This is a genomic window from Mesorhizobium sp. WSM4887 (genome assembly GCF_029625865.1).
In the GTDB taxonomy this organism is placed as follows: Bacteria; Pseudomonadota; Alphaproteobacteria; order Rhizobiales; family Rhizobiaceae; genus Mesorhizobium.
The window spans coordinates 1-111,980 of the sequence record NZ_JARTVP010000009.1 but is presented as its reverse complement, the minus strand read 5'-3'; the positions used below and the strand labels follow the sequence as shown (position 1 = coordinate 111,980).

The window sequence follows — 111,980 nt, the reverse complement described above, 5'->3', positions numbered from 1 at the left end:
GGTCACGTTCGTCTCCGCGTGGTTTGCAGCTAACACAAACACAATAGGGTTCTGCTCGCGCCGTGCCATGCCGATCAATTCAAATAGTCCATGGGCGAATTCGCTGACGCAGCTTGACACATCCAGCGACTATCCCAACGATTTCCGTTGCCAAAGCTCAAAGCGCTACTAGTCGCGGCGCGCTTGGTCGGGGCGTAGAAATGAGCGGTGCGGGCGAAAACCTCGATCTAAAGGAAATCAACGCAATTCGCGCCTTGCTGGCGTCGAAGCCGCGGCCGGTGGGCTGGGACGAACGCCGGGCGCGGCTCGACGAGGTCGGCTCGTCCTCGCCGGTCGCGGCCGATATCCGATGCGAGGCGGTGACTTTCAACGACCTCGCGTCCGAGTGGTCCTTGGCGCCCGGGTCCGACACGGACAAGGTGCTGCTCTTCTTCCATGGTGGCGGTTACTGCTCCGGCTCGATCACAAGCCATCGTCGAATGGTGACAGAGGCCGGCCGGGCAATGAGAATGCGCACGCTTGCGGTCGGCTATCGGCGCGCGCCGGAACATCCCTTTCCCGCGCAGCACGAAGACGCGCTCGCGGCGTGGCGCTTCCTCGCCGAGCAAGGGATCGCGCCGGATCGCATCGTTGTCGGCGGAGACAGTGCCGGCGGCAATCTCAGCCTGTCACTGGTCGGCCGGTTGCGCGCGGCGGGCGAGCGGTTGCCGGGCTGCCTTTGGCTGGTCTCGCCCTGGACGGATCTTTCGATGTCCGGCACGACATTGTCAGCCAAGGACGCGATCGACCCCATCATCCACCGGGCCTATCTGGAGGAACTGGCGGGCGCCTATGTTCCCCATGGTGTGGATCGGCGCGATCCGCTGATCTCGCCCTTGTTTGCCGATCTGACCGGATTTCCTCCAATGCTGATCCAGGTCGGTTCCGCCGAATCGCTGCTGTCGGACGCGACGCGGCTCGCCGAGGCCGCCGGCATAGCGGACGTCGAGGCACGCCTCGAAATCTGGCCGCATATGATTCATGCCTGGCCGGTCTGGAATGCGCAATTGAGCGCCGGACGGCGCGCGCTTCTGAGCGCGGGCAGCTTTGCCCGCGAATTTGTATAGCCACCGGCGGCCAGGCAGGATTGGCATGTTCCCGACCTGACCGCTTTGATGCCGCGCCTGGCAGCTCGATGTCCCGCCCACTCGCGCCCTGCATTTCGACCATTCAGGTAGAGCTTTGGTTCGCGTGTGAGTTCGCCGAGCCCGGCTCGTCGACGCGAAGTTGTCGGCCGCGAGCCGCTAAGCCTTGAAGCTGAACAACCGGAAAAGGTTCGAAGGACTCCTGTAGTGCTCACGCACCTCGCGGAAGCCGGCCCGCCGGCCAAGATTCCGCCAGGAAGACGCCGTCTCAGGGTAATCCATGCTATGCACGTGGGTGGCGAGCAGCAGCCATTCGAGGCTGCTGAGCGCTGAAAAATCTTTGCGCTGCCGTTCCCATCGTCTCATCCAGCCGGCCCGGCTCTCCCACATTTTGCATGTGTTCTCGTAGACCAGAAGTGTCCCGGATGGGCCGACAAGGCGCCGCAGCTGGTGCATGACCTCGAGTTTTTTGTCGAAGCGTAAATGGTGCAAGGACAGGCCGATCCAGGCGAAGTCGACAGGCTCCTCCGAGGCGGTCAGCCACTCTACGAATTCCCCGCGCCGCAGTTCGGCGGCGCATGACAGACCGGCGACATTGGCGGTTGCCTCATCGAGCGCTGTCCGCGACAGGTCGATGCCGACGTAGCGACCGACGGGCAAGCCCTCCAAGGCAGCCGCACTGAACGAGGCGTCTCCGCATGCAAGGTCCAGGAAAGAGAAGCCAGGGCGTTGGTTTTGCAGCAACTGGCGAAGCACCGCATAAGCTTCACGGTGAAACAGGTAGTTGTTGTCCAGAACCTTGCGATAGATGCCCCACATTTCTTGGAACAGGGCAGAGGGGGGCACGGCAACTTCGATCTTGGTGGCGGCGGTCATGGGATCGCTCCTCTCGGTCAGGAGCAATCAAGGTGAAATGCGGGCCGCTAAATGTAGCGAACCGAGGTGCTAAAACTTCCGAAAACTTCCAAAAAACGCCTCATTGCATTAGCGTGAGCTGATGGAGGAGCGGCGCTACAGTTTTGGTCCTTTCTTGCTCGATGCGGGAGCGGGAATGCTTTACCGACGCGGAGTGCCGATTTCGGTAGGCTACCGGGCCATGCTGCTTCTGGAGCGCCTGCTGCGCTCGGCCGGAGTCGTGGTCGGTAAGGACGAACTGCTCGATGCAGCCTGGAACGGACTGGCGGTCGAGGAGGGCAACCTGTCGGTGCAGATCGCCGCCTTGCGCAAGGTCCTGGGCGAGGGGCCCGACGCCTCGCATTCGATCCTGTCGGTCGCGCGCGTGGGCTACCGGCTGACCGGCGAGGTGCGGCTTGACGCAAGCGATACGCGAAACGGTGCAGCCGAAGCGGACGAAGGGCCGTCCATCGCGGTGACCCGTTTTCGCCTGATCGGCGACGATCCCGAAAAGTCCTACTTTGCCGACGGCCTGTCGGAGGACATCATCACCGGCCTGTCGCGGTTGCGAGGTCTGCATGTGCGTGACCGGAGTTCTTCCTTTGCCTATGACCCGCAGCACATCGAGCTCGATCGCCTGCGCCGCGAGTTGAAAGTCCGCTACGTCCTGCAGGGCAGCGTGCGCCAGTCCGGGCAGGCCCTGAGGATCACGGCGACGCTGAGCGATGCCAGCGCGGGTACGCAGGTGTGGGCGGAACGCTTCGATGTCGAGAGCGGCGATTTCCTGGCGTTGCAAGACCAGATCACCCACAAGGTCATGGCTTCGATCGAGCCCCAGCTTTACGAAGCCGAGCGTCTGCGCCTCCATAGCCGTCCCGCCGAGAGGCTCGACGCCTGGGGCTTTGTGATGAAGGCCATGCCCCATGTCTGGACGTGGGGATCCGAGAAAGACCTCGACATGGCCGAGGGTCTGCTCGTCAAGGCGCTTGAGATCGATCCCGATTATGCCCGCGCCAACAGCCTTCTTGCCTGGACGACCGGCGCGCGGGCAGCGCTTGGCCTGACGCCGAAACCCCGTGAGCTGTTGGCCTCCGCTTTGACGAGGGCACAAGCGGCGGTCGTGCGCGATCAGGACGATCCCTGGGCGCATCTTTCGGCCGGCTATGTTCACATGGTGTCGCGAAATTTTCGCTCGGCGGTAGACGAATTGCTGGAGGCGATCGAACGCAATCCTGGGCTCTCGCTCGCGCACTGCATTCTGGGTTCCACCTATGGCTATGGCGACATGGCGGAGGATGGCTTGCATCACCTGGCGATTGCCGCGCGGCTCAGCCCGCGGGATTTCATTCAGGCGGCGATCTTTTCCACCATGGGTATCTGCCACTTCACCGCGGGACGGTTCGATGTGGCGGCCGATCTGGAGCGCCGGGCCGTTCAGCTTCGGCCGGCTTTCGGCACCGCTTGGCGGACTTATGCGGCGACGGCTGCCCTTGCCGGCGATGTCGCCACCGCCGCCGCGGCGTTGAAGGAGGCCCTGCGGCTACAGCCGAACCTCTCGGTGGCCTGGGTCGACGAGCACCACCCCATCGTCAGGCCCGAAAAGCGCGCTCTCTACATCAGCGGACTTCGCATGGCGGGGTTGGCCTAGCTTTGGCTTCAATTGGGTCTTGGTGGTCACGTCGCAGGCCTCGCCTGGCCGATTGCGCACTGCGCCAACAAAGCCATACGATCGAACCATGCCGCACTATCCAGACGCAATGCCCCTGTCGAAGACCCTGTTCGAACGTGCCAGGAAGGTGATGCCGGGCGGGAACACGCGCACCACGGTCTTTGTCGATCCGTTTCCGATCTATGCCTCGCGAGGCGAGGGGTGCAGGGTCTGGGATGTGGACGGCAACGTCTATTACGACTGCATCAACAATTTCACCTCGATGATCCATGGCTACACGCAACCGGATGTGGCCGCCGCGGTGATCGACCAGCTGCCGTTCGGCACGGCCTTCGGTGCGCCGACGGTCAGCGAGATCGAGCTTGCCGAGCTGCTGGTCGAGCGCTTGCCCTCGGTCGACCGGATCCGCTTCGCCAACTCCGGGACCGAGGGGGTGATGATGGCCATCAAGGCCGCGCGCGCCTTCACCGGACGGCCCAAAATCGTCAAGATCGAGGGCGCCTATCACGGCTCCTACGACTTCGCCGAAGTCAGCCTTGACAGTACTCCCGCCAATTGGGGAGACACGCCGAATTCCACGCCCTATGCGAGGGGCACGCCGCGCGGGGTGCTGGACGATGTGATCGCCGTGCCCTTCAACGACAGCGAAGCGCTGCGCGCGGTCTTCGCCGCTGAGCGCGATACCATTGCCGGCGTGCTGATCGATCCCATGCCGAACCGCGCCGGTCTCATTCCTGCGCGGCAGGATTACCTGCACGCCATGGTCGAGATCGCCCATGCGGCGGGTGCGCTGGTCATTTTCGACGAGGTGATTTCGTTCCGCCTCGGCTATTCGGGCGCGCAGGGGCTGTGGAGCATAGGGCCAGACCTGACGGCGCTGGGCAAGATCATCGGCGGAGGCTTTCCCGTGGGTGCCGTCGGCGGCCGGGCCGACATCATGGCGGTGTTCGATCCGACCCAGGGCAAGCCCGCTTTGCCGCATGGCGGCACCTTCACCGCCAACCCGGTCACGATGCGCGCCGGGCTGGCCGCGATGCGGGCGCTGACCAGGGAAAGCTTTGCCCACCTCGATCGCCTCGGCGCGTTGTTGCGCGACGGCATCGCCGCCTCATTGGGCAAGCATGGTCTTGCCGGCCAATGCGTCGGCCTGGGCTCGCTCTTCAAGGTCCATTTCACGTCGCATCCCGTCACGGATTACCGCTCCGTCTATCCCGGCCAGGCCGAACGCAAGAAGCTCGATGCCTTCCACAAGGGCTTGCTTGGCCGCGGCGTCTTGTCGGCCAGCTATGGCCTGTTCGCGCTGTCGACACCGATGACCGAGGCGGACGCCCGCGCCATTCTGCAGGCGATCGACGAGACCCTGGGCGAGATCGCTCGCCAGTCCTGAGACAGGCCGACAGGAGGATCACGGATGACAGCTTCTCCTCATGTGGTGGTGATCGGCGCCGGCACGTTGGGTTTGTGCTCGGCCCTCCACCTTGTCGAACAGGGCGCGCGCGTGACCGTGCTTGAAGGCCAGTCGATCGCCTCCGGGTCGAGCGGCAGGTCGGTCGGCGTGGTCGGATCGCAATTTACCGATCCGTTTGAGATCATGCTTCGCGTTCATGCGCTGCGCCGCTTCCGCCAATGGGAGAGCCAGGGGCTTGGCTTCAACCATATCGGCTATCTGCGGCTGGCGCGCACGCAGAAGCAGATGGAACTGTTTGCAAAGTCGGTGGAAATTCAGGAAGAGGCCGGCCTGCGCTCCCGACTCTATCGTGCGAACGAACTCACAGAACTCGTGCCGCATATCAACCCGGGTGGGCTGGAGGGTGGGCTGTTCGGGCCCGACAATGGCTTCCTCGACCCTCACGAGATGTGCACTTTCCTGGCGCATTCGGTCCGCACCCAGGGCGGCGAAATCCGCCAGTATCGCAAGCTGCTGGGGGTAAGGCGGCGAGCGCGCGGCTACACGCTGGAGACCAGCGGCGATCCGATCGATTGCGATGTCGTGGTCAATGCGGCAGGAGCTTGGGCGCCGCAGGTGGCCGAACTCTTCGGCCAGTGTCTGCACATTTGGCCCGAGCGTCACGAGGCGGTCGTCATCCATCTCGACGAGCCACTCGGCTACACGATGCCGATGGTCATGGATCTGGTAAACGGCGAAGGCAGCGGCCTCAATTTCCGCCATGAGAAAAGCACCGAACTGATCGCCGAGATTCACAAGGTCGACTCGCTCGCGCCGGAGGATCCCGACAATTATAACGACCATTGCGAGGAACGATCTAAGGTCAGACTGGCGGAGCTTCTCCTTGAGCGGCTGCCCGATCTGCCGGGCGCGCGGCTTGGCCGGGGTTGGGCCGGCCTTTACCCCGTGACCGCCGACCATCGCCCCTTCGTCGGCCCAATCGATGCTTCCGAGCCGACATTGGTGACCGCTGCCGGCGCCGGCGGCTATGGCATCCAGCTGGCACCGGTGATCGGGCAGATCGCGGCCGACTGGGTTCTTCACGGCGCCCCGGTTTCCGCGCCCGGCACCGAGAGCCTGCTGCCGTCGGCAGCGCGAAACATTGCTCTTAGGTGATTGAGCGATGGAGCTTGGCGGGATGTCGAAGTCCGTGTCACGCGCCTAGGAGCGCGCCGGCATTCTGCAGGCTCGAAACACTTCTTGGGCCGTCGGCGCTTCGCGCGGAACCATCGGATCGAGAGCAGGTTGGTTGTGCATCTCAGTTTGAGAGACAGTCACAGCTCAAGGGAGAACCCGATGAAACTTCCGTACAGAACCACAGCCGCCGCTGCTGCCTTGCTTTTCATGAGCTTCCCGGTCCTTGCCCAGACAAGTGCTGCGCCGGAGCCCACGCCCATTCCGCAGAAGCCCGGACCGACCGCGACACCGGAAGCCAACGCCCAACCCGCAGGTCCGACGCGCGAGGTGATCCGCCAGATGATCGACGACGCGCTCCAGGAGAAGCTGCAGGAAGATCGTTCGGCTGAACAGGGACCCCGGCATGGCGGACGTTGGCACCGCGAAGACAGACAAGCGCGGCGCGACGGCGACAGAATGGCTGGCAGGCCTGATCGGATGGGACCGCGCATGATGCACCGCGCCCGTATGCAGGTCATGTTCGCGATAGTGGATGCCGACGGCGACGGCGCACTGTCGCAGGGCGAAGTTCAGGATATCGTCGGCAGGATCTTCAACGCCGCCGACGAGGATGGCGACGGCAGCCTCGACCTGGACGAGCTGCAGTCGTTCATGCATGGCTCCGGTGGCGGGCGCATGCGGTAGCGGCTCCGAGGCACATCCAGCCAGAGCGAGGCATCTTAGCCGCCGCTGTCCATGGAAGCGCATATATGTGACGGCCAGGGATTGAGATATATTGCCGCCATCCTTGGGCGCTGACGTTCTTTGAACGGGGGCATGACATGCAGGCGGTGCCGATAGCTCATCCGGCGGAACAGTCCGCCGCCGCCTCGATACCTTCGCTCTCCGGCTATCCGGCCGCGGTGCTGTGCTGGCTGCTGTCGGCCGGCGTCTATATCGCAGCCAAATGGGTGGCGCCGGAAATGCCGCCCTGGGGACTCTGCTTCTGGCGGCTTGCGCTCGCCTGCGCCATCCTGCTGCCGATCGTGCATCGTCATCACGGCGCGATGATCGCGCTTGTCAAATCCCGGCCGCTGGAGATCGCCGCCGTCGGAGCGATCGGCCTGACGCTCTGCCAGGGCATGATCTACCGCGGCCTCGCCGACACCGACGCGACCACGGCCGGCATCATCATGGCGCTGTCTCCGGTCATGACGATGGTGCTCGCGCGTTTCGTGCTCGGCGAGCCGCTCGGGCTTTGGCAGGCGCTCGGCGCGGTGGTTGCGCTCGCCGGCATGCTGGTGATCGTCGCGCATGGCGACCTGGCGGCGCTGCTTCAGCTACAGTTCAACCTGGGCGAATTGTGGATCGTCGGCAGCGCGTTCTGCTGGGCGCTCTACACCGTGCTGGTGCGCCGGTCCAAATTCGGCATCGAGCTGTTGCCGCTGGTGGTGCTCCTGCTCGGCGCCGGCGCGCTCGTCGCCCTGCCTTTCCATCTGTGGGAACTGGTCAACGACGAACGCTCCGCCTTGAACGCCCATGGCTGGCTCGCGCTCGCCTATCTGGCGGGCCCGGGCGGCGCCCTGATGTACTATCTCTACAATCGCAGCGTGGCGACGCTCGGCGCCAGCCGGGCGAGCATGCTCCTCTATCTGCAGACGATGTTCGTCGCCATCCTCGCCTATCTGCTGCTCGGCGAGAGCCTGCATGACTACGATCTCATCGGCGCCGCCTTCATCGTCGCCGGCATCGTGCTTGCCACGATGTTGAAGCCGCATGCGGCTCGCGTCGCGTAGCCCGGTGATGGCAAGTGCAAGGAGAGTTTACCGCATCGGCGCGGTCGATCGCCCATGCCCGATGTCCTTCGGGGTTCGAATGACACGGTCTGTCGACACCCTGACACGGGAGCGGCCCGGAGCCCTTGTGGGTTTGGTGGCGAAAGGCAAGGGCCACCGGGCCTAACCGGCGGGGACCTAGTACGGGGACTTCGCTAAGAGGGCACCGGCTGATAGAAATATGCGCTAATGCTAATACAATTGAAACGCATCCCTAAGGACGATGGCCAGACTGGCCAGCTTAGGTAAATATCGGCCGTGCTTCGCATGCTCGGCCATTCGGACGACCGAGGCCACGACAAGGCAGCGAAGCAAGCGCCTACCTGATCTGGAATCCGTGGGCCAACGGATCGCGGTCGTCCACGAAGATCGTATTGTGGCCAATAATTTGCGCCCATCCGCCGACGCTTGGCCGAATGCCTTTGAAAGGGCCAACGTCAACCTCCGCCTCGACACGGCCCTCGAAGACAGTGCCGATCAGGCTTTCCTGGCGGAAGCTGTCGCCGACTTTCAGGCGGCCCTTGCCGCGAAGTTGCGCCATGCGCGCCGACGTTCCCGTGCCGCCCGGCGAACGGTCGATCGCCTTGTCGCCGTAGAAGACCGCACCGCGGCCGTCGGCATCGCTGCCCAAGGGCTTGTCGCACCAGATGGCGTGGTGGACGCCGCTTATTCTCTCGTCCTCGGGGTGGGCCGGATTGCAGACAGTCGCCAACGCGTCGCGCAGACGCCGGCTGAGGTCGACGATGTCGCTGGCCGACATGCCCTCCAGACCCTGCCAGTTTTCCTGCGGCTCGACCACCGCGTAGAAATTGCCGCCATAGGCGATGTCGACCACGAGCCGGCCGAGCCCTGGAACATGGACGCCGACATCGGCCGCATGCAGATAACTGGCGACATTGAACATCCGCACGGAGTCCACGAATTCGCCCGGCTTCTCGTACTGGATGTCCACTCTTCCCGCCGGCGTCTCGATCGACAGCCTGCCCGGGATGCGCGGCGTAACGAGCCCTTCTTCCAGCGCCGCCGTAACCAGGCCGATCGTGCCGGCGCCGCACATCGGCAGGCAGCCGCTGACCTCGATGAAGATGACGGCGAAATCGCAGTCCTCGCGGTAGGCGGGATAGATGATGGCGCCCGACATGATGTCGTGGCCGCGCGGTTCGAACATCAGCGCCCGCCGGATCCAGTCATGCTCGCGCACGAAGAGCTCGCGTCGCTCGGCGATCGGGGCGTGCGGCAGCAAAGGTCCGCCGCCGGCGACCAGCCGAACCGGGTTGCCGCAGGTGTGGGCGTCGATGCAGAAGAAGCTGCGGCGCATGATCTCTCCGTTCAGGCAGGCTTGGCCGCACCGGGTGCCCGGCTGCGCTCCAGCGCGCCCCTCGACAGCCGGTCGAGGAAGATGGCGATCGCCACGATCGACAGGCCGGCCCGCAGGCCGAGCCCCATCTCCATGCGGGTCAATCCCCGCGTCACCTCCGCGCCGAGGCCGCCCGCTCCGACGAGGCCGGCCAGCACGACCATAGCCAGTGAGAGCAGAATGCACTGGTTGAGGCCGACCAGCAGGGTGGGCGTGGCGGAGGGGATTTCTATCTTAAACAGGATCGATCGCGGCGAAGCCCCGGTGGCCTGGCCAAGCTCCAGAAGATCCTTCGGCACCTGGTTGAAGGCGAGCGTCGTCAGGCGCAGCATCGGCGGTATGCCGTAGACGATCGTCGCGATGATCGCCGGCACGCGGCCGAGGCTGAAGATCATGACGGCTGGGATGAGATAGACCCAAGGCGGTACCGTCTGCATGATGTCCAGCACCGGCCGGATCGCGGCCTCGAAATTCTTGGAGCGCGATGCCAGGATGCCGAGCGGGAACGCGATCGACACCGAGATGATCACCGCCACCGTCACCAGCGCCAGCGTCTGCATCGACGCGGCCCAGAAGCCGGCCAGCAGGCAGAAGAGAAGCGCAACGGCCGTCACGACGGCAACCCTGGTGCCGACGAGAAAGAAGGCCAGAGCAACGGCCAAGACGATCGTCACATAGGCGGGCGGGTAGAGCAGGGCGACTTCGATGCCGCTGAGCACCGCCTCGATCAGTTTGGCCACGGCGTCGAAAAACGGATGGAAGTTGGTGTTCAGCCAATCCACCGCGGGGGCAAGATAACCTCCCGGCGAAAAGCGGAGCAGATCGAAATTCATCTTGCGCCTCCCTTGGCGCGGCTGGCCGCGCTTTGCGTGAGCCTGTCGAGCACCATGGTCAGTATGACGATGGCGATGGCGGCGTTGATAGAGGTTGCAATGTCGAGCGTGCGCACGGCCGAATAGATCGTCTCGCCGAGACCGCCCGAACCGACGATGCCGGCGATGACGACCATGCCGAAGGCCATCATCAGGCTCTGGTTGATCCCCGCCATGACGCTCGGGATGGCGAAGGGGAGCCTGATCTTGACGAACATCTGCCAAGGGGTCAGGCCGGTCGCGTGTCCCAGCTCCACGAATTCGCGCGGCGTCATTCGGATGCCCAGCGCAGTGAGCCGGATGGCAGGAGGCATCGCGACGATGAAAGTGGCCACGAGCGCGGTCGCCGGTCCGTAACCCAGCAGCGCGATCGCCGGAAGAAGATAGATGTAGGGTGGCAGCGTCTGGATCAGGTCGAGTATCGGCTCGAGGAAACGGTCGAACGCCCTGCCGAAACCCGCCACGATGCCGATCGGAATGCCGAAGAGCAGCGCCAATATGGTGGCGGTAATCACCAGGGCGAGCGTGCTCATGGTCTCGGCCCAGAGCCCCATGACCGCGCAGAAGACCAGGGCAAGCCCGGCGAGAACGCCGGCGAGGGCATTGATCAGTCGCCACGCGAGCAGCGCCGCGACCATCGCGATCAGGTAGAACGGTGCGAGCTGCAGCAGCCAGAGGACGCCGTCATAGGTTCCTTCAAGCCCGGCCCTCAGCGTTTCGAACAGCCAGTCGCCATTGTCGCTGATCCAGCCGAGAGCCGTGTCGGTCCAACTGTCGAACGTGTCGGTGATGGTCGAGATGTCCATAGTGCTCCTCCCGAGCTATGCCGCCACGAGTTCCCCCGCAGGCTTGCCGGCGACACCGCGCAGCAGGCCGCGGATGGTGACGACGCCGACGACCGTTTCGCCCTCGACCACCGCGACCGCATCGCGATCGGACTGGGTCGTGAGGTCGATGAGCGCGCCGATGTCGGCCTCGGGCGACGTTTGGGGCAGGGCGTTCACGTCGCTATGCGGTTGCGCACTCTTGTATTCGCCCACTGGCGTCATCACGGAGTGCGCCTTGACCAGGTGAATCCTGGAAATGCCCGCCACGAAATCGGAGACGTAATCGTCTGCGGGTTTTGTCACGATGTCTTCAGCCGTCCCGACCTGGACGATGACGCCGTCCTTCATGATAGCAATACGGTCGCCGATGCGGATGGCTTCCTCGAGATCATGCGTGATGAAGACCGCCGACTTGCCGAGCGACTTCGTCAGTTGCCGGAACTCGTCCTGCAACTGACGGCGGATGAGCGGGTCGAGCGCGCTGAAAGGCTCGTCCATGAGGATGATTTCCGGGTCTGCCGCCAAGGCTCGGGCGAGGCCCACGCGCTGCTGCATGCCGCCGGAAAGCTCCGAGGGATAGCGCGATGTCCAATCGGCGAGCCCGACCTTTCCGAGGGCAGCACGGGCGATCTTGTTGCGTTCTTCCTTGGCGACGCCGCGCACCTCGAGGCCGAAGCCGGCGTTTTCCAGAACCGTGCGGTGCGGCAGGAGCGCCACGCTTTGGAACACCATGCCGATATTGCGGGCGCGCATGTCGCGCAGCTCCGTGGCATTGAGTTTGGCGATCTCCTTTCCCTTGACCGTGATCTTGCCGAGGCTCGGCTCGATCAGGCGATTAAGCAGACGGATCAGCGTCGACTTGCCGTTTCCCGAGAGGCCCATGATGCAGAAGATCTCGCCGCGGCGGACCTGGAGGCTAGCGTCGGCAACACCGACCACGCAGTTGAACTCCTGCAGCACCTGCTTTTTGGAGAGCCCGCGCTCGGAGATCGCCTTGACCGCGGCCGAGGCGCGGCTCCCGAACACCTTCCACACGGATTTGCAGTCGACCAACACTTCGTTGGAGGCATTCACGGTCATGTTCATTGCCTTCCCCATGGGCCACCAAATGGCTGTCGTGTTTAGAGGCGGGCAGCCGGTTCGGCGGCCCGCCGTTGGTGTGATTACTCGCCCTTGATGTTTTCCCAGCGCTTCAGGAGATCGGCGTGAGCATCGGTCCAGGCCTTGACGGCTTCATCCATCTTCTTGCCGTCGCTGACCGCGCCGTTGATGGCGGTAATATCAGCGAGCGGCACATAGACCGAGGCGATGACCTCGCGGGCATGCGGATGGTCGGCCGAGAAACCCTTCTTGGCAATCCAGTAGTAGCTCTGCGGCGGCGGGAAGATGCCCTTCGGATCCTTGAGGAATTTCACGGGATACTTCTGCATCATCCAGGACGGCTCCCAGATGGTGACGGCGATCCATTCCTTGCGGTCGACGGCCGACTTCAGCGCGGCGGTCATCGCGGCGGTGCTGCCTTCGACCAGCTGGAGCTTCAGGCCGTATTCCTTGACCGCATTGGCGGCATCGCGCATCAGGCCCGAACCCGGCTCGATGCCGACGATCTTGCCGCCGAACTTGTCGGCGTTGTCGTTGAGCTGCTCGGTCGAATCGATGGTCACGTAGTTCGGCACGGCGATCGCCTGGTAGAGGCCGTGCGAAACCGGAGAGATCTTCTCGAGGCGCTTCTTGTTCTTGTCCCAGTAGTCCTGCGCGACATAGTCCGTCTGCGAGGCGAGCAGTTGAATGTCGCCCTTGGTCAATGCGGCGTAGGCGATGCCCCATTCGGAAAAATCGACCACCTTGACGGTGTAGCCGGCGTCCTCAAGCACCTTCTTGGTGATGCCTGTGATGGGGGTGAGATCCTCCCACGACATCGTGCCAACGGTGATTGTCTTTTCTTCCGCCTGAGCGGACAGCATGGTCATCCCGACCATCGCGGCAGCGCAGAGCGCTTTCCACAACGTCTTCATGTTTCCTCACTCCTTAGTTATCGTTTCCATTCCCGTTCGAAGACTTCGCGGTCTGCTCGGTCTTCACATTGCGCGGCGAGAGCTCATCCCTCGCGGCCAGCACGCAATTCCTGCAAACGGATCACCGTGTTGATGCCCATCCACGCGAACGGTTCGGGAGGAAGCCGCGCGGGTTGGGGTTGATCCGTATATTTGTCGAGCATGTTCGACCGGGTGCCGGTCGCGAGATCCGCGGCCATGATGCCCGCGAGCGTGCTTTTCACGGTCCCAAGGCCGTTCTCGCAGCACGCCGAATAAAGGCCGTCTTCGATCTCGCCGAAGGCGGGCACGTGGTTGCGGCTGAGGCAAAGCCGTCCGGCCCAGACATATTCGAACGGCACATCCTTGAGGTCCGGAAACCTGGCATCGAGGGATGCCCGCTGCTCGGCGGCGATGCCGGCCAAGCGCTTCTCGCTGACCCGCACGGGCCAGTCATAGGTGAACCGGGTCCGAATCACGATCCGCGAGAGCCCGTCGTTGGTTATCTTCCGGACCGTGGCGCCCATCGGATCGGCCGGCAGCAAGGCCCACCGGTCCTTGCCCGTCGACTTCGCGGTGAATGGGGCGGTCATCGATGCATAGGTGAAGATGTGCATCAGGCGGCCGCGGAAGTAACCGAAATCGTCGATATGGCCGTTGACGCCGAGGATGACTTTCGGCGCGGTGACGCTTCCGGTGCGCGACACCGCCTTCCAGGCTCTTCCGGCCCGGGTGAGCTTGAGCACCGGCGAGTGCTCGAAGATGTCGACCTTCGGTGCGAGCCCCGCCGCGAGCCCCCGGATATAGTCGGCAGGCTGGATCATCACGGCGCCGGGCGTGTAGAGGCCGCCGAGATAGTAGGACGACCCGGTGATTTCCCGCATGTCGCTCGCGTCGAGGAAGCGATGCTCTTCGCCGATCGTGTTGAGCGAGCGGCCGTAATTGGCATTGAGTGTCATGCCGCGTTCGGTCGCCGCGGCATTGATCTTGCCCGAGGGATCGAAGGTGCGCGCGGACATTGCGTATTCCGCGGCCGCCTCGGCGGCGAAAGCGATCGCGAAGCGATTCTCGGCGATCTCCGCCTTTGTTTCGGCCTCACCGGCGACAGAATATTCGCCCGACGACAAATTGTGCGGGGTGTCGATCATATAGCCGGAATTCCGGCCGGCGGGACCTTTGGCGACCTCTCCGGCTTCCAGCAGGACGATCCTGTCGCCCGGCCGAAGCTTTGCGAGCCGCCGGGCGGCGGAGAGGCCGGCGAAGCCGCCGCCGATGATCAGCCAGTCGGCCTTGATGTCGCCGTCGAGCGTGCGGACGGGGAAGCAGCGTCTGCTGATCGCCTCCCAGCCAGAGATTCCGGATTCAGCCGGAAGCCGCTTGACGACGAGATCGCTCACCGGACGGTCTCATCGACCGAACGGTCGGAGACGTCGATCCAGACCGTCTTCAGTTCGCAGTAATTGTCATGCGCGAAGACCGACTTGTCGCGCCCGCCGAAGCCGGATTCCTTGTAGCCGCCGAACGGTGTCGTCGCGTCGCCTTCGCCGAAGCAGTTGACGGTGACGACGCCGGCGCGGATCTCGCGGGAGAGCTTGATCGCCTTGCGCAGGCTCCCCGTGTAGACGGACGCGGTCAGGCCGTAATTCGTGTCGTTGGCGAGCGCGATCGCCTCGCCCAGCGAGTTGAACGTCGTCACCGACAGGATGGGCCCGAAAATTTCCTCCTGGAAGAGGCGGCTCGCAGGCGTGACGCCGTCGACGACGGTCGGCTCGATATAGGCGCCCTTATGCGTGGCGCCGCCATGGGCGACCGAGAGCTTTTCGGTCTTAACGTCGCCGAGGAAGGATTTCACCTTCTCGAAATGGGTCTTGCTGACCAGCGCGCCGATGCGGTTTTCAGGGTCGAGCGGATCGCCGGTCTTCCATTCGCGCATGTAGGCGCCGATCCGCTCAAGCAGCTCGTCCTTGATCTTGGCGTCGACGATGAGCCGCGAGGTGGCCGAGCAGTTCTCGCCCATGTTCCAGAACGCGCCGTTGACCACCTGTTCGGCGACGAGATCGAGGTCTTCGGCGTCGTCGAGAACCACGGCCGGGTTCTTGCCGCCGCATTCCAGCACGACGCGCTTGAGGTTGGAGTCGGCCGCGTAGCGCAGGAAACGGCGGCCGGTCGGCGTCGATCCGGTGAAGGCCACCATGTCGACGCCCATATGCATGCCGATCGGTTCGCCGACCTCCTTGCCACCGCCCGGCACGACATTGAAGACGCCGGCCGGAATGCCGGCCTCATGGGCGAGCTCCGCGACACGCAGCGTGGTCAGCGTCGTCTCCTGGGCAGGCTTGACGATGACCGAGCACCCGGCCGCAAGCGCCGGGCCGATCTTCCAGGCCAGCATCAGCAGCGGAAAATTCCACGGCAGGACGCAGCCGACGACGCCGACCGGCTCGCGCACGACCATGGTCAGCGCCTTCGAGCCAACGGGCGCGGTGTTGTCGTAGAGCTTGTCGATCAGCTCGGCATGCCAGCGGATGGTATGGATCGTGTCCGGCACATCGACGGTCTGGCATTCGCGGATCGGCTTGCCGCTGTCGAGGCTCTCCATGACCGCGAGTTCGTGGCGGTTGCGCTCCAAAAGCTTGGCGAATTTGAGCAGGACGGCCTTGCGCTCGCCAGGCGCGAGATGCTGCCAGCGGCCGTCGTCGAAGGCCTCCCTGGCTTTGGCCACGGCGAAGTCGACATCGCTGGCGTCGCAAGCCGCGATGTCGGCAAGCACCTCGCCGGTCGCCGGATTGGTCGTTCTGAAGGTCTTGCCGGAATTTGCCGGGCGGAAGGCTCCGTCGATGAAGGCATTGGTCGGGAATTGAATCTCGGCGGCGAGCGCCTTGTATTCGGCGGCGGTCAGAGGCTCATGCATTGGTTTGCTCCCGACGTGATCTGGGCGACCGTCCGCTTCAGCGTGGCGACGACAGTCTGGAGGGATCGCTTTTCTTCCGAATTGAGAGGCCGCAGCGGAGCGCGCACGCCGCCTGCCTTCAGGCCGATCAACTCGCATCCATGCTTGATCGACTGGACGAACTTGCCGCATTCGAGAAAGTCCATCAGCGGCAGCATCGCGCTCATGATGGCGCGGCCCTTGTCGAAGTTCTTTTCGAGCACGCAGGCCTCGTAGAGCGCGACGTGCTCGCGCGGCAGGAAGTTCGAGCCGGCGCAGACCCAGCTCCTGGCGCCCCAGGCGAAGAATTCCAGCGCCTGGTCGTCCCAGCCGCAGGAAAGCGAGATGTGCGGGAACTTGCGGGCAAGCCGGTGCAAATTGCCCATTTCGCCGGAGCTTTCCTTGATGGCCACGATGTTGCGGGATTTGCCGACGCGGGAGAAATACTCCTCGCCCATCATCACGCCCATGCGGGCCGGATAGTTGTAGAGCATGATCGGAAGGTTGGCCGCGCGGTCGACGGTGAGCGCATGAACCGCGTTCTCGCGCTCCGTCGGCAAGGCATATGGCGGCGACGAGACGAGGATCGCGTCGGCGCCGATCTCCTTCGCCGCCTTGGCGTATTCGACCGAATCTTCGGTCCTGGTAGCGCCTGTGCCGATGACCAGCGGAAGGCGGGTGCCGATCACCTGCTTGGCATAGTCACCGAGCTCGAAGCGCTCCTGGGCGCTTTGGGCATAATATTCACCGGTCGATCCACCAACGATGATGCCGTGCACCTTGGCTTCGATGAGTGACTCGAGAACGTCGGCGAAGGCCGCGTTATCGATCTGACCGTCCGGACCGATCGGCGTCACCGCCGGCGTGTAGATGCCCTCAAACTTCAAGACATTTCTCCATCGATGGAGTGGCCGTTTCGACCAATGCGTCATTCGGCAAAACGGAGGCCATCCGCGAATTCCCAAGCGGGGATTCGCAGCGCTCGAAACCGGTTGATCGCGTTTGATAACGCGCAAGATTGCACGTCAGCATCCGAGAGTCAACAGATTGTATAATTTACGTACACATAAAAAATATGGCACGAGTACAATTCTGGAGAGCGCGCCCGTCGCGCATTTGCGGACATGGAGCAGGTATTCGGTGGCGTCGCCGCAGATCTCCCAGCTCTCCAGCAGAACCGATTCGAAAGTGAAGTGAATTCGCGGGTACCTGACCAGCGGCTCCAGTCAGGTGCGGCTGATATTGGCCATCTCGACCCGCGGACCTTTTTTGCTTCACGACCATGCCGAGGCGAAGCGTTCCGCCCTTCTTGCCTTCCTCGGCGATCGGCGGTGCAAAAGGTCTGGCTGGAACAGGCCTGACGGATCGGTGCCCCGAGGTGGCGGCCGCGGAATCTGCGTCTTAAGCGGGAGATTTCGCTGCCGGCACCGGGCCCGGCAGCAGGCGTTCTTCCTATCCCGGCCGCAATCGCTTTCCTAAGCGGCCGTCAGTTATCGCCGACCAGCGCGTCCGCCTTCATTCCCTGCGGCGCGATGAACATTTCCATGTTCTCGCGCGACAGTTCCCAGTGCTCGAACACCAGGTCGACGACGGCATCCTCGTCATGCGCGCCGATGGCCGAGATGAAGCCGTCATGATGTTCGACCGCCGTCTGCAGCCGCTTGCGCATGTCGTCATTGCGTGGGCGGAAGAAGGTATGGCCGATGCGGGCGTGGTCGATCAGCAACCTGCCGAGGCTGGGCTGAAGATAGGCGTTGGCGGACATCTCACCGATGATCTCGTGAAACCTGTTGTTCTCGACCACCATGGAAAGCGCGTCGCCTGACTTGCTGGCGGCGCGGAAACGCTCCTGCGTGTCCTTCAGGTCTACCATCTGCGAAGGCTTGAAATTCTGCACGGCCAACCGGCCGATGGCGGCGTAGACCATGGGGGCGACCAGGAAGAATTGCCGAAGGGTCGAATGGTTCATCGGAACGACCCTGGCGCCCCGGTTCGCGCGGATCTCGATGTAACCTTCGCCCTCCAGCCGGCGGAAGATTTCCCTGACAGGGGTCCGCGACAGGCCATAGCGCTCGCTCAGCGCCACCTCGTCCAGATCCTCGTCAGGATCGAGTTCCATTGTCAGGATGCGACGTTTCAGATCGTCATAGAGACTGCCCTTGCTTCCCTTCATGGCGCACCTTCGGAATCATCTCTGCCAATCGACATACCTGGCACGGTTGGAAGAGTCGCATGCACTTGCAAGTGAGTCAACGGATTGTATTTTCTTGGTACACAATATAAGACCGGATGGATCGGTGGCACAATGACAGCCCGGACGGCGATCTTGTCTGAATGAGCTTCGGATAACGCAAGGGACAGGTCCGCAAAGCATGGCCAAGAAGTTTGCGTTTCTCCTGGTGCGCGATTTCACTTTGTCGCCGCTGTCGCTTTTCATCGACACGCTGCGGCTCGCCGGCGATGAGGGCGATCGCAGCCGCAGGGTGGAGTTCGACTGGCAGATCGTCGGCGAGCGCGGCCTGCCGATCCGGGCGAGCTGTGGCGTCGAATTGCTGCCGACCAAGGCGATCGGCAATCCGGAGGACTTCGACAACGTCGTCGTGGTCGGAGGCCTGCTCGACACCAACCGCAATCTCAGCGCTGAAAAGGAGGCGTTCCTTCTGCGGGCCGCCGACAAGGGCGTGCCGATAACCGCGCTGTGCACGGGAAGCTTCGTGCTGGCCCGCTACGGCTTGCTGGACGGCTACAGCGCCGCCGTCAGCTGGTTCCACATCAAGGATTTTCGCGCCGAATTCCCCGATGTGAATGCGCATGCCGACAGCCTCTATTCGGTCGACCGCGGCCGCGCGACATGTGCCGGCGGCACCGGCGCGGCAGACCTCGCCGGTTATTTCGTGTCGCAATTCATCGGTCAGAAGGCGGCGGAAAAGGCCGCCAAGATCCTTGTGCTCGATCGCATCCGCAACATCCGGGACGTGCAGCCCGTCGGCGACCTGTTTCCCGAAGCGTCGAGCCGTGCGGTGAAACGGGCCTTGCTGCTGATGGAAAGCAGCCTGCAGGAAAAGATATCGGTCACCGAGATCGCAAGCCGGTTGAATTGCTCCCGGCGCCAGCTCGAGCGTCTTTTCGCGACCGAGCTGGGCACAAGCCCGATGGCCGCGTACCTGGCGCTCCGGGTTCACTACGCCAAGTCGCTGCTGGAAGGCAGCGACCTGCAGATAGGCGACATCGCCTACAGGTGCGGCTTCGAAAATGCCGGGCACTTCAGCCGGGTATTCCGCCAGCACACCGGCATCACGCCGACCAACCTCAGGCATCCAGGCCGCTTGGCTGCTCAAGCGGCGAAGCAGTGAATTCCTTAAGGCCGATGCGAACAGGGGCTTGGTAGGCTACGAAATCCGCTGCCCGTTCTCGTCCAGCAAAACACAGCCGCTCGGATCGAACCCGACCTCGATGATCTCGCCCTCCCGGACGATGCGGCCGTTGATCGGCGCGTTGGCGCGGATGCTCGTCTTGCCGCCGAAGTCGATCTCGTAAATGGCGCTGCCGCCGAGATAGGAGGTCGAGACGACCCGGCCGGAGAGCCGGTTGCCGCCTGCTGCAGGACCGACCGACAGTTTCTGCGGCCGCACCACCACGGTGATCTTGCTGCCCGGCGCCAGCGGCCGCGGCGACATCACGTTGACCGTCTGGCCAGCGGCAAGCGTCACCGCTATCTGCCCGTCAGATCTGCTGACGGTGCCGGCAAGCATGTTGGCCTTGCCGAGGAAGTCGGCGACGAAGGCGGTGGCGGGCCGCTCATAGACTTCCTCCGGCGTGCCGATCTGCTCGACCGAGCCGGCGTTCATCACCACGATGCGGTCCGACATGGAGAGCGCTTCTTCCTGGTCGTGGGTGACGAAGATGGCGGTGATGCCGGTTGCCTTCTGGATCTTCTTGATCTCGACGCGCATCTCCTCGCGCATGTTGGCGTCGAGCGCCGATAGCGGCTCGTCGAGCAGCAGCACCTGCGGTTCGAAGACGATGGCCCGCGCCAGCGCGATGCGCTGCTGCTGCCCGCCCGACAATTGTGAGGGCAGCTTCTTCTCGCTGCCCGGCAGCCGCACCATGTCGAGCGCCCGGCCGACCCTGCGCGCGATCTCGGGCTTCGGCACGTTGCGATACTTCAGGCCGAAGGCGACATTGTCGAACACGCTCTTGTGCGGGAACAGCGCGTAGCTCTGGAACACCAGGCCGATGTTGCGCTTGTAGATCGGCACGTCGTCGACCCGCCGCCCATCGATCATGATCTGGCCGCCCGAAATGTCGACCAGCCCGGCGATGGAGCGCAGGATCGTCGTCTTGCCGCAGCCCGACGGCCCAAGCAGGGTGACGAAACTGCCCTTGCGGATCGACAGCGAGAAGTCGCGCACCGCGACGAACTTGCCATAGGCGATGTCGATGTCGCGGAACTCGACCGCTGGCTGCTCCGCACTCATGTTGGGAGCTGTGCCGGGTGCCCCGGCCGAGACCGGCCGGGGGCTGAGTGACGCTTCGCTTCTGTCAGGCACCTTTCGCGATCCTGTCCCACTGCTTGGTCCAGGCGTCCTCGTTGGTCGCCCAGTAGACCGGATCGGCGAAGGTCAGCGCCTTCATCGAGCCGGTCTTGTCGAAAGCCGGCAGCTTCTCGATCTTCTCGGTTAGCTTCACCTTGGTCGGGTCGAGCGACGGCGGGTAGCTCTGGCCCTCGGCCACCGCGATCGAGGTCGCCGGATCGAGCATGAAGTTGATCAGCTCTTCGCATTCGGTCATCGGCGAGCCTTTCAGGATCAGCATGTCCTCCATCCAGGCATAGGAGCCCGCCGGATCGAGATAGCCGATCGGATGGCCCTGATCCTGCAGGGCGGCGACGCGGCCCGACCAGGCGTCGGTCACCACGATCTCGCCCTTGGACAACAGGTCCATCAGTTCCGCGCCGGAGCTCCAGAATTTCTTGGCGAGGTCGCGCGTCTCGCGCACCTTGGCCCAGATCGTATCCATGTCCTTGATGTTGTTGGGATCCTGTCCGGTGGCCAAAGCCGCGTACCAGACGCGGGTGGTCATGTCGGCATAGCCGCCGACCTTGCCGGCGTATTTCTTGTCGAGCAGCAGGCCGGCACCCTTTTCCTTCGCCTCCTCGGGCGAGATCACCTTGGTGTTGTAGGCGATGCCGGTGGTGCCGTAGTCGTAGGGCACCGCCGAGAGCTTTGGCGTCAGCTTGCGGAACGGCTCGATCATCGGCTGCAGCACATTCGCCATGTTGGGAATGTTGGCCTCGTTGATCTCCGAGTTCATGCCGGCATTGACGTATTTGATGTAGTAGTTGACGCCGGACGAATGCACGATCTGGAAGTCGCCTGGCTTCGCCGTCTTGATCTTGGTGATGATCTCGTTCTCGTCGCCGAACGTGCCCTGGACCACCTTGATCTTGGTCTTGGCTGTGTAGGGCTGGAAGGCGTATTTGTCGATCGCCTCCTGCACGGTTCCGCCCCAGCCGTCGAAGCGCACCTGCTCGACCGCGGCGAGCGCGCGGCTCATCCACGGCATGGAGAGGCCCGCCGAGGCCGCGGCGGCGGCGGTCAGGCTCAGAAAGGTGCGGCGGCTCAAATCGCCGTTCACGTAGCGGTCATGCAGCCGTTCCAGCCGTTTGGTGGTGGATAGTTTCATTTTGCTTCCTCCTTTGGTTCGCCTCGTCTTCTCAATTTTGTCAGGCTTTGCATGAGAATGCCGCCGATCAGCGGGATGCCGACGGTCACCAGGATCATGACCGTGCCCAGTGCATTGATCTCCGGGCTGATCGAAATCTTCAGCATCGAAAGGATTTGGGTAGGCATGGTCTCGACGCCGGCCGGCCGCCAGAACAGGCTGGCCGAGGTGTTGTCGAACGAGATGGTGAAGGCGAGCAGCGCGCCGGCAACGACCGCCGGGATGAGCAGCGGCAGCGTGATCTCGCGGAAGGACGAGAAGCGCGAGGCGCCGAGCGAAAGCGCGGCCTCCTCATAGACGCGCCGGATGCCCACCATGCGCGCCTGGGTGATCAGCACCACATAGGGCACGGCGAGCAGAATATGGCCGAGCACCAGGAGGAGCAACGTTCGCGGCTGGTCGACCGCCTTGATCAGCACCAGGAGGCCGACGCCCAGAATGGTTTCGGGCACCAGCGCCGGCAGGATCACCAGCGTGCTCAGCGTCTGCTTGCCGGGGAACTCGAAACGCACCAGCGCGAACGAGGTGACGACGCCGATCGCCGTGGTGGCGGCCGCAGTGACCAGGGCGATCCACAGCGACGTTCGGAACGCGGCCAGCACCGCCTCATTGGCCATCAGCTTGCCGTACCATTGCAGCGAAAAGCCGGTCATCGGGAAGCCGCCGAACATCGAGGCGTTGAACGACAGGATGACGGTCGCCGCAATCGGCGCGAACATGAAGATGTAGACGCAGAGCGTGACGAAGCCAGTCAGCCGCCAGGCCCATCTGCCTTCCTCTTTCCGGCGTGCAGGCTTCATCCGCCCAATCCCCTCATCCTCCAAGGCCTTTGACGATCTGCGACATGCCCATGTAGCGGGTGTAGATGGCGGCGAAGAAACCGAGCACGACGAACAGCACGATCGAAAGCGTGGCGCCCATCGGCCAGTTCAGCTCGCTCATGATGGTGTCGTAGATCAGATTGCCGAACAGCGCGTCGCGGCCCGAGCCCAGAAGCTGCGGCGTCACATAGCTGCCGGCGGCAAGCACGAAGCAGAGCAGCAGGCCGGCCGCGAGGCCGGGCAACGAAAGCGGCAGCGTCACCTCGCGAAACGCCTGCGCACTGGTGCAGCCCATCGAGCGGGCTGCCGCAATCAGCGTGCGGTCGATGCTTTCCAGGCTGACATAGACGTTGAGGATCATGTAGGGCAGCAGGAAATGCAGCAGCCCCATGATCACCGCGCCCTCGGTGTAGAGCATCGGCAGCGGCTCGCTGACAATGCCCAACTTTATGAGCGCCACGTTGATGACGCCCTGTTCGCCGAGAATGTTGATCCAGGAAAAGGTGCGGATGGTGAAGCTGATCCAGAACGGCACGATGAGCAGGAGAAGCAGCAGCCACTTGTGCCTGAAGCTCGTCGCCCAGATGAAATAGGCCGGAAAATAGCCGAGCACGCCGCAGAGCAGCGCGGTGATGGCGCCGACCCGCAGCGTCTTCAACAGGAAGCCGTGATAGTAGCTGTCGGTGAGGAATTCGTGCCAGTTCGCGGTTGTCAGCGCGCTGGTTTCCACGCCGGCGGTGACGAAGGTGAAGAAGGTGTAGACCGACATCACGGCGATCGGCAGCACCAGGAAGAAGATCAAGAGCAGCAGCACCGGCGCGATAAGCATCCAGGCCAGCCGTGGATCATACAAGGTCCATCGATTTTTCATGCGCACCCGAAGGTCCGCGCTTTCTTTGAAGCGCTTCTGTTCCCGCAGCTCAGATTGGGTGATTGGGAGCGCGATGTCTACAGGCGGCGATTGAGCCAGAGAGCCTCCGACTGTTGGCGATCGCGTCGTGCCGTGCCTCCACGCAAACAGTCCAGGCAAGCAAGGGAAAGGGCCCGACATCGGGCCCTTCCCATTCTACCGGACACTCGGTGCGGCTGGATCAGGTAGCGCCAATTGGCGGAGGGAATGACCGCTTTGACCGCCCCTTATTTCAGCCCAATGGTCATGCCGCTGAGATCGGCATTGATCTGCAGGCCTACCTGCCGGCCTGTGAGCTGGAGCTCGGCGCCCTTGTCGTTGGTCATGACGATCACCTGAGCGCCTCTGCCGAGCGCGCCGCCGCCGCCCGCTGCGCCGTACACTCCCGCCACGTCGCGGGCGCGGCGAATGTGGCGCACTGTGCCTTTGAAATAGGTCTTGGAAGCCCCGAAGGCGAGGCCGCCCGAGATGCCCCCGATCGAGATGGGATAGTTGCGACCACGGAAGGTCAGCGTCCCTTCGCCGCCGGCGCCGCCGATGAAGAAGGCCGCCTTATAGATGGAGAAGCGGATCGTGCCGCTGTCGGCGTGAGCAGCGCTGGCAAAGCTCACGCCGACAGCGGCGATGACCGCAATCGCGGCTGAACGAATTCTGGACATGGTGAGACTCCTCGAAAGCGCCGATTGCCCAACCGGCAGGGCACGTCAGCGTTGTATGAAACGATAGCTGAACAGTCTCGCAGGTCTTTTGGTTCCAAGGCTGGCGGATTGAATCCGGTTGCGAGAGGACGCCACGAAAGCAGGCGGCATAGCGTCGTGTAGCTATCTCGGGGTCTCATCGGCTCGCTCAGCGCCTCCTCCGCGCGCTGCGGACTCAGGCGCCCAATTCTTGCCTGTGCGCCTTGACGAGGTCGGCCATGCTGTCGAAGCGGAAATCCACATTTGGCATGTCGCCGGGGTGCATCGTGGCGCCGAAGCCCTGGTCGGCATGACGGCGATAGATCCAGCACGATGCCAGGCCGACGCGATTGGCGGGAGCGTGATCATGGAACATGCTTTCGGCCGTGTGCAGGACTTGGCTTTTCTCCACCCCGATCGTCGCCAGCTTTTCGAGCATATAGTCGAAGTTGCGGGCGGAGGGCTTGTAGGAGCCGATGTCCTCTGCCGTGTATATCGCGTCGAAGTCGACGCCGAGCTTCTTGTTGCTGAACGAAAAGCTCTTGTTGTCGACATTGGAAAGGATGATCAGCTTGTAGTGCTGCTTGAGATACCGCAAGGCTTCCGCCGAGTCGGCAAAGGCCGGCCAATCCTTCACGCTTTCGCCATAGGCCGTGCATTCCTCTGCGGTGGCGACGACGCCCCATTCCTCGGCAAGCCGCTTGTAGACGATCGGCAGAAGGTCGCGGTAGCGTCTTGCCGGAGTCCATTTCTGCTGGCCGGATTCGTGCCGGGCATGCGCCTCGAGGATCTCGTCGCGGCTCAAACGGCGGCCGGCGCGCTCTGTCAGCGGCTTCAGGCCCTCGATCATGCCGGATTCCCAGTCGATGAGCGTGCCGTAGCAGTCGAAGGTCAGGGCCTTGAAATCGGTAAGCTTCACGGAATTGCACTCCTTGTTGGTGTCGCGTGATTATCCGGCAGGCTGCTCGCATGAGCTCAAACGCGCCTCGTCCTTCGATGCAGCGCTCCTCGATGCCGTCAGCCAGACACCGAACAGGGTCACCGCCAGGCCGAGGAACATCGCTCTCGATAGCGGTTCGCCGAAGATCAGCCACGCCCAGAGCATCGTCACCGGCGGGCTGAGATAGACCACGCTGCTGACCTGTGCGGCGGTGTAGTGACGCAGGCTCATATAGTAGACGCCGTAGCAGAAGAAGGTCGAGAACAGCACCAGCCACGCCATGCCGAATTGGAAACGCCCATCGAGCGGCGGTGTCAGGCCGCCGTTCCATTCGGCGCAGGCGGCAAAAAGGATCGCCGCCGTCAGGCATTGAATGCACAAGCTCTGATGGATGGGCATATCGATCGTCCTGATCCGCTTCTGCACCACGGTCGCCAGGGCGAACACCAGCATGGAAGCGATCGTGAGGACATAGGCCCAGACCGGTGCTTTGCCGAGACTGAGGCTGTCCAGGGAGACGATAAGGACGCCCGTTACGCCCAGGGCTGTTCCGATCCATTGTCTTGCGCTCAGCCGGTGGCCGAGAATGGGCTGCGACAGCGCCGCGATGGCGAGAGGGACAAGATCGGAGATCAGCGCGACAAGGCCGGTCGGAACGCGCTGGCCGATGGCAAGGGCGAATCCGCCTAGATAGAGGAACATCGTCGCCACGCCGAACGCCATCTGCTGCGCCAAGGCGCGCCCGCTGATGCGCTGCCCGATCAAAAGAGCAAATGGCAGAAGGATAAGTCCGGACAAAAAAGTCCGCCAGAACAGGACCAGCATGACGTCGGCGTTCTCGCTGGCGTAGCGGATGCCGACGAAGCCGGAGCTCCAGCTTAGGACCAGGGCTGCCGCCACGGTCGGCCATACCAGAGGATGAGGCTTGTTCTGCAGAAGCGTCATGGGCTGTCTTTATTCGAGCGGTGCGCCATGCTCCTGAAGCGGATCACCAGCGCTGTCTGGCGCAGACTTATGGCTGCACACTCGCTGCCTTGCACATGACAAATTTCGATAGCTCATGAAACAGCTAGAACAATGACATAAATATTTGCCCGAAAACCCGCTCTGTGCCAGAGGTTTGGCGCGGTGCTTTCATTGCGAGCGAGGATTGTCATGGCTGGAATTATGAGCCGCCGCCTGGATGTCGATGCCCTGCGGGCGCTGGTCGCGATCGAGAAACATGGCGGTGTCACCCGTGCGGCCGAGGTTCTGGGTTTGTCGCAATCGGCCGTCAGCCACAAGATGAGGCGGCTGGAAGCGAGCCTCGACTGCGAAATCCTCAGCCGGAAGCCAAACGCGCCGCTGTTCACCACGGCCGGGCACGATCTCCTGGGTTATGCGCGGTGCATCCTGGGAATTCATGACGAGGCGGTACTGAGCCTCTCGAAAAGCACGCTGCAAGGCAAGATCGCGCTGGGAATGACCGAGGATACGACCTGCACGGATCTCTCGCGCATTCTTGGCCGGTTCCGCAGGCTTCATCCCGAGGTGAGCGTCCGTACGCAAGTGCGCATGAGCCTCGTCTTGCGGGAGCAGCTCAGCCAGGGGGCCCTTGACGCCGCGATCGTCCAGCTGTTCCAGCACGAGGTTCGCCCTGCCGACATCGTCCTCTACCGCGAGACGCTGCACTGGGTGAAGTCGCCGGATCTGGTCCTGTCGAAGGAAAAGCCGATCCCGTTCCTGTCCTTCGACGAGAACTGCTTCTATCGGCGCTGGGGCCTCGATCTTGGGCAGGACGAGGGAACGGTGTTCGAGACCGTGTTCGAATGCTCCAGCGCAGCCGGGATCGTCGCCGGCGTGACCTCCGGGCTCGGCGTCGCGCTCTTGAGCCAGCGGCACCTGCAACCCGGCATGGAGATCGTCGACAAACACTTCCCCAAGCCGCCGGACCTGGCCTATGTGATCAGGCGCGCACGCAACTCCCGAAATCCCGCGCTGGAGACTTTGGTCAGGGAGATCGAAGCCGAAGTCAAACGCTACGGGGCGCTTCAGATCGCCGTTTGAAACCGTCGTGCTGGCCAGGAGCGTGACGAGGCCGTCACAGATCACGCAGCGGCGCGATTCACTGGTATCCTGAAAGAATGCTGGGATGGAATTAGGCATGGCGAAGCTCGTCTTCGGAATGAATCAGTCACTGGACGGCTATGTCGACCACGAGGCATTTGCGCCCGATCCCGCGCTCTTTCGTCACTGGATAGAGCAAGTGCGCGGCCTGACGGGCAGCGTGTACGGCCGTCGCATGTACGAGGTCATGCGCTACTGGGACGAGGACCGTTCCGAGTGGACCCCTGAGCTCCGCGAATTCGCGACGGCGTGGCGGAGCCAGCCGAAGTGGGTCGTGTCGAGCACGCTGCAGTCCGTTGGCCCCAACGCCACGCTTGTCGAAGGCGGCCTGGCGGAGATGATCCGTGACCTGAAGGCTCGGCTCGCTGGGGAGATCGCCGTTTCCGGACCGGACCTGGCGCGAAGCCTGACCGACCTCGGGCTTATCGATGAGTATCGTCTCTACATCCATCCCGTCGTGCTTGGTCACGGAAAGCCATTCTTCGCCGGCCCCCGGCCGCCGCTCCGCCTCGTGGCCAGTGATTTGATCGGGGAGGAGGCGATCAGGTTGACTTATGTTCCCGCGTAGGCACGCAACTCCCCGACGGAGGGCGCCGTCGCGTCGCGCGGAGCGCCCGCTCACCTCTCCGCAAACGCGCGGGCGAACGAATCCACCATCGGCCGCGCCAGATACTCGAAGAAGGTCCGGTCGCCGGTGTTGATGAAGGCTTCGACCGGCGTTCCCGGATAGAGTTGCTCCGGCTTGACGCCGGGCGGGAGCGCGTCGGCGATCTTCAGCTTGGCGCGGAAATAGGGTTCGTGGGTAGCCTGGTCGATCAGCCGGTCGGCCGAGATCTGCGTCACGGTCGCCGATACCTCTGGCGTCAGCCGCGTGTTGAGCGCTGACAGCCTGAGCTTCGCCGGCTGGCCGACGCGCACCTGATCGACGTCTTTCGGCCGCAGCTTGGCATCGACGTTGAGGCCTGATGCGGTGGGCAGGAGCTCCATGATCTTTTCGCCGGGCGCGATCACGCTGCCTTTCGAATTATAGGTGGAGGACACCACGATGCCCGCCGCCGGCGCCTTGATCGTCGTGCGCTGAAGCACCGCTTCGGCTGCCCTGATCTGCTCCTCGATGTCGGCGAGGTTGGTGCGCACCTCGTCGAGTTTGGTCAGCGCTTCCTCCACGCGCTGCGTGGTCAGTCGCTCGACCTGCACCTGCGCCTCGACGATCTGGCTGTTGGCCCCGGCAAGATTGGCCTCCAGCGCGCCGGCCTGGCCGACGAGATCGGCTTCCGAGCGCAGCAGCTGCGAATATTCGGTGCGGTTGGTGAGGCCCTTGTCGAGCAGGCCTGTCTTGATGCCGAGCTCCTTCTTCACGACATCGGCCTGCTGCTGGATGGCGAGCTTCTGGGCGTTCAAGCCCACGACCGACTCGCGATGCATGGCGACCCGCTGCGCCATGATCGATTGCTCCGACCGGAACCGGGCGAGCCTGGCGTCGAACTCCTTCTGCTGCTCGCGGATGAGGTTTTGGAAATCCTGCTGGAACGGCGCCGGCGCTGCCTCGGTGATCGGCGCGAGCCTGTCCAGCCCGTCGCGCTCGGCCTCCAGCCGCGCCATGCTCGCCTTGAGCGCGATCGACTGCCTGGTCAGACGGTTGAGCTCGGCTTGCGCAGCCGTCCGGTCGAGCAGGATGAGGTCCTGGCCCTGTTGCACGCGGTCGCCCTCGCGGACCAGCAGCTGCTGGATGATGCCGCCCTCGGGCTGCTGGATGAGAATGTTGCCGCCCGTCGCCGAGATCGTGCCCTGCGTGATCACCGCGCCGGACAGCGGCGCGCTCACCGCCCAATAGCCGAAGCCGCCCGCGAAGAGCGAGATTGCCGCATACCCTATGAAGGCCACGCGCCGGAAGTCGGTGCGCGGCTGTCCATCCCAGGCAAGGCTCTCGATCGTCATCGTCTAGGATCCGAAGCGGATGCCGTGCGTGCGGATCATCGGCGCGAATGATCCGGTCACCACCGTCCCCTGCTGGGCGGCCGGGGCGTTGCCGGCGCCTCTATCGACAGTGGACCGCCGCAGCACCTCGGCGCTTGGGCCGAAGGCCTCGATCACACCGCCGCGCAGAACCATCACGCGGTCGCAGGCCGTGGCGATGGCCGGGCGATGCGTGATCACGAGGATCGTGACGCCCGCCGCTCGCGCGGCGACCAGCACCACTTCGAGCGCCGCCTCGCCGCTGCCGTCGAGATGGGAACTGGGCTCGTCGAGCACGAGAATGCGCGGGTTGCCGTAGAAGGCGCGCGCCAGCCCGATCCTCTGGCGCTCGCCACCCGAGAGCGTCCTGTCGGAAGGGCCGATCATTGTCTGGTAGCCGTCGCGCTGCGCCAGGATCAACTCATGCGCCTGGGCGCGCCTGGCGGCCTCGACGATCGCGGCGTCCTCGGCCTGCGCGTCGAAGCGGGCGACATTGTCGCCGATCGTGCCGGGAAAGAGCTCCACCTCCTGCGCCAGGTAGCCGATCTGTCGCCCGAGCTGTTTTTCCTCCCAGGTCCTGAGGTCGGCGCCATCGATCCTCACTGCGCCCCCGGTCGGCTGCGCGGCACCGACAAGCAGCCGCGCCAGCGTCGATTTGCCGGCGCCGCTCGGCCCGACGATCGCCACCGCTTCGCCGGCGCCGATCTGGAAATTCAGCCGCTTGAGGATAGGTTCGGTGCCGGGCTGTGCGTTCGGTGCCATGAAGAAAACGTCCTGCACCGAAATCGCGCCTAATGGATCGGGGAGCGCCAGTTTCCGCTTCCCAGCCGGATGCGCAGCAAGCGCCGTCTCCAGCCGCTTCCAGGCGCGCTTTGCCTCGACGATTTGCCGCCAGGCGCCGATCAACTGGTCGAGCGGCTGCAGCGCGCGCGACGACACCAGCGAGGAGGCGAAGATCATACCCGCCGTCATCTGCCCCTCGAGCACCAGCCACGCGCCGGCGCCGAGGATCGCCAGCTGCAGCATCATGCGCAGCGCCCGCGAGGCGCCGCTGAAGATCGCATTGGCGCTCGAGGAACGGTCGTAAAGCGTGAGCGCTGCCCCGACATGCCGCCCCCAGACCCGAGCGGCGTTCTCGACCATGCCCATGGCGCGCAGCGTTTCGGCATTGCGGGCAAAGACCTGTTCCGCATGGCTCGCCAACGCCGAGCGTTCCGCGGACATGGCATCGTTCCGGCCAATGGCGAGCTGGTTCGCGACGACAAGGACGAGCAGAAGCACCGCGCCGGCGACTGTCACCCAGAACAGCACCGGATGGATCAGATAGAGCAAAGCGAGGAAGACGGGCGCAAAGGGCAGGTCGAACAGCACCGCCACGCCGCGCGACCGGACGAAGGCGCAGACCGAGGCGAGATCACGCAGCGGCGACAGGCCGCCGGCATATTTGGGCGCCAGCGAGAGGGCGAATGTCCTTGCCCCGAGCTTCCTGTCGACGGCGGCCGCGACGCGCTGCGTGTAGACGGCGCGGATCGCGTCCAGCAGTCCGAGGAAAGCGAGCGCAAGAACCGCAATCGCCGACAGATAGACCAGCGTCTCGACGCTGGAGGAGGGCAGCACGCGGTCATAGACCTGAAGCAGATAAAGCGGGATCACCAGAAGCAGGATGTTGATCAACAGCGAGAAGAGCCCGACATCGCCGACGGCGCGCAGGAACACCGCCCGCAGGCTCGACGGTGCAGTCATATCGGCCGCCGCTGCATGATCCCGGGACATCGAACCGATCGCCTGAAAATCTTAAGCGTGGCCCCCAAACTCGGAACCGTGATGCAGCGTGCTGCTGCCGAAGCTGTGCGTGGCAGTGCTGTGCGTTGCGGTGGTGGTGCTGCTGGTGGCGATCAGGGGGTTAGCCTCCACAGCGTCCAGCGTATAGGCGCGGATGTAGTCGATCTTCATCTCAGCCGGTGTGGCAAGATGATCCGGCGGCGCGCCAGCCTGGCCGCCGATCGCAAGATTGACCAGCATGTACATGGGCTTGTCCATGTCCGAGGGCGTCGCCGCTTCCGCGACCTGCACGCCGTCATAGGTCCAGACAAGCTTGTCCGGCGTCCACAGCAGGCCATAGGTGTGGAAACCGGCAGTATCCATCGCATTCACCGTAGACCCGACCATGGTGTGCGTACCCGTCTCCATCGTATGCGCGGTCATCAGAAGCGAGTTCGGGGTCTGGCCGTATCTTTCGATGACGTCCAGCTCAGGCGGCCACGAGCCGTCTTCCGGCAGCAGCCAGAAGGCCGGCCAGGCGCCGGCGTTTTCCGGCAGGTCGGCGCGCATTTCGAAATAGCCGTATGTCTGCGAGAAGCTGTCATGCGTGGTCAGGATGCCGGACGTGTATTCGTAATTGTTGATCAGCGGCTTGATGTCCGCCGGCGCTTGCGCCGCGGTGATGGTGAGCACGCCGTTGTTCACGCTGAACGGGTGGACCGAGCTCGTCGGCGCGTAATTGGCGTCGATATACCATTGCAACTCGTTGTTGGTGGCGAGCGTGCTGCCGTTCGGCGCGCCCCACCAGAAGTTGGTATCCCACGTGCCGCCTTGGCTGTTGTGGAGGTTCAGCGCGTTGAAGTCGTCGCTGAAAGACAGCGTCATGTCGGACTTGTCGATCGGCAGCTGGAATTGGCTGGGCTGCAGCTTGTCGATGGTCGTGTCCTTGAACATGAGGATCTCGCCGGATCCGAGGTTCAAGATGACGTTCGGTCCCGCCTGGATCATGTTCGAGTGGATGGCGTCGAAGGAAGTGAACCCATAGCCATCGAGACGGACGCTGTCAGTCGCGGCAAAATTGGCGATCAGGTCGCTTCCGTTGCCTTTCGCGATGATGAAAGTGTCGTAACCGCCGCCGCCATCGATCAGCACATCATTGCCCTTGCCGCCGTCCAGCGTCTGGTGGCCGGCCTTGGCGGTGATGATGTTGTCCAGGTCGTTTCCAAAAGCGTAGTTCTTGGCGTTGGTGACGATCAGGTTCTCGACATTGTCGGGAAGCGTGTAGCTCATCCATGTGCTGATGGTGTCGATGCCTGCCCCATAGCCCTCGGCCACCTTGTTGCCCGCGGCATAGAGATAATAGATGTCATCGCCGTAGCTCCCGTGCATGGTGACATTGACGCCGGAAGCTCCATAGAAGGTGTCGTTTCCGGAGGTGCCCCACAAGTCCGGTCCGGACCCCGCCGCCGAGTACCAATGGTTGGACGAGCCGCTATAGGGGAGAGGAACGCCTACGGCATTGACGAAGCTGCTCATCGGACAACCCTCCTCGCAATACACGGCTTGCTTGAATCGGCATGCGAACTCAACCGATCGCTAGCGGGTCAACTTGTAATTCCGGGTATCGTTCCAAGGAATTGTGTAATAGTACAGAGAAAATTTGCCGTTCGGCGATCAATTATTCGCAAGAAAAGAGAGTGAGAACGCCCTAATACAATTTGCACGCGAGGGCTCACTCAGTTTTACACAATATTACTAATTTCTTTTATCAAAAATTAAGCATCGCGGCGCGAGGAGTTCGCGTAGGCGGCACGACTCACCTGAGCGGCGGGGCCAGATCCGGCGGATGCTCGCCTGATGCATTCCGCGCTCAAAGGGCGGCGTCGTCGGCTCACGCCTTGCCCATCGCGATCGACTTGAGGAACGCGGCCGCCAGTCCCTTGGCAACGGCCTGGTCGAAGCCCGCTTCGCGCATCGTCTCGATCGCGGCCGCTGTCGTGCCGCGATAGCCGAGAAAGGCCTCGACCGTATCGGCCGGTGAAGCGTCGTTGAGCTCCAGCAGCCGGCCGGTTCCGGTGAGCACGGTGTTGACCGCGCGGCGCGCGACCTCCGGCTTGAGGCCGAAGGCCACGGCGTCGCGCATCATCGCTTCGGCGAGCAGGGCAGGGAAGGCGGGCCCCGAGCCCGTCAGCCCGGTGAGATAGTCGATGTCGCGCTCGCTGCCGACCTCATCCTCAACGCCGCAGGCTCCGAAGATCGCGCGCACGGTCGCGCGGTCCAATTCGGTGGCGTCGCCGCTCGCGATCCACGGCGTGTACGATTTGCCGACCTCGGCAGCCGCGTTGGGCAGCGTGCGCACCACGCGGCCGGTGCCGTGCTTCTCGCCGATCTCGGCCATCCGGATGCCGGCCATAACCGAAATCACCAGCTTGCCCTTGGCATCCAGCTCGAGCGACGGCCAGTCCTGCGGCCGCACGGAAAGCATGATGACGTCCGAGCGGTCGGCGAGCGCCTGGTTGTCGTCGCTCCAGAAGACGCCTGGAAAGCGATCCGGCTTGGTGCTCCGATAGGAGAGGGCGAGGTTCTCCGCCCGCACCACGCCGGCCGAAAGCGCGGCACCCGCGATCGCGCCGCCCAGCCAGCCGGCGCCGCCGACAATGCCCAGCCTGAGTGAAGCGCTCATTCGTGTCTCCCTTGCAGTCTTAACGGTGCGGGAGGCGGCGGCCATTGTCCAGCGGTCAGCCGCAGCCGCGTACCGGCGAGCGACAGCTGTGCCTGCCGAAACGAGCCTCAGTACCCCCGCATCAATCCACCATCGACGCGGATGTTCTCGCCGGTGATATAGGCCGCGCCGTCGGAAGCGAGGAAGGAGATCGTTGCCGCCACTTCCTCGGATGTGCCGTAGCGCTTCATCGGCACGCTCTGGCGGCGTTCCTCTACGCCGGGCAGGCTGTCGATCCAGCCCGGCAGCACGTTGTTGATGCGAATATTATCGGCCGCATAGGTGTCGGCAAAGATCTTGGTGAAGGCGGCGAGCCCGGCGCGCGCCACCGCCGAGGTCGGGAAGGCGACGCTCGGCTCGAACGCCCAGGCGGTCGAGATGTTGATGATGACGCCCGCCTTCTGCTTCTGCATCACCGGCGTCACCAGCCGGGTCGGTCGCACGACGTTGAGGAAATAGGTGTCGATGCCCTTGTGCCAGTCTTCGTCGCTGATCTCGATGATCTGCGCGCGCGGCCCGTGGCCGGCGCTGTTGACCAGCACGTCGATGCGGCCCCAGCGTTCCAGCGCGCCGTCGGTCAGCCGCTTCAGATCCTCGTTCGACTGGTTGAAGCCGGTGACGCCGAAACCGCCGAGTTCGTTGCCCAGCGCTTCGCCCTTACCGGAGGAGGAGAGCACGCCGACCTTGAAGCCGTCGGCGGCCAGCCGCTTCGCCGCCGCCGCGCCCATGCCGCTGCCCCCCGCCGTCACCAGAGCTACTTTTTCTCCTGCCATGTCGCTGTCCATCCTTGTTGAAAGCGCCTCTGTTAGCACGCGGCGGTGCAGGGCACGAACCGGTTTGGATTGCGCCACGATGCCGATTGGCGAAAGCGGACGCGGAGTCCGAACGCCATGCTCACACCTTGAAACCGCTCATCAGCGCCTTCGACACCACCGCACAGCGTCCGGGCTTCACGTCGCCCGCCTTCAGTGGCACGCCCTTTCCAGCCGGCACCGCCGGCCGGTACCAGCTCCGCAGCGCCTGGTCGCTGGCGCAATAGCCCCAATTGACGAGATCGATCGTCTCCTCGCTTCCCAGGAAATGAAGCGACGTGCCGATATCGGCAGGCGCGATTGCCGCGCTTTGCACGAAGCTCGGCTCGGCGGCGTCAGGCTTGCTGGCGATCGACCAGTAGACGCCGCGGGTGGCGGCATAGTCGGGCCGGGTCGCGTCATTGGGCAGGCCCTGGTCGTCGGCATCCTTCGCCGCCTGGAAGCGGGCGATGAGGTCGCGCCGCCGGAGCGAGCGCACCTGGTTGTCGGTGGTGTCGAGCACGCGCTTCAACTGCGAGAACCAGTTCCAGTAGCCGGAGCCGGACGCTCGCCAGGGCGCGCCGGCGTCGCTGACCAACAGCCAGCGGCAGCGCTTCAGCGCCGGCTCGATGCCGTGATTGTCATAGACGCCGCCATCGGTGAGCACGGCGCGGCCGGCCGGGACCGGCGGGCCGACGCTCGCGTCGAGCTTGTCGTTCTCCCACGCGAACTGAGTGAGGTCGAGCCTGAGCGGCGACAGAAACGGCGGGAAGGCAGACGACGCCGCGACCGCGGTCGCGACCGGCAGGTCCGCATGCTTGGCCATGCCGATCCGGTAATCGGCAATGTAGCGGTTGGACATGCGAAACAGCGAGCCGGTGCTGAGATTGCTCGAGCAGAACACGAACCACGGACGCCGGGTCAGGCTCTTCAGCGTCGGCACCTTGCCGTCGAACAGATGGCGCTCGTAGCAGGTGGCGACTTCGCGCGCCGCGCTCGAAAACGGGTTGAACACGCCCTTGAGGATCGACGGCGCGTCAAGGAAGACCTGCGAGAAAGCGAGGATTTTTTCGACGTAAAGCTCGCGGAAATTCGTGGCAACGCCGTCGGCAAAGCTGAGGCGCGGCCAGAGAACCGCAAGCAGCCCGGCGGCGATCGAGCCGCCCGAGACCGAACTGACCATGTCGATTTTCTGAAGCAGGCCGGCCTCGTTCAGCCGGCAGAGCACGCCGGCATGGAACAGCATGGCGCGATAGCCGCCGCCCGACAGGCAGAGGCCGAGCTCGTAATGCTCGACCTTGTCGTCAGCCGGTGACGATCCGGCTGGAATCGGCTCCATCGCGCCCCCCTTCTGCCTGTCCGTTCGGCATTCGAGCTCGGCTTTGCTCAATCCAGCCCAGCGCAGCCATTCTGGCAAGCGGGGGAAACGCGTAACGTCGCGGATTGGAAATCGGGCCGCGTGCCGGCCGCTCCGTCGCGGCCGGCTGCATAGACCCTGCGATCGATCTTTACTGACTGATCTCGGGCTCGACGAGCCTTGCCAGGTTCTTGAGCGACTCCTGCCAGCCGAGATAGCAGGCCTCGGCGGGGATGGCGTCCGGAATGCCGGCCTGGGTGATCTCCATCTCCGTGCCGACCGAGACTTTCTTCAACTTCACCGTCACCTGCATCTCGCCGGGCAGGTTGGGATCGTCGAACTTGTCGGTGTAGCGCACGAGCTCACCCGGAACGAGCTCGACATAGTCGCCGCCGAAAGCATGGCTTTCGCCCGTGGTGAAGTTGCGGAACGACATTTTGAAGTTGCCGCCGGCCTTTGCATCCAAGTGATGCACCGTGCAGGTGAAGCCGTTCGGCGGCAGCCATTTCGCCAGCGCGTCCGCCTCGATGAAAGCGCGATAGACTTTTTCAGGTTTGGTGGAAAGCACGAGGTGCAGGCGGACAGTGCTGGGCATTTCGTTTCTCCTGTTGATTGCCGGTCTATGCTCCTATGACGAACGGTGATTGGCCAGTCCGACATCGATGGTGAAGTTTTTTGATCGCTGCTGCCGATCTCTCGATGGGGAGATTATCCGAACCGGTTGCCTTGCACGCCGCGCACGCCGGGCCTGAGCGCGAACAGGCCGCCTTCGAAGGGGTTGGCGTCGAGATGCTCGGCGCTCATGGTGAAGCGCGCCGAGGTGACGAACAGCGTGTCGAGGCCGGGGCCGCCGAAGGCGCAGCTCGTCGGCCAGCTGCAGGGCAATTCGGCGATCCGGTCCAGCCTGCCGTCGGGCGCGATGCGGGCGAGGCAGCTTCCGCCAACCACCCGGCAGTTCCAGATATAGCCCTCTGCGTCAAGGCAGGAGCCGTCCGGCAGGCCGCGCTCGAAGCCGGTGAAGAAGGGGAGCGCCCGGCCGAGCCGTCCCGCCTTCTTGTCCCAGTCATAGCTGTAGAGCGCGTTCTTCGTCGTGTCGGCGGTGACGAAGCGTCCGTCGGGCAGCCACACCATCGTGTTGGTGATGCCGAACCGGTCTTCGCTGAGCGGCGTCGCTTTGCCCTCCCGGCCGACCCGGTAGAGCCGACCTTCATCGCTGGCGATGGGCACCGGCGCGTCGTCCGGGCCGATGTTGTTGGCCATCGTTCCAACCCAGAACGAACCGTCCGGCGCCACCACGCCCTCGTTGAGCCGCGTTCCCGGCCTGTCGTCCTCGATCGTCGCGAGCGTCCGGAACGGCCCATCGAAGTCCCATAGCGCGATCTCCTTGCGCAACCCGACGATCGCGCCGCCGTCGTTGCGCAGGCCGACCGAGGTCACGAGATCGGGCGTCTGCCAGCTTTCATGCGCGCCGCTCAGCGGATCCAGCCGATGGATCCTGCGGCCGATGATGTCGACCCAAACCAGCCTTTCGCGGCGCTCGTCCCACACCAGGCTTTCGCCGACCACGTCGCGCGCATCGAAGATCAGGCCGGCTTGCTTCTCGTGCATGGGGCGCCTCGGGGCAGGGTGTCAGAAAATCAGCTTGACATATATCTTTAAGCCGAAATATGAGCAATTCAACATCAACCTGTCATACAGGTGTTGAGGAAACGGATGCAAGAGCAGACGGACCCACGGGATGAACCGAGTCCTGGCCTGGTCAGCACGGCGATTCAGGCGATAACCCAGCACATCCGCTCGGAAGGCCTGGCGCCCGGCGATCCGCTGCCCAGCGAGGCGGCCATGACGCGCCAGCTCAACGTTTCCCGAACGGTCGTGCGAGAGGCCTTCCGCTCGCTGTCGGCGATGCGGCTGATCGACATGAGCGCCGGGCGCCGCGCCACCGTCGCCAAGCTCGACACCGGCGCCATGTCGATGGTGATCGAGCATGGCATCACCACCCAGCAGATCAGCGTGCAGCAGGTCTATGACGTCAGGCGCACCATCGAGATGCGCACCGTGGCGCTGGCCGCGCTGCGCCGCACCAACGCGGAAGCCGCGGCGATCGCCCAGTCGGCCCGGCTGATGCGCGAGAGTTGCAAGAGCCCCGAGACCGTCATGGAGCATGACATCGCCTTCCACGAGGCGATCGCGGCGGCCTCGCACAATCCGGTCTTTTCGCTGATCGTCACCGCCTTCAGCGGCGTGACGCGCCGCACCTGGGTCATTGGCTGGCGAACCCGTTCCTCCGACGAGGACCAGCTCAAGATGATCAAGGGCCATGAGGACATCGCCGACGCCATCCTCAAGGGCGATCCGCGGCTTGCGGCCGAGCATATGGCCGAGCATTTCGACAAGGGCGTCAAGGCGCTCATCGACGCGGGGATAGCCTGATGAAGATCCGCGCCATCGAGACCGTCCGCATCGAGGAACGGCCCAACCTGCTCTGGGTCGAGGTTCATACCGACGAGGGCATCACCGGGCTCGGCGAGACGTTTTATCTATCGCGCACCGTCGAGGAATATCTGCACGAATATGTGGCGCCCAGGGTGATCGGCCGCGATCCGCTGGAGATCGATCTTTTGGCCGCCGATCTCGTCGGCTATCTCGGTTTCCGCTCCAGCGGCGCCGAGGTGCGCGGCAACTCCGCCTTCGACATCGCGCTGTGGGACATTTTCGGCAAGGCCACCGGCCAGCCGGTCGCGCAGCTGCTCGGCGGTTTCAGCCGTCGCTCGATCCGCACTTACAACACCTGCGCCGGCACCGAGTATATCAAGGACGCCAAGGGCCAGACGACGGCCAATTACGGCATCGGCGCCGGGCGCGATTACGACGATCTCAACGCTTTCCTCACCCGCGCCGGCGAGCTGGCCGAGGAATTGCTCTCCGACGGCATCACCGCAATGAAGATCTGGCCGTTCGACCACGCGGCGGAGAAGACGCGCGGCAACGACATCTCGGCAGCCGACTTGAAGGCGGCGCTCGAGCCTTTTGAAAAGATTCGCAAAGCCGTCGGCGACAGGATCGACATCATGGTCGAGTTCCATTCGATGTGGCAACTCTTGCCGGCGATGAGGATCGCCGAGGCGCTCAGGCCCTACGCCACCTATTGGCACGAGGACCCGATCCGCATGGACAGCCTCGGCGATTTGAGGCGTTACGCCGCCGCCAGTCCGGCGCCGATCTCGGCCTCCGAGACGCTGGGCAGCCGCTGGGCTTTCCGCGACCTTCTGGAGACTGGAGCGGCCGGGATCGTCATGCTCGACATCTCCTGGTGCGGCGGCCTGTCGGAGGCGCGCAAGATCGCTTCGATGGCCGAGGCTTGGCGGCTGCCGGTGGCGCCGCACGACTGCACCGGTCCGGTCGTGCTCGCAGCGTCCACCCATTTGTCGCTCAACGCGCCCAACGCGCTCGTCCAGGAAAGCGTGCGCGCCTTCTACCGCACCTGGTACCGCGACTTGGTGACGGCGCTGCCCGAGGTGAAAGACGGCATGATCACCGTGCCGCCGGGGCCTGGGCTCGGGCTGGCGCTCAGTCCCGATCTTGGCAAGGCCTACACCGTCCACCGCCGCGTCAGCAACCAGACGGACATTTAGCCCAAGGCGCACATCTAAGATCCATAGGGAGGAACAAACATGAGAAAACTGACAGCAATGCTTCTGCTCGGCGCCGCCCTTATCGGCGGGCAATCGGCCGCCAAAGCCGACGGGCTCAACATCGTCTTTACCCATCATTCGTCGGCCTCCAACACATTCTGGCAGGCGGTGAAGAAAGGTTTCGATGATGGCTGCGCCAAGGTCGAGGCCAACTGCAACATGGTCTTCACCCAGACCGAGGGATCGATCGAGCAGCAGGTCGCGAACATGCGCGCGGCCCTTGCCGCCAAGCCCGACGCGCTGCTCACCTCCATCGTCGACGACCATGCCTTCGACGATGTCATCAAGGAGGCGCGCGACGCCGGCGTGGTGGTGATCGCCGTCAATGTCGACGACACCGAAGGCGCCAAGGGCAATGCGCGCCAGGCCTTCATCGGCCAGGGCTTCAAGCCAGCCGGCTACTCGCTCGCCAAGGCGATTTCCGAGAGCTTCCCGAAGGATGGTCCGATCAAGGTGCTGGTCGGCATCTCGGCGCCGGGCCAGAACTGGTCGGAAACCCGCGGCGCCGGCGTCATGCAGTTCCTCGAGGAATACAAGGCCGCTCATAAGGACCGCAACGTTTCGTGGGAGCGCATCGACAGCGGCACCGACCTCGCCATCACCTCCGACCGCGTCGGCGCCTATCTCAACGCGCATCCCGACACCACCGCCTATTTCGACACCGGCTTCTGGTGCGCCGGCGTGGCGCGCGTGCTGGCCGATCGCGGGGTCGCGCCCGGCAAGGTCCTGCTCGGCGGCTTCGATCTCGTGCCGGAAGTGCTGCAGCAGATGCAGAAGGGCTATGTCCAGGCGCTGGTCGACCAGCAGCCCTACATGCAGGGCTTCATGCCGGTGATGGAAGTCTATCTCAACAAGAAGCTCGGTCTTGCGCCTTCCGACATCGACACGGGGCAGGGCATCGTGCGCCAGAAGGACGCCGATGCGATCATGGCGCTGTCCGCGCAGGGCATGCGCTGAGGTCGCATGCCTTTGAGATTGGCCGAGACGCCCGTCACCGAAGTGCTGGCGGGACATCACCCCCCTCTGTCCTGCCGGACGGTCCGGCAGGACAGAGGGGGGTGTGAAGGAACGCGGCGCCACAGTACCTTTCACAATCACCGCACCGGAGCCTTTCATTGAAGCGCCTGTTCAAGACCTATCTCGAGAAGCCGGAACTGGCCGGGCTGATCCTCCTGGTGCTGCTCATTGTCCTGTTCCAGGTCCGCTCCCACGGCGTGTTCCTGAACCAGGACAATCTGCGAGGCATCCTCGGCATCCTGCCGGAGGCCGGCCTCGTCGCCATCGGCGTTACCATCCTGATGATCAGCGGCGAGTTCGACCTGTCGGTCGGTTCGGTCTTCGCGCTGATGCCGATGACGATGGCGGTGCTGATGGTGCAGGGCTGGCCGTTCCCGCTGGCGCTGCTCGCCGGGCTGCTCGCCTCGGCGGCCATCGGCTTCATCAACGGTTACGTCACCATCCGCTTCGCCATCCCGAGCTTCATCACCACGCTCGGCATGCTGTTCATGGCGCGATCGCTCACCGTTGTCATTTCCGGCGGCTTTCCGCCGCTGTTGCCCGCCGACCTGCCGACTTGGCTGTTCACCTCCTTCGTCGGGCCGGGCAACATGTTCCGCATGTCGTTTCTGTGGTTCGTGGCGGTCGCGGTGCTGACCTCGCTGATGCTGTCGCGCACCAATTTCGGCAACTGGATCAAGGCCACCGGCGGCTTCCTGCCGGCCGCCGCCGCGATGGGCATCCCAACGGCCAGGGTCAAGATCGTCTGCTTCATGCTGTGCTCGGTGCTCTCGGGCTTCGCCGGCATGCTGCAGGTGCTGCGATTGGGGTCGCCGCTGCCTTCGATCGGCGAGGGCATGGAGCTGCAGGCGGTCGCATCCGCCGTCATCGGCGGCGCCTCGCTCGCAGGCGGCATCGGCACCGTCATGGGCGGCATCATCGGCACGACGCTCATCCGCGTCATCGACAACGGCCTTGTGCTCAGCCATGTCGACGCCAACTGGTTCAAATTCGCCATCGGCTTCCTGACCATCTTCGCCGTCGTCGCCAATGCCTGGATGCGCAAGCGCGCCAAGGCCATCAAGATGGAGGGCTGAGTCGTGAGCGACGCCATCATCTCGGTGCGCAATCTGCACAAGTGGTATTCCGGCGTGCATGCCCTCAAAGGCGTCACGCTCGACTTCAAGCGTGGCGAAGCGCTCGGCCTGGTCGGCGACAACGGCGCCGGCAAGTCGACCTTGATCAACATCCTGTCCGGCGTCCACCGTGCCGACCAGGGCGAGATCAAGGTCGAGGGCAGGGACGTCCGCATCGCCACCCCGCGCGACGCGATGGATCTCGGCATTGAGACCATCTACCAGTACAATTCCATGGTCCCCACCATGTCGATCGCCCGCAACCTGTTCATCGGCCGTGAGCCGACCCGGTTCTCGATCCTCGGCGTCGGCATCCTCGACCAGAAGAAGATGGCCGAGGAAAGCGTGCGCGCCATCGCCAATGTCGACCTGCATCTGCGCTCCCCCGATGCGCTCGTCGGCGAGCTCTCCGGAGGCCAGCGCCAGGGCGTCGCGATCGCGCGCGCCATGCACTTCAAGTCGAAGGTAATGATCCTCGACGAGCCGACCAATCACCTCTCGGTCAAGGAGACCAACAAGGTGATCGGCTTCGTGCGCGGCCTGAAAGAACAGGGAGTGACGGGCGTCTTCATCAGTCACAACATGCACCACGTCTTCGAGTGCTGCGACCGTATCGTCGCGATGGCGCGCGGCGAGATCGTGCTGGACAAGCGTATCGGCGACACCTCGATCGACGAAGTCCATTCTGTCCTGTGAGGGTTAGGCAATGAAGGCACTCGCTGGTCGTAAAGTGTTGCTGACGGGCGGCCTCGGCTCGCTCGGCCGGGCCCAGGCGGTGACGCTGGCGCGGGCCGGCGCGCGCCTGCTGGTGCTCGACCGCCCCGACATCGGCGATGCCGAGCAGACGGTGGCGGGACTTGCCGGGCAGGCCGGGGGCGATATCGCCTTCGTCGGCTGCGATCTCAACCGGCTGGCCGAGGCGGAAGCGGCCGTTGCCGCGCTGGCGGCGAAGGAAGGTGGGATCGATATCCTGATCAACAACGCGGCGCTGATCATCAACCGGCCGTTCGAGCAGTTCTCGCTGGCCGAATATGAGGATCAGATCCGCGTCAACTCCTCGGCCGCCTTTGCGCTGGCGCGGGCCTGCGCGCCGGGCATGAAGGCGAAGGGCTACGGCAAGATCGTCAACTTCTGCTCGATCACGCTCAACGGCCGCTGGGACGGCTACGTGCCCTATGTCGCCTCGAAGGGCGCCATGCTCGGGCTCACCAAGTCGCTCGCGCGCGAGCTCGGGCCGCATGGCATCCGCGTCAACGCCGTGTCGCCGGGCGCGGTGGTCTCGGAGGCGGAGGCGCGCGTCTTCGGCGACCGGTTGAAGCAGTACAATGACTGGATCCTCGAGAACCAAAGCCTCAAGACGCGCATCGAGCCTGAGAACATCGCCGAGCTCGTGCTGTTCCTCGTCTCACCCGCCTCCGACATGATCAGCGGCCAGAACATCGCCATCGATGGCGGCTGGTGAGGATATGGCCGGCGCGGTCGAGCTGAACGACGGGCAGGCGAGGCTGGTCCTGGCGCCTGAGAAGGGCGCGGCGATCGCGCGCTATGACGCGCTGGTGATCGGCAGCGCGCCGGTTCCGCTGCTGAAGCCGGGCGATGGCACCGGCACGTCCGGCTGCCAACTCCTGGTGCCGTGGTCGAACCGCATCTCCGGCGGCGGCTTCACTTTCGACGGCCGCTTCCACGCGGTCGCGCCGAACGTTCCGGGCGAAGCCTTTCCGATCCACGGCGACGGTTTCCAGAAACCGTGGCGGCTTGCCCGCCGCACGGACACCGAGGCGGAGCTGGTGCTCGACGAGGGCGCGATCGGTCCTTACCGCTATGCTGCTACCGTGACCTATGCGCTGCGGGACGGCGCGCTGGAGGCGCGGCTGACGGTGGAGAACCGCGCCGGCATGCGCCTGCCTTACGGCCTCGGTTTCCATCCGTGGTTCCTGCGCGGCGACACAACCCTGCTCGAGGCCAAGGCCGGGCGTGTCTGGCTGGAGGACGAGCGCCATTTGCCGGTCGGCGTCGTGCCGGTGAGCGAGCGCCCGGCCTGGGATTTCTCGCGCTCCATCCCGCTGCCGTGGGACTGGGTCAACAACGCCTTCGACGGCTGGAATCGTCGCGCCTCGATCACGCAGCTCGAGGAGGGGATCAGGATCACGCTCACCGCCTCGCCGGAGCTCGGCGTCTATATCCTCTATTCGCCGTCATCCGACGCCGACTTCTTCTGCTTCGAGCCGGTCTCGCACCCGGTCGATGCGCATCACGGCGAAGGGCTGACGGTGCTTGAAGATGGGCAAACGATGAGCGCGACGATGCGGCTGGACTGGGCTGTGGCGGGTTGAGGGCAGCCGCCAGAGCGCGTGATCTCCCCCCCCCTTGTGGACCCTTGAGGGGGAGATGGCCGGCAGGCCAGAGAGGGGCGCGAAGGATCGCGGCCGTTCGTCATCCTAGGGTCTGCGCTGCGTCGCTTCGCTCCTTGCTTCGCCCTAAAATGACGAAGGGATAGGTCGCCGCCCCCTCTGCCGGCCCCACAAGGGGCCCACAAGGGGGAGATCGGAGGGCGCGTCGGCTTTCGCCAATCTACAACGTCGCCAGAGGAGATGCAAAGCACCTCCCTCACAGCTCCTTCTCCGCCAGCTCCCTGAATTCATCCGGCACCGAGCGCGCTGCTTGCAGCGCGACGGTGCCGTAGCCGACGGCCTGCTTGCCGAAGCGCTGGCGGATCTTGTCTATGGCGCGGTCGGCGCCGAAGCGGGCGAGGCCTTTGCGGCTGCCGGGCTTCAGCTTCTCGTCCGCCAGGCCGAGCGGCAGTTCGAGCTGCAGCTCGGCATGCTCTTCCAGATGCGAGACCGAGATCGCCAGCAGCGAGATTTCCCGTTCGCCCGGGTGAGCGGCGAGCACGCCTCTGACCAGCTCTTCCGCGACGTCAGCGAGCATGGTCGTCGCCTGGATCGGCTGCTCCAGCGTCACCGAGCGCGTGACCGCGCGCATGTCGGCAAAGCGCACGCGCACCGTCACCGTGCGGCCGGGCCGGTCCTTGGCGCGCAGGCGGCTGGCGACGCGATCGGCGAGATGCAGGAGCGTCGGCACGAAGACGCGCGGCAGCGCCGGTTTGCGGCCCAGCGCCGACTGCGCGCCGGCGGAATGGGCGCGGCGATGCGTCTCCAGCCGGCGCGGGTCGCGGTTCCAGGCAAGGGCCGCGAGCTTCTGGCCGGCGGCATGGCCGATCAGCCGCTCCAGCGCGCCGCTATGCGTGCGCGCCAATTGCCCGATCGTCTCGACGCCGATCTCGGCGAGCCTGGCTTTGGTTGCCGGACCGACGCCCCACATCAGCGACACCGGCAAATCGTGCAGGAAGGAAAGCTCGGTGCCGGGCTCGACCACCACCAGCCCGTCGGGCTTGGCCACCTGCGAGGCGATCTTGGCGAGATGCTTCGTCCGGGCCACGCCGATCGAGATCGGCAGGCCGAGCTCGCTCTTCACGCGGCGGCGGATGGTTCGCGCAATTTCGTCCGGCGGTCCGAACAGATGCGTGCAGCCGGCGACATCGGCGAAAGCCTCGTCGATCGAGATGCGCTCGACCAGCGGCGTGAAATCGTCGAGCACCTTGATCGCGGCGTCGCCGAGACGCTGGTATTCGCCGAAGCGGCCGCCGACGAAGATGAGCTGCGGACAGAGCTCGCGCGCCCTGCGGCCGGGCATGCCGCCGCGCACGCCAAAAATCTTCGCCTCATAAGAAGCGGCAAGCACTACGCCGCCGCCGACTGCGATCGGCTTGCCGCGCAGCGACGGGTCGAGCAGTTGCTCGACCGAGGCGTAGAAGGCGTCGAGATCGGCATGCAGGATCGTAGCGGCCGAAGCGGCGTTCGTGGCGGCCATCGCGCTCCCGGCTCCATCCATCCGCTTTGCGGCATCGCAGCATTAGCAGCAACTGTTGTAAGCGGTAATGCGTGTGAACATAAAGAGAACAAAAGGAGTTTCCTGTCAAGCCGGCCAGCTGGGGATGAGAACATCTGCAACCCGTCACAACCAAGGGCTTTGACCGGTTGCGCCGGTGTGCTCCCCTTTGACGGGTTGACCGCGAGACCAGGGAAGGGCGCGAAGGATCGCGGCCCAAAACTGCGTCATGCTAGACGAAGTCAGGAGCCGAGCGACGCGCGAACACCAGGATGACGAAGTGCGGCCGAGCCGGAGATCCAGGTTCTGAGACGATGGCGGGACAGCGCCCCCTCTGATCGTCCCACATGGGGGATCGCTGTCCCTTGGCCGACAGCCCCTAGACCGGCTTGGCGTATTGCTCGGCGCTCAGCACCTCGATGCATTGGAACGGCTCATTGCCTTCTACCCAGGCGTCATGCCCGGGCGGGATTGTATAGGAGGTGCCGGCCTCGAAGGTCTTCTGCGTCCCGTCGTCCATGCGTATGGTGATCGTTCCGGACACGACATAGCCGACATGCGAGACCTGGCAGCTGTCGGTCTTGACCACCGGCTTCACGCATTCGGACCATCTCCAGCCCGGCTCCATGTTGAGCCGCCCGAGCGTGTAGCCCGGCAGCCGCACCACTTCGACCCGGGTCTTGGCGGGCGAGCGAACCTCGTCGGGATTGTTATGCGACTTGGATGCGAGCTTGGTGACCTTCATTGCAGCTTCGGCCATGGCATCCTCCCATTTCCAAGGATTGCAAGCGGGGCCTGACGCGCGATCGTCGGCGACCGCTGCCGGATTGATACGACTTTCGATGAATGATTGCTAATGTAATTGCCGGGCGTGGCACGAAATCGATTTTGCCGCGCAGGGCCTATTGCAAGCACGCTCTGCCGGTGTTTTGCTGTTCCTTGCGCCTGGCACGACGGTGGTTGAGGGGCCGCCCCGTTTCTCGCCCCTTGGGGAGAATCCTGTGAACCCTCGGCAAGTGAATTTCGCCAATAGTGCCGCGGCAAAGCCAGGCTCCGTCCACGATAGTCCATCTTTATTTCCGCTTGCGGGCGCGCGCTCACCGCGCCCATCGAAACCGCCATAGGCGAGGTGGAAGGCGATACTCGAAAAATCAGAAAAACTGGGAGGAATCGATGCTTCATCAGGTAGGGAAAACGGAAGCCCGTCCGCCGGTCGGGGCAGGGCGCCGCACTCCGCCGGCGCTTCGCCAGTGCTGCGACAACTATATCTGTCCGACCTGCGACCAAGTCGTCGAGCTGACGGATTTCCGCCAGGTCGTCTGGCATCAAAGGCCGGGCCATCGGCCGATGGATTTGGATGACTGAGCGGACCTGCCCAAGAAAAGAGGGCCCGAGAGAAAAAGGGCCCGCGCCTTCCAGAGGAATGCGCGGGCCGAAGCTGGAGTAGCCATTCGATAAACGCGCAGCCGGCCTGCCGGTTGCGTCAGGCGGATCAGCCGCCGTTGGCCGGAGCCGGGGCCGGAGCCGGTGCGGCCGGTGCGGGTGCCGGCGTCGTCGACGGTGCCGCAGGCGTCTCCACCTTGGGCGCCTCGACCTTCGGCGCATCGAGCTTCACGTTGACATCCGTCGATCCGCCACCGCCGGTGCGGCCACCGACATTGATGATGCCGGTAAAGAACAGCAGGGCCACGATCGCGATGATGGCAAGAACGATGGCCACTGCTGTGCCGGCGCCGCCCCCGCCACTGGTGTTTACAACTGTAGGTCTGTCGGCCATGGTTTCCTCTCCTCTGCCGATTGGGATGTCGTGGCAACGGCGCCAAAGCTGGAATGTTCCTGCTTTCGGGCCACGGTCCCTTGTCAGGCGGGACCTGAGGCCGCACCTTTGAGCGCAGAGGTCCGAATGGGCGATTTCTGGAAACAAGTAGGCCCACAACTCATTGTGGCACAACCGTCGAGTAACGTCCCTTCATCGGCGGTTTGAAAGTGGAGTTGCCCGCCATTTCCTGCGATGTGGCGGGCAACTCCCACAATCCCGCAGTCTGCCGAGATTCGCGAACCTGTTCGCCGCGCTTTTGCCGGTCGATCCAAACGACCACAGGCGTGCGCGACGTACTTTTAAGCCCTGCCTGCCGCTTCGCTCGATCTCAGCGCGGGCCGCCCAGGCTGTCGCCAAATCATGATGCACCACTCCGAGCGGAACCCGGCCGCCCGTCACGCCGTTGTCTTCCGCGAAGGGATCCTGTGGGCGGAGGCCGCCATGGACAGCTTCGAACTGATCGATCTTCTCTGCGTCGTCGACGCCTGCGCCAGCGATGGCGCGGCTGGGCGCCTTGTTTCAATGTCGAAAGCCGTCGAGGAACTGCGCGTCTTGACCGGGGACTTCGTCTCGTCCGACGAAGCGGCGGCGAACGCGTTGAGCCAGGTGGCGCTGCAGCGTGGCTGCGCGGTCTTGTTCGACGAACAGCCGGGCGCCGATATCGTCGGCGAGTACTGATTTCCCCTCGAGGGAAGAGCCGCGCTATTTAACCAGGGTGATCATCCTGCCGGCATACATCTCGCGATTGCCGAGCTCGGCCGCGCAGTCCGATTTCACCGCCGAGTTTCCGGTCATGCCTACGGTATTGCCGACCAGCCGCAGGCAATTGCCCTGCGCGTTCATGTCCGAATTGCCGGCATAGGAGATCGCCGCGTCGGGGGCATAGATGAAACCGCTGACCACCGAGCCGGATCCGCCGTTGATCGTCAGCGCCGATGTGTTGCCCTTGGCCTGGAAGATGGTGATGCCTGCATAGGCGCCGCTGGTGGGCGGCGAGAGGTTCACCTGCTCATTGGCATTGATGTAGAGCTGCGAGCCTTCCATCAGGAAGATCGTCACGCCCTGGCCGGTGAGGCTACCGTTGCCGCCGGGCTTTATGGTGACATTGCGCAGGATGTAGACGCCCGGATTAAGCGTGATCTTTCCCGACCAGGTCTTGTCGCAATAGGTGCCGGGCGAAAGCGTGACCGTCTTGCCGTTCGGCATCGATTGGCACATGCCGTAAGCGGGCGGGGTGACATTGGCCAACGGGTCGAACGATGCGTACTGGTTTTCGAGCGGTGCGTCGCACGAGAGTGTTGCGTTGGGCGGCGTTATCCCCGAGGTCGAGCCGACCGTCGAGACGCATGCCGCGCTGAGCAGGGCCGAGCCGCCGCGGTCGATGGCGTCGGCCGCGTCCGAGTTTGCGGCGATCACGCAGCCGTTCATCGCGACATTGGTCGAGCCCTGCAGGTTGACGGCGGAGCCGACATGCGGATCGAGCGCCAGAACGCACGCTTGCGCCCCGGGTTTGACCTCGACGGAGGCGGAGCGGGTCGCCTGCCAGGCCGGCGCGCCGCTGATGAAAGCCGCGCGGCTGATGCTCGACGACAGGGCGATGGTGTAGCCGCTCGGATCGCCGCTGGCCGCTGCCTGGAAGGCCCCGACGCTGCCCGAATATTCGCCGGCATCGGCGACGCTCAGATTGGCTGAGAAGAAAGTCAGGCCGAGCTGGCGCACATCGCCGGCCGACATGGTCGGTTGGTATTTCGTGCCCACCGCCAGCCCGGCTGCGTCCAGCGAGTTCTGCAGTTGCGCCGCGTCGTCGCTCGTGCCGGCCACATCGACGGCGCCGGCCACGACAAGCATCAGCGGCACCATGGCGATTGCGGTCGCCAGCGCGAAATTGCCGCGCGTCGAAGCCCAGAACCGTCTGATCATGGCAGCACCCCTCGCCGGAAACGGCAGAGACACTACTCCAGCCGTCTCTACGACCGATTTCCGAAAAAGATAAAATGCAGCAAAAGCTAAAATCGCTGATTTATCCGCAGCTTGACCTAACGTCCTATATAGAGTGGGACCTAAGTCTGAGTCGTGGCCGCGCAGGGTGGTAAATATGCATGCAAGGGTCTGAAAATCGCAAGTCGAGGAAAAAAATTAGCCATTCGTTTATCGCCGGGTGTTGAACGTGGTGGCTGGGATAGCTTGGGCGCGCTCGGCCATGAACACATTCGGTCGGATTTTCAGACAGTTCGTCTCCCGCCGCCTGCGGCGCGGCGAGAGCGGCAATGTTGCGACGATCTTCGCGCTCACCCTGCCGATCGTCGTCGGCGGGGCAGGGCTCGGCGTCGAGACGTCCTACTGGTACTATTCGAGCCTGAAGCTGCAGGCGACGGCGGACGCCGCCGCCTATGCCGGCGCGCTGGAAAAGATCCAGGGATCGGACACTGCGACGATCACTGCGGCCGCGACCCAGTCGGCGACCGACAACGGCCTCGGCAATGGCACCATCACCGTCCACACGCCGCCCACCTCGGGGCCGAACACGGCCAAGAAGGCAGTCGAGGTCATCCTCAACCAGAACCTCGACCGGATGTTCACCTCGATCTTCACGCAGACCAAGGTGCCGGAGCAGGCGAGGGCGGTGGCGCTCATTACCGATGCTTCCAAGGCCTGCGTGCTGGCGCTAAATAAGTCGGCCTCGCAGGCGGCGCTTTTCTCCGGCAGCACCAGCGTCAAGCTGACCGGCTGCTCGGTCATGTCGAATTCGAGCGCCGCGGACGCCATCAAGGTCCAGGGGTCGGCAGGGCTTCAGGCCGACTGCCTGATCTCGGTCGGCGGCGTTTCGCTGAACAACCCGGTGACCACGACCTGCAAGTCGCCGATAACCCAGGCCTTGCCCGCGTCCGATCCGTTCTCCAGCCTGCCGGCGCCCTCGACCAGCGGCTCTTGCCAGAATGTCAACAGCGGCAAGTCAACGCAAACAATCCAGCCCGGTACCTACTGCAATGGTATGAACCTCAACGGCAATGTCGCGCTTTCTTCCGGCACTTACGTTGTCCAGGGCAATTTGAAGATCAACGCCGGCGCGGTCATCACCTGCGCTGCACCCTGCACCAACGGCGTAACCATCTATATGACGGGCAGCAACACCATAAGCATGAACGGCAACGCCACGGTGACGCTCAGCGCGCCGACCTCGGGGACCTATTCCGGCGTGCTGTTTTATGGCGACAGGACGGGCAACGCCGCACAGAGCACCTTCAACGGCACGGCGACTTCTTCGCTGACCGGGGCAATCTATTTCCCCAAGCAGCAGGTCAATTATCTCGGCAATTTCTCGGGCGCGAACGGCTGCACCCAGGTTGTGGCCGACACCATCCAGTGGTCGGGCAATTCCACAATCAACCAGAACTGCTCGAGCCTTGGGCTGCAAGACATCCCCGCCGCCCCGTCTGTTGCGATTGTCGAGTAGCCGCGTGGCGCCGGCAGCGATCCGCTTCCGCAAGAATCGCTCCGGCGCGGCCGCGGTGGAATTCGCGCTGGTGTTGCCGGTGCTGTGCGTCGCGCTGTTCGGAATCGCCGATGGCTGGTCCTATGTCACCAGCTCGATGGCGATGCGGGCGGGTGTGAAGACGGCGGCGAATCTGCTGCTGGCCGGCGGGGGAGACGACACCGCCGTTCAGGCCGCCGCTCTTGCGAGTTGGGAGAAGAAACCCTCCGATGCAGCGATCACGGTGACACGCACCTACAAATGCGGAACGACCGTGGTCACGTCGTCGACCACCTGTGCGGGATCGAAAGTACCTTCCATCTATGTCCAGATCCAGGCGTCGGGCACCTGGGTTCCGCCGTTCACCTTCGGCGTCTTCCCGGGCAATAGCGCGCTCAGCCATCAGCAGGTGGTCCGTGTCCGCTAAGCAAAAAACCAGGCTGTTTGCCAGCAACGCCTCTGGCGGCGCCGCGATCGAGTTCGCGCTGATCGTGCCTTTCCTGATCATGCTTCTGTTCGGCATCTTCGCCTTCGGCTGGTCGATGAACAACGAGTCCAGCGTGCGCTATGCGCTCGAGGCCTCGGCGCGCTCGCTGCAGCTTGACAGGACGATGACCCAGGCTCAGATCCAGGCGATCGCGACGCAGAAACTACAGGCGCTCGGCTTGCAGAACGTGACAGTTACGATCACCACCGACCCGCCGAGCGGCGGCTTCAAGATGGCGCATGTCAGCGCCAGCTATGCCTTCGTCATCAACTTTCCCTATTTCAGCGATTTTCCGATCAATTACTCGACCACTGTCACCGTGCCGCTGATCAACAGCTGAAGCACGTCTCCCCAAAGTGAGACTTCGTTTCGGGTCAAAGCCAGGGCTAAGCTTAACAAGCTGTGTGGGCCGAAAGATTGCGACACGCTTCAGGGCATGCCGAGGAAGAATATATAAGTATATATCTGGGATTGGCCGCAAAGCGGGATAAGAACAGCTCGGTAGCGCGCCCCAAGCGCTGGTGGCATCACCGCTCCCGCGGGTTGCCCGAAACGATGCCGCGCACGTCCGAAAATCGCCTTTATAAACAGGCGTCTTGTACTCCTCGACGGACGCTGGCCGCATAGCGTTGGGCCCATGGTCCGACGGGAGGTGGGCCTTCATTGTTCCAGAGGGCGGACCTGGCCTTGGCCCATTTATTTACGCAATAATTTCAGCAAGTTAACAGGTGTTCAGCAGGATTTCCGGAGCTGCTTCTCGGAATACTCTCTTGCCGCCACCGAATTTGTTTAAAAGTTACTCCAAGCCGTTAGGGAAATCTCATATGACGCGATCTAGCGGTTGGGCATTGGTGGCGATTCACCTGCGGAGAAACATGATGACAATCCGGAAAACACTTTTGGCTTCGCTTGCCATTCTGGCGCTCGCGGCTGCTCCCGCACTCGCCGGAGCCGGCGGCAATGGCGGTGGCAACGGCAATGGCGGCAGCCATGGCGGCGGCAACGGCAATGGCGGCGGTAACGGCAATGGCGGCGGTAATGGCAACGGCGGCGGCAACGGCGGCGGCAAGGGCCAAAGCAGCAACAGCGGCGCCTCGCACGGCAAGTCGGCATCGGCAAAGGCCGCCAAGTCGCAGGTCGACGATGCAACCGATGACGACACGACGGACGATACCACTACGGCCGCCACCCCGAAGGAGAAGAACATCCATGCCAAGCTCGGCCGGCTGAACTCGCTCCAGCGCAACATCAATGCCTACATGAATTCCAAGAGCAAGAAGTTCGCGGGCATTCAGGCTTATGTGACCCAGGCCGCCGTAGCCCAGAACGCGCAGGCCAAGCTTGACGCGGCAAACGCGAAGCTGGCCGCCGACCAGGCCCAGCTCGGCACGCTCACCCAACAGCTCGCCGACCTCAATGCAACCGACACGACCAACATGACGGCCGAGGAAAAGGCGGCTTTCGATGCGCAGGTTGCCGACGTTCAGGCGCAGATCGACGCCCAGAACGCCGCGATCGCCGCTGACACCCAGGCGGTCACGGATGCCCAGGCTGCGGTGACCGCTAACCCTGCGCCCGATGACGCCACGCTCGACGCCGCCCTGCAGGACATGGCCAACAAGCCGGTCGATCAGGAGGTGACGGACTGGGCCAAGGACGTGCTGGCCGACAAGATCGACCAGGCGGCCGCGGCGACGTCCACGCCATAAGGCACACGCGGCGAACCTGCCGCAGTGGAGTGCATGCATGCCGCCGGGGCGACCCGGCGGCATTTTGTTTGGCTTGACGGCAATGCATTGGAACGATGGCTACTGACCCAGGGAAGGCCGGGGGGAATCCTGGTTGCGGCGAGCAGAAACGCCACGCCGAGGCACAGGCGGAGTTCAAAAAAAGGCTCGCCCTTGAGGCGAGCCCAAAAGTAGCAAAAGCCGAGGTGGTCAGACGGCTTCTACCCGCGTCCGAAGGTTAACATGCGGGGGTGTACCGACCGAATAACATTAGTTAAGGAATAGCTAAAAATCCCTCGGCGTCCGCACCGCTGGAAGCCTTTCGTCGGTTTTGGTCGGCGTTGTGCCACGTGTTTGAAACGGTGGCAGAACCGACGGCGGTGACGCAGACCGGGTAGTCGAAAATCGGCGCGCCGAAAACGAGTTTGACCGGGAGCTGCGTGGTCAGCTCCCGGCCCCCGGTTGCCACCCCCGAGATCTCGCTGTGAATGTCGTGCTACGATATAAAAGCCGGCGTTGGAATGGGGAACGGGCAATTTCTTTTGCGAGCCGCCCTGCATTGGGGAAAACAACTGCAGGCCCGGGAGCGCTGCCCCGCCGCCGCCGACCTTGCGAGTCTTTTTGCCTCGCCTGACGCTGTGCGCAATGCACACCAAAACGTCGCTGTCGTGTGGCTAATATGCATTGCGGTGTGTAGACTTAGCGGGTGAAGGATTTCACAGGGCATTGGGAGGACAACAAAATGCCACGGGTTTCGGAGCTTTTCTTCAAGACGGCCATCGTCTTTCTCATCCTGGGCATAGGCGCCGGGCTGCAGATGGCGATTTCGGGCGACCACGGCGCCTTCCCGGCGCACGCCCACATCAACCTTCTCGGCTGGGTGACCAGCGCGATCTTCGGCGGTTACTACGCGCTCAATCCGGCCAAGGCCGAGCGCCGCATCGCCATGATCCACTACGGTCTCTACACGGTTGGCCTCGTGATCATGCTGCCGGCGCTCTACTGGATGCTGGCCGCAGGCCATCCGGAGATCGAGCCGGTCGTGGCGATCGGCTCGCTGATCGTCGCCGCCGCGGTGCTGACCTTTGCCTTCATCGTCTTCTCGTCCGCAGAGACGGTGCGCTCGGCCACGGTTGCTCCGGCGCAGTAACGGTGCACCCAACAGCGCGTCGCCTGAACCGGCCCAGTGCGACGCGCTCAATTGCTCGATCGCACGCGGCCAAGATTGGCACGTCATCCTGTGGCGGAGCAGGGAGCGAAGCGACGCGGCGCAGACTGCAGGCCGTAAGCTCAGAGCGTTACGACGGTTGAGAATTCCGCCGCGCTGCGTTCCTCGACGAGGTCACAGCGTGGGTTCTCGGGTCTTCGCTCCGCTTCGCGTCGCTACGCCCAACGATGACGGCGTTGGGGCTTCGGCCGGACGCTGAGCCGCCTTACGGCAGCAGCCTCGGGAACAGCCGCGAGATCAGCGCGTGGACGATGCCGTCGCGCTCGAACGGGCCGGGCTTGGCGGGGGCGCCGGCGTCGCTCGCCTTGCTCTCGCCCGTGGCCCGGCCTTCGGCTTGCACGAGCCACAGCACGGCCACGAAGTAGCCTGCCTGCAGCACCACGCCCGCCAGGAACGTCCAGCCAAGCGACTGCCAGACGGACCCGGTGGACATGAAGGTCCAGCCGAGAACCACCAGAAGCGTTGCCGTCATTCCCACAAGAAACTGCGGAAAATACATTTGCCCAACCGAGCGCCGCGACCAGTTAGGGTCTTCGACGATCTCGCCCATTGCTCTACCCATTTTGACCCTTGCACTTTTTCCGCCAGGATCGCAAGACTTCACGCAGACCCCTTGCCATAGGTCTTAATTCCGGCCCGCCGAAGGACCTACGCCTGAGGAACCCAGCCGAGGCCGATTCCGTTCCCTCGCGGAACGATGATCAGGAGTAGCTAATGGACGGCAGCGTCTACGCGGCGCGCTGGCTTGTTGCGCCTGCTTTTGGAACGCGCATCGTCTTCGCCGCTGCCGCAATGCTGCTGAGCTGACGCCCTCTGACGATCGCCGCAGTGCCCGCCCGCCGAGCACGTCCCTTCATCGGCGGGAGGCCGGCCTCTCCGCCTTTCCGCGAAAGAAGTGGAGGGTTAGCTCTGACCCCCATTTCGGCCGGATCACGTCGCGGCCGGCTAGGGGCTGGCCCACCGGCTATCGGGATTGGGGCCTTGGCTGCACCATTCTTGTATCGAAGGCGTCGGGCAGGCGAACGTGCGCCAGCGCCCTGACCGATCCCGTTCTCATGGCATCCGGCGGCAAGAGGATGACCATCTTGGCCTCGCGATCCGGCCAGAGTGGCCTGCCGCCTGCGAAGAACACAAGCGCCACAACGCAGATCAGAAGAACGGCGGCGAACAGGTTCGCAATGATCTCTCCGAGTTGCATGCAGCACCCCCAAAAGGAGCACCCGCCGCATCGCAGGTAGCGGCGGGTGCAACAACAACCGACGATGAAGGGACCTATGCTCGCCAGTCATGATCCAACAAGATAACTGCCTGTATGTTTCGAGAGGGGGACCAATGCCCTGCCAAACCAGACCTCAGTCCGACGGCTGTGTTCCGGTGAGGGCGGGCGATAAGGCTTTGATGGGGCTGCCCCGGCCTCGGGGAGAGGGGCGTTTGCGCCCGCGGCTGAAGCGACATAAGAAAAGCCCGCCATGCCATGCGGCACGGCAGGCCTCCTGTCTGAAATGCTGTCTGGATCAGGCCTCCAGGATCACGACGATCTTGTAGGTGTCCGGATCCACGATCACGATGCGCCCGTCGGCCAGCACGAAATACATATAGGTTTCGTAAGCCGGGACGATCTTGACGATGCGGGCCGGCAGGCGATGCAGCCGGATCTTTTGCCGCGGAACCTCGACCCCGACCGAGATGTCGAAGCTGACATCGCGAACCGGCTGGACGTTGGTCTCGCGGATGATCTGCGTGATCTGCGTCCGCTGCTCGACCGTCACATTGGTGATCGAGGCCGTCTTGTCCTGGTCGGTCTGGACGTTGCCCTGAGCGTTCTGCTCGGTCTGCATCTTGGTGGTGCCCTGGGCGTTCTGGTCGGTGGTGGTGCCGGTCTTGCCCTGAGCATTCTGCTCGGTCTGCACCTTTGTGTTGCTGTCAGCATTCTGTTCGGTGCTGGTGCCGGTCTTGTCCTGGGCCTGCTGTTTCTTCTTCAGCGTGGTATTGTCCTGAGCGTTCTGCTCAGTCTTTGTGTCGGCCTTGCCCTGCGCCTGCTGCTTCTTCTTCAGCTGCGTATTGTCCTCGGCGTTCTGCTCGGTGCTGGTGCCAGCCTCGCCCTGGGCATTCTGCTCAGTCTTCATCTTGGTGGTGCCCTGGGCATTCTGCTCGGTCTGAGACTTCATCTTGCCTTGGGCCTGCTCGCCAGCCTTGCCGCCCTTCGGGCAGTCGGCCTGGCCGGCGGCACAACTATCGCCGCCGCTCGGCTGCACGGACTCGGTCTGCGCCATCGCGGCGCCGCAACCAACGCCGAGCGCGATCATGCTCGTGATCAGAAGATGCTTCATCTGATTTCTCCTCGGAAAGTCGGTCCCTTCGTTGGTTAAACACGACTTGGAAGGCATTGTTCCGAGATTGTTTTGCCAAGCGGCGGCGGCGTTCTTACGCCGGCGGATGCGCGGAATTTTGCAGGAACAAGCCGCGGTCCTCGGCGTTAGGACGGTGCCGATCGGCTGTGGAAATCGCAGGCGCAGCAGAGGAGGCGATTGACCACACAAAGGAGACGACCATGAAAATGCACATCACCACCGCCGCCGCGGCCCTCCTGCTTCTCGCCGGCGCTGGCGCCGTCGCTGCGCAGGACACCGTCGTGATCGCGCCCGAGCAGGAAACCGTCATCAAGGAATATGTGCAAAAGCAGCCGCTGGCTTCGGTGAAGGTTCCCGGCATCGAGCTGAACATCGGCAGCACGCTTCCCGAGACGGTCGAACTGCACGAGGTGCCGAACGTCAAATATCGCTATGTCGTGGTCGATAACCGGACGGTGATCGTCGACCCCGGCACGCGCAAGATCATCAAGGTGCTCAATTAACCGATAGCGTAATCGGCCGAACGGATGGCCCGCCGCCGGTCACGGCGGCGGGCGGTTAACGGAAAATTATTAATTTACGATATCCTAACGGAACCTTTGACCCACACCCAAGTTGGGCGCTTTGGGTCAAATCTGTCTCATAGGCAACACAAACCAGTGGCAGAAACAAACCTGTCTCATAGGCAACACAAACCGGTGGCAGAAAGCCAGAATCGGGCGGCGGCGAACAGGCATGGGCAGGGGCGAGGAGGACTAGTTAACATGTCGAAACGAGAAATCGGAACATCCCGCTCGCTCGGGATGCGCGTCGCCGAGTTGCGGGCCAGGATGGAAGACGCCCACATCACCGCACATGAAATAAAGACCTTCCAGAAGGTCGCGGCCATAATGGGGGGCGGCGATGGCTCCCTACGCATCGATGCGGACGATCTGATCGCCGCATCTTTCCTCACCGAGTCGTGCGAAGCTTCGCTGAACTGACAGCCGTTATCGATGTCGACTGGCTGCCGTCCAGCACTGGGCGGCAGTGAGCGGCGCTACGCGACAAAAGCCTTCGGCCGCGAGGGCTTTTTCGATGATGCTTGGTTCGATAAGCCCGATCCTATAGGCCCGGACTTCAGCAGCCTGTCACGCCAGCGGCCATTGCCGGCGCTGCTGGCTTATGCTCTTGGCCTTGAGACGTCTGATCTTGGCTTCGCGTAGCGCGGTGACGGGGTCGACGCCGGTCCACAGAATGCCGGCCTTCTGAGCGAATGCCACGAAGGCCTGCCGCGCTTCCCCGAGTTTCCTCTCGCCTGTCCGCGCCGCCTCGCAGGTCTGCACGGCCGCGGCATAACAGTCGCCGCGCATTGCCGGCGGCCATTCTTTGAGGAAATTCTGCATCGCCGCCAGGGAAGCGATCTCCCGCTTGAAACCGGCCCCGACTGCGATCGCCACCGGCGCGCGGAGCGGCATGTCGCTTGTGATGTGAACTGCAGTCATGGCGGGCCTTTGCTGGTCGAATTTATTCAATTCAAACAATGCGAAGCTGCCCCGGCGGTTCCGCCGGCAACAATCAATTAGGCGCCGCAGACGGAACAAGACCCCAATGCACGCGTTTGCCCCGGGAGCTCCTATGTTCGACCTGCCAGGTTTCCGCGACGGCGGAGGCGGGCGGAGCTCGCCAACACAACAGGAGACTTATGATGAAACGCACCCTTATTCCTGCTGTTGCCGGCCTTGCTCTGATCGCCGGCGTAGGCTTTGCCGCTGCGGACCAGATCATCGTCACGCCGGAGCAGCAGACTGTCGTCAAGGAATATGTCCACAAGCACCCGATCGCCTCGGTCAACATACTGGGGCTGGAACTGGGCGTCGGCTCGACGGTGCCTGACACGGTCGAGCTGCGGGAGGTGCCGGACGTTCAGTACAGATATGCCGTGGTCAACGATCGCACTGTCCTGATCGATCCTGGTACACGCAGGGTCATCCACGTCATCGAGTGATCTTACGCTTACGAGCCCCGATCCTCCCGCCATGCCGGCGGGGGGATGCCGGCTCCTAGGAAGGAGTCGCAGCCATGCATCACCCCCATGTCGAATCAGTCGACTGTGCAAAGGCGGTCGACCAGCTTCTGGCCGAACGCCGCACTGGCCTCTTATCGATGAAGGAAGCGATTGGCCTGCTGCGCAGGCGCACCGGAACCGAACGCTCTGACGCCGATTTAGCCGCATTGATTACAAAGAAGGCGGCGTATCTAGGCGTTGCGATCGTCTCCGACGTGCACTGAAGAAATCGCTGCCGAAGTTCAGGCACCTACGCGTCGATGCGCAAGACGCCACCGGAAAATTCAGCTATGTTTCCGTCGGGGAGCGGCCCCACTCAAAGGAGGCGACAGTGACGGACGACAGGCAGGAACGCATTCGCCGGCGGGCGCACGAGATCTGGGAGCAGGCCGGCCGGCCGCAAGGCGCGCATATGGAGCACTGGGACCAGGCGGCCGCCGAGATCGACGCCGAAGTAAAGCCGAAGTCCAAGGCCGCGCCCAAAAAGACGGCCGCCGCCAAGCCGAAGTCGGCCAAGGCCGAAACGCCCGCCAAAGGCCCCGCCAAGGCCAAGGCTCCTGCCAAGCCGAAAGCCAAGACCTGACCCCAGCGGCCGTTCCGCCGCTGCCATCCGCACAATCGAAATGTAGCAAGCCCGCGCCCGAAGATTTAGGGCGCGGAGGTGGAGGCTAAACGGCTATCGCCTCCCTTGTTTTCTGGCGTATTGCGCAACGGCGCAGAGGAAAGCCAGCGCGGCGGTATCGCAGGCCGCCCGCGACGGCGACGGACCCTTGGCAAAAAGCACCGCGTCCGCGATCGGGATCGTCAGCCCATGCTTCCTGGCGAATGAGGTGACTTCGTAAGGCTGATCGTCGGCTGGTGCGCCGATGTCGATTTGCTGGTCTATCAAACGAGTTCCTCCCTGGTACGCGACTATGCCTTCCTTCGCCCGAAAGGAATTAACTACCGGCCGCTCGCCCACGTCCACCAATTGGCAATTGTGTGAAACGATACATTTGTCGAGGTGCATCCGAAGGTTGCAAAATGGAATTCTCTGCACCCGGCGCGGGCGGAAACCGTTCCGTCGCCGCGCTCCTTCGCGCCCCCTCTGTCTCGTCGCGATTGGTGGTCTTCCTCCGCGAAGAAGGAAGACATCTCACTCCCAGGCATCGCTCGATTTTGCAAAGCGCACGGCCGCCGCAGTCATCGCGCACTCGCATTCGCTGATCAGCCTGAGGTTCCTCAAATATCGCGCGATCGTTTCGGGCAGCCAGGCCGCGCAGGCCTCGACATAGGCGCGGCCGTGCACCAGCGTGCCGGTCGAAAGCCGGTCGTCCTTCTCCGCGATCACCTTCAGATATTGCCGGATGAAGCGGATGTCGTCGGCGATGTCCTGGCTGGCCATGCGCCACGCGCCGGCCAGGCGTTCGCGCTCGGCGAGCGGCAAAGGCGAGAGCAATGGACGGGAAAGGTCGGCGAAAGCGGCATGGTTCGCGGTGTTCAAGAACATCCCCTCAACGAACGGCAATATCGTACTTTATGTACGAAAGACGGTCAAGACCGGTTTCGTACAATTTGAACGATACCTCACCTGGACCGTCTCATGAAACCGTCGAGCTCGATGCGCGCTTCGTCGAGCGCCCTGCCGAGGACCAGGTCCACCATCTCGCGCCTGTCCGGCTGAAGCAGTTGCAAGCCTTTGCGCAGCGCCTCACGCCATGCTTCGCCCCGGTTCCACGCTTCCGCGAAGGCATGGGCGAGGTCGTCTCGCCGACGCGTGGTCTCGAGCGCCTCGACCAGCAGGCCCGCTTGATGCAGGTCCTTTTCCCGCTTGGCGGCAGCGCTTCCCGCGCGTCGCGCCGCGACGATCAGCTTGTGGACCGCAAAGCGTTCGGGAGAGGGGACCAGCACCGGCACGCCGGAGCGGTGGAGCAGCACTGCCCGCACCGGGTCTCGGATCAGGAAATCGAGGAAGCGCAAGGGCTGCGCCGAGGCGCCGCCCAGCGACGGCATCGGGCTGGCATGGTCAGCATGCTCGTCGCTGCCTCGGTTCGGAGTGAGGAATTCTATGCGGTAGCGCGAAGCATTCTCGAACTGCGTCGTGCGCCCCGCATCGGTTCGGTGCGGGATTTCCCGGAATGTCGGGTCGACCGCCTTCAGCACCTCGATGAGCGGCGGCATGCTGTCGTCGACTTCGGCCGAGACGGAATGGAACTGGGCAAAGTCGGCATCGCCGGTCTGCAGCGCGGCTCCTGGCAGTTTGACGCCGAGATGCCCTGCATAGGTCTGGAAGGCGACGGTGCCGACGAGCACCGCGCGCAGGCGGAAGAGCCCGGCCTTTTCCAGCGCCTCGACGACGTCGCCACTGAAAGCATCGGGCGCCGCCAGGCCGGCGTCGCGAACCAGCGTGGAGACCAGCTTGCGGCGAGCTCTGAGATCGTCCTTGATCTCCTTGAAGGCCGCGACCCTTTTGGCGATCTCGGGATCTTCCGCCGGGCCGACATAGCGCCTGGACTTTTGCGGCCGCGTCTCTTCGAAATACCAGTAGTCGCGGCCTTTCACCGGCACGCGCACGAAATTGCCTGCCGTCGAGAAATCGGTCTCGAAGGAGGCATCCAGGCTGCGCTGCACCAGCTCGGCATAGAGGGTACGATAGGCAAGATCGATGGTCTTCATGGCCGCTCCCGGGCGTGCGCAGCGTTATAAGAAACCTGCATTTTTCTTATAACTGGGCCTTATTCGGCGAGATTTCAAGAGCGTTATAAGAAACTGGTAAAAATCTTATAACGACCGGCATCTCCTAAGAGAGATGGGCCACTCTTCTGCGGATTGGGGAAACGGTTTGCCCGGTGCGGTCGACGTCACGCCCGAAGACTCGACCTGGAAGGCGTTGAGGCCGGGCTTGGAAGCTTGGAGCAGCGCAGCTTCCGTTACGCCGATTACGGCTGCCGGACGAGCACACTACCTTGATCATTTCCGGAAACGCGTTCCTTGGCGCCAACCGACAAGCCGCCGCTGCTTTTTTCGAGGGACGCGGGCCGGCTACGCCTTCGCCGTCGACCGCGCGAAGCACGCAGGCGACCCGCTGATCGCGGCGAACAAGGACACGCTCACCAACCCGGCGCTGAACGACCGGCATTTTTTGAAGGGTGCTAACGGCGCCATCGGCACCATGGACATGGCGAAGATGGAAGCGATGGGCGGGTATTTGTTTGCCTCGGGAATTCTGCTCGACCGCAACGGCAAGGCGCTGAAGGAAAGGCCATACTTCGAGACATAGCGCAGGTAACTGTTGCAGGTGGCCGGCGTTTCGCGCGCCATGACATGATTGAGCATGTCGAGTTGCCCGAAAGCGCTTGCGAGACCGCGCTGTCCGGCGCTGAAGGCAGGAGCGGTGCATATCTGTGCCGCAGATCGGCGACGGCCTGTCTGCTGGTATTGCGCACTTCTGTTTGGCTTCCGGTCTGGGCGGCGGCAGTGATCTTGCGCAGCATCGCATCCTAGTCGTCCGGAAACTCGCGGGCGATAGCCTCAACGATCTGGAGATCCTGCTTCCGGATCTAGGCATCGATGTAGGCGGTGGTCACAGGCTGGGGCGGCTTCGCCACCGACTCATGGTGATATCTGCCGCCACCGAACATCGCTGGTAGCACTTTTGCCTCAACGAAGCTCAAAGGGGACGACCGCCTCCACCTGCAACCATTTCCAACGCGACATCCGCCCCTCTAAAATGCCTGTCTAGTTCAGTCCGAGGCTCAGCGCCTTCTTGCGGTCGGCCTCGGCGCGCTTCAAATCGCCCTTAGCTCTCCAGGAATGTGCCCTCAAATCGTAGGCGTCGGCATATGTCGGGTCGATCTCGATAGAGCGGCTGTACTCGGCGATGGCGCCATCGTGGTCGCCTTGGCTTTCCTTGATTGCACCTAGACCGAAATGGGCGCCAGCGCTCTTCTTCCGGTCCAGGCTGATCGCCTTGTTGAAGTCTCGCGTTGCGCTGTCGATGTCCTTTTTTGCCGCATAGGCAAAGCCGCGATCGATGTAGAAGCGCGCGACTTTGGGATCCAGTTCGATCGCCTTGTCGAAGTCTGTCATCGCACCCTCGTAATCGGCCTTCTCCAGCCTTTTGGTTGCCCGTCCGTAGTAGGCCATGCTCCAACTCTGATCGATCTCGAGGCCTCGGTCATAGTCGGCTAACGCCCGGTCAAGCTCGTTTTTTTTCCCCCACAAAGCGGCACGCCCAAAATAGGCATCGCTGCTCTTCGGCGCGAGTTCGATGACCTTGCTGAAATCGGCAATGGCGCCATCATAGTCATGGGTGTCGGTGCGGACCATCGCCCGTCCGCGATAGCCGGCGGGGTTTTTCGGATCGAGCGCGATGGCCTGTTCGAACGCGGTGGCGGCGCGTGCATACTTGCGTTTCTTGTACCAGACGTAGCCGTGGTCGACGATGGTCTTCAACTTGCTCTGGTCAGAGCCGACAGGATCGCTTCCGGCTGACTTGCGTTTGGCCGCCACGGCGAGCTTGCGGCCCTCCTCGGCTAGGGCCAGCCTTGGATCCAGCTTGAGCGCCTGGTCGTAGTCGGCAATCGCCTGGTCGTAATCGCCGTTGGCGAGCCAGGCGCTGCCACGCCCGAAATAGATTGGCGCAGAACTGGGGTCGATCTTGGCCGCGCGGCTGAAATCGGCGATCGCTCGATCCAGTTCGTTCTTCTTGCTCCAGGCGACGGCGCGGCCGAGGTAAGCTTCGACGTAGGCAGGATAGAGTTCGATCACCTTGCCGTAATCATCGATGGCCGCGTCATACTTGCCCTTCGCTACCAGCGACATGCCGCGCCCCAGATATGCGGACGCCATTTTCGGATCGAGCGTGATGGCTTTGCTGTATTCGGCAATGGCGCGATCATATTTGTGCCTCTTGTAGAGGGCATCGCCGAGATCGATGAAAGCCTTGAGCTTCTTCGGATCAGGCCCGCCGGCTTCGGCCGCGACATCGCCTTTTCCTCTTGCCGCGTCGGCCGCCTTGCGGCTGACCAGGTAATCCGGATTGTGCGGGTCGAGGCCGATTGCCCGGTCGAAATCGGCGATGGCGCCGTCATAGTCCTTCCTGTCGGCCCGTGCCATGCCGCGCCCATAATAGCTGGCGGCGTCTTTCGGATCGATCGCGATCGCTAATGAATAGGCCGCGATCGCCCGCCCGCCGTCGCCCTTGGCGTGCCAGGCCATGCCCTTGCAAAAGAACGCGTCGCGCGCCTTCGGGTCGAGCGTGGCGGCATGGCCGCAATCGGCAAGCGCGCCCTCGACATCGCCCGACATGGTTTTGGCCATCCCCCGGCGGATATGGGCCGAGACCAGATCCGGAACGAGCTGGATCACCCGATCGTAGTCGGCGATCGCCAGGTCGTAGGCGCGCTTGGCGGCCAAGGCCTTGCCGCGGCCGAAATAGGCGAATGGGCTACTGGGGTCGAGCGCGATCGCCTTCTCATATTCTGCGATGGCATGGTCATATTTGCCCGCGTCGGAAAAGGTGTCGCCGCTCTGCACGGCGCTCAGGACACGTGGGTCGGTCGCCTCGTCCGCCTCCAGCATCTTTGAAGCGGACAGTATTCGCGTTGGGCTCGCTTTGCCTTGGCCGATTTGCTTGGCCAAGGTTTCAACGGCGGCCGCAACAGAGGGCTGCAACTGTTGCATGCCCACTGGCGGCGCCGGCCTGTTTTCGCCAACGGCAGCCTGCTCGTCACAGCTTCCAGTCCGCTTCAGGTCGAGTTCGATGGCACGCCGGCAATCGACTGCCGCGCCGGCCTGATCGCCCTTGAGCATCCGGGCGCGGCTGCGACCGAAATAGGCGTCGGCGTTTTCGGGATCGAGGCTGATGGCCTTGTCGAAATCGAGCAATGCGCCGTCCACGCCATATTTCGACAGCCGCATCTGGGCGCGCTCGAGCAGGATCCTGGCGGTCGCCGGATCCCTGCCTGGCTTCGCGGCGGTCGGCTTGCCTTGCTCGCCGGGCAGGTGTTCCCTGCACGTGCCTGCCCGCTTCGGGTCGAGCTCGACGGCTCGCCGGCAGTCGCCGACGGCGAGGTCGAAATTGCCAAGCAAGGCCTCCGCGATGGATCGGTGGTAGTAGGCATCGGCGTTGTAGGGATCGAGGCCGATGACAAAGCTGAATGTATCTATCGCGCCCTTGGGGTCGACCTGCATCTGCTGCAACCCCGATTTCATATTCCAGTCGATGGCGGCGGAATTGTCGCGCTTGGCATAGAGTTGCGGCGGCTCATACGTGGGAGGCGCGATAGGCTTGGCCGCCTGCGGCTCAGCTGGGATTGGGACATGAGCCTGACTGGTCGTAGCGCCCGGTGACTGCAGCACGGGTTGCCCCTCGGCCCTGCGCTTGCCAATCTGGACGCTCAGCCGTTCCTTTCGGTAGTCCGCGTTGGCCGGGTCGAGCGCGATTGCCTTGTCCAGGTCCGCTATTGCCTTATCAGGATCGCTCGCCTCCCAGACAAGCGCCCTCTCGAAATACGATTTTGGATCGTCGGAACTGATGGAAATCGCTTTGTCGAGATCGGCAAGCGCCTCTTTCGAATTGCCGACTCGAGCCATAGTCATGCCGCGCACGCGGTAAGCCGGGGCGTTGGCCGGGTCGCGGCGTACGGCTTCATCCAGATCGGCGATAGCGCGGGCATAATTCTTCTTTAAGCCCCAGCTCTTGGCGCGGTTGAAGTAGAATGCGGAACTTGCTGGATTGAGCCGGATCGCCTCGTCGAATGCGGCGATGGCGCGGGTATGGTCGCCCTTTTCCTGCCATTCTATGCCGACCGCATTTTGGGCGGTGGCGGTTTTCTCGCCACCTCCGTCGCGCGGCTCGCCAAAAGCCTCGGCGATCCGGCGTGAGCAATCACGCCCTTTGTCTGCATCGACGCCGGCGATGTGCTTGCAATCGGCTTCCGCGCGCCTGCGCTCGCCCTTGGCGATCCATGAAAGTGCGCGGTCATGGTAAGGCGTGATGGGGTCCGCGCGGACGCTCTCTGCTTTGTCATAGTCGGCTTGGGCCCGCGTGGCGTCGCCCTTGTCCTCCCAGGCGACGCCGCGCACGCCATAGGCCATCTCGTTGGCGGGATCGATGTCGATCGCCTTGTCGCATTCGACAATCGCACGGTCGTGCTCGCCTTTCTTGTTGAGTGCCCTGGCGCGGTCGGCATAGAGGTTGGCATCGTCCGGCGTGAGCGCGATTGCGCGAGTGTAGTCCGCGACGGCTCGCTCGAAATCTGCCTTGCTCTCCCAGGCAATGGCGCGATTGGTAAAGGCGGGCACGTATGTCGGATCAAGCGCGAGCACCTCGGTCATGTCGGCGATGACGCGGTCGATATCGTTCTTCTGCGTGTAAGCCAGGCCACGCCAGAAATAGGCGTTAACGCGAAGATCGGGAATCTCGGCGCTGTCCTCGGCGATGGGCGTGCAGGCGCTAATCTGCTGGTCGGCGGAGAGGGCGCCGTCGCTGAAGCAAGTAGCGTAATCCTTGCTCTCTGCGAGGGCCGGACTGCGAAGCCCGCCAAGCGTCACCACTATTCCCGCCGGCGCCAAAAGCGGGCCAAATGAAAGCCATGCAACGAATGCGCGGGTGAACGCGCCGGTGCGGCGTGACATGTTTTGATCCTCCCCCCGGAGTTGCCGCGGCAGCGGCTGCAATTGCCTATATAGTTCCGTTTTTGTTCCGAAATGCAAGCAGAAATTGCGAACGCTATCCTGTGCTCGCTCTCGGCCAAAGAACGCAACCCTCAAAGCCTGGCAACGCGAAGTTCTTCTTGTTCTTCGTTGAGCGGTGGTTTCTCAGCGAGATTGTCTCTCACATATCAATCATTGAGCGCTTGACCCGCCCGATGATGGTGATCGCCCCTTCGAGCTCCGGCGGCGGGATGTCGAGATAGGACGCCGGCTGGAAGGGCGGGGTGTCGTTCGGGCGGTAGCGCTTGTAGGTGGCGCGGCCAGTTTCGTCGGCGATCACATAGCAGCCATTGGTCACCAGCCGCTTGTCGCGCAGGTTGACGAAGATGATCGAATCCGGCGGCGAGATCTTGTTCATCGACGGTCCGTCGACGCGCAGCGCAATCCACTCGCCTTCCTCGAGATCGGCGGTGGGGATCGTCGGATAGTCCGAAAGGTTGACCACGCTGTCCTGGCTGCCGAGCTCGCCGGCGCTGATCCACGATACGATCGGTACGTCGATGGTGATGGGCGAGGCGGCGAGGTGCACAGGCGCGGCTTCGGCGCCGTCGACGTCAAACAAAAGCCAGCCGGGGTCGACGCCGAACAGCCGGCCGTATTTCTCCGCCGCCTTGCGCGACAGCGGCCGGTTGCCGTTCTCATGGCTGATAAGCGTGTTCTTGTTGATGTCGCGCAAGGCCCGAGCGGCATCGCTGGGCGAGGCATAGCCGGCCTGGGCGCGCGCTTGCTGCAATCTGTGCCGAGAATCCATCATCGTACAAAATGCCTGAAAATTATCGTCCAAATTGTACGATTTCGCTTGCGCGTCATTCGTACATAACGTACGCTTAGCGCATGAATGAGCCTACCGCAAGCGTTTCCGCATTCCCTGCGAGCATCTTCGCCGCGAATGTGCCGGGGCCGCCCGCGAGCATCTCGGGGCTGCCAACGAGCATCTCGGGGCTGCCCACGAGCATATCGGGGCTAATTGATTCCTGGCAGAGTATCGGCGCCTTCGCCGCAGATGTCGGCTGCGGCTATGAAGCCGCCCGCCAGATGCGCCGTCGCGGCCGCATCGCGCCGCAGCACTGGCCGCATGTGGTGGCCGCGAGCCGCAGGCGCGGCATTGCCGGTATCAGCTACGAATGGCTGGCGGGCCATCGCGCCGCGGCCGCCATGCAAGCGGAGGCGGCATGAACGCGCTTGCCTCGCCTGTCGAATTCCAATCGTCCGGGCCGTCCTCCTCCCCGGTCCGGACGCTTTCCGGGGCCTCTGCCCCGGATCCGGTCGAACCGCCCGCACCCCGGTTCACCGGAACGGCCGGAGCCGCTCCTCCCCCGGCTCCGGCCCCCAATTCGGGCCGGCTCGTCTCCTGCATCCGCACCGAGGACGGCACCGTCATCCTGTTCGACCGCAAGGCGGGCCTGGCGGTGTCGGGCCTGACCCGGGCCGCCGCCGAGGCGGCCCTTCTTCGCCTGCTTGGTGCGGCGCCCGGCGCCGCCTGATCTCAACCTTTCCCCGGACCTGACCAACGGCCCCGCGGCCGAACCCTGGCGCTTGGCCACATGCCGAGCGCTTCGCAACCCTTCGCAAGCAATGGAATGAGACATGGCTGCCGCCTACACCGAAAAGGAAATCGACGAGATCGCCGCCTGGCTGAAGGAGGGGCTATCGGCCTCCCGCATCGCCGGCCGCTTCAGCGCGCTGCGCGGCAGCCCGGTCTCGCGCAACGCCATTATCGGTATCGTGCACCGCAACGCCGGCCTTCGTGCCATCGGCTTCGCCAACCCGAAGGGTGGCCGCGCCGGCGGCAGGCCGCGGAAACATGCACGGCCGGACCGGCCGGGCCGGCGGGGCAGGGTGGCGGCTGGAGGTGTCACGCTCTCCGAGCCGGCAGCGCTTTCCAGGCATGCCGAACTGATTGAGGGCGCCGGCGCCGCAACTGCCAATCTCCCCCCTTGCGGGGGAGATGCCCGGCAGGGCAGAGGGGGGTGCTGTCCCGCCAACCTATCGGCTGTTGAGCTATCCACGGAGCCGGATGCCCGCACTCCATCCAAACCCAAAAAATCCAAAGCCCGCAAACCCGCGCGCAGCATGCCGCCCGCCTGGCTTTCCCCCGGCACCCGCGAAAAGTCCGACGTCCAGCTCTACAAGCTCCCCGCGCCGCCGCCCGCGGTAAACCCCGGGCGCCAGCCGCATGTCGCGGCGATGCGCTTCCTCGATTGCCTGTTCAAGCGCTGCCGCGCGCCGATCGATCTCGCGCTGCGCGAGGAGGCGGACGAGGATCCTGTCGGCGCGCGCCCCGGTCCCGACATGCTCTGCTGCGGCCTGCCGACGTCGGCCACGCGCTCCTACTGCGCGCATCATCATGCGCGGTTTCACGGCCATCGCGGGAGGGGGATGTGAGAGTGGCAACAATGAAGGCGCCGGCGGCGGAGTGCTCAATCTCCCCCCTTGCGGGGGAGATGTCCGGCAGGACAGAGGGGGGTGTGAAGGAACGCCAGCCTCGCCAATCCTTTCAAGGTACGACAGCAGTACAATGGGCAAAGTGGAGGACAAGCAGAGCGGATAGGCTGGCGGGACAGCACCCCCCTCTGGCCTGCCGGCCATCTCCCCCGCAAGGGGGGAGATTAGCCACCTGCCGCTGCCCGGCCTCTCATCAGGCAATCCCATGAGCGGTACGACCTGGTCGAAGTTTTTCTGGTCGGATTGGGAGTCGGATCCGAACCTGCGCCTCTGCTCGCTGGCGGCCCAAGGCCTGTGGATGCGGATGCTCTGCATTGCCGCCGCGCACGAGCCGGTTGGCTATGTCGCCATCGCCGGCAAGGGGCTGGAGGAGGCGGCGCTCGCGCGCCTTGCCGGCTGCACAGAAATGGAGCTGGGACGCCTGCTTGCCGAGCTCGAGCAGAACCGCGTCTTCTCGCGAGACCGGCATGGCCGCATCTACTCCCGGCGCATGATCGCGGACGCGCGTAAGGCGCGTGTGGTGCGCCGCAACGGCCTCAAGGGCGGCAACCCAAGCCTTTCGAAAGAAAGGACGTTTTCGCGCTTGGATAAGCGGCGGGTTAAGTCAGGGGATAAGGGGGAGGATAAGCCCCAGAGTCCAGAATCCAAGAATCCAGAATCCAACAATCCAATAGCCATAGATCCATCGGGAGAAAACGCCCTGGCGTTTTCTTCCCGGGCTGCCGCTCCGCGGCAAAAGAACGAGAAATCATTTTCGGGCCGTTCAGCCGGACAGAACTGGCATCGCCGCAAGACCCATGTCGATGCCGCCAACGCCATCATCGAGGAGATCAATGACCGCAGCCGAATTGCAGCAGGCGGCGAAAGCTCTGGCCGCGATGTTCAGTTGCTTCCCGCAATCCGCGCTCGCTGATGCCGAGATGCAGCTGCGCGGCTATCTCGCAGCCGTGCAAGATGCCGAGCTTGCCGATGTGCAAGCCGCGATCCAGCGCTTCATCCGCGGCGAGGCGAAGGTCGACAACGCCCAGTTCTGCCCGTCCAGCGCCCAGCTTTCGATCGAGGTGCGGGAACGGCGGCTGATGCGGGAGCTGTTGGCGAAGCGGGCGCTCATTTCTTCGCCGCCGCGAAGTGGGGGGTCCGAAGGACGGGCGAGACCCGTGGTTCGCCCCGGCTAGTGGTGCGGCGCAGCCGCGACGGAGGGGGGAGCCGACAATGATCGATATGCCGGCGGGACAGCGCCCCCCTCTGTCCTGCCGGACATCTCCCCCACAAGGGGGGAGATCAGACTTCGCCACCGCTTTCGCCAACCTCCACCCTCGCAGGTCTGAGCGGGGGCGCCCAAGCTGCCAATCTCCCCCCAAGTGGGGGAAATGCCCGGCAGGGCAGAGGGGGGCGCGAAGGAACGCAGCCTCTCCCGTTGGTCACTCACACCACCCACCACAAAGGACACCGCCCATGCCCCGCAAAGCCGCCAAGAAACCGCAACCCCCGAAACTCCCCAAGGGCGAGGCCGAGCAGGTGCGCATCCGCCGCGAGATCGGCCATGACTTCGCGCTGAAGCCCGACGCCTTCGGCCGCCAGCGCCTCACCCCCGGCACGGCCGAGGCGCGCCGCGTCTACCAGGTGTCGAACGGCGGCTACACCTCGACCGGCGGCATCGTGCGCCTGCGCAATGTCGATCCGCTCACCGGCATCACATCGCTCACCCGCCAGCAACGCGAGGCAGGCCAGCGTTTTCGCGACGATTTCGAGCGCTCCGCCCGCGAGGGCCTGCAGCCGCAATCCTGGAGCGAGCGCGTCGACGGCGGCCGCGTCGGCGGCGGCGTGCCCGACCGCGTGCTCTCAGCCGGCCGCGCGCACGCCCACGCTGCGGCCGCGCTCGCCCACTGGGAGGTGGCGGAGGTGGTCCGAAAAATCTGCCTCGAAGGCCAGTCGGTGAAGGCCATCGCCGAACGCACCGGCGACGGCCGCGATGTGGTGGTCAAGCTGCTGAAGGTCGGGCTGGATTTGTTGGCGGTGCATTACGGGATGATGGGACGGAAAGCGGGGTGAGTTTTGTAAACGACGGTCAAAACACGATTCTTGGTTGGTCAGGATACAGCTTCGGCAGCAGCTACCGCACAGCGGTGCAAATCGGCGACTGCTGGCGCGTTCCTATTATCCGTCCCTATTTTGCATTACACTGCCAGCTTAGACATTCGCCTCGGAGGAGAACTGCTCCTGCCATGCGTAGCGTTTATCTTCTACTAGTTCTGCTATTTACAGTCTTCTCCGCCGAGGCGCTTGCAGACAGACGCATCGCACTGGTGATCGGCAACTCGGCCTATCAAAAGGTACGGCGACTACCCAATTCGACGAATGATGCCAGCGATATGGCGTTGAAGCTGAAAGGTCTCGGATTCGAGGTGGTTAGCGGCTCGGATCTCGAATTTGCGACGATGCGTGGTGCAGTGCGTAACTTCATCCAGAAGCTAAATACGGCTGATATCGCGTTATTTTATTATTCTGGGCACGGACTGCAGGTTGATGGCATAAATTATATGGTGCCGGTCGACGCTCACCTAGCATCTTATGACGATCTCGACTTTGAGGTCTTGTCAATGGACCTTGTAGTTGCAGCCATGGAGCGCAACTCCAAGGTTAGTCTTGTCTTCCTTGATGCATGTCGAGACAACCCTTTCGCCAGAAACCTTGCTCAGTCAATGGGAACCCGATCGGCCTCGGTAGGTGAGGGACTGGCCAAGCTCGGTGGCGGAGTAGGTTCACTCATCGCTTTCGCAACACAGCCGGGGAACGTTGCATTCGATGGAGTGGGCAGAAACTCGCCCTTCACCACTGCCCTGCTGCGCCACCTAGGTACGCCCGGGCAGGATGTCACTCGCGATCTCATTTACGCGCGACGCGATGTGCTCGAGGCGACACACGGAAAGCAGGTTCCTTGGGACAATTCTTCGCTGACGGGTGAGGTAGTGTTAAATCCGGGCGTGGCTCCGGAGCCGAAGTCGGAATCGCCTGCTACGAATACGCCTGCCAAGGCCGAGACTGCCGTCGAGATTGCATATTGGGAGACGATCAAGGACTCGGGGAACAAGAATTTCTTTCAGGCATATCTTGAACGATATCCGAATGGCGCATTCGCAGCGCTTGCGAAGTTGAAAATCGAGGTCCTGGACGAGGAAAAACGTCGCCTGCAAGGAGAGACCCAAGCAACGTCGTCAGATAAGCCAATAGGTAGACGCGACGATGAAGGCTACAGAGATCTGGCGCTTTCCACCCAAAGGGAACTATCACGCGTCGGCTGCCTTGCGGGCCAAATCGATGGCAAGTGGGGTCTCGCCAGCAAGAAAGCGTTGCAAGATTTTGCGCGCCTCCGCGGGATCAATCTCGCGTCGGCCGAGCCGAGCGCAGATGTTCTGAAAAGGTTGCAGGAGATTAGAGACACTATCTGCCCTCTTTCCTGTCCCGATGGAACGGAGGCACGAGGAGGTCGTTGCCGGAGTACAGTTGGTGGGTTCGACGGAATGTGGGCTTTGACGAGACGAGCCACGAATCCGTCCTGTGGATGGCCTGAGCTCACATCGAACATTTGGATTGCAGATGGTCAAATACATTCCCCTTCATGGGAGGGAAACGTTGCGCCTAACGGCGTATCGACGATAATACTCAGATTTGTGCATAAAGGACGAAACGAAAGGAATATTCTATATGTTAAGCTGAGGGGCAATAAGGGGGCGGGGAAATTCTATCACGTGGGCGGAGAATGTGCGGGCGTTGTCGAACTTAGGAAGCTGTAGCTGAAGGCGATCATAGTTTGAACTGTCAGGGTTGCACGCCAGTTCAAAAGTCTTTCTTCAGCGCCTTCGGGCCCTTGCGGTCTGCCGCTCCCTCCCACCCAAACACGCTCCGTCCCCCCAGCAGATGAGACTGATCCATCTCGCCGGCGACGATCTCCTTCAGGCTCGGCCCCGTCACATAGCGCTCCATCCGACGTGATTCCCCGTCCAGCCGCTTGAGTGCCTGCAGCTCTTCCTCGCGCCCGAGTTTCGCCTTGCTCACCGCCGATTTCAGCACCGAGATCGTCTCGTCATAGACCTTCAGCGGCACGGGGAAGGGGTGGCGGTCCTTGCCGCCGTGGGCGAGCGAGAAGCGCGCCGGGTCGGAAAAGCGGCAGGGCGCGCCGTGCACCACTTCCGACACCATGGCGAGCGCGCGCACCGTGCGCGGGCCGACGCCGGGCACCAGCAGCAGTTCGGGAAAATCCTTCGGGCCGCTCTCGATCGCGGCGGCAATGTTGCCGTGCAGGCGGCGCATGACGATGTCGCTTTCGCGCACGTCGTGATGCGCGGGCATGACGAGGTTGGGGAGCAGCGGTTGCGCGGCCGGCTCGGGCGCTTCGGCTGGCTCCAGAACGGCAAGCTCGCTCAGGATCTTTTCCGGGCTCATCGTCTTCAGAAGCGCGATCTGCCCGTCGCGCGCTTTCTCGGCGCGGTGGTCGGTGAGGTTGACGATCTCGCCTTGGCGTTCGCCCTCGATCGCCGCATGCGGCTGGTCGACGAAGCTTTCCAGCCCCTCCGACAGCCAGTGGTAGCGGCGCGCCTGGCGGGCGTCGCCGTTCATGCCCTGCTGCACCACCACCCAGCGCCCGTCATCGCTGACGATGAAGCCGTGCAGGTAGAGGTCGTAGCCGTCCTGCACGGCGGCGCTGTCCACCTTGGCGACCAGCCGGCTGGCAGTGGCAAGAGCTTGGCCGTCGAGGCCGACATGGTCGCCGATCGCCAGCAACTCGCCCGGCGTCTTGCGCGAATGTGCGCCGCGCCCGCCGCAGACATGGATGCCAAGCTCGCCGGCCATCGGATTGAGGCCCCGCTTCAGCGCGCCGATGACGGAAGTGGTGATGCCAGAAGAATGCCAGTCCATGCCCATCACGGCGCCGAAGGACTGGAACCAGAAGGGATGGGCGAGGCGCCGCAAAAGCTCGTCGCGGCCGTAATGATGGATGATGGCTTCGCACAGCACCGCGCCGAGCCTCGTCATGCGATCGCCCAGCCATTTCGGAACCCGCCCGCCATGCAGCGGCAGGTCGGCGCTGCCGCTTCGCTGCGTCACTTTTTGCTTTCCCTTATGAATGCCGGCTTCTAGATGGCATTTTGGCGGGAATTTGCAAGGCGGCGCAGCCGCAGCCGGACATCTCCCCTCGCCCGAGGGGAGATGTCCGCTCGCTGGTCGGTCAGCGCCGGCAGATGCGGATCTTTTCGATGACGCGGTGGCCGTGGCGCCAGTGCTTCACGATCTTGATCCGGCAATGATCGCGATAATACCGGTTATGATAGCGCACCACATAACGCTCGCGATAGGGAGTGTAGTAGTCGTCATCGTAGACGTGTCGGTAATAGCGGTGAGGGTAATACCCGCCATAGTAGTCACCATAGTAATCGCCGTAGCTGGGGCCGACGCCGATGCCGAACTGAACGCTACCGGCACTCGCCGGCGCGATCGCAAACGCCGAGGCGATGGCGATCATCGAAGCAAGCAGAAGCTTTTTCATCGCTGCCTCCTTGAGGTCGATGGTTGCCCCTTCGAGGCACAAACGGTTTCGGGACCGGTGGTGTTCCGAGAAAGTTGGGCGGCGATCCTGGGCCCAGCAAGGAGCGAAGCGGCGCCGAAGCTGACGATCTTCGCCCTTGCGGGGAAGGTCACGCTTTTCTTCGCCCCGCTGTTTTCGATCTTCGGAGTCGCCATATTGCCACCTGCTGTCGCCGTGCAGCGCGTGCGCGCTCGGCGTCGTCGTCTATTGCCACGTCCAGCCAATCCCAACCGCAGGAGCCTGCCATGACCAAGCCCACTATCCTGAAATTCGGCCCCGTCGAGCATGGCGATGGCGGCGATCTGCCGGGCTGGATCGCGGTCGAGGGATCGCCGACCATGCAGACCGCCGTCCAGCACACCAGCGAGGACGGCAAGGTGATGTCCGGCACCTGGCGCGCTTCGCCCGGCACCTATCACGCCACCTACACCGACTATGAATTCGTCCACATGATCGCCGGCCGCATCCTCATCACGCCCGATGGCGGCGAGCCGGTCGAGGTCGGCCCCGGCGACGCCTTCGTGGTCGAAGCCGATTTCAAGGGCACCTGGAAGATCCTCGAGCCGGTGACCAAGCATTTTGTGGTTGTGGCGGAGTGAGCAGAAGCTGCTGATCTCCCCCCTTGCGGGGGATGTCTGGCAGGACAGACGAGGTGTGAAGGAACGCCGACGGTCGCACGGTCGCAATCCTCGGGCTTGACCCGAGGATCCATGCGGTGACCTTCGGCGTGAAGCGCTACGGTGCAGAATTCTGTCACTGGTGCAACGCTTTAGCGTCACGGCATGGATCCGAGGGTCTGCGCGCGTCGCTTCGCTCCTTGCTCCGCCCTAGCATGACGAACGACAGGGGCGGCGCCCTACCTTCCCACCTTCGAGATCACGCGTCTCTCCACCTCCGGTTCCAGCGATTCCGCGAACGGCGTCGCCAGATGGTGCTGGTCGCGGAAGGCGAGCTGGCCGTCGATGAAGACGTGGCAGGTGGTGGCGTTGCAGAAGCGGTCGGTGAGGTCGACGTAGGTGGCATTGGGCACGCTGGTGACGATCTCGCGCTCGACCGCCGCCATCTGGTCGTTGGCGGCATAGGCGCGGCTCTGGTCGCAGAGCGAGGGCGCCTTGTCGCGCCACAGAGCGCGCGACACGCAGGTGTCGATGTTCTCGTCGTTGAACGGCACGTCGCGGATGAAGGCGATCTTCAGCCCGGCCTTGCTCAAGCTGGTCAGTGTCGAGCGCAGGCCGGCCCGCCATACGGCGTCCGGCGTGTCCGGCTCGCCCTTGCCCGCCGCCATCTTGCGCGAGGAGGTCAGCGCCAGTTCGGAGATCACCACCAGCGAAGGCCTGGCCGCGATGATCTCCTTGATCGCCTGTTCGCGCCATTGGTCGCATTCGCGGTAGTCGCGGTTGAGCTTCGTGACAAAGTAGGAAAACCGTGAGGGCCGGCACGAGCTCTTCAGCCAGGTCTCGACGCGGTAGCCGTTCTTCTTTCCCGCCTCGATCAGCGGCGTCGACCAGTGATCGGCGTGGGAATCGCCGAACAGTGCGATCACGCGCTGTCCATTGCCGAACACGCAGGGTTTCGGCGTCACCGTGTCGTAGCCCTCGACGCAGGCCTTGGCGCGCGCGGTGGCCGGCTCGGCCGCACTTGCCGCGATCGCGCGCTGCTCGGGGTCCTCGGCGCGCACGGCAAGCGCTGCGTTGCCGTAGGCGGCTGCGACGCCGGTGCCGGTCAGGAGGAGGGCCGGCACCAGCGCCCGCGCCGCATTGGCCATAAGCCAGCCATTGCGGCGGATTGGATTCTCGATGAAATGATAGCTCAGCGCAGAGAGCGCCAACGTCAGCCCGAGGCAGGCGAGGCGTTGCGCAAAAGTCAGCTCCTCGACCAGCATGCCGGCATAGACGATCACCGGCCAGTGCCAGAGATAGAGCGAGTAGGAAACCTTTCCGATCCACTGCAAGGGCGGCAGCGCCAGGGCGGCATTTACGCAATTCGAGGAAAAGAGCCCCGCGGTTTTCCGTTCGAAATTGCGTGCAAGAATGCCGTCCCTGACGCCGGCCGCGCCCGCCAGCAAGAGAAGGACAGTACCGGCCACGGGCACGAGCGCCAGAAAACCGGGGAAGGGAGCCTCCTCGCTGAAGGTGAGGTAAGCGAAGGCAATGAGGACCAGCCCGCACAGGCTGAACGCCGTCCCGAGCCGCGGGCGGTTCTGGAGCAGCCATGCCGGCGCCATCGAAGCCAGCCCGCCGGCGGCGAATTCCCAGGCGCGCAGCGGCGAGAAGTAGAAGGCCCAGGGCTGCGAAATGGGGGTCAGCCAGGCGCAGACCGCGAAGGAGACCAGGCCGGCAATGCCGATCGCAAGCATGATCGTCCGCTTGCCGGGCTTCAGCCAGGCCGCCAGCATCAGCAGCGCCGGCCAGGCGAGGTAAAACTGCTCCTCCACCGACAGCGACCAGTAATGGATAAAGGGGTTGTTGGCGGCATCGCTGGCGAAATAGTCGAACGACCAGCGGATCAGCCACAGATTGATCATGTAGGCGGACGCGAACATCGCGCCCTTGGAATAGAGCGCCTGCTCCTCCGGCGACAGAATCAGCGTGCCGACGGCAAGCGTGGCGGCGATGACGAACAGCGCCACCGGCAGCAGCCGCCGCGCGCGTCGGGCATAAAAACGAAGGAGGTCGAGCCGGCCGGTGAGCGAAATCTCGCTGACCAGATGGCGGGTGATGAGGTAACCGGAGATGACGAAAAAGATGTCCACGCCGGCAAAGCCGCCGGGCAGGGCGGTGAAGCCGAAGTGGAAAGCGACAACGCCCGCCACGGCGAGCGCCCGCAACCCCTCAATATCGGGCCGGAAGTCCGGCGATGGTGCTGACACGAAGGCGAACCTCGCAACGGTCGTTCGTATCCCGCCTTGGGAAAGCCTCGCGCCTATGGGCTCATACCGCAATGCAACAAATCTAACGCAGTGCAACATAAAGGGAGGCGGCAGCAACGCCGGCGGCAGCCGACGCTTCGGCACGCCAGGGTCTGCGCGCCTCGTTTCGCCCAGGATGACGAAGGAGCTCAGCCGCCGGTTTCGCCAGCGTTCGAGAGCATGGAAGGACATTGGCGAACGCTAAAGGCAAATTGTCCGCCTGCAGGTAATCTGGTAGGATCAATGCACCGACGAACGGCTCTGGGACGCCGTGACGTCCGACATCATGCACAAAGACATCAACTCGAACCGGAGAACGGCCATGAAACGGCTTCTGACGGTCGCTGCGCTGTTGGCAGCGGGCAGTTTGATTGCGATGCAGGGCGCAGCTGCCGACGACGCTGCGCTGATCAAAAGCGCCGAGTCCGCCGCACCCGCCGCAGTGGCGAGTGGCGCTGCGGTCTACGCCATGGATGAAAAGGGGAACATGCGCACCCTGCGCGAGGGCAAGACCGGCTTCTGGTGCATGCCGGACAATCCGGCCTCGCCCGGTCCGGATCCGATGTGCGGCGATGCCAACTCGATGGAATGGGCGATGGCCTGGCTGGAAAAGAAGGAACCCCCCAAAGGCAAGGTCGGCTTCATGTATATGCTGTCCGGCGGCACCGACGGCAGCAATACCGATCCTTATGCGACGAAGCCCGAGGCAGGCAACAATTGGATCGAGACGGGGCCGCATGTGATGATCGTCAACGCGATGGACATGATGAAAGGCTATCCGACCGATGCCAAGCCCGACACGTCCAAGCCTTACGTGATGTGGCCGGGCACGCCCTACGCGCATCTCATGATCCCGGTAAAATAGCCGGGCACGAGCCTTCTGGTGCGGCGGCGAGCGCTTCAAATCTCCCCTTGTCCGCAAGGGGAGATTTGCATCAGCCGCTTCATCCTCCCTCCAACTGATCGCGCCTCGCAACCATCCTCCGATCCGCGCGTTGCACGCCGGCGAAAGCCAATCATGGCGGGCAGGGTGGAGACTCACGGTGGCGGATAATCGTCAGAACGGCACGCGCGAGCCGGAACCGGGGCTGGCGGGCCTGCTTGCTGCCTCGCGCAGCCATCCGCGCACGGCGCTGCCGACGGTCGCAACCGTCGTCGCGTCGGTTGCGGCGCTCTATTTCGGGCGCGAAGTGTTTTTGCCGATCGCAGTCGCGCTGCTGTTGACTTTCGCCATCGCGCCGCTCGTGTCGGCGTTGAAACGCGTCGGCATTCCGCGCCTGCCTGCCGTGATTGCCAGCGTTTTGGGCGCCTTTGCCGCGCTTGCGCTGTTCTCCTTCGTGGTGGCCACGCAGGTCAGCGACCTCGCCCAGAACATCCCCGTCTATCAGATCAACATCCTGACAAAGATCCGCGCGCTGAAGGAAAACGGGCTGGGCAACGGCATCATCTCGCGCTTGAGCGGCGTGATCGAGCGCGTCGGCCAGGAATTCGAGCGCCAGGAGCCGCAACTGCCGTCCGCCGCCCAGACGCCGAAGCGCGATCCGATCCCGGTCGAGATCGTCGCGCAGGAAAGGCCGCTCGAAGTGTTGCAAAAGGTCATCGAGCCGCTGCTCAGCCCGCTCGGCTCGGCCGGCCTTGTGGTCGTCGTCGTCATCTTCATGCTGATGGAGCGGGAGGATCTGCGCGACCGCTTCATCCGTCTCGTCGGCTATGGCGATCTCCACCGCACCACCCAGGCGCTGCAAGATGCCGGCAAGCGGGTCGGCCAGTATCTGTTGATGCAGCTGGTGGTGAACGTCATCTACGCCATCCCGATCACCATCGGCCTGTGGGTGCTGGGCATACCCAATGCGCTGCTTTGGGGCATGCTGGCGCTCGCCCTGCGCTTCGTTCCCTATATCGGGCCGATCATCGGCGCGCTGCTGCCGCTGTTCCTGGCGCTGGCGGTGGCGCCCGGCTGGTCGCTGCTTCTGTGGACCGGGGCACTGTTCATCGCCATGGAGCTGATCACCGGCAACGTCATCGAGCCATGGCTCTATGGCTCGCGCACCGGCCTCTCGCCGCTCGCCATCATCGTCGCGGCGATCTTCTGGACCTGGCTCTGGGGGCCGATCGGCCTGGTGCTGTCGACGCCGCTCACCGTCTGCCTCGTCGTCCTCGGCCGCCACGTTCCGCAGTTCGAGTTCCTCGACGTGCTGTTCGGCAACGAGCCGGTGCTCGAGCCTCATGCGCGTCTCTATCAGCGGCTGCTTGCCGCCGATCCGGACGAGGCGACCGACCACGCCGAGGAGATGCTCGAAGAAAAATACCTGTTCGAGTTCTACGACCAGGTGGCGATTCCGGCGCTGCTGCTTGGCGAGCAGGACCGCATGCGCGGCGTCATGGATGACGAACAGCGCAAACAGGTAGCGGCGAGCGCGCTGACGCTCGTCGCCAATCTGGACGCCAGCGCCCAGGAGGAAGCGGAGGAGGCGGAAGCCGAGGAGGAAGAGGACCAGCAGGCAACCACTGCCTCGGCCGAGGCCTCGCCGGGCAAGGCAGCCTCAGCCAAGATCACCGCGGGCAAGGCTGCTGAAGGCAAGGCGAACGATCGGAAGGCCGGCGACGGCAAGGAGCCTCTATCCGAGGAGGTCGATCTTCCGGATGGCGTGGGCTTCTCCGTGCTTTGCGCCGGCGGGCGGGGCGAGCTCGACGACGCCGCCGCCGCTATGCTGGCGCAGGTGCTGGAGGTGCAGGGCGCCGAAGTGTCGAGAGCGAGTTTCATTGACCTCGAACCTGCCGGGATCCGCCGCCTCGACCTGAGCGGCGTCGATACGGTGGTGATCGGTTTCCTCAACCGCGACTCCACCAAGCACGCGCGCTTCATGGTGCGGCGGCTGAAGCGGCTGAAACCGCGTCTCAGGGTCGGCATCGTGTCCTGGTCGGAAATCGGCAACAGCGACGCCAAGGCCGCGGCCGAACTTGCCGCCGGGCTTAACGCCGATTTCGTCGCCCATGGCATGGTCAGCGCCGTGACGGGCGCCCTGTCGAGCGAGCCGCCGGTGATGCTGAAGCTTGCGCCGCAACGCCGGCCACGCCGCCGGCCGGCCCGCAAGAAGGAGCTGCAGGCGGCTGGATGAGGGAGGCGACTTTCCCCCTCAATTGACCGGCCCGAAGGCCCGCGCGAACCGCGCGGCTTTGCGATCCGCGCGGGCAGGCGCCGGCCCCGCCGGCGGCGCCACGCCCCAGCCCTCAGGCTGGCCGGGTGGCTGTCTGGTTCGGCCCTTGTCCGGCCGTTTCTGTTCTGCCTCGCCGATCCGGGCAGAAGCCCGGATCCTTCGGAGCGCGCTAGAAATGCAGGTCCAGTGCAGGCGGATGGCTTGGCCTGGATCGTCTTGCGGCGCTGCTGCGGAGCCGGCGGGACGGCTTGCTTGCTCCTGGTTGCACTGCCCAGTGAGCTTGCGGCGGCCGTGAAAGCATGATCTTCGCTCGAACAAGAGGCCAATCCCGATTCTGTCGGGACGGAACAGGTGCAGCCGGATGGCACTGAACATCGCGCAGAAGTTACGACTGACTTCGGTCGTGCTGGGAACCGCCAGCCGCAAGGATCTGGCGGCGGCGTTCCGAGCGGTCAATCCGAAGACGGCTTTCGATATCGGCCGCGCCGACAAATGGCTGCAAGGCCGCGCCCAGCCTCGCGAGCACAGCGTCTACGAAGACTGGGCGAAAGTGCTGCGCCTCGAGCGACCCGGCGCCTGGATCGCCGAGAGCGATCTGCCGAGCTTCACGGCCGCGATCGCGGCCCGGCACGGCATCGACGCGACGGAGCTCGAACGCCGCGCCCACGCGCAGGTCGAGGCCTCGCCCGGGCATGACGACAAGGGCACCGGGCTGGCGCTTGCCGGCACCTATGCCTGCTATTCGCGCGCCTAGTCGCCTTACTATCGCGGCCAGCTCATCAGGGGCCGCCTGTCGATCGAGGCGGGGCCCGGCGCGCATGCGTTCACCGCCACATATCGCGAGACATTGCCGACCGGGCAGTTGCAGCTCGGCGGGCCGGTCACGCCGGCAAAGCGCAGCCTCTACCTACATCTGAAGGAGGTGGGCGGCGAAGCGCAGTTCTTCCTTTGCCTGTTCCCGCAGACGCAGCCGGTGAGCGTGCTCGGCGGCTATATGGTCGGCACCGCCATCATCGGCCCGGAGGCGCAGCCCTCGCTGACAAGAATCCTGCTGGTGCGCCTGCGCGATGCGCCAGCCGCCGAGCAATGGGGCGGGTACCTGCCGCCGGGCACCTCGATCGCCGCCGATCTCGCGAGCCTCGGCATCGTCATGGAGCACCCGGAAGCGGTCGACCGGCAGCTCGGCCAGTTCCTCAGTGCCGACAGCGACGGCGGCGTCAACCAAATCCCGCCGTCCGAGTACCGCGCCATCCTCGACGTGTTCGACCGCCATTGGCTGCAGCACGCGGGCTAGGAACGAACCTCAGCAGGCTCGATGTTGCCGGCTCACCACAGCCTGCCCGCATTCGGTTGCAGCCGGCTCGCTTTGCACGCATCTCACGAAAACGTTTTTTGACAAAACGGCACTTCCCTTGCGTCTTGAGGCGGCAAATTGGGCAAGGGGCATATCCATGAAGAAGATCTATGAGAAACCGGTGCTGGTGAAGCGCCAGAAGCTGTCGAGCGTCGTTGCCGGGTCGTCGGCCCCGCTCCCGCCGCGCTGACCTAAGCAACAGCCAGCAGGGCAAGCATTCCCGGGCTAAGCTTGACAGGGCGGCCGCATCGCGTTCACCTGCGCAAGTCGTTGACCCGCCCAGGAATGGACGATGAAGAAGACTTACGAAAAGCCGCGGCTGCAAAAGCGCGGCAGGCTGTCGGCCGCGACCGCCGCCGCGCCGTCGTCCGGCTTTACCTTCTGAGGCGAGCCAGGCCGCCCTGCGGCACTCCTTTGCGGCGGTCCGAGATCGGTCGAAACTATTGGCTTTGCCACGGCGCACCAATCGGCGTACCCTGCCGTATCGCTGGTAACCACCCACCAGACACCATTGGCGACTGAGAGACGTTGATCCGCGCTCCCGTCTGAACAGGGAGAGCGGCATGCTCGAGAACAAGAATCCCCACTAGCCCGCGCGCGGGCACGCGGCCGCAGATTTCCAGGACCAACTGATTGAGGAGAGCAAGGGCGCTGATCCGCTCTTACGACCTGTTGCGTCGTACGGAGCGCCTGGTGAACGCTTCCGGCCGCAAGCTTGATGGTCGCTCCCCGGCAGCGCTCGCCCGCGCGAAGCGCCTTCAGGAGGGAATTGCGATCAAGAAGGCCTATAGCGAGCCGACGCTTGAAAAGCTGGCAACGGTTCGTCAGTAGCGGTCTGGGCACCCTTTCTGAGCCTCGTACGCGAAACCTCGCGCCGCTGCCGGCCAGGAGCGGGCGGTACACTACGCAAGTGCCCGCCCGTCCGGCGCCGCCGCCAAGCTGCTGAACCCCGTCCGTCCCCAACAGCAACGGTCATGGCGTGACCAGTCACTGCGGATTGCCATTGGCCCGGCTGGCTGTCAACGTCGGCGGCGGCGCCTCCGGAACAGCGTTTTTTTCCGTTGTGCAATGCCGAAATCGGGCTGCCGCATTTCCGCGGTTGCCGCGCCGGCAGGCTCCGAAATGGCGGATTTCCGGGCTTTTCGGCCGTTGCGGCAAGCGACACAAATGTTGCCGCCTACACGTTTGAATAGGCTGGTTTTTCACTGGTTGAGGCGTTTTGAGGTCCGGTTCTCAACCTGACTTTTTTTGGGCGCATTTCGGCAACGCAGCATTGGCGGGCAAACGGCAGTGAATTACCCGTCGCGCTAGCGGTTTCGTCGCCCCTCAAAGACTGCGGAGAGGAACGCTGCCGCTCTGTGAACCGCTTCATGATGCGCACATGCAGGGATGCTAAAATTCGCCATCCGATGAGGGTGGGCGATCGGTTGCTCGAAGTGTCCCGGCGCAGGTCCTAGCCGGCAGATCGGGCAGAGGTGCTCGCGCAGCGACGGAGCGGGGGTTCTTGTTGGGCGTCCCTCCGCTCCGTCCCGGCGTCGCCAAGGAACCTGTCTCCACACTTTGTTGGGGCCAAAATCTGGTCTGTCGGCGCGGCGTTCCTTCGCGCCTCGCCTGCCTGCGTGCCGGTCGCCGCGAAAGGAGATCGGCTGTCTCACCGCCCGCCGCACACCTCCCTCACCAGGCCCCGCAGCCACCGATGCGCGGGGTCGGCGTCGAGGCGCGGGTGCCATAGCAGCGAGATTGTGAGCCCGGCGAGCTTCACCGGCAATGCGAAGGTGAGCAGGCCTTCGCGCAGCTTGCCGGTATAGCGCTCGGGCACCGTGGCGATGAGGTCGGAGCCGCACGCCAGCGCCAGCGCTTCCGCAAAGCCGCCGACCACGGTGGCGATCGTCCGCGTCAGCCCGGCGAGTTCCAGCGCGTCGTCGATAGGCCCGCGATCCAGCCCGCGGCGAGAGATCAATATATGCCGGCCGGCGGCGAAGCGGGCGGCGGTGATCTTGCCGTCGCACAGCGGATGGCCGATGCGCACCACGCCGACGAAACGGTCGCGGAACAGCGCCTGCGCCCGCACCTCCGGGCCGGTCGAGCCGCCGACAACGCCGGTCTCGAGATCGACACTGCCTTCGCGCATCGGCGCGCTGTCCTTGTCGGGCTTCGGCACGAAGCGCAGCTGCACGCCCGGCGCTTCCTCGGCGACGCGCGCGAGAAGGGCAGGGCCGAAATTTTCCACAAAACCATCGCTGTTGCGCAGCGTGAAACTGCGCGTAAGCCGCTTCAGATCAAGGCGTTCGGCGGGGCGCAGCACAGCCTCCGCCTCCTTCACCAGCCGGCCGACATCCGTCCCGAGCTCGATGGCGCGCGGCGTCGGCACCAGGCCGCGCCCGGCGCGGACCAAAAGCGGATCGCCGATCACCTCGCGCAGTCTTGCGAGCGCGCGGCTCATTGCCGAGGGGCTGAGCTTCAGCCGCCGCGCCGCTTTCGCGACACTGCCTTCGGCGATGAGCACGTCCAGCGTGACGAGCAGGTTGAGATCGGGTCGCGACATGGTGCGATCTTAGCACGTCCTCGATGCAGTGACATGGCGCTTCATGCACTATTCGAGTGCAAATGCTGCACGTTCCGCCATATCGGCCAGGCGCATATTCTCCCGGCAAGTTCCAGCCGAGCCGGAGAAGAACCATGGCCGATATCGCAGATCCACGCAGCGCTTGCGCAAGCCGCTCGGCAAGCGGCGCGCTGGCCAGCCTGTCGCTGGCGATGCTTTTGTCCTCGCTCAGCACCAGCATCGCCAATGTCGCGCTGCCGACGCTGAGCACCGCGTTCTCCGCATCTTTCCAGGCGGTGCAATGGGTGGTGCTTGCCTATCTGCTTGCCATCACCGCGCTCATCGTCAGCGTCGGGCGGCTTGGCGATCTCGTCGGCCGCCGGCTGCTGCTGGTCGCCGGTCTTGGCCTGTTCAGCGCCGCGTCGCTGGCGGCCGCGCTTGCGCCGTCGCTGCCGCTGCTGGTCGCCGCCCGAGCCACCCAAGGCCTCGGCGCCGCGGTGATGATGGCGCTGACCATGGCCTTGGTCGGCACGACGATGCCGAAAGAGCGCACCGGCAGCGCCATGGGCCTGCTCGGCACCATGTCGGCGATCGGCACGGCGCTTGGGCCGTCGCTTGGCGGCGTGCTGATCGCTTACCTCGGCTGGCGCGCGATCTTCCTCGTTACTGCCGGGCTGGGCGTCGTGGCGATGATCCTCGCCCGGCGCTTCCTGCCGGGCGATCAAACCGCGACGATCCTCCGCAATGAGGCGCAGGGCGTTGGCCCGCGCTTCGATGTTCTGGGCACGTTGCTGCTTGCCTTGACGCTCGCCGCCTATGCGCTGGCGATGACGGCAGGACGCGGCCATTTCGGCGGCACGAACATCGCGCTGCTCGGCATGGCAGTTTTCGGCGCCGGCCTGTTCCTCTATGCGCAGCGAAGAGTGGCGTCGCCTCTGGTCAAACCAGCGCTGTTCAGCGATCCGGTGCTGGCGCCGAGCCTTGCCATGAATGGGCTGGTCTCCACCGTGATGATGGCGACGCTTGTCGTCGGGCCCTTCTTCCTGTCGCGCGCGCTGGGCCTGGACGAGGCGCAGGTCGGCGCCGTGCTGTCGATCGGCCCGGTCGTCTCGGCGCTGTGCGGCGTGACTGCCGGCCGCATCGTCGATCACCTGGGCGCGTCCGCCATGGTCGTTGCCGGGCTGGTGCTGATGACCATCGGCTGCGTCGCCCTTGCTCTGCTGCCGGCGCTGTTCGGCGTCGCCGGCTACGCGGCGGCGATCATGCTGCTGACGCCCGGCTATCAGCTCTTCCAGGCGGCGAACAACACCGCCGTCATGGCCAATGTCGATAAGAACGAGCGCGGCGTTGTCTCGGGCATGCTCAGCCTGTCGCGCAATCTCGGCCTGATCACCGGCACGGCGGTGATGGGCGCGGTGTTTGCCTTCGCGGTGGGCACTGGCGAGATCGGCGCCGCGACACCGGAAGCAGTCGCCGGCGGGATGGGGTTTACGTTCGCAGTGGCGGCTGGGCTGGTGATCGTGGCGGTGGCGATTGCGGCGGTTGGAGATTTGCGAAAGCGTTGGTGACATCCAATCTCCGCCCTTGCGGGGGAGATGTCCGGCAGGACAGAGGGGGGTCGTCTCACTTGGATTGCCAACGCCGTCTGATGTCGGGGAGAGCGCTGGCGCTTCACGCGAAGCGCCCCCTCTGTCACCTTCGGCGACAGCTCCCCCTCGAAGAGAGATTACGCATCGCCGCCAATGTAACCCATCGCACATTCCCAACGCCCGTCTTGCCGTATCGGCTTCCGTAAATTAGCCGATTTTGATATTCCGGTGCGGTCTTCTCCCGCCGCATCGACGAGGAGCCAGATGGCAGTGGAAGGGTGCCCGGCCGGATGACCGACGCTCCGCATAAGGGGCTGCTGGACCTGTGCGTGCTCGGCGACTTCCAGGTGGTCCGCGACGGCGCGCTGCTCGACCTACCGCCGTCGCGCAAGACGAGAGCCTTGCTTGCCTATCTCGCCGTCACCGGCAAGGCGCACCAGCGCGAGCGGCTCTGCGAAATCTTCTGGGATATTCCCGACGATCCGCGCGGCGCCTTGCGCTGGAGCCTGTCCAAGATCCGCCAGGTGCTCGGCGACGACGAATCCGCTCTGGTCGCCGACCGCAACACTGTCTCGCTGAAACTTGGCACGGACTATGCCCGGCTGCTGCCGCTGGTGAAGGCCGATCTTTCCATGGCTTCGACGGAAGAGCTGGAGGCCGTGGCCGGTTCGATCCGCGGCGATTTCCTTGCCGATCTTTCGCTTGAACGCTGCTTCGAATACGAGGCCTGGCGCGCGGGCGTCGCCAGCGAGGTCGAGATCGCCGAACTCGGCATGTTGCGCGAGCTGATCGAGCGCCTGGCCGGCGAGCCGAGGCGTGCGCTGCCACTTGCCAGGCGCCTGCGCCGGCTGCTGCCGGAGGATATCGGCCTGGCGGAAGAGATCGCGGCGCTGGAAGAGAAGGTGAGGGCGGCAGCCGCCCAGCCGACGGGACGCTCCGCGCAACGCGGCGCCACGGACGTGGCCCAGATGCAATCACCTTCCACTCAGCTTGCCAACCGCCCGACGCCCGCGCAGGATCCCGGCCGCGCCGTCCATTTCTGCCGGGCTCGCGACGGCACAAGGCTTGCTTTTGCCAAGACCGGCAGCGGCCCGCCCATCCTGCGCGCCGCGCATTGGATGTCGCATCTGACCTTCGACTGGGACAGCCCGATCTGGCGGCACTGGATGAGGGAACTGTCACGCCGGAACCAGTTGGTGCGCTACGACGAGCGCTGCAATGGCCTGTCGCAACGCCACGTGGCCGACGTCTCGTTCGACACGATGGTGTCGGATCTCGAATGCGTCGTCGAGGCCGCGGGGCTCGATCGCTTCACGCTTCTTGGTCTGTCGCAGAGCTGCGCGGTTTCGATCGCCTATGCCATACGCCACCCCGAGAAAGTCTCGGGCATGATCCTCTACGGCGGCTACGTCAAAGGCTGGCGGGCGCGCGGCGACCCCGGCGAGATCGCCACGCGCGAGGCCGTATCGACGCTGATGCGCGAGAGCTGGGGCAAGTCGAACCCCATGTTCCGCCAAGCCTTCTGCTCCATGTTCATCCCCGGCGCCACGCACGAACATTTCGCCTGGATGGACGATCTGATGCGGCGCACGGTTTTGCCGGACGACGCCTGGCGCCTGCAGACCGCCTTTTCCGTGATCGATGTCAGCGAGCTGCTCGAAAAAGTGCGAGTGCCGACCCTGGTGCTGCACGCGCGGGAAGACAATGTTGCCCCGGTCGAGTCCGGCCGCACCATGGCGGCAGGCATTCCCGGCGCCAGCTTCCTCGAGCTGGAAAGCCAAAACCACATCCTGCTTGAGGGCGAGCCGGCCTTCGACGAGTTCGTCGCCCACGTCCGGGCCTTCGTCGCCGGTACGGCAGGGTCGTAGGAAATCTCCTACCGCGATCGCGTAATTTAATCTTGGCGTGGGAAGATTATCTTTGGGTGGCGGCGGTGCCCATTCCGCCCCCTTCGGCCGGTGCTTCAGCTACCCCAACGCCCCCCGCCCGCTGCGGCACCGGCCTCATTCGTTTCGTTCTGCGATGCCGCCTCGGCCGAGCCGGCTTCCGCTTCGCGCTCCAGCTCGACCAGCTTCGACTTGATCTCTTGCGTGTCCGCATGCTCGAGCCCAACCACGTCATTGCGTGTCTGCCGCAGCGCGATCACGATCTCGTCGAGTTTGGCGTGGATGGCCGCCGTGTCCCGGTACCCCTGGATAAGCACGATCCCCGTGATGATGATGGCCGCTGCCGACAGGGCATAGGTCACCGTGTTGGTAAGTCCGAAGGGTACGAGCAAGGTGCACGCAACCATCGCGATAACCATCGCATAGAAGCCGGGCGGCCTAGACAGAAAATCGGCGAGGATGAAGAGGAGCCGATTCATGGGCGACGCTATGAAAGCAGGAACCCGGCTATCAGCACGGTGAGGACCATCGAGGCCGGCACGGCAAGCAGCCAGCGAGCCTCCAGGACACTGTTGGTCGGGTCTTCCATATTTATCCTCCCATCGGCGAATTGCTTGCCGGCAAACGGCGACCAAGAGCGTTCGTTCCACTCATCCGCCAACCGTCCGAAGCGCCGTCGGACTGAAGTCCGGAAAGCAAAGAAGAGGATCGACCGCCGCAACCTAAGTCATGCTTCCGCATTTCTGACGCGCCATTGCATCGGGAGGCGATATATGACCGACGGACTCGCGGACGATCTGGTAGACCAGCCCTATGAAACAGCGTCCTTCGCCAGCAAATACGGGCTCTCCGACAAGCTTGCCAAGGCCATGTTGATCGCGAACGGACCGTCGCGACGCGCCTGCGACGCCGCGGCGAGCACTTACCTCAGATATGTTGCGCTGCGGCGCGAACGCCCGAAATGACCTTCGCTGCGTTGCTGCCGGGCAGCCCGATCCAGGCCGGAACCAAACAGCCCGGCAGGGGTTTATCCGGCGAAGGGACGCTCCACCAACCAGGAATATTGCAATGAAAACAGTGCTTCTCGCAGCGTTGGCGCTTTGCGTCGCGGCACCCGCCGTCGCATCCGCCGCCGAGGCCGATGTGGTCATCACGACGCATCACAGGCACCATTACCATCACCGTCCCGCCATCGTCATCAATGAGGAAGGCCACCGCCTTCATCACCGCCATCACGGCACCGTCGCATTCTATGACAACGGCCGCCGCGCCTGGCATCGCCATCACCGCTCGGATAGCGTCGTCGTCACGAGCTCAGTCGAGCGCCATCACCGCTACCACCGTCGTCCGGTCACCGTCGAAAGCGACACCGACTATTGACGGCTATCGGCCCGGCTCGAGAACCGACAGCCGGGCCGAACCGTTGCCGGCGATCATTTGTCCGCCTCGCCCCCGGCAAGCGGCACGGTGAACACCGTCGCGGTGCCGGTGAGACAAAGCTCGCCGGCCTCGTTGCGCACCGAGGTCTCCAATTTCGTGATCGGCTTGTCGGCGCGCACGTCCTTGACCTCGACGCGGCCGGTGATCAGTTCGCCGACGCCGACCGCCTTGACGAATTTCCAGGAGACTTCGAGGAACACCGAGCCGGGCCCGGGAAGGTCCTCCGCGACCACCGCGTTCAGGATGCCGGAGGTGATGCCGCCCTGCACGATGAGCTTGCCGAACACCGAGGCCTCGGCCAACGCCTTGTCGTAATGCAGCGGATTGCGGTCGCCGGTCATCTCCGCGAAGGCGTCGATATCCTGCGGTTGCGTGCGCCGCGAACGCTCGGCGACGGCGCCGACCTGCGGCCGCCCCTTGATGACGCCTATCCACCCGTCCTTCATCAAATGTACGGTCATGGTCTTACTCCCGTTCGGTTGCGATAGAGGCTCGAGCCCGCCATTGCCTGCGGTTCGTCCTTGTTTGCCGGCTCTCGATAAGTCGCCAGCCCGCTCATGGCGGGCACGGCGCGGCGGACCGGGATCGCGTGTGCGGCGAGCGCCCGAACCTCGGCCTTCATCACCGCGCTGAAGCGGCGATGCCGCTCGCCGATATCGGCCAGCGACCAGTCGAAGCCGGCAATGGCGTCAGTGGTGTCGAGGATCTGATGGGCGAAGAGATCGCGCTCCTGCTGCCAGGTCGCGAAGGCTGCCTCCGATCCGTCCAGGATCGCCCGCGCCAAGCCTTCGGCATCGCGCAGCGCGTCGGCAATGCCGTGCGAGGTGAGCGGGTCGCGGAAGAAGCCGGCATCGCCGACCAGCGCCCAGCCTGGTCCGTGAGCGTGGCGGATGTAGCCCGGCACGCCGCGGAAAGCCTGCAGGCGGGCATCGTCGGGCGCCCGGCTCGCCTGTTCGGCCAGTGCCGGCGAAAGCGCCTCGAGCACCTCCATGCGGGCGCGGAAATGATCAAGGCGGAAGCGCTCGTCGAACAGCTTGGTCGGCACCGAAGCGACGATGCAGGCCAGCCCGGCATTGGTCGGAATGAGGGAGCCGGCGATGCCGTCGCGGAAATACCAGTGATAGCCGGCGCCGGGTTCGACCGGCGCGTAGCCATAAACATGGGCAGCCGAGACCGTGCCTCTTCTGAGCACTTGCGCGTCGCAGCATTTCGCCACCGTGGAGCCGATGCCGTCGGCGCCGATCACGATGTCGGCGCTTAAACGTAAGGCCGCGCGGCCGGCGCCGCGGATCTCGACGCCGCGCACGCGTCCGCGCGTGTCGGCAAAGAGGTCGCCGACCGCCACGTCGTGCAGGAACTCGGCGCCGGCCTTGCGCGCGGCATCGACGAGCATGCGGTCGAGCACGGTGCGCCTAGGCGCGATCAGCCCGGGAAGATCGGGCCCGGCATTGAGCAGAATGGTGATCTCCTCGTCGCCATAGTGGAACGTCGTTGTCTCGATCAGCGGCGTGCCGGCCCTGAGGAGCGGTTTGAGCAGGCCCCAGCGCGACAGCTGCAGCACGGCGGGCCGCATCAGCGCGTGCGTCGACAGCGTGTCTGAGCCGTAGGGCCGGCGCTCGATCGCCAGCACCGTCAGGCCGGCGCGGGCAAGCAGCAGCGCCGTCGAGGCCCCGGCGCAGCGCGCACCGACGATGATGGCGTCGTAATGGGCGCGCTTGGGCGTCGGCGGCAGGGAAATCGCGGTCGTTGGCATCTCCGGTGTCCTCTCGGCGGCCTCTCAGGCGGCTTGGCGACCTTTGCGGTCGAGATAGATGGAGACCTCGGCGGCGATCGCTTGCGCGTCGACGCCGGCGCCGCCGATGAAGTTGGAATCGCGCTTGCGCAGGAAGCGGAAGCCGAGCGCGTAGAGTCCGGGAACGCTGGTGATCCCGCCGCGGTGCGCCAGCTCGCCATCCGGCCCGACCGCCGACGGCTCCAGCCAGTCGAACGAGCGGGCATAGCCCGTCGCCCAGATCACCGTGCCGGTCGCCCCCTCCGACAGCGAAAGCCGCTGGCGGCGCGCAGAGGGCACCGGCACCGGCTCGCGCCGGCCGGGCCGCGCGGCGCCGGCGAAGCGGTCGATCTCGGCAAGCAGCCGCCCCTGCTTCGCGTCCGCCGCCGCGATCTGCGCGGCAAGATCGTCGGCAAAGGCGATCTCGCGGTTGGCTATGCCGCGCACGCGGCCGGTGAGCTCGACGCCGAGCGCCTGCAGCGTGGCAAGGTCGACATCGGCCTTGTCCGGTCGTCCGACGAGTTGCAGCGAGGGCTGCCGCCTGGCGCTCTCCGGATTGGCAAGTCCGTCGAGCGGCTGGGCCATCACGCCCATCTGACAGAGCCAGAAAAAGATGTCCTTGCCGCGCCACAGTCTCGGCAGGCGCGTATGCTTGCCGACGGACAGGATCACACGTCGGCCGGCGCGCGCGAGCTCGTCGGCGATCTGCACGCCGGAAGATGAGGCGCCGACGATCAGCACCCCGCCGGGCGGCAGCTCGCCGGGAGAGCGATACTGCGAAGCGTGGAGGGAGAGCGGCCCGCCCCGGATCTCCGACGCGAAAGGAACCATCGGCCGGTCGCAATGCCCCGTCGCCACCACCACAGCCCTGGCCGACCAGTCGCCGGCGCCGGTGGCGAGCGCGAAGCCGCCGCCGGTCCGCGTGCAGGAGGTGACCTCGACGCCGCATTCCACCGGCACCTGCCAGCGGCTTGCATAGGTTTCGAGATCATGGACGAACACGTCCTTTGTCCTGAAGCCGTCGGGGTCCGGGCCCTCATAGGGCGAGCCGGGCAGGCCGTTCAGCCAGTTCGGCGTCAACAGCCTCAGCGATCGCCAGCTCTGCGTGCGCCAGCGCTCGCCGATGCGGCCGCGCTCCAGCACGACATGGTCGATGCGGGCGCGGCCAAGGCAATGGCTGAGCGCAAGCCCGGCCTGCCCGCCGCCGATGATGACGACGTCAGCATGTTTCATGGCTCTGTTCCGAGGCCCTGGGGAGAGACGGTCCGGATTTCTCCGAACCGTCGCTTCAGCTAACGCATGTCGCCCAGAAGTGTGCAGCGGTTCTGAGACAACGACATGCGTCAGAACAAAGAACTAAGGCGCGTCGCCTGAACCGTTTTCAGGTCGACGCGCTTTAGTTCACTGGATGGTCTTGATGCCGACCGTGACCGGCACGCCGTTGGTCAGCACGTCGAACACGGCCGAGCGTGCGCGGGCCTGCTCGACCAGCTGCTCAAGCTTCTCGGCCGGCGCGTCGCCTTCGACCTCGAACGACACCTGGATGTTCTGGAAGCCGTTGCGTACCTCGTTCGAGATGCCGAGGATGCCGCGCAGGTCGATGTCGCCATCGACCGAGCACTTCACGCTGGTGAGCTTGATGCCGCGCGCGGCGGCGATGTTGGCGAGCCCCGCCATCAGGCAGCTCGCCAGCCCATGCAGCAGCCACTCGACAGGGGTCGGGGCGTTGTCGGCGCCGCACAGGATCGCCGGATGGTCGCTGTCGGCATAGAAGGGCTTCTCGTGCTTCTGCTCCTGGCCGGCACCGTGGAAGCCATGCATGACGCTCTTGCTGTGGGTGCCTTCGATCCATTCGTTGTGGGCGCGGAACTGGAACTTCGCCAGCTCCGGCTGACCGGCGACGAAATTGATGGTCGCCAGAAGGTTCGGTGTGTCGACGCCGTTGAGCGGAACGCGGGCAGGTTTGGTGTTGGGTTGCATGTGACTACTCCGAAGGTTGCTTTGCGGCTTGGTTGCCGTGACGGCTCCTTTCTGACGCCGATGCGTTTGAACGAGAGTGGATGGCAGCGTGGAATTTCTGATACGCCCACCGTGGAAATTGCATCGGCCGTTTCATTTCGGCGGGCAGCCCGCGACCGGTTCCAATGCGGGCAATGCTTCGCGCCGGAACGCGAAAACCCCGGCGAGCCGGGGTTTTCACCAGCCTTGCGGCCGGCCGCCGATGCACTCGTTCATCCGCTTCAGGCGTCCGTCCTGCCGGCTGCGGCGAGCGCGGCGCGCGTGGACGTGTAGTGCTCGATCTGCGAGCGGCTGATGCCCATGTCCTTGAGCAAATAGTCCGGCATGGCGCGCAGCGCGGCGCGATCGCTGCGCATCCGCATGGCGTGATAGGCCAGCCGCAAACCGCGGCGGGCAGAGCCGAACAGGTTGAAGCCTGTGCGGTCGGTTTCGTACTGCAAACGATCCATCGTCGTCATTCTCGTCTCCATTGTTGCGAACGCGTTCATTCGCGCCGTCGATGGGGACAATGACGTACGGGCGAGGGAGCCAGCGTTGGAGGCGACGTCGAAATTGCCGTGGAATCGTGAGGAGGGAAATTACCCGCTCCGCTGCCGTCATTGGACTTGCCCCGGCACAACCCCATATTGAATCCCAAGGAGCTTTGAGGCGTGAAACTCGCGCGGGTGGCCCTTCTGGCAGCGGCTTTCATGGCCGCCGCGGCGGTTTTCCCCTTCTCCTCGGCCGAAACGGCGGGGGAGAGGATGGCCTTGAGCATCGCGATTGACGGCGCCATCGGTCCGGCGAGTTCGCGCCAGCTCAAGGAAGCGCTCAAGACCGCGGCCGAGCGCAACGCCGGGGCTCTCATCCTTCAGCTCGACACGCCCGGCGGCCTCGTCACCTCGATGCGCGAGATGATCGCCGATATCCTGGCGTCCCCCGTTCCCGTCATCGGCTATGTCGCGCCCGCCGGCGGTCATGCGGCGAGCGCCGGAACCTATATCCTTTACTCGACCCATGTCGCGGCGATGGCGCCCGGCACCAATCTGGGCGCCGCGACTCCGGTCGAGATCGGCGGGCTGCCCTCGCTTCCCGGCGGTGAGAAGGACGACAAGGACACCGGGAAGCCAGCCGGGGACCCGATGACGGCCAAGGCGACCAACGACGCGGTGGCGCTGATCCGCTCCCTCGCCGAACTGCGCGGGCGCAATGGCGACTGGGGCGAGAAGGCGGTTCGCGAGGCGGCGAGCCTCTCGGCAGGTGCGGCGCTGCAGCAACATGTCATCGACTTCGTCGCCCGTGACACGGCGGAGCTGCTGCAGCTCGCCGACGGCCGCACCGTCGACGTGGCCGGCAAGAAAGAGGTGCTGGCGACGAAGGGCCTGGCCGTCGAGGTCCTGGATCCCGGCTGGTTCATCCGGCTTCTCGCGGTCATCACCGATCCGAACGTTGCCGTCCTCCTGATGCTGATCGGCTTCTACGGCATCGTCTTCGAGGTCACGAGCCCAGGTGCGGTGGCGCCTGGCGTCATTGGCGCCATCTGCCTCGTACTCGGCCTCTACGCGCTCGATCTCTTGCCGATCAACTATACCGGTCTCGCCCTGATGCTGCTCGGCGTCGCCTTCCTCATCGTCGAGGCTTTCAGTCCGACAGTGGTGCTGGGTGTCGGCGGCGCGGCCGCCTTCCTGCTCGGCGCGGCCATGCTGCTCAAGGTCGAGGGGCCGGGCTTCGCCATATCCTGGGCGGTCATCGGCCCCGCCGCGGCGCTGACGCTGGGCCTCGCGCTGCTGGCCGGCAGCTATCTTTGGGCGGCGCGCCGCAATCCGCCGCGCGTCGGCGGCGGGGCCATGCACGGTCTTTCCGTGAACGTTCTCGACTGGGAAGGCGGAGAAGGTCATGTGCTGGCGCTCGGCGAGCGCTGGCGCGCCAAGGCCGAGGAGCCGATCGCGCCCGGAGATCGTGCTGAGGTGACCGCCGTCAGCGATCTCGTGCTGACGGTGCGGCGGCGTGGTGCAGGTCACAACGGAGCGGGAAACGACGGAGCAAAACGATGACGCTCGGCTATGTCGCCTATCTGATCCTCGCGCTGCTGGTGATCATGTTCCTGTCGGCGGCGATCCGCATCCTGAGGGAATATGAGCGGGGCGTGGTCTTCACGCTCGGCCGCTTCACGGGGGTCAAGGGGCCCGGCCTCATCCTGCTCGTTCCCTTCATCCAGCAGATGGTGCGCGTGGACCTGCGCGTTGTGGTGCAGGACGTGCCGCCGCAGGACGTCATCTCGCGCGACAATGTCTCGGTCAAGGTCAACGCGGTGCTCTATTTCCGCATCGTCGACGCCGAGCGGGCGACCATCCAGGTCGAGGATTTCATGACCGCCACCAACCAGCTGGCGCAGACCACGCTGCGTTCGGTGCTCGGCAAGCACGAGCTGGACGAGATGCTGGCCGAGCGCGACAAGCTCAACAGCGACATCCAGGACATCCTCGACCAGCGCACCGACGCCTGGGGCATCAAGGTCTCCAATGTCGAGATCAAGCATGTCGACCTGAATGAGAGCATGGTCCGGGCCATCGCCAAGCAGGCAGAGGCCGAGCGGCTGCGGCGCGCCAAGGTCATCAACGCCGACGGCGAGCAGCAGGCGGCGGCCAAGCTGGTCGAGGCCGGCCGCATGCTGGCGGCCGAACCGCAGGCCATGCAGCTGCGCTATTTCGAGGCCCTGCACGACATCGCCGGCGAGCGCTCATCGACCGTGGTCTTCCCGCTGCCGATGGATCTGCTCAGCCAGTTTTTGAAGGGCCACAGCCAGGGCAAGTGATCTCCCCCCTCGAGGGGGGAGATGCCCGGCAGGGCAGAGGGGGTCGGTCCGACTGGACTCAGCCTATTGCGACGGTTGTAGGTTGGCGCCCCACGCGCGGCGACCCCCTCTGTCGCCTTCGGCGACATCTCCCCCTCGAGGGGGGAGACAAGGCCGGCGCTAAATCAACTTCTCCAGCGTAATCGGCAGGTCCCGCACCCGCTTCCCCGTCGCGTGGAACACCGCGTTGGCAATCGCCGGAGCGACGCCGACGATGCCGAGCTCGCCGACGCCCTTGCCGCCCAGCGCCGAGGAATGCGGGTCGGGGATGCCGACCGAGATCGTCTGGATATCCGGGATGTCGGCATTGGTCGGCAGCATGTAGTCGGCGAGATTGCCGTTGACGATCCGGCCATGGCGGCGGTCGACGATGCCTTCTTCCAGCAGCGCCTGGCCGATACCCATGATGATGCCGCCCTTCCACTGGCTCTCCGCCAGCTTGGGGTTGTAGAGCCGGCCGGAATCGAGCGCCGACACGACGCGCGACACGCGCACCGTTCCAAAATCCTCGTCGACGCGCACCTCGACGAAATGCGCGCACCAGGAGTGGCGGGAATAATCGCCCTCGGTGTGTGGCAGCGCCATGGCGATGGTAGTGTAGTTGTTGTAGCGCTGCTCCGGCGTGAAGCTGGCCGGGACAGTGTCGCCCTTGGCCTCGATCTTTTCGCGACCGAGGGCGCGCATCAGCTCGGCGATCGAGAACTCCGGGCCGTCACCGCGCGGCGAGGCGATGCGGCCACCCTTCACTTGCAGCGTGTTCGCTTGCAGCCCATGGAAGGGCGAGCGCGGATCGGAGAGCGCCAGCCCGATCAGCTCGTCCAGCGCCTGGCCCGCCGCCTTGTAGACGGCGCCGGTCATGACCCCGGCAAGCCGCGAGCCGCCGGTGACGCCGGCGCGGGCGAAATGGGAATCCCCCAGCCTCACCGACACCTTCTCCACCGGCACGCCAAGCGTCTCGGCCGCGGTCTGCGCCAGGATCGTGTAGGTGCCCTGGCCCATGTCGATGGAGGAGCTCTCGACCTCGACCGAGCCGTCGGCCAGGAGCTTCACCACGGCCTCGCCATAGGCGCGCCGAACCGGATAGGTGCCGGCCGCGACGCCCCAGCCGATGAGCTGGTGGCCGTCACGCATCGAGCGCGGCTCGCGCGAACGCTTAGCCCAGCCGAAGGCTTCCGCGCCGGCGGCAAAGGCCTCCCGCAACTGCCTTGTCGACCACGCCTTCTTCGCGTGGGGATCCTGCTCGGCATAATTGATCAGCCGCATCTCCAGCGGGTCGATACCGAGCTCATGGGCGAGCTCGTCGATGGCGCATTCGATACCGAAGGCGCTCGGGTTCTCGCCCGGCGCGCGCTTCGCCCCCGGCACCACCGTGTTCACCCTGACCACATTCTGTTTCGAGGAGAAATTGGGCGTCGCATACATGATCGAGGTGACGGAGCCGAGCGGCTCGACCCACATGCCGTCGACCGCCGTCTCGTTGACGCCGCGATGCACGATCGACTGGATGCGGCCCGCCTTGTCGGCGCCGATCGCAACCGTCTGGCGCGTCGCGGCGCGGCCGCCATAGGAGGTGAAATTCTGCGGGCGGTTGAGCACCAGCTTCACCGGGCGTCCGAGCATCTTTGCCGCCGCCGCCGCCACCGCGCTGTGCGCGAGCGCCAGCGCCTTGGAGCCGAAGCCGCCGCCGATATAGGGCGAGACCAGCCGCACATTCTCGAACGGCACGCCGAACCATTCGGCATAGGTGCGCGCCATGCCGTCGAGCCACTGGCTCGGTTCCCAGATGGTGAGCTGGTCGCCCTCCCAGCGCGCGATCAGCCCGTGCGGCTCCATCGCCGCCTGGAACTCGCGCGGCGTGTTGTAGGCGGCGCAGACGCGCACCGGTGCCTCGGCGAAGGCGGCTTCGGCGTCGCCCCATTCCTTGGTCATGGCGTCGACCGGAATACCGTCGCTGCCGTCGCTCAGGTCGACGACTGCCGGCGTCTCGTCATAGCTGACCTTGACCAGCGCCGCGGCGGCGACGGCCTGCTCGAAGGTCTCGGCCACGACGGCAGCAATGTGCTGGCCGGAAAAGGTGACCTCGCGGACGAGCGGGCAATAGGTTTCTTCGGACGGCTGTCTGCCGAACCAGTCCGATGCCGAATTCAAGTCCATGATGGTGTCGGGCGTCAGCACCGCGAGCACGCCTGGCGCGGTTTCCGCCGCGCGCGTGTCGATGCCGGTGACCTTGCCGGCGGCAATCGTCGCGCCGACCAGTACCGCATGGGTCAGGGCTTCGAGGTGCTGTTCGAACGCGTAACGCGCGGCGCCGGTGATCTTGGCCGGGCCGTCGACGCGCGACAGGCGCCCGCCCACCGCTTCGAGGCCCGCGCTGTCGGAGCCTGCGTGTTTCATGTCATGAACGGTCATGCCGTTTCTCCCAATTTCAGGATGGCGCGCGCGATCACGCGGGGCGCCAATGCAATCTTGTAGTGGTTGGCGCCGTGGTCGACGGCGCCCTCCATGGCGAGATCGCTCGCCTTGCGAACGGACGCTTCGTCGAGCGGCTTGCCCTTCAGCGCCGCTTCGACTTCGCGCGCCCGCCACGGTTTCGTCGCGACGCCGCCGACCGCGACGCGGATGTCGCGTATGGTGCGGCCGTCGCCCTCGAGCTCCAGTCCGACGGCAGCGCTCGCCGCCGCGAACTCATAGGACTGGCGGTCGCGGACCTTCAGATAGGTCGAGCGCCGGGCCGCGGCGGAGCCCGGGATCTCGATGGCCGTGATCATTTCGCCGGGGCGGATGTCGTGCTCGCGTTCGGCCGTGGCGCCAGGGGCGAGGAAGAAGTCCTCGACTTTCAGCTTCCGCTCGCCGAGATCGACCTCGGCGTCGAAGGCGACCAGCGCGATGGCAAGATCGCCCGGATAGGTGGCGATGCAGGCTTCGCTGGTGCCGAGCACCGCATGGCCGCGCGTGACGCCGCCGATCGCCGAGCAGCCGCTGCCCGGCTCGCGCTTGTTGCAGGCCGGGAAGTTCTGCGGATCGCGGAAATAGGGACAGCGCGTGCGCTGCATCAGGTTGCCGCCGATGGTCGCCATGTTGCGGAGCTGCGCCGAGGCCGCCTGCCACAACGCTTCCGAAACCGCTGGGAAGTGGCTTTTCACCTCGGCGTTGTCGGCGACATGGCTCATCTTGGCCAGCGCGCCGATGACGGCGCGGTCGGCGGTTACATCAATGGCGTTGAGCCCCTCGATATGGCTGATGTCGATGACGGTGGCCGGTTCGGCGACGCCGCATTTGCCGAGATCGATGAGCGTCGTGCCGCCGGCAAGCAGCATGGCGCCGGGAAGGGCGGCCGCGTTGCGCGCGGCCTCGACGCTGTCGGCGCGAAGATAGGAAAAATCTCTCATGAGCGGAGTCCCTCGGCTGCCTGGCGGACGGCGGCGACGATGTGCGGATAGGCGCCGCAGCGGCACAGATTGCCGGCCATGTATTCGCGGATCTCCTCGTCGGAGCCGGCATGGCCCTCGCGGATGCAGGCCACCGCCGACATGATCTGTCCGGGCGTGCAATAGCCGCACTGGAAGGCGTCCTGTTCGAGGAAGGCGGCCTGCACGGCGTGCAGCGTGCCGTCTTCGTCGGCGAGCCCTTCTATTGTTGTGATCGAGCGTCCCTCGACCTGGGCGGCGAGCGTCAGGCAGGCCAGCACCCGCTCACCCTCGACATGGACGGTGCAGGCGCCGCACTGGCCCTGGTCGCAGCCCTTCTTGGTGCCGGTGAGGTGGAGCCGCTCTCGCAGCGCGTCGAGCAGGGTAACCCGCGGCTCTACATCGAGCGCGTGGTCACGGCCGTTGATGGTGAGGTGGATGGACAAGGTGGTGGGGCTTGCGCCGTTGCTGGCCTGGCCGTTCCTGAAATGGCCGTCTTCGGGAGGGTCGATGATTGTCTGGCTGGTCATGAGGCGTCGGGCTCCGATTGCTGGACGCTAGGGGGAGGGAAATGGGGCTTGGGAGGAGAGGGGCAAGGCGTCGAAGCAGCTAATCTCCCCCCTTGCGGGGGATGCCCGGCAGGGCAGAGGGGGTCGTCTCACGTAGAGCGCCAACGCCCTCGCGCGTCGCGCGCCAGCAAGGCGTTTCACGCGCGGCGACCCCCTCTGTCGCCTTCGGCGACATCTCCCCCTCGAGGGGGGAGATTAGGCGCTTACCCCGTGACATATCGCTTCCCCTGATTATATGATAAGGCAACTCCACTAAAACGGAGGCGCCTCCGTTTATTTACGTGGGGGCTGACCCGCATGGGTTCAAGCCCCATATTGCGACAGTGGAGAAAAAACTGACTGAACAGCCCTCGGAGCCTGCCGAAAAGCCTGAAACGCCGGCGCCAAAGCTGCTGCGCGCCGATGCGCGGCGCAACCGCGACAAGCTTGTCGAGGCGGCGGCGCAGGTGTTTGCCGCCGAGGGTGTCGATGCCTCGCTGGAGGAGATCGCCAAGCGGGCAGGAGTCGGCATCGGCACACTCTACCGGCATTTCCCGACGCGCGAGCATCTGGTCGAGGTGGTCTACCGCCGCGAGGTGGAAGCGCTCTGCCATGCGGCCGAGGAACTTGCCGGCGCTCATCCGGCCGATGTAGCGCTGGAACTCTGGATGCAGCGCTTCGTCGACTATATCGCCACCAAGCGCGGTCTGGCGACAAGCCTGCGGCTGTTGCTCACCACCAACTCGACGCTGTTCTCCGATACCTCAGGCCGCGTATCCGGCGCGCTGAAGGGGCTGGTCGAACAGGCCGCAGCTGCGGGGAAGATCCGCGCCGACGTCGATGCGTCGGACGTGCTGCATGCGCTGGGCGGCATCTACTCCGCCCCCAACACGCCCGACTGGCGGGACCGCTCGGGGCGGCTGGTGAAGCTCTTGATGGATGGGCTGAGGTTCGGGGCATCGGACGCGGCGAAAGCCGGCTGAAGCTCGGCAAGCCGGGAGCGCTTTGTCTGGTCCGGTTCCTAGCTGGTGATCCAGTCCGCAAAGGCCGACATCGCGGCGGTCGGTTCCCTGGACTTCAGCTTGGTCAGCCAGTAGCTGCCGAGCGATATGGAGGCCTGGAAAGGGCGCCTTATCGACCCCTTGCTCAGTTGTCGCGAAAACATCAGCGCCGGAGCCAGGGCAACGCCTGCCCCTTGTTCGGCGGCTTCCATCATCGCCAGTGAAGAATCGAAGACGATCGCGCTCGCGAAGTTCGCAGGCGCTTCCATGCCGGCGGCCTCGAACCAGCGGCTCCATTCGTCCTGACGGTAGCTGCGCAGCAAGGTAAGCGCGCCGAGGTCCTGCGGCGCGTGAAGCGTCGCCGCCAGTTCCGGCGTGCAAAGCGGCGTCAGAGGTGCTTCGAAAAGTTCCGTCGCATCAAGTCCATTCCAGGCGCCGTTGCCGAAGCGGATCGAAAAATCCAATCCCTCGGCCGCCAGGTCGACGCGGTTGTTGTTGGTGGACAGGCGCAGCTCGACGAACGGATGGGTGCGCCGGAAGTCTTCCAGTCTCGGAAGCAGCCAGCCGACGGCGAAGGTTCCGACGGCGCCGACGACGAGCGGTTCGCGCAGTTTTCCAGATCCGACCCGCTCCAGCGATCGCGCCAGGCGGTCGAAGGCGTCGCCGACGATCGGCAGCAGAGCCTCGCCTTCCGCCGTGATCTTGAGGCCGCGAGGCAACCTGCGAAACAGCTGCACGCCGAGCCGCTGTTCGAGCGATCGAACCTGCTGGCTAACGGCGGCCTGCGTCACCGCCAGTTCGATGCCGGCACGTGTGAAGCTGAGATGCCTGGCCGACGCCTCGAAGGCCCGCAATGCATTGAGCGGCAGGTAAGGTCGAACCATCGATGCCCAAGATTATCTTATAGCTGTTGCGATTTATCATCGTTTGTAGCCGGTTCGAAGGGGTCATAAACCCGCAATCGTCCGATCCACAGGGAGCAGATCATGTGCAGCCGGCTTCGCTTCACCATCGCTGCCGTCGTCCTCGCCTGCGCCCCGGGCAGTCTGTCGGGCGCTCGCGCCGCCGATCAGGACGCCAAGATAAGGCAGCTCGTCGATGAGGCGGTGAAGCCGGTGATCGCCCAGTACGACATTCCGGGGATGGCCGTCGCCGTGTCCGTGAACGGCGAGCGCTTCTTCATCGACTATGGCGTGGCCGAGAAGGACACCCAGGCCGCCGTCACGCGCGATACGTTGTTCGAGCTCGGCTCGATCAGCAAAACCTTCACCGCGACGCTCGGGGCCTATGCCGAGGTCGAGGGCAAGCTGGCGCTTGGCGACAAGGTCGGCAAGCACATGCCCGAGCTTCAAGGCAGCGCGCTGGGCGATGTCAGGCTGCTCGACCTCGCCACGCACACGGCCGGCGGTTTCCCGCTGCAGCTGCCCGATACGGTGAAGACGCAAAAACAGCTCATCGCCTATTATCGCCAATGGAAGCCGCAATTCGCGGCCGCCACCACCCGCACCTACGCCAACCCGAGCATCGGCCTGCTCGGGATGGCCACCGCCAAGGCGATGGGCGCGAGCTTCCCGGCGCTGATGGAAAAACGGCTGCTGCCGGAACTCGGCTTGCGGCGAACCTACGTCAACGTCCCGGCCGCACAGATGAAATCCTACGCCTGGGGCTACAACCGCAACGACAAGCCTGTCCGCGTCACCCCGGCATTGCTCGCCGAAGAGGCCTACGGGATCAAGTCGAACGCAGTCGACATGATCCGCTTCATCGAGGCCAACATGGGCGTCGGCAAGGTGCCGGACGATGTCGCACGCGCGCTCGAAGCCACCCACACCGGCTATTTCCGTGCGGGCGAACTCATCCAGGATCTGATCTGGGAGCAGTATCCCTATCCGATCGACCTGGCGAAGATCGTCGCCGGGAATGCGCCCGGTATGCTGCAGCCGATCCCTGCAACTGCGATCGAGCCGCCGATGGCGCCACGCGCCGATGTGGTGCTCAACAAGACCGGCTCGACAAACGGCTTCGGCGCCTATGTCGCCTATGTCCCGTCGAGGAAGATCGGCATCGTCATGCTGGCGAACAAGGCTTACCCGAATGAGGCGCGAGTCCGGGCGGCCTACCAGGTGCTGTCGCGGCTCACCGACTAGCCGCGCGTCCGATCGCTTCGGCGCTCCTTGGCCAATGCACTTTGCACCGGCGCTGCGCCTGCGCCCCAAAAAACCTGCCCAAAATGGAGAAACAGATGACCTCGATCACCCGGCGTTCAGCGCTTGCCGGCGCATTCGCATCCTTGCCGATCGTCCGTATCCAGGCGGCGACGCGGCCGGGCAAGCCCGATGTGGTGGCCGCGACCAAGGCGGTCGAAGCGCTCGAAGCCAGGAATGGCGGGCGCCTGGGCGTCATGGTTCTCGATATCGGGACCAACGCCGCGATCGAGTACCGGGCGGACGAGCTGTTTCCGATGACCAGCACCTTCAAGTTCCTCGCCGCCGCGGGCGTGCTCAAGGCCGTCGATGACGGCAAGGCCAAGCTCGACGACCGCATCGTCTATGGACATCGTCGCAATCCTTTGGCCGCCCGAGGGCGCACCCATTCTCGCAGCCGTCTACTACACCGGATCCACCGCGCCGCGGGCGTCGCGCGAGGCAGTCCACGCCGATATGGCCCGCATCATCGTCGAGACGTTCGCGGGATAGCGCGGCCTGGGCGGCGTCGAGGGCTGAAGGGCTCTTGCAGGCGTTTCGGCGAATACACAAACCCGTTATCGGCTGGTATTGCTGAAAGCGCAGCCTAGATAGAGCGAGGCAAGAAACCGCACAGAAGGAACCTCTCATTGCCTGAACAGCTCAAACTGAACGACGGCTCGACCATTCCTCAGATCGGCCTCGGCGTGTGGCAGGTCGATCCTGATATTACCGCCAAGGTCGTCCACTGGGGCATCGAGGCCGGCTACCGCCTGATCGACACTGCCGAGGGTTACCGCAACGAGGAAGGCGTCGGCGAGGCGATCCGTTCGGCCGGCGTGCCGAGGAACGAGCTGTTCATCACCTCGAAGCTGCGCAATGGCGGCCACCAGCGCGACGCGGCGTTGCGCTCGTTCGACGACACCATGCAAAAGCTCGGCATCGACCAGATCGATCTCTTCCTGATCCACTGGCCGGTGCCCAGCCAAAACAAATATCTCGACGCCTGGAAGGCGCTCGTCGAGCTGAAGGAAGCCGGCCGCATCAAGTCGGTCGGCGTGTCGAACTTCGAGCAGGACCATCTGGAGCGCATCATCGGCGAGACCGGTGTAACGCCCGCCGTCAACCAGATCGAGCTGCACCCGCGCTTCCAGCAGCGCGACAAACGCGAGTTCCACGAGAGACACAACATCCGCATCGAAAGCTGGAGCCCGCTGGGCAGCGGTCGGCTGCTTGCCGACCCGACGCTTCAGGCGATCGCCAAGAAGCACGGCAAGTCGGTGGCGCAGGTGACGATCCGCTGGCATCTGCAGGAAGGGCTGGTCGTCATCCCGAAATCGGTCCAGCAGGACCGCATCGCCGGTAATTTCGACGTCTTCGATTTCGAGATGGATGGCGAAGACATGCAGACGATCCGCCGCATGGACTCCGCCGACGGCCGAACGGGGCCAAACCCGACGACGGCGGCGTTTATGTTCTGACGAAAGTCACAAGCCTGGCGGAGCGCCAGTGACGGCAAAATACTGGAGCGCGCCCGGCAGGCCGCTTGCTTTCATCTCACCTTGTTCATCGAAGGTCAGGCCGGAGCCGACGACTAGGTCGCGCATCGTCCGCGATGCGATGATCTGGCCCGGCCGGGCATGGTCCAGCAGCCGCGACGTGACTTCGATGGCGATGCCGGAAAGGTCATCGCCACGCGCCTCGCACTCGCCGATGTGAATTGCCGCGCGAATTTCGACGCAGCATGGCTTCAAGCGGTTGGCGATCGCCATTGCGCATTCGATCGAGCGCGTCGGCCGCTGGAACGAGGCAAGCAACCTGCCGCGCGACCGCCTGATCTCCGCGCCGCCGCCAAGCAGCAATTCGTCGCGAACGATGTCCGCCTGCTCGGAGGCTTTCGCGCCCTCGGCCGCATCGACGATGGCGAGCGCCAGCACCGATACGAGCACGCGCTCGCCGGGCGAAGCGGGCAGGGCACCGGTTACGAAGGCCTTGATCTGCTCGACCAGGCCGTCGCTGTCCTCGCCCCAGATCACGTGATCCCTGCCGGCAAGCTCGACATACCGGGCGCCCTCGATATGAGCCGCCAGATAGCGGCCTTCTTCCTGTTTCACCCAGCGATCACCCGTCCTCTGCATGACAAGCGTCGGCACATGAATGGCCGGCAGGATGTCGCGCACGTCGATCTCGGTGCCCCAGCGCCAGAGCGCGATGGCGTCGGCCGGCGAGGCCGAATTCCTGAGATAGGCGGCGTACCACTCCCGCTCGGCCATGTTTTCCATTAGGCTCGGAGCGGCGTTGCTCATGTCGGTGGGCTTGCCCCACTCTCCTTCGACGATATCGATATCCTGCTGCACCTCTTCGACAGTTCGCGCCCAGGGATAATCCTTCGCCCAGCCACCTTTGGCATAAGCTCCCGTGAGCACCAGCGCCGCAGTGCGCTCGGGATAGGTGGCGGCAAACAGCATGCACATAGGGCCGCCTTCCGAACTGCCGAACAGTACCGTGCGATTGGAGCCGGCAGCGTCCAGCACGGCGCGCACGTCTTCCATGCGCTGCTCCAGCGTGGGCAGACCGACATTGCGGTCGGACAGGCCCGTGCCGCGCTTGTCGATGCGGATCAGGCGCGAGAAGGAGCCAAGCCGCTTCAGCACACGGGTGAAACGCGGCGATGCCCAGGCAACATCGAGATTGGAGACCCAGCCCGGCACATAGAGGATGTCAACTGGCCCATCGCCGGTAACCTGGTAAGCGATGTTGACGCCCGACGATTTGACATAGTGGGTCGGTGGGCGCGAGAACTCGGATTCGGCGCTCGAAGCCAGAGGCCGGGCAGGTGATGCAGTACGGCGGGCGCGCAGCTCTTCGTGCAAGTTCCGAGTTTCGGCTTCCGGCATCAGCCGCAGCTCGCGCTGCAGCGCCTCGCGGCAGAGCTCATATTGCTTCAGCGCGAGGTTGATGCGCCCTTGCGCCGCGTAGCTTCGCATCAGGGCACGATGAACATCCTCGCGCAGCGGCTCCATCGTCAGCAGCCGCATGGCGGCACGCATGCACGCGGCGGGATCACCGGCAGCTGTGTAGTGATTGATGAGCCTGTCCAGCACGGAGACGGCAATCGCCCGCAAACGCTCACGCTCGATCCGCAGCCATTCCTCGAACGGCTCTTCCCGCAGGCCTAGCCCGTCGAGCAGGTCGCCGCGATAGACGGCGACGGCTTGTTCGAGATCTTCGGGCTTGGGGCTCGCCACCAGCGCTTGGAAGCGAGCCACGTCGAACTCGAAATCGTCGAGATGCAGCGCGATGTTTACGCCCTCGGTCAGGAGGCGGCCACCGCCCGAGACGCTCATTGCCTTGCGCACGGACGAAACTGCCTGCCTCAGGCTCGAACGAGCCTGGGTCTCGTCGTTGAGACTCCACAGCAGCGCCGCGAGTTTCTCGCGCGACTGCGCCTGGCCGGCCTGTAGCGCAAGATAGGCCACCATGCCGCGCGCCTTGCGGCTGAAGGCGGGAGCCGTTGCCCCGACGCCGACAAAGTCGAAACCGCCCAGCAGGTGAAGATGAGGCGCCGTCATCGGAAGCCATCCCTGACCATGATCGAGGCAATTCTTTCGCTTAGCTGTCGCTAATTCAACTGCGATCTCGTGCGGTCAGCGCTTTTCACGATTTGATCACGCCGGTTGTTGCGTGTCTCTCACGGACCTCCAGCAGATTGTCCGCGCTGGACACCGATCTCAGGAGCATGCCGTGCAACGCCCAAGCGAATGGCCAATCTGGCATGGCTACGACCTATCCGGCGGCGGGCAGGACATCAGCGCGCCGTTTCGGAATGTTATCACCTTGGCCCACTATCTCGAAAAGCAGCATGCCCATCGGAGGGCTGCCCTTCGCAGAACAGGCTTGTCGACCGCAGCGGCAAACGCGGTTCCCTTCGCATTGCGTATTCTTCAGTCGACTGTTCTGGCACGCAAGGCCATCGAGCGGATCGGCGAGGTCGGCGTGTACCTGTCGAAGACTCACCGGGAGTTCAGCACTCCAGATAAGCACCGCTGACCTGTACGGCCATCTTCTCGGGCAAAGGCAGAACCGCTAGGCTCCGTGCCTCAGCACCCCCAGGAGCCCGCCCATTCCAAAGCCCACCTTCCTCGAAATTGCCCGCCGCGCCGGGGTCGGCACGGCGACGGTGGAGCGCGTTTTGAACGGCAGGGGCGGGGTGCGCCACGAGACGGTCGAGAAGGTGGTGGCGGCGGCGCGCTCGCTCGACTATCCGCGCCGACTGCCCGAAGCGCATCGCGGCGTCATCCGCATCGAGGTGATCCTGGTCAGGCCCGACGCCACCTTCTTCGCGCGCCTCTCCCGCGCCTTCGAACGCATCGCGGCGACGCTCGACCGCTCGATCGCCGTCCACCGCACCTTTCTCGACGAGGCCAATCCGGCGGCGATCGCCAAGCGCATCCTCGAACCGGAGATGCGGCGCGCCGCCCTCATCCTCGCCGTCCCCGACCATCCGCTGGTGAGCGCGGCGGTGGCGAAGCTGGAGGCGGAAAACATCCCGACGGTGCAGATCGTCACCCAGATCTCCGGCACCAAGAGCACCTACGTCGGCATCGACAATTACGCCGCCGGCCGCATGGCGGGGCTGCTGATGGCGAAGATGCAGCGGCGGCCGGGCAAGGTGGTCGCGATCTGTCACAGCCAGATCTATCGCGTCCACCGCGACCGCGTACGGGGCTTCTTCGACTATCTGATCGACGAGGGGCGGGATTTCGAACCCATCGCCACCCTGTTCGGTTTCGACAACGGCGACCGCAATGCCGAGCAGTTGCATGAGGCGTTTGTGCGCTGGTCCGACCTTGCCGGCCTGTACAATGCCGGTGGCGCCAACACGGCGCTGAACGAAGTGCTGCGCCGGCACCCACGCGGTCGCGACGTCTTCTTCGTCGGCCATGAACTAACCGAGCGCAGCACGCGCGGCCTGCATGACGGCACGATGGACGTCGTGCTCGACCAGGCGCCGGAGGCGCAGGCGCGCCGCGCCATCGACCTGGTGCTGGCGGCGCTCAACCTGCACGACCTGCCGGTCGACAACCCGCCGATCCGCTTCATCACCTTCACTGCCGAGAACCTTTGATCTGATTTGATCAAGGTTGCGCGAGCCTTGGCCGGCATCGCGGTGCTAACTCGACCGCGAACGGGAGACGAGCATGTGCGAATTCTCCCCCTCATCCGGCCGCTGCGCGGCCACCTTCTCCCGAGCGGAGAAGAGGGCCGGCACCGACGCAGCCTGGCTCCTCTCTCCCTGGGGAGAGGTCGGATGGCCCCGAATTGCGCTTCGCAAGTCGGCTGCCAATCCGGGTGAGGGGGACCTTTCACAAGCCTGATCGTCCGCCCGCGAACGGGAGGATCATCGGTGGCAAGACGCTTGACGGCCTACGACCTGCAAAGCGCCAAGGGCAGCAGGAAATGGCTGCAGCTGCATGTCGACACGCCGGCCGAGGCGGCGGCCGCGGTCGCCTGCGACATCGTCATCCTCTCCTGCGAGCCCGACCACAATCTGGAATCGATCCGCCAAGCGGCGCCTCACGCGTTCCTCTCCGTCGGCATGCCGCATGGCGCGGTCGCGTCGCCCGAGGAAGCGGTGCGGCTGGGCTTCGCCATGATGAAGCGCGGCGCCGACGCGGTCTATTCATCGCACTCGCCGCGCTTCATCGAGGCGATGGCCGCGGAAGGCATTCCCGTCACCGGCCATGTCGGCCTGGTGCCGAACCGCGCCACCTGGACGAATTTCCGAGCCGTCGGCCGCACGGCGGAAGAGGCCTTCAAGGTGCTGCGCGCGGCCAAGGACCTGGAGAATGCGGGTGCGGCCTGCATCGAGGTCGAGGTGGTGCCGGTCAGGCTCGCCGACCACATCACCCGCTCGACGCCGCTGATCACCATGGGCATGGGCTGCGGCACTGCCTGCGACACGCAGTATCTGTTCTCCTGCGACGTGCTGGGCACCCACACCGGCCACTATCCGCGCCATGCCAAGCGCTATGCCGACTTCGTCACGCTGGAGGCCGAGCTGCAGGAAAGGCGCATCAGTGCGTTCCGCGCCTTCGGCCGCGACGTCGCCGCAGGCAGCTACCCGGAAGCGAAGCACCAGGTGGACATGGACGATGCCGCCTATGACCGCCTCCTCACGCTCTCTCAATCGCTGTGAGACCAGCCATGGACGACCTGCAATACGGCACGCGCAACAAGAGGGGCGATTGGGCCCCGAACGAACCGGCCGGCACCGCGCCGCTCTTTGCGTTTCCGCCGCGACCGCTGGCGCTGCTGAAGTGGCTGCCGCATTATTTCCTGCCCTACAACCTGCTCTTCGCCCTCTCGGCAGTGGTGTGGTGGCGCTACGTGCTGCCGGACGTCGAGACGATGAAGACGCTCGCCATCGGCTGGATCCTGCGCCTTTTCATCGTCAACTGCGCGGCGCTGCTTATTTTCTTCGGCGCTTTCGAGCTTCGACTCTACATTTTGAGAGCCCAGGGCAACCGCTTCAAATACAACGGCAAATGGCCCTCGGAGCAGAAGAGCAAAGCCTTCTTCTTCGAGAACCAGAACATCGACAACATGCTGCGCACCTTCGGCACCGGCATGCCGATCTGGACGGCGATCGAGGTGGCAATCCTCTACGCCTACGCCAACGGCTACGTGCCGTGGCTGACCTTCGCGGAGAATCCCGTCTACCTGTTCTGTCTGGCGCTGGTGGTGCCGATCATCCACGAGACGCATTTCTTCCTGCTGCACCGGACGATCCATTGGGGGCCGCTCTACAAATGGGTGCATTCGGTGCACCACAATTCGGTCAACCCGTCGCCCTGGTCGTCGCTGTCGATGCATCCGGTGGAGCAGCTCGGCTATCTCGGCGTCGCCTTCTGGCACCTGATCATTCCGTCCAACCCGCTGCTGGCGCTCTACCAGCTCCACTATGCCGGCTTCGGCGCGATCCCGGGCCATGTCGGCTTCGACAAGGTGGAACTGACCGAGGACAGATCGGTCGATAGCCACGCCTATATCCATTACCTGCACCACAAATATTTCGAGGTGAACTACGGCGACGGCCTGATCCCGTTCGACCGCTGGTTCGGCACTTTCCATGACGGCAGCAAGGACGGCGAGGCGCGCATGCAGGCCCGCTACGAGAAGAAGAAGGCGCGCGCCAACGCCGCCGCGAAATGACAGCTGCAGAGAAAGCCACGTGGCCGGCCTGAGCCGCCCGCTTCAACGATCCCGAAAGGGCCGGCGAATAAGACAGGAGTGAGCCGGCACTCCAAATCCAGAGGGAGGAAACCCGTGAAGAAGCTTCTCATCTCGACGGCGCTCGCCGCTTTGATGGCGACCGCGTTCGCGACTGTCTCGACCGGCGCCTTCGCCGCCAAGCTCGGCGTCTCGATCGTCAACTTCGACAACAATTTCCAGACGCTGCTGATGCATGGCATGCAGGCCCGCGCCAAGGAGAAGGGTGCCGAAATTCAGGTCGAGGACGCCCAGAACGACGTCGCCAAACAGCTCGACCAGGTCAAGAATTTCATCGCCAGCGGTGTCGACGCCATCATCGTCACGCTGGTCGACACCAATGCCTCGAAGACCATGAGCGAGGAAGCCGCCAAGGCCGGCATTCCGCTGGTTTTCGTCAACCTCGAGCCATCGGACATGAAGAACCTGCCGGAGAAACAGGTCTATGTCGGCTCGAACGAGGTCGAGTCCGGCACGCTGGAAGCTTTCGAGGTCTGCAAGATGCTGCGCGCCAAGGGCAAGTCGGCCGGCGCTACCGCCTACATCATCATGGGCAGCTTGGTGCATCAGGCGGCGCTCCAGCGCACCAAGGATGTCGAGCAGATCTTTTCGACCGACATGTGCAATTTCATCAAGGTCACCGACAAGCAGTCGTCCGAATGGTCGCGCGACAACGCGCAGAACCTGATGACCAACTGGCTGACTGCCGGCCCGGCGCCCGACGCCGTCATCGCCAACAACGACGAATCCGCCATCGGCGCCATCCTGGCGCTCAAGGCCAACGGCGTCGACCTGAAGAATGTCGTGGTCGGCGGCATCGATGCCACGCAGGACGGCCTGCAGGCGATGAAGGCCGGCGAGCTCTCGGTCACGGTGTTCCAGAACGCCAAGGGCCAGGGCGGCGGCGGTGTCGATGCGGCGCTCGCGCTTGCCAAAGGCGAGAAGGTCGACCGCGTCGTCTATGTGCCGTTCGAACTGGTGACGCCCGCCAACGCGGCGGAATACCTGAACAAGAACTAGACCCGGATCATCGGGGCGGCCGGCTTCGCCGCCCCGATGGGTTCGCCTCGATCTGAAGGCAAGACAGATCTGAAGGGAAGAAAAATGACCGGTTGGATCAGGGCCTGCGGGCTCGACGACATCGAACAGGAAGGCGCCCGCCGCTTCGACCATGGCGGCCAGACCTATGCCGTCTTTCGCTCGCCCGACGACGAGGTCTTCTGCACCGACGGGCTTTGCACGCATGAGGCGGTGCACATCGCCGACGGCCTGGTCATGGACTACGAGGTCGAATGCCCAAAGCACGCCGGCGCCTTCGACTACCGCACCGGAGCCGCCAAGCGCCTGCCGCCATGCATCAACCTCAGGACCTATCCGGCGAAGGTCGAGGCGGGAGCGGTGATGGTGGCGGTGGGCTGAAAAGCTCCCCCTTCTCCCCTTGTGGGAGAAGGTGGATCGGCGCGCAGCGCCGAGACGGATGAGGGGTGTTCCAGCTTGGCGGCCACGACGACAGCGCAGCGACATTCCCCAGCGCCTCACTCCGTCCAGCACCCCTTGTATCTGCGCGGAGGAGACTTTGTGCGAGAAGAGCGACTGAGCCTCGAACCGGACGGCCATCCGATTCG

At 64.3% G+C, this 111,980-nt stretch carries 114 protein-coding genes and 1 pseudogene (1 of these 115 running past the window's edge); 60 read left to right on the top strand and 55 right to left on the bottom strand.

The features are described 5' to 3' along the window. Window positions 1–6: the beginning of an amidohydrolase gene (locus tag P9230_RS25380; protein WP_278121010.1), read on the bottom strand. 1,143 nt of this gene lie to the left of the window's left edge; only the first 6 of its 1,149 coding nucleotides appear in the window; its start codon is at window positions 4–6; its stop codon lies off the left edge, out of view. A gap of 194 nt (window positions 7–200) precedes the next feature. Here P9230_RS25380 and P9230_RS25375 point away from each other — a divergent pair, with 194 nt between their 5' ends. Then, window positions 201–1,106 carry an alpha/beta hydrolase gene (locus tag P9230_RS25375; RefSeq protein ID WP_127335537.1) on the top strand — a complete coding sequence of 302 codons (906 nt, stop codon included), beginning with the start codon at window positions 201–203 and terminating at the stop codon, window positions 1,104–1,106. Between the two features lie 177 nt (window positions 1,107–1,283). Here P9230_RS25375 and P9230_RS25370 read toward each other — a convergent pair whose 3' ends face one another. Continuing rightward, complete coding sequence (locus tag P9230_RS25370; protein WP_067321804.1) at window positions 1,284–2,000, bottom strand: class I SAM-dependent methyltransferase; 717 nt, start codon at window positions 1,998–2,000, stop codon at window positions 1,284–1,286. A 175-nt stretch (window positions 2,001–2,175) separates the two neighbouring features. Here P9230_RS25370 and P9230_RS25365 point away from each other — a divergent pair, with 175 nt between their 5' ends. From P9230_RS25365 to P9230_RS25345, 5 genes are all read left to right on the top strand, one after another. Further along, window positions 2,176–3,666: a winged helix-turn-helix domain-containing protein gene (locus P9230_RS25365; RefSeq protein WP_164748385.1), complete on the top strand. Its 1,491-nt coding sequence runs from the start codon at window positions 2,176–2,178 to the stop codon at window positions 3,664–3,666. An 88-nt stretch (window positions 3,667–3,754) separates the two neighbouring features. Next, window positions 3,755–5,074: an aspartate aminotransferase family protein gene (locus P9230_RS25360; protein ID WP_278121009.1), complete on the top strand. Its 1,320-nt coding sequence runs from the start codon at window positions 3,755–3,757 to the stop codon at window positions 5,072–5,074. A gap of 24 nt (window positions 5,075–5,098) precedes the next feature. Then, a complete protein-coding gene (locus P9230_RS25355; protein ID WP_278121008.1) occupies window positions 5,099–6,250 on the top strand; it encodes an FAD-binding oxidoreductase in 1,152 nt (383 codons plus the stop codon). Window positions 6,251–6,430: 180 nt separating this feature from the next. Further along, window positions 6,431–6,955: an EF-hand domain-containing protein gene (locus P9230_RS25350; protein WP_127217117.1), complete on the top strand. Its 525-nt coding sequence runs from the start codon at window positions 6,431–6,433 to the stop codon at window positions 6,953–6,955. 137 nt (window positions 6,956–7,092) lie between these two features. Next, window positions 7,093–8,046 (top strand): EamA family transporter, encoded by a 954-nt coding sequence (locus tag P9230_RS25345; protein WP_278056692.1) that lies wholly within the window; start codon window positions 7,093–7,095, stop codon window positions 8,044–8,046. A gap of 358 nt (window positions 8,047–8,404) precedes the next feature. Here P9230_RS25345 and P9230_RS25340 read toward each other — a convergent pair whose 3' ends face one another. From P9230_RS25340 to P9230_RS25295, 10 genes and pseudogenes are all read right to left on the bottom strand, one after another. Further along, on the bottom strand, window positions 8,405–9,403 hold the full coding sequence (locus tag P9230_RS25340; protein WP_095801468.1) for a 4-hydroxyproline epimerase: 999 nt from the start codon (window positions 9,401–9,403) through the stop codon (window positions 8,405–8,407). Window positions 9,404–9,414: 11 nt separating this feature from the next. After that, complete coding sequence (locus tag P9230_RS25335) at window positions 9,415–10,275, bottom strand: ABC transporter permease subunit (RefSeq protein ID WP_067321777.1); 861 nt, start codon at window positions 10,273–10,275, stop codon at window positions 9,415–9,417. Next, a complete protein-coding gene (locus tag P9230_RS25330; RefSeq protein WP_127240199.1) occupies window positions 10,272–11,120 on the bottom strand; it encodes an ABC transporter permease subunit in 849 nt (282 codons plus the stop codon). The genes P9230_RS25335 and P9230_RS25330 overlap by 4 nt, the downstream gene beginning before the upstream one ends. 15 nt (window positions 11,121–11,135) lie before the next feature. Continuing rightward, on the bottom strand, window positions 11,136–12,227 hold the full coding sequence (locus P9230_RS25325; RefSeq protein ID WP_278121007.1) for a glycine betaine/L-proline ABC transporter ATP-binding protein: 1,092 nt from the start codon (window positions 12,225–12,227) through the stop codon (window positions 11,136–11,138). Between the two features lie 77 nt (window positions 12,228–12,304). Continuing rightward, on the bottom strand, window positions 12,305–13,156 hold the full coding sequence (locus P9230_RS25320; RefSeq protein WP_127217286.1) for a glycine betaine ABC transporter substrate-binding protein: 852 nt from the start codon (window positions 13,154–13,156) through the stop codon (window positions 12,305–12,307). Window positions 13,157–13,239: 83 nt separating this feature from the next. Then, on the bottom strand, window positions 13,240–14,571 hold the full coding sequence (locus tag P9230_RS25315; protein WP_278121006.1) for an FAD-binding oxidoreductase: 1,332 nt from the start codon (window positions 14,569–14,571) through the stop codon (window positions 13,240–13,242). Then, entirely contained in the window at window positions 14,568–16,085 is a 1,518-nt protein-coding gene (locus P9230_RS25310; RefSeq protein ID WP_127240196.1) for an aldehyde dehydrogenase, read from the bottom strand. Before P9230_RS25310 ends, P9230_RS25315 begins: the two co-directional genes overlap by 4 nt. Then, window positions 16,070–16,990: a dihydrodipicolinate synthase family protein gene (locus tag P9230_RS25305; protein WP_278121005.1), complete on the bottom strand. Its 921-nt coding sequence runs from the start codon at window positions 16,988–16,990 to the stop codon at window positions 16,070–16,072. Before P9230_RS25305 ends, P9230_RS25310 begins: the two co-directional genes overlap by 16 nt. 228 nt (window positions 16,991–17,218) lie before the next feature. Further along, window positions 17,219–17,429 (bottom strand): annotated as a pseudogene (locus P9230_RS25300) (diguanylate cyclase); the annotation flags it as partial. Between the two features lie 160 nt (window positions 17,430–17,589). Beyond that, window positions 17,590–18,276: a GntR family transcriptional regulator gene (locus P9230_RS25295; protein WP_067321755.1), complete on the bottom strand. Its 687-nt coding sequence runs from the start codon at window positions 18,274–18,276 to the stop codon at window positions 17,590–17,592. A gap of 199 nt (window positions 18,277–18,475) precedes the next feature. Between P9230_RS25295 and P9230_RS25290 the strand changes: the two genes are divergently transcribed. Continuing rightward, the gene (locus P9230_RS25290) at window positions 18,476–19,456 is read left to right on the top strand and encodes a GlxA family transcriptional regulator (protein WP_066993111.1); all 981 of its coding nucleotides are present in this window, start codon (window positions 18,476–18,478) and stop codon (window positions 19,454–19,456) included. A 36-nt stretch (window positions 19,457–19,492) separates the two neighbouring features. Here the strand turns inward: P9230_RS25290 and P9230_RS25285 are convergent, their stop codons facing one another. The 7 genes from P9230_RS25285 to P9230_RS25255 form a co-directional block, all read right to left on the bottom strand. Next, the gene (locus P9230_RS25285) at window positions 19,493–20,653 is read right to left on the bottom strand and encodes an ABC transporter ATP-binding protein (RefSeq protein WP_095801462.1); all 1,161 of its coding nucleotides are present in this window, start codon (window positions 20,651–20,653) and stop codon (window positions 19,493–19,495) included. After that, on the bottom strand, window positions 20,646–21,788 hold the full coding sequence (locus tag P9230_RS25280; RefSeq protein ID WP_066993114.1) for an extracellular solute-binding protein: 1,143 nt from the start codon (window positions 21,786–21,788) through the stop codon (window positions 20,646–20,648). The genes P9230_RS25285 and P9230_RS25280 overlap by 8 nt, the downstream gene beginning before the upstream one ends. Continuing rightward, the gene (locus tag P9230_RS25275; protein ID WP_082953755.1) at window positions 21,785–22,627 is read right to left on the bottom strand and encodes an ABC transporter permease; all 843 of its coding nucleotides are present in this window, start codon (window positions 22,625–22,627) and stop codon (window positions 21,785–21,787) included. The genes P9230_RS25280 and P9230_RS25275 overlap by 4 nt, the downstream gene beginning before the upstream one ends. Window positions 22,628–22,640: 13 nt before the next feature. Beyond that, window positions 22,641–23,519 (bottom strand): ABC transporter permease, encoded by an 879-nt coding sequence (locus tag P9230_RS25270; RefSeq protein WP_095801460.1) that lies wholly within the window; start codon window positions 23,517–23,519, stop codon window positions 22,641–22,643. Between the two features lie 266 nt (window positions 23,520–23,785). After that, window positions 23,786–24,217, bottom strand: a complete 432-nt coding sequence (locus tag P9230_RS25265) for a hypothetical protein (RefSeq protein ID WP_066993122.1) — start codon at window positions 24,215–24,217, stop codon at window positions 23,786–23,788. A 214-nt stretch (window positions 24,218–24,431) separates the two neighbouring features. Continuing rightward, window positions 24,432–25,154, bottom strand: a complete 723-nt coding sequence (locus P9230_RS25260) for a haloacid dehalogenase type II (protein WP_278121004.1) — start codon at window positions 25,152–25,154, stop codon at window positions 24,432–24,434. Between the two features lie 30 nt (window positions 25,155–25,184). Beyond that, window positions 25,185–26,120, bottom strand: coding sequence for a DMT family transporter (locus P9230_RS25255; protein ID WP_095801458.1), 936 nt, complete (start codon window positions 26,118–26,120; stop codon window positions 25,185–25,187). 210 nt (window positions 26,121–26,330) lie between these two features. Between P9230_RS25255 and P9230_RS25250 the strand changes: the two genes are divergently transcribed. After that, entirely contained in the window at window positions 26,331–27,221 is an 891-nt protein-coding gene (locus P9230_RS25250; protein ID WP_278121003.1) for a LysR family transcriptional regulator, read from the top strand. Window positions 27,222–27,318: 97 nt separating this feature from the next. After that, window positions 27,319–27,849, top strand: a complete 531-nt coding sequence (locus P9230_RS25245) for a dihydrofolate reductase family protein (protein ID WP_067322019.1) — start codon at window positions 27,319–27,321, stop codon at window positions 27,847–27,849. Window positions 27,850–27,899: 50 nt separating this feature from the next. Here P9230_RS25245 and P9230_RS25240 read toward each other — a convergent pair whose 3' ends face one another. The 8 genes from P9230_RS25240 to P9230_RS25205 form a co-directional block, all read right to left on the bottom strand. After that, complete coding sequence (locus P9230_RS25240) at window positions 27,900–29,219, bottom strand: HlyD family type I secretion periplasmic adaptor subunit (RefSeq protein WP_127246726.1); 1,320 nt, start codon at window positions 29,217–29,219, stop codon at window positions 27,900–27,902. 3 nt (window positions 29,220–29,222) lie between these two features. Beyond that, on the bottom strand, window positions 29,223–30,980 hold the full coding sequence (locus P9230_RS25235; RefSeq protein ID WP_127246985.1) for a type I secretion system permease/ATPase: 1,758 nt from the start codon (window positions 30,978–30,980) through the stop codon (window positions 29,223–29,225). Window positions 30,981–31,031: 51 nt separating this feature from the next. Next, entirely contained in the window at window positions 31,032–32,534 is a 1,503-nt protein-coding gene (locus tag P9230_RS25230; protein WP_095824587.1) for a family 16 glycosylhydrolase, read from the bottom strand. A gap of 355 nt (window positions 32,535–32,889) precedes the next feature. After that, window positions 32,890–33,681, bottom strand: coding sequence for a pyrroline-5-carboxylate reductase dimerization domain-containing protein (locus tag P9230_RS25225; protein WP_095824586.1), 792 nt, complete (start codon window positions 33,679–33,681; stop codon window positions 32,890–32,892). Between the two features lie 107 nt (window positions 33,682–33,788). After that, window positions 33,789–34,493, bottom strand: coding sequence for an SDR family oxidoreductase (locus tag P9230_RS25220; RefSeq protein ID WP_278121002.1), 705 nt, complete (start codon window positions 34,491–34,493; stop codon window positions 33,789–33,791). 121 nt (window positions 34,494–34,614) lie between these two features. Further along, window positions 34,615–35,850, bottom strand: a complete 1,236-nt coding sequence (locus P9230_RS25215) for a patatin-like phospholipase family protein (RefSeq protein WP_067321727.1) — start codon at window positions 35,848–35,850, stop codon at window positions 34,615–34,617. Window positions 35,851–36,019: 169 nt separating this feature from the next. Next, window positions 36,020–36,463 (bottom strand): SRPBCC family protein, encoded by a 444-nt coding sequence (locus P9230_RS25210; RefSeq protein WP_127246727.1) that lies wholly within the window; start codon window positions 36,461–36,463, stop codon window positions 36,020–36,022. Between the two features lie 113 nt (window positions 36,464–36,576). After that, complete coding sequence (locus P9230_RS25205; protein WP_067321722.1) at window positions 36,577–37,476, bottom strand: SMP-30/gluconolactonase/LRE family protein; 900 nt, start codon at window positions 37,474–37,476, stop codon at window positions 36,577–36,579. Window positions 37,477–37,581: 105 nt separating this feature from the next. Here P9230_RS25205 and P9230_RS25200 point away from each other — a divergent pair, with 105 nt between their 5' ends. The 7 genes from P9230_RS25200 (at window position 37,582) to P9230_RS25170 (ending at window position 44,028) form a co-directional block, all read left to right on the top strand. Beyond that, window positions 37,582–38,301: a FadR/GntR family transcriptional regulator gene (locus P9230_RS25200; protein WP_278121001.1), complete on the top strand. Its 720-nt coding sequence runs from the start codon at window positions 37,582–37,584 to the stop codon at window positions 38,299–38,301. Further along, on the top strand, window positions 38,301–39,503 hold the full coding sequence (locus tag P9230_RS25195) for a mandelate racemase/muconate lactonizing enzyme family protein (RefSeq protein ID WP_278121000.1): 1,203 nt from the start codon (window positions 38,301–38,303) through the stop codon (window positions 39,501–39,503). The genes P9230_RS25200 and P9230_RS25195 overlap by 1 nt, the downstream gene beginning before the upstream one ends. 39 nt (window positions 39,504–39,542) lie before the next feature. After that, window positions 39,543–40,520, top strand: coding sequence for a sugar ABC transporter substrate-binding protein (locus P9230_RS25190; protein ID WP_278120999.1), 978 nt, complete (start codon window positions 39,543–39,545; stop codon window positions 40,518–40,520). 158 nt (window positions 40,521–40,678) lie between these two features. After that, window positions 40,679–41,656, top strand: a complete 978-nt coding sequence (locus tag P9230_RS25185; protein WP_278056728.1) for an ABC transporter permease — start codon at window positions 40,679–40,681, stop codon at window positions 41,654–41,656. A 3-nt stretch (window positions 41,657–41,659) separates the two neighbouring features. Further along, complete coding sequence (locus P9230_RS25180) at window positions 41,660–42,391, top strand: ATP-binding cassette domain-containing protein (RefSeq protein ID WP_067321713.1); 732 nt, start codon at window positions 41,660–41,662, stop codon at window positions 42,389–42,391. Between the two features lie 10 nt (window positions 42,392–42,401). Continuing rightward, the gene (locus tag P9230_RS25175; RefSeq protein ID WP_278120998.1) at window positions 42,402–43,157 is read left to right on the top strand and encodes an SDR family oxidoreductase; all 756 of its coding nucleotides are present in this window, start codon (window positions 42,402–42,404) and stop codon (window positions 43,155–43,157) included. Further along, window positions 43,144–44,028: an aldose 1-epimerase gene (locus P9230_RS25170; protein WP_278120997.1), complete on the top strand. Its 885-nt coding sequence runs from the start codon at window positions 43,144–43,146 to the stop codon at window positions 44,026–44,028. Before P9230_RS25175 ends, P9230_RS25170 begins: the two co-directional genes overlap by 14 nt. 274 nt (window positions 44,029–44,302) lie before the next feature. Here P9230_RS25170 and dinB read toward each other — a convergent pair whose 3' ends face one another. From dinB to P9230_RS25155, 3 genes are all read right to left on the bottom strand, one after another. After that, window positions 44,303–45,565, bottom strand: a complete 1,263-nt coding sequence (dinB, locus tag P9230_RS25165) for a DNA polymerase IV (RefSeq protein WP_127403184.1) — start codon at window positions 45,563–45,565, stop codon at window positions 44,303–44,305. A 397-nt stretch (window positions 45,566–45,962) separates the two neighbouring features. Next, window positions 45,963–46,343, bottom strand: a complete 381-nt coding sequence (locus tag P9230_RS25160) for a cupin domain-containing protein (protein WP_278120996.1) — start codon at window positions 46,341–46,343, stop codon at window positions 45,963–45,965. A gap of 732 nt (window positions 46,344–47,075) precedes the next feature. Further along, window positions 47,076–47,360 carry a hypothetical protein gene (locus P9230_RS25155; RefSeq protein WP_067001023.1) on the bottom strand — a complete coding sequence of 95 codons (285 nt, stop codon included), beginning with the start codon at window positions 47,358–47,360 and terminating at the stop codon, window positions 47,076–47,078. 483 nt (window positions 47,361–47,843) lie between these two features. Here P9230_RS25155 and P9230_RS25150 point away from each other — a divergent pair, with 483 nt between their 5' ends. Next, the gene (locus P9230_RS25150; protein ID WP_127243439.1) at window positions 47,844–48,080 is read left to right on the top strand and encodes a hypothetical protein; all 237 of its coding nucleotides are present in this window, start codon (window positions 47,844–47,846) and stop codon (window positions 48,078–48,080) included. Between the two features lie 24 nt (window positions 48,081–48,104). On the opposite strand, the gene P9230_RS25145 is transcribed toward P9230_RS25150, so the two are convergent. Further along, window positions 48,105–49,322 (bottom strand): TadE/TadG family type IV pilus assembly protein, encoded by a 1,218-nt coding sequence (locus P9230_RS25145; RefSeq protein ID WP_278056572.1) that lies wholly within the window; start codon window positions 49,320–49,322, stop codon window positions 48,105–48,107. 280 nt (window positions 49,323–49,602) lie between these two features. Here P9230_RS25145 and P9230_RS25140 point away from each other — a divergent pair, with 280 nt between their 5' ends. From P9230_RS25140 to P9230_RS25120, 5 genes are all read left to right on the top strand, one after another. Next, window positions 49,603–50,856 (top strand): pilus assembly protein TadG-related protein, encoded by a 1,254-nt coding sequence (locus P9230_RS25140; RefSeq protein WP_067321698.1) that lies wholly within the window; start codon window positions 49,603–49,605, stop codon window positions 50,854–50,856. Between the two features lie 4 nt (window positions 50,857–50,860). Beyond that, window positions 50,861–51,301: a TadE/TadG family type IV pilus assembly protein gene (locus P9230_RS25135; protein WP_067321694.1), complete on the top strand. Its 441-nt coding sequence runs from the start codon at window positions 50,861–50,863 to the stop codon at window positions 51,299–51,301. Next, window positions 51,291–51,701, top strand: coding sequence for a TadE/TadG family type IV pilus assembly protein (locus P9230_RS25130; protein WP_067321690.1), 411 nt, complete (start codon window positions 51,291–51,293; stop codon window positions 51,699–51,701). Before P9230_RS25135 ends, P9230_RS25130 begins: the two co-directional genes overlap by 11 nt. Window positions 51,702–52,089: 388 nt before the next feature. Next, window positions 52,090–53,070: a hypothetical protein gene (locus P9230_RS25125; RefSeq protein WP_347404012.1), complete on the top strand. Its 981-nt coding sequence runs from the start codon at window positions 52,090–52,092 to the stop codon at window positions 53,068–53,070. Between the two features lie 760 nt (window positions 53,071–53,830). Continuing rightward, on the top strand, window positions 53,831–54,238 hold the full coding sequence (locus tag P9230_RS25120) for a hypothetical protein (protein ID WP_067321684.1): 408 nt from the start codon (window positions 53,831–53,833) through the stop codon (window positions 54,236–54,238). A 283-nt stretch (window positions 54,239–54,521) separates the two neighbouring features. Here the strand turns inward: P9230_RS25120 and P9230_RS25115 are convergent, their stop codons facing one another. From P9230_RS25115 to P9230_RS25105, 3 genes are all read right to left on the bottom strand, one after another. Beyond that, window positions 54,522–54,866, bottom strand: a complete 345-nt coding sequence (locus P9230_RS25115) for a hypothetical protein (protein ID WP_278120995.1) — start codon at window positions 54,864–54,866, stop codon at window positions 54,522–54,524. A gap of 414 nt (window positions 54,867–55,280) precedes the next feature. Further along, window positions 55,281–55,514: a polymerase gene (locus P9230_RS25110; RefSeq protein WP_067321681.1), complete on the bottom strand. Its 234-nt coding sequence runs from the start codon at window positions 55,512–55,514 to the stop codon at window positions 55,281–55,283. A gap of 316 nt (window positions 55,515–55,830) precedes the next feature. Continuing rightward, the gene (locus P9230_RS25105) at window positions 55,831–56,646 is read right to left on the bottom strand and encodes a DUF1236 domain-containing protein (protein WP_067321677.1); all 816 of its coding nucleotides are present in this window, start codon (window positions 56,644–56,646) and stop codon (window positions 55,831–55,833) included. 221 nt (window positions 56,647–56,867) lie between these two features. On the opposite strand from P9230_RS25105, the gene P9230_RS25100 reads away from it, so the two are divergent. Both P9230_RS25100 and P9230_RS25095 read left to right on the top strand, forming a co-directional pair. Next, entirely contained in the window at window positions 56,868–57,170 is a 303-nt protein-coding gene (locus P9230_RS25100; RefSeq protein ID WP_067001081.1) for a DUF1236 domain-containing protein, read from the top strand. A 261-nt stretch (window positions 57,171–57,431) separates the two neighbouring features. Further along, window positions 57,432–57,650: a hypothetical protein gene (locus tag P9230_RS25095; protein ID WP_067001044.1), complete on the top strand. Its 219-nt coding sequence runs from the start codon at window positions 57,432–57,434 to the stop codon at window positions 57,648–57,650. A gap of 147 nt (window positions 57,651–57,797) precedes the next feature. On the opposite strand, the gene P9230_RS25090 is transcribed toward P9230_RS25095, so the two are convergent. After that, entirely contained in the window at window positions 57,798–58,151 is a 354-nt protein-coding gene (locus tag P9230_RS25090; RefSeq protein ID WP_278120994.1) for a DUF982 domain-containing protein, read from the bottom strand. Between the two features lie 203 nt (window positions 58,152–58,354). Here P9230_RS25090 and P9230_RS25085 point away from each other — a divergent pair, with 203 nt between their 5' ends. The 3 genes from P9230_RS25085 (at window position 58,355) to P9230_RS25075 (ending at window position 59,297) form a co-directional block, all read left to right on the top strand. After that, window positions 58,355–58,654 carry a DUF1236 domain-containing protein gene (locus tag P9230_RS25085; protein ID WP_067001089.1) on the top strand — a complete coding sequence of 100 codons (300 nt, stop codon included), beginning with the start codon at window positions 58,355–58,357 and terminating at the stop codon, window positions 58,652–58,654. A gap of 74 nt (window positions 58,655–58,728) precedes the next feature. Beyond that, window positions 58,729–58,938, top strand: coding sequence for a hypothetical protein (locus P9230_RS25080; protein ID WP_067001047.1), 210 nt, complete (start codon window positions 58,729–58,731; stop codon window positions 58,936–58,938). Between the two features lie 107 nt (window positions 58,939–59,045). Beyond that, complete coding sequence (locus tag P9230_RS25075; protein WP_278120993.1) at window positions 59,046–59,297, top strand: DUF2934 domain-containing protein; 252 nt, start codon at window positions 59,046–59,048, stop codon at window positions 59,295–59,297. Window positions 59,298–59,390: 93 nt separating this feature from the next. Here the strand turns inward: P9230_RS25075 and P9230_RS25070 are convergent, their stop codons facing one another. The 3 genes from P9230_RS25070 to P9230_RS25060 all read right to left on the bottom strand — a co-directional run bounded on the left by P9230_RS25070 (window position 59,391) and on the right by P9230_RS25060 (window position 61,369). Beyond that, window positions 59,391–59,723: a hypothetical protein gene (locus P9230_RS25070; protein ID WP_278086806.1), complete on the bottom strand. Its 333-nt coding sequence runs from the start codon at window positions 59,721–59,723 to the stop codon at window positions 59,391–59,393. A 126-nt stretch (window positions 59,724–59,849) separates the two neighbouring features. Continuing rightward, window positions 59,850–60,197, bottom strand: a complete 348-nt coding sequence (locus P9230_RS25065) for a hypothetical protein (RefSeq protein ID WP_278056581.1) — start codon at window positions 60,195–60,197, stop codon at window positions 59,850–59,852. An 83-nt stretch (window positions 60,198–60,280) separates the two neighbouring features. Beyond that, window positions 60,281–61,369: a GSU2403 family nucleotidyltransferase fold protein gene (locus tag P9230_RS25060; protein ID WP_278120992.1), complete on the bottom strand. Its 1,089-nt coding sequence runs from the start codon at window positions 61,367–61,369 to the stop codon at window positions 60,281–60,283. A 166-nt stretch (window positions 61,370–61,535) separates the two neighbouring features. On the opposite strand from P9230_RS25060, the gene P9230_RS25055 reads away from it, so the two are divergent. Together P9230_RS25055 and P9230_RS25050 are read left to right on the top strand one after the other, a co-directional pair. Then, window positions 61,536–61,973 (top strand): hypothetical protein, encoded by a 438-nt coding sequence (locus tag P9230_RS25055; protein WP_278120991.1) that lies wholly within the window; start codon window positions 61,536–61,538, stop codon window positions 61,971–61,973. 124 nt (window positions 61,974–62,097) lie between these two features. Next, window positions 62,098–62,343 (top strand): hypothetical protein, encoded by a 246-nt coding sequence (locus tag P9230_RS25050; RefSeq protein ID WP_278120990.1) that lies wholly within the window; start codon window positions 62,098–62,100, stop codon window positions 62,341–62,343. An 88-nt stretch (window positions 62,344–62,431) separates the two neighbouring features. On the opposite strand, the gene P9230_RS25045 is transcribed toward P9230_RS25050, so the two are convergent. Next, window positions 62,432–66,334: a tetratricopeptide repeat protein gene (locus tag P9230_RS25045; RefSeq protein ID WP_278120989.1), complete on the bottom strand. Its 3,903-nt coding sequence runs from the start codon at window positions 66,332–66,334 to the stop codon at window positions 62,432–62,434. Window positions 66,335–66,533: 199 nt separating this feature from the next. After that, a complete protein-coding gene (locus tag P9230_RS25040) occupies window positions 66,534–67,166 on the bottom strand; it encodes a S24 family peptidase (protein ID WP_095828668.1) in 633 nt (210 codons plus the stop codon). 80 nt (window positions 67,167–67,246) lie between these two features. Here P9230_RS25040 and P9230_RS25035 point away from each other — a divergent pair, with 80 nt between their 5' ends. From P9230_RS25035 to P9230_RS25005, 7 genes are all read left to right on the top strand, one after another. Further along, window positions 67,247–67,588, top strand: coding sequence for a hypothetical protein (locus P9230_RS25035; protein WP_278120988.1), 342 nt, complete (start codon window positions 67,247–67,249; stop codon window positions 67,586–67,588). Then, window positions 67,585–67,896, top strand: coding sequence for a hypothetical protein (locus P9230_RS25030; protein ID WP_067001068.1), 312 nt, complete (start codon window positions 67,585–67,587; stop codon window positions 67,894–67,896). The genes P9230_RS25035 and P9230_RS25030 overlap by 4 nt, the downstream gene beginning before the upstream one ends. A 103-nt stretch (window positions 67,897–67,999) precedes the next feature. Continuing rightward, complete coding sequence (locus tag P9230_RS25025; RefSeq protein ID WP_278056760.1) at window positions 68,000–68,797, top strand: GcrA cell cycle regulator; 798 nt, start codon at window positions 68,000–68,002, stop codon at window positions 68,795–68,797. Window positions 68,798–69,062: 265 nt separating this feature from the next. Continuing rightward, complete coding sequence (locus P9230_RS25020; protein ID WP_278120987.1) at window positions 69,063–69,770, top strand: hypothetical protein; 708 nt, start codon at window positions 69,063–69,065, stop codon at window positions 69,768–69,770. Next, on the top strand, window positions 69,691–70,032 hold the full coding sequence (locus P9230_RS25015; RefSeq protein ID WP_278121077.1) for a hypothetical protein: 342 nt from the start codon (window positions 69,691–69,693) through the stop codon (window positions 70,030–70,032). Before P9230_RS25020 ends, P9230_RS25015 begins: the two co-directional genes overlap by 80 nt. A 280-nt stretch (window positions 70,033–70,312) precedes the next feature. After that, entirely contained in the window at window positions 70,313–70,909 is a 597-nt protein-coding gene (locus tag P9230_RS25010; protein WP_278120986.1) for a DUF6456 domain-containing protein, read from the top strand. Window positions 70,910–71,082: 173 nt separating this feature from the next. Continuing rightward, entirely contained in the window at window positions 71,083–72,651 is a 1,569-nt protein-coding gene (locus P9230_RS25005; RefSeq protein WP_278120985.1) for a caspase domain-containing protein, read from the top strand. A gap of 43 nt (window positions 72,652–72,694) precedes the next feature. On the opposite strand, the gene P9230_RS25000 is transcribed toward P9230_RS25005, so the two are convergent. Continuing rightward, window positions 72,695–73,963 carry a DUF763 domain-containing protein gene (locus P9230_RS25000; protein ID WP_278120984.1) on the bottom strand — a complete coding sequence of 423 codons (1,269 nt, stop codon included), beginning with the start codon at window positions 73,961–73,963 and terminating at the stop codon, window positions 72,695–72,697. 121 nt (window positions 73,964–74,084) lie between these two features. Further along, complete coding sequence (locus P9230_RS24995; protein WP_066999538.1) at window positions 74,085–74,402, bottom strand: hypothetical protein; 318 nt, start codon at window positions 74,400–74,402, stop codon at window positions 74,085–74,087. Window positions 74,403–74,686: 284 nt separating this feature from the next. Between P9230_RS24995 and P9230_RS24990 the strand changes: the two genes are divergently transcribed. Then, window positions 74,687–75,040: a cupin domain-containing protein gene (locus tag P9230_RS24990; RefSeq protein ID WP_095778861.1), complete on the top strand. Its 354-nt coding sequence runs from the start codon at window positions 74,687–74,689 to the stop codon at window positions 75,038–75,040. A 257-nt stretch (window positions 75,041–75,297) separates the two neighbouring features. Here P9230_RS24990 and P9230_RS24985 read toward each other — a convergent pair whose 3' ends face one another. After that, window positions 75,298–77,310, bottom strand: coding sequence for an acyltransferase family protein (locus P9230_RS24985; protein WP_278120983.1), 2,013 nt, complete (start codon window positions 77,308–77,310; stop codon window positions 75,298–75,300). Window positions 77,311–77,671: 361 nt separating this feature from the next. On the opposite strand from P9230_RS24985, the gene P9230_RS24980 reads away from it, so the two are divergent. From P9230_RS24980 to P9230_RS24950, 7 genes are all read left to right on the top strand, one after another. Continuing rightward, complete coding sequence (locus P9230_RS24980; protein WP_066999535.1) at window positions 77,672–78,214, top strand: hypothetical protein; 543 nt, start codon at window positions 77,672–77,674, stop codon at window positions 78,212–78,214. A gap of 178 nt (window positions 78,215–78,392) precedes the next feature. Further along, window positions 78,393–80,468, top strand: coding sequence for an AI-2E family transporter (locus P9230_RS24975; protein ID WP_278120982.1), 2,076 nt, complete (start codon window positions 78,393–78,395; stop codon window positions 80,466–80,468). A 400-nt stretch (window positions 80,469–80,868) separates the two neighbouring features. Further along, window positions 80,869–81,261, top strand: a complete 393-nt coding sequence (locus P9230_RS24970; RefSeq protein ID WP_278120981.1) for a hypothetical protein — start codon at window positions 80,869–80,871, stop codon at window positions 81,259–81,261. A gap of 93 nt (window positions 81,262–81,354) precedes the next feature. After that, window positions 81,355–81,801: a hypothetical protein gene (locus P9230_RS24965; RefSeq protein ID WP_278120980.1), complete on the top strand. Its 447-nt coding sequence runs from the start codon at window positions 81,355–81,357 to the stop codon at window positions 81,799–81,801. 157 nt (window positions 81,802–81,958) lie between these two features. Next, the gene (locus P9230_RS24960) at window positions 81,959–82,051 is read left to right on the top strand and encodes a hypothetical protein (protein ID WP_082953784.1); all 93 of its coding nucleotides are present in this window, start codon (window positions 81,959–81,961) and stop codon (window positions 82,049–82,051) included. Between the two features lie 102 nt (window positions 82,052–82,153). Continuing rightward, complete coding sequence (locus P9230_RS24955; protein WP_082953785.1) at window positions 82,154–82,246, top strand: hypothetical protein; 93 nt, start codon at window positions 82,154–82,156, stop codon at window positions 82,244–82,246. Between the two features lie 308 nt (window positions 82,247–82,554). Next, complete coding sequence (locus tag P9230_RS24950; RefSeq protein ID WP_164746987.1) at window positions 82,555–82,692, top strand: hypothetical protein; 138 nt, start codon at window positions 82,555–82,557, stop codon at window positions 82,690–82,692. 820 nt (window positions 82,693–83,512) lie between these two features. Here P9230_RS24950 and P9230_RS24945 read toward each other — a convergent pair. After that, entirely contained in the window at window positions 83,513–84,406 is an 894-nt protein-coding gene (locus P9230_RS24945) for a LysR family transcriptional regulator (protein WP_278120979.1), read from the bottom strand. Window positions 84,407–84,540: 134 nt separating this feature from the next. Between P9230_RS24945 and P9230_RS24940 the strand changes: the two genes are divergently transcribed. Both P9230_RS24940 and P9230_RS24935 read left to right on the top strand, forming a co-directional pair. Further along, window positions 84,541–85,974: an MFS transporter gene (locus tag P9230_RS24940; RefSeq protein ID WP_278120978.1), complete on the top strand. Its 1,434-nt coding sequence runs from the start codon at window positions 84,541–84,543 to the stop codon at window positions 85,972–85,974. Window positions 85,975–86,285: 311 nt separating this feature from the next. Further along, entirely contained in the window at window positions 86,286–87,863 is a 1,578-nt protein-coding gene (locus P9230_RS24935; protein WP_278120977.1) for an alpha/beta hydrolase, read from the top strand. Window positions 87,864–87,958: 95 nt separating this feature from the next. On the opposite strand, the gene P9230_RS24930 is transcribed toward P9230_RS24935, so the two are convergent. Continuing rightward, window positions 87,959–88,360 carry a low affinity iron permease family protein gene (locus P9230_RS24930; RefSeq protein WP_095801430.1) on the bottom strand — a complete coding sequence of 134 codons (402 nt, stop codon included), beginning with the start codon at window positions 88,358–88,360 and terminating at the stop codon, window positions 87,959–87,961. Window positions 88,361–88,654: 294 nt separating this feature from the next. On the opposite strand from P9230_RS24930, the gene P9230_RS24925 reads away from it, so the two are divergent. After that, window positions 88,655–88,846, top strand: a complete 192-nt coding sequence (locus P9230_RS24925; protein WP_278120976.1) for a hypothetical protein — start codon at window positions 88,655–88,657, stop codon at window positions 88,844–88,846. A gap of 103 nt (window positions 88,847–88,949) precedes the next feature. After that, window positions 88,950–89,261, top strand: a complete 312-nt coding sequence (locus P9230_RS24920; protein WP_127323873.1) for a hypothetical protein — start codon at window positions 88,950–88,952, stop codon at window positions 89,259–89,261. A gap of 53 nt (window positions 89,262–89,314) precedes the next feature. On the opposite strand, the gene P9230_RS24915 is transcribed toward P9230_RS24920, so the two are convergent. The 5 genes from P9230_RS24915 to P9230_RS24895 form a co-directional block, all read right to left on the bottom strand. After that, window positions 89,315–89,782, bottom strand: a complete 468-nt coding sequence (locus P9230_RS24915; protein WP_278120975.1) for a MaoC family dehydratase — start codon at window positions 89,780–89,782, stop codon at window positions 89,315–89,317. Continuing rightward, on the bottom strand, window positions 89,779–91,074 hold the full coding sequence (locus tag P9230_RS24910; RefSeq protein ID WP_127240733.1) for an NAD(P)/FAD-dependent oxidoreductase: 1,296 nt from the start codon (window positions 91,072–91,074) through the stop codon (window positions 89,779–89,781). The genes P9230_RS24915 and P9230_RS24910 overlap by 4 nt, the downstream gene beginning before the upstream one ends. A 24-nt stretch (window positions 91,075–91,098) precedes the next feature. Continuing rightward, window positions 91,099–92,325 carry an NAD(P)/FAD-dependent oxidoreductase gene (locus P9230_RS24905; protein ID WP_278120974.1) on the bottom strand — a complete coding sequence of 409 codons (1,227 nt, stop codon included), beginning with the start codon at window positions 92,323–92,325 and terminating at the stop codon, window positions 91,099–91,101. Between the two features lie 168 nt (window positions 92,326–92,493). Next, entirely contained in the window at window positions 92,494–93,072 is a 579-nt protein-coding gene (locus P9230_RS24900) for an OsmC family protein (RefSeq protein ID WP_278120973.1), read from the bottom strand. Between the two features lie 260 nt (window positions 93,073–93,332). Next, window positions 93,333–93,569 carry a DUF1127 domain-containing protein gene (locus P9230_RS24895; RefSeq protein ID WP_164746786.1) on the bottom strand — a complete coding sequence of 79 codons (237 nt, stop codon included), beginning with the start codon at window positions 93,567–93,569 and terminating at the stop codon, window positions 93,333–93,335. Between the two features lie 192 nt (window positions 93,570–93,761). Here P9230_RS24895 and P9230_RS24890 point away from each other — a divergent pair, with 192 nt between their 5' ends. Continuing rightward, window positions 93,762–95,144, top strand: coding sequence for a nodulation protein NfeD (locus P9230_RS24890; protein WP_127240730.1), 1,383 nt, complete (start codon window positions 93,762–93,764; stop codon window positions 95,142–95,144). After that, window positions 95,141–95,905 (top strand): slipin family protein, encoded by a 765-nt coding sequence (locus P9230_RS24885; RefSeq protein WP_278120972.1) that lies wholly within the window; start codon window positions 95,141–95,143, stop codon window positions 95,903–95,905. Before P9230_RS24890 ends, P9230_RS24885 begins: the two co-directional genes overlap by 4 nt. A gap of 159 nt (window positions 95,906–96,064) precedes the next feature. On the opposite strand, the gene P9230_RS24880 is transcribed toward P9230_RS24885, so the two are convergent. The 3 genes from P9230_RS24880 to P9230_RS24870 are packed head-to-tail and all read right to left on the bottom strand — an operon-like array spanning window position 96,065 to window position 99,881. Continuing rightward, complete coding sequence (locus P9230_RS24880; protein WP_278120971.1) at window positions 96,065–98,353, bottom strand: xanthine dehydrogenase family protein molybdopterin-binding subunit; 2,289 nt, start codon at window positions 98,351–98,353, stop codon at window positions 96,065–96,067. Next, a complete protein-coding gene (locus tag P9230_RS24875; RefSeq protein WP_278120970.1) occupies window positions 98,350–99,333 on the bottom strand; it encodes a xanthine dehydrogenase family protein subunit M in 984 nt (327 codons plus the stop codon). The genes P9230_RS24880 and P9230_RS24875 overlap by 4 nt, the downstream gene beginning before the upstream one ends. Continuing rightward, window positions 99,330–99,881, bottom strand: coding sequence for a (2Fe-2S)-binding protein (locus P9230_RS24870; RefSeq protein WP_278120969.1), 552 nt, complete (start codon window positions 99,879–99,881; stop codon window positions 99,330–99,332). The genes P9230_RS24875 and P9230_RS24870 overlap by 4 nt, the downstream gene beginning before the upstream one ends. Window positions 99,882–100,255: 374 nt before the next feature. Between P9230_RS24870 and P9230_RS24865 the strand changes: the two genes are divergently transcribed. Continuing rightward, on the top strand, window positions 100,256–100,882 hold the full coding sequence (locus P9230_RS24865; protein WP_278121076.1) for a TetR/AcrR family transcriptional regulator: 627 nt from the start codon (window positions 100,256–100,258) through the stop codon (window positions 100,880–100,882). A gap of 38 nt (window positions 100,883–100,920) precedes the next feature. Here the strand turns inward: P9230_RS24865 and P9230_RS24860 are convergent, their stop codons facing one another. Continuing rightward, window positions 100,921–101,784: a LysR family transcriptional regulator gene (locus P9230_RS24860; protein ID WP_095801420.1), complete on the bottom strand. Its 864-nt coding sequence runs from the start codon at window positions 101,782–101,784 to the stop codon at window positions 100,921–100,923. Between the two features lie 102 nt (window positions 101,785–101,886). On the opposite strand from P9230_RS24860, the gene ampC reads away from it, so the two are divergent. From ampC to P9230_RS24845, 3 genes are all read left to right on the top strand, one after another. Further along, window positions 101,887–103,047: a class C beta-lactamase gene (ampC, locus tag P9230_RS24855; protein ID WP_278120968.1), complete on the top strand. Its 1,161-nt coding sequence runs from the start codon at window positions 101,887–101,889 to the stop codon at window positions 103,045–103,047. A 95-nt stretch (window positions 103,048–103,142) separates the two neighbouring features. Then, on the top strand, window positions 103,143–103,694 hold the full coding sequence (locus tag P9230_RS24850; RefSeq protein WP_278120967.1) for a serine hydrolase: 552 nt from the start codon (window positions 103,143–103,145) through the stop codon (window positions 103,692–103,694). A gap of 39 nt (window positions 103,695–103,733) precedes the next feature. Continuing rightward, on the top strand, window positions 103,734–104,564 hold the full coding sequence (locus P9230_RS24845; protein WP_278120966.1) for an aldo/keto reductase: 831 nt from the start codon (window positions 103,734–103,736) through the stop codon (window positions 104,562–104,564). A 6-nt stretch (window positions 104,565–104,570) separates the two neighbouring features. Here the strand turns inward: P9230_RS24845 and P9230_RS24840 are convergent, their stop codons facing one another. Continuing rightward, the gene (locus tag P9230_RS24840; protein WP_278120965.1) at window positions 104,571–106,655 is read right to left on the bottom strand and encodes an alpha/beta fold hydrolase; all 2,085 of its coding nucleotides are present in this window, start codon (window positions 106,653–106,655) and stop codon (window positions 104,571–104,573) included. 172 nt (window positions 106,656–106,827) lie between these two features. On the opposite strand from P9230_RS24840, the gene P9230_RS24835 reads away from it, so the two are divergent. The 6 genes from P9230_RS24835 to P9230_RS24810 all read left to right on the top strand — a co-directional run bounded on the left by P9230_RS24835 (window position 106,828) and on the right by P9230_RS24810 (window position 111,774). Then, on the top strand, window positions 106,828–107,133 hold the full coding sequence (locus P9230_RS24835) for a hypothetical protein (protein WP_127216503.1): 306 nt from the start codon (window positions 106,828–106,830) through the stop codon (window positions 107,131–107,133). A gap of 73 nt (window positions 107,134–107,206) precedes the next feature. Continuing rightward, entirely contained in the window at window positions 107,207–108,211 is a 1,005-nt protein-coding gene (locus P9230_RS24830; RefSeq protein ID WP_278121074.1) for a LacI family DNA-binding transcriptional regulator, read from the top strand. 279 nt (window positions 108,212–108,490) lie between these two features. Beyond that, on the top strand, window positions 108,491–109,282 hold the full coding sequence (locus P9230_RS24825; RefSeq protein WP_278120964.1) for a 3-methyl-2-oxobutanoate hydroxymethyltransferase: 792 nt from the start codon (window positions 108,491–108,493) through the stop codon (window positions 109,280–109,282). An 8-nt stretch (window positions 109,283–109,290) separates the two neighbouring features. Further along, on the top strand, window positions 109,291–110,298 hold the full coding sequence (locus P9230_RS24820) for a sterol desaturase family protein (protein WP_095824549.1): 1,008 nt from the start codon (window positions 109,291–109,293) through the stop codon (window positions 110,296–110,298). Between the two features lie 114 nt (window positions 110,299–110,412). Beyond that, the gene (locus P9230_RS24815; RefSeq protein ID WP_095801416.1) at window positions 110,413–111,375 is read left to right on the top strand and encodes a sugar ABC transporter substrate-binding protein; all 963 of its coding nucleotides are present in this window, start codon (window positions 110,413–110,415) and stop codon (window positions 111,373–111,375) included. Between the two features lie 84 nt (window positions 111,376–111,459). Beyond that, a complete protein-coding gene (locus tag P9230_RS24810; RefSeq protein ID WP_278120963.1) occupies window positions 111,460–111,774 on the top strand; it encodes a MocE family 2Fe-2S type ferredoxin in 315 nt (104 codons plus the stop codon). Window positions 111,775–111,980 lie beyond the last annotated feature (206 nt).

Excerpts from the sequence above, each read along its gene's own strand:
- P9230_RS25330 (WP_127240199.1), bottom strand. The coding sequence starts at position 11,120 with ATGGACATCTCGACCATCACCGACACGTTCGACAGTTGGACCGACACG.
- P9230_RS25035 (WP_278120988.1), top strand. The coding sequence starts at position 67,247 with ATGAATGAGCCTACCGCAAGCGTTTCCGCATTCCCTGCGAGCATCTTC.
- P9230_RS25235 (WP_127246985.1), bottom strand. The coding sequence starts at position 30,980 with ATGACTGCACCGTCGAGCCTGCGGGCGGTGTTCCTGCGCGCCGTCGGC.
- P9230_RS25170 (WP_278120997.1), top strand. The coding sequence starts at position 43,144 with ATGGCGGCTGGTGAGGATATGGCCGGCGCGGTCGAGCTGAACGACGGG.
- P9230_RS24905 (WP_278120974.1), bottom strand. The coding sequence starts at position 92,325 with ATGAAACATGCTGACGTCGTCATCATCGGCGGCGGGCAGGCCGGGCTT.
- P9230_RS25270 (WP_095801460.1), bottom strand. The coding sequence starts at position 23,519 with ATGAAAAATCGATGGACCTTGTATGATCCACGGCTGGCCTGGATGCTT.
- P9230_RS25230 (WP_095824587.1), bottom strand. The coding sequence starts at position 32,534 with ATGAGCAGCTTCGTCAATGCCGTAGGCGTTCCTCTCCCCTATAGCGGC.
- P9230_RS25070 (WP_278086806.1), bottom strand. The coding sequence starts at position 59,723 with ATGCACCTCGACAAATGTATCGTTTCACACAATTGCCAATTGGTGGAC.
- P9230_RS25100 (WP_067001081.1), top strand. The coding sequence starts at position 56,868 with ATGAAAATGCACATCACCACCGCCGCCGCGGCCCTCCTGCTTCTCGCC.
- P9230_RS25350 (WP_127217117.1), top strand. The coding sequence starts at position 6,431 with ATGAAACTTCCGTACAGAACCACAGCCGCCGCTGCTGCCTTGCTTTTC.
- P9230_RS25155 (WP_067001023.1), bottom strand. The coding sequence starts at position 47,360 with ATGGCCGACAGACCTACAGTTGTAAACACCAGTGGCGGGGGCGGCGCC.
- P9230_RS25120 (WP_067321684.1), top strand. The coding sequence starts at position 53,831 with ATGCCACGGGTTTCGGAGCTTTTCTTCAAGACGGCCATCGTCTTTCTC.
- P9230_RS24945 (WP_278120979.1), bottom strand. The coding sequence starts at position 84,406 with ATGTCGCGACCCGATCTCAACCTGCTCGTCACGCTGGACGTGCTCATC.
- P9230_RS25200 (WP_278121001.1), top strand. The coding sequence starts at position 37,582 with ATGCAAGAGCAGACGGACCCACGGGATGAACCGAGTCCTGGCCTGGTC.
- P9230_RS25095 (WP_067001044.1), top strand. The coding sequence starts at position 57,432 with ATGTCGAAACGAGAAATCGGAACATCCCGCTCGCTCGGGATGCGCGTC.
- P9230_RS24920 (WP_127323873.1), top strand. The coding sequence starts at position 88,950 with ATGAAAACAGTGCTTCTCGCAGCGTTGGCGCTTTGCGTCGCGGCACCC.
- P9230_RS24930 (WP_095801430.1), bottom strand. The coding sequence starts at position 88,360 with ATGAATCGGCTCCTCTTCATCCTCGCCGATTTTCTGTCTAGGCCGCCC.
- P9230_RS24935 (WP_278120977.1), top strand. The coding sequence starts at position 86,286 with ATGACCGACGCTCCGCATAAGGGGCTGCTGGACCTGTGCGTGCTCGGC.
- P9230_RS25275 (WP_082953755.1), bottom strand. The coding sequence starts at position 22,627 with ATGAAGCCTGCACGCCGGAAAGAGGAAGGCAGATGGGCCTGGCGGCTG.
- P9230_RS25355 (WP_278121008.1), top strand. The coding sequence starts at position 5,099 with ATGACAGCTTCTCCTCATGTGGTGGTGATCGGCGCCGGCACGTTGGGT.
- P9230_RS25295 (WP_067321755.1), bottom strand. The coding sequence starts at position 18,276 with ATGAAGGGAAGCAAGGGCAGTCTCTATGACGATCTGAAACGTCGCATC.
- P9230_RS25145 (WP_278056572.1), bottom strand. The coding sequence starts at position 49,322 with ATGATCAGACGGTTCTGGGCTTCGACGCGCGGCAATTTCGCGCTGGCG.
- P9230_RS25150 (WP_127243439.1), top strand. The coding sequence starts at position 47,844 with ATGGACAGCTTCGAACTGATCGATCTTCTCTGCGTCGTCGACGCCTGC.
- P9230_RS25345 (WP_278056692.1), top strand. The coding sequence starts at position 7,093 with ATGCAGGCGGTGCCGATAGCTCATCCGGCGGAACAGTCCGCCGCCGCC.
- P9230_RS24995 (WP_066999538.1), bottom strand. The coding sequence starts at position 74,402 with ATGAAAAAGCTTCTGCTTGCTTCGATGATCGCCATCGCCTCGGCGTTT.
- P9230_RS24960 (WP_082953784.1), top strand. The coding sequence starts at position 81,959 with ATGAAGAAGATCTATGAGAAACCGGTGCTGGTGAAGCGCCAGAAGCTG.
- P9230_RS25110 (WP_067321681.1), bottom strand. The coding sequence starts at position 55,514 with ATGCAACTCGGAGAGATCATTGCGAACCTGTTCGCCGCCGTTCTTCTG.
- P9230_RS24990 (WP_095778861.1), top strand. The coding sequence starts at position 74,687 with ATGACCAAGCCCACTATCCTGAAATTCGGCCCCGTCGAGCATGGCGAT.
- P9230_RS25015 (WP_278121077.1), top strand. The coding sequence starts at position 69,691 with ATGACCGCAGCCGAATTGCAGCAGGCGGCGAAAGCTCTGGCCGCGATG.
- P9230_RS25365 (WP_164748385.1), top strand. The coding sequence starts at position 2,176 with ATGCTTTACCGACGCGGAGTGCCGATTTCGGTAGGCTACCGGGCCATG.
- P9230_RS25175 (WP_278120998.1), top strand. The coding sequence starts at position 42,402 with ATGAAGGCACTCGCTGGTCGTAAAGTGTTGCTGACGGGCGGCCTCGGC.
- P9230_RS25040 (WP_095828668.1), bottom strand. The coding sequence starts at position 67,166 with ATGATGGATTCTCGGCACAGATTGCAGCAAGCGCGCGCCCAGGCCGGC.
- P9230_RS25325 (WP_278121007.1), bottom strand. The coding sequence starts at position 12,227 with ATGAACATGACCGTGAATGCCTCCAACGAAGTGTTGGTCGACTGCAAA.
- P9230_RS25090 (WP_278120994.1), bottom strand. The coding sequence starts at position 58,151 with ATGACTGCAGTTCACATCACAAGCGACATGCCGCTCCGCGCGCCGGTG.
- P9230_RS25215 (WP_067321727.1), bottom strand. The coding sequence starts at position 35,850 with ATGGAGCCGATTCCAGCCGGATCGTCACCGGCTGACGACAAGGTCGAG.
- P9230_RS25085 (WP_067001089.1), top strand. The coding sequence starts at position 58,355 with ATGAAACGCACCCTTATTCCTGCTGTTGCCGGCCTTGCTCTGATCGCC.
- P9230_RS25005 (WP_278120985.1), top strand. The coding sequence starts at position 71,083 with ATGCGTAGCGTTTATCTTCTACTAGTTCTGCTATTTACAGTCTTCTCC.
- P9230_RS25360 (WP_278121009.1), top strand. The coding sequence starts at position 3,755 with ATGCCGCACTATCCAGACGCAATGCCCCTGTCGAAGACCCTGTTCGAA.
- P9230_RS25025 (WP_278056760.1), top strand. The coding sequence starts at position 68,000 with ATGGCTGCCGCCTACACCGAAAAGGAAATCGACGAGATCGCCGCCTGG.
- P9230_RS24820 (WP_095824549.1), top strand. The coding sequence starts at position 109,291 with ATGGACGACCTGCAATACGGCACGCGCAACAAGAGGGGCGATTGGGCC.
- P9230_RS25205 (WP_067321722.1), bottom strand. The coding sequence starts at position 37,476 with ATGCACGAGAAGCAAGCCGGCCTGATCTTCGATGCGCGCGACGTGGTC.
- P9230_RS25045 (WP_278120989.1), bottom strand. The coding sequence starts at position 66,334 with ATGTCACGCCGCACCGGCGCGTTCACCCGCGCATTCGTTGCATGGCTT.
- P9230_RS25020 (WP_278120987.1), top strand. The coding sequence starts at position 69,063 with ATGAGCGGTACGACCTGGTCGAAGTTTTTCTGGTCGGATTGGGAGTCG.
- dinB (WP_127403184.1), bottom strand. The coding sequence starts at position 45,565 with ATGGCCGCCACGAACGCCGCTTCGGCCGCTACGATCCTGCATGCCGAT.
- P9230_RS25245 (WP_067322019.1), top strand. The coding sequence starts at position 27,319 with ATGGCGAAGCTCGTCTTCGGAATGAATCAGTCACTGGACGGCTATGTC.
- P9230_RS25290 (WP_066993111.1), top strand. The coding sequence starts at position 18,476 with ATGGCCAAGAAGTTTGCGTTTCTCCTGGTGCGCGATTTCACTTTGTCG.
- P9230_RS24870 (WP_278120969.1), bottom strand. The coding sequence starts at position 99,881 with ATGACCAGCCAGACAATCATCGACCCTCCCGAAGACGGCCATTTCAGG.
- P9230_RS25160 (WP_278120996.1), bottom strand. The coding sequence starts at position 46,343 with ATGGCCGAAGCTGCAATGAAGGTCACCAAGCTCGCATCCAAGTCGCAT.
- P9230_RS24980 (WP_066999535.1), top strand. The coding sequence starts at position 77,672 with ATGAAACGGCTTCTGACGGTCGCTGCGCTGTTGGCAGCGGGCAGTTTG.
- P9230_RS25340 (WP_095801468.1), bottom strand. The coding sequence starts at position 9,403 with ATGCGCCGCAGCTTCTTCTGCATCGACGCCCACACCTGCGGCAACCCG.
- P9230_RS25265 (WP_066993122.1), bottom strand. The coding sequence starts at position 24,217 with ATGTCCAGAATTCGTTCAGCCGCGATTGCGGTCATCGCCGCTGTCGGC.
- P9230_RS25225 (WP_095824586.1), bottom strand. The coding sequence starts at position 33,681 with ATGAGCGCTTCACTCAGGCTGGGCATTGTCGGCGGCGCCGGCTGGCTG.
- P9230_RS25080 (WP_067001047.1), top strand. The coding sequence starts at position 58,729 with ATGCATCACCCCCATGTCGAATCAGTCGACTGTGCAAAGGCGGTCGAC.
- P9230_RS25240 (WP_127246726.1), bottom strand. The coding sequence starts at position 29,219 with ATGACGATCGAGAGCCTTGCCTGGGATGGACAGCCGCGCACCGACTTC.
- P9230_RS24840 (WP_278120965.1), bottom strand. The coding sequence starts at position 106,655 with ATGACGGCGCCTCATCTTCACCTGCTGGGCGGTTTCGACTTTGTCGGC.
- P9230_RS25375 (WP_127335537.1), top strand. The coding sequence starts at position 201 with ATGAGCGGTGCGGGCGAAAACCTCGATCTAAAGGAAATCAACGCAATT.
- P9230_RS24875 (WP_278120970.1), bottom strand. The coding sequence starts at position 99,333 with ATGAGAGATTTTTCCTATCTTCGCGCCGACAGCGTCGAGGCCGCGCGC.
- P9230_RS24860 (WP_095801420.1), bottom strand. The coding sequence starts at position 101,784 with ATGGTTCGACCTTACCTGCCGCTCAATGCATTGCGGGCCTTCGAGGCG.
- P9230_RS24940 (WP_278120978.1), top strand. The coding sequence starts at position 84,541 with ATGGCCGATATCGCAGATCCACGCAGCGCTTGCGCAAGCCGCTCGGCA.
- P9230_RS24970 (WP_278120981.1), top strand. The coding sequence starts at position 80,869 with ATGGCACTGAACATCGCGCAGAAGTTACGACTGACTTCGGTCGTGCTG.
- P9230_RS25190 (WP_278120999.1), top strand. The coding sequence starts at position 39,543 with ATGAGAAAACTGACAGCAATGCTTCTGCTCGGCGCCGCCCTTATCGGC.
- P9230_RS24885 (WP_278120972.1), top strand. The coding sequence starts at position 95,141 with ATGACGCTCGGCTATGTCGCCTATCTGATCCTCGCGCTGCTGGTGATC.
- P9230_RS24955 (WP_082953785.1), top strand. The coding sequence starts at position 82,154 with ATGAAGAAGACTTACGAAAAGCCGCGGCTGCAAAAGCGCGGCAGGCTG.
- P9230_RS24880 (WP_278120971.1), bottom strand. The coding sequence starts at position 98,353 with ATGACCGTTCATGACATGAAACACGCAGGCTCCGACAGCGCGGGCCTC.
- P9230_RS24895 (WP_164746786.1), bottom strand. The coding sequence starts at position 93,569 with ATGACGACGATGGATCGTTTGCAGTACGAAACCGACCGCACAGGCTTC.
- P9230_RS25195 (WP_278121000.1), top strand. The coding sequence starts at position 38,301 with ATGAAGATCCGCGCCATCGAGACCGTCCGCATCGAGGAACGGCCCAAC.
- P9230_RS25320 (WP_127217286.1), bottom strand. The coding sequence starts at position 13,156 with ATGAAGACGTTGTGGAAAGCGCTCTGCGCTGCCGCGATGGTCGGGATG.
- P9230_RS25250 (WP_278121003.1), top strand. The coding sequence starts at position 26,331 with ATGGCTGGAATTATGAGCCGCCGCCTGGATGTCGATGCCCTGCGGGCG.
- P9230_RS24915 (WP_278120975.1), bottom strand. The coding sequence starts at position 89,782 with ATGACCGTACATTTGATGAAGGACGGGTGGATAGGCGTCATCAAGGGG.
- P9230_RS25220 (WP_278121002.1), bottom strand. The coding sequence starts at position 34,493 with ATGGCAGGAGAAAAAGTAGCTCTGGTGACGGCGGGGGGCAGCGGCATG.
- P9230_RS25105 (WP_067321677.1), bottom strand. The coding sequence starts at position 56,646 with ATGAAGCATCTTCTGATCACGAGCATGATCGCGCTCGGCGTTGGTTGC.
- P9230_RS25060 (WP_278120992.1), bottom strand. The coding sequence starts at position 61,369 with ATGAAGACCATCGATCTTGCCTATCGTACCCTCTATGCCGAGCTGGTG.
- P9230_RS25310 (WP_127240196.1), bottom strand. The coding sequence starts at position 16,085 with ATGCATGAGCCTCTGACCGCCGCCGAATACAAGGCGCTCGCCGCCGAG.
- P9230_RS24925 (WP_278120976.1), top strand. The coding sequence starts at position 88,655 with ATGACCGACGGACTCGCGGACGATCTGGTAGACCAGCCCTATGAAACA.
- P9230_RS25140 (WP_067321698.1), top strand. The coding sequence starts at position 49,603 with ATGAACACATTCGGTCGGATTTTCAGACAGTTCGTCTCCCGCCGCCTG.
- P9230_RS25280 (WP_066993114.1), bottom strand. The coding sequence starts at position 21,788 with ATGAAACTATCCACCACCAAACGGCTGGAACGGCTGCATGACCGCTAC.
- ampC (WP_278120968.1), top strand. The coding sequence starts at position 101,887 with ATGTGCAGCCGGCTTCGCTTCACCATCGCTGCCGTCGTCCTCGCCTGC.
- P9230_RS24900 (WP_278120973.1), bottom strand. The coding sequence starts at position 93,072 with ATGCAACCCAACACCAAACCTGCCCGCGTTCCGCTCAACGGCGTCGAC.
- P9230_RS25255 (WP_095801458.1), bottom strand. The coding sequence starts at position 26,120 with ATGACGCTTCTGCAGAACAAGCCTCATCCTCTGGTATGGCCGACCGTG.
- P9230_RS24910 (WP_127240733.1), bottom strand. The coding sequence starts at position 91,074 with ATGCCAACGACCGCGATTTCCCTGCCGCCGACGCCCAAGCGCGCCCAT.
- P9230_RS24850 (WP_278120967.1), top strand. The coding sequence starts at position 103,143 with ATGACCTCGATCACCCGGCGTTCAGCGCTTGCCGGCGCATTCGCATCC.
- P9230_RS25335 (WP_067321777.1), bottom strand. The coding sequence starts at position 10,275 with ATGAATTTCGATCTGCTCCGCTTTTCGCCGGGAGGTTATCTTGCCCCC.
- P9230_RS25030 (WP_067001068.1), top strand. The coding sequence starts at position 67,585 with ATGAACGCGCTTGCCTCGCCTGTCGAATTCCAATCGTCCGGGCCGTCC.
- P9230_RS25010 (WP_278120986.1), top strand. The coding sequence starts at position 70,313 with ATGCCCCGCAAAGCCGCCAAGAAACCGCAACCCCCGAAACTCCCCAAG.
- P9230_RS25115 (WP_278120995.1), bottom strand. The coding sequence starts at position 54,866 with ATGGGCGAGATCGTCGAAGACCCTAACTGGTCGCGGCGCTCGGTTGGG.
- P9230_RS24810 (WP_278120963.1), top strand. The coding sequence starts at position 111,460 with ATGACCGGTTGGATCAGGGCCTGCGGGCTCGACGACATCGAACAGGAA.
- P9230_RS25210 (WP_127246727.1), bottom strand. The coding sequence starts at position 36,463 with ATGCCCAGCACTGTCCGCCTGCACCTCGTGCTTTCCACCAAACCTGAA.
- P9230_RS25370 (WP_067321804.1), bottom strand. The coding sequence starts at position 2,000 with ATGACCGCCGCCACCAAGATCGAAGTTGCCGTGCCCCCCTCTGCCCTG.